Origin of the sequence: Bradyrhizobium sp. HKCCYLR20261, assembly GCF_051168435.1 — a bacterium.
Classification (GTDB): Bacteria; Pseudomonadota; Alphaproteobacteria; order Rhizobiales; family Xanthobacteraceae; genus Bradyrhizobium.
Window position 1 is genome coordinate 121,658 of sequence record NZ_JBNPUZ010000009.1, and the last position, 115,343, is coordinate 237,000.

Consider the following 115,343-nt stretch of genomic DNA (forward strand, 5'->3'; position numbering starts at 1 on the left):
TCAATGCCGCGCTCCACGCGCTGTCGCCAACCACCAATGAGACGCACTGGGTCGTCAGCAATCCCCAGGGCAAACACGCCGTCGCCTGCGGGCTCGACGCGCCGGTGACTGTCGAGATCGACGGGCATGTCGGCTACTACTGCGCGGGCATGAACAAAGCCGCGACGGTCGTGGTTTCCGGCAATGCCGGCGTCGGGGTCGCCGAGAACATGATGTCGGGCGAGGTCCGCGTCAAAGGCGACGCCAGCCAGTCGGCGGGCGCCACCGGCTGTGGCGGCCTGCTGGTGATCGAGGGCAATGCCTCGGCGCGCTGCGGCATCTCGATGAAGGGCATCGACATCGTCGTGAAGGGCTCGATCGGGCCGATGAGCGCGTTCATGGCGCAGGCCGGCAATCTCGTCGTGCTCGGCGATGCCGGCGACGCGCTCGGCGATTCCATCTACGAGGCGCGGCTGTTCGTGCGCGGCCGCGTCGCAAGCCTCGGCGCCGACTGCATCGAGAAGCCGATGACGGAGGAGGATCGCGCGATCCTCACCGCGGTGCTGAAGCGCGCCGGCGTCGATGCCGTGGCCGGCGACTTCAAGCTCTACGGCTCGGCGCGGCGCCTCTATCACTTCCACATCGACAATGTCGACGCTTATTGAGGCCATGCCGATGTCCGTGCCTCCGCATCGCACCCCGCCGCGCTTCTCCGCGACCTTCAACCCGAACGTGATCGCCGAGATCCAGCGCGCGGCCGCGACCGGCATCTATGACATCAGAGGCGGCGGCGCCAAGCGCGCGCTGCCGCATTTCGACGATCTCTTGTTTCTCGGCGCGTCGATCTCGCGCTATCCGCTCGAAGGCTATCGCGAGAAGTGCGGCACCGACGTCACGCTCGGCACGCGCTTCGCGAAGAAGCCGATCAAGCTGAAGATTCCCGTGACGGTCGCCGGCATGAGCTTCGGCTCGCTGTCCGGTCCCGCGAAGGAGGCGCTGGGCCGCGGTGCGTCCGCCGTCGGCACCTCGACGACGACAGGCGACGGCGGCATGACGCCGGAGGAGCGCGGGCATTCCTCGATTCTCGTCTATCAGTACCTGCCGTCGCGCTACGGCATGAACCCGGATGATCTGCGCAAGGCCGATGCGATCGAGATCGTGATCGGGCAGGGCGCCAAGCCGGGCGGCGGCGGCATGCTGCTGGGGCAGAAGATCTCAGCCCGCGTCGCCAAGATGCGCACCTTGCCGGAGGGCATCGACCAGCGCTCGGCCTGCCGGCATCCGGACTGGACCGGCCCCGACGACCTCGAGATCAAGATCGAGGAGTTGCGCGAGATCACCGATTGGGAGAAGCCGATCTATGTGAAAGTCGGCGCCAGCCGTCCCTATTACGACACGGCGCTGGCGGCGAAGTCGGGCGCCGACGTCATCGTGCTCGACGGCATGCAGGGCGGCACGGCGGCGACGCAGGATGTCTTCATCGAGAATGTCGGCCTGCCGACCTTGGCGGCGATCCGCACGGCGGTGCAGGCGCTGCAGGATCTCGGCCTGCATCGCAAGCTGCAACTGATCGTCTCCGGCGGCATCCGCACCGGCGCTGACGTCGCCAAGGCGCTCGCGCTCGGCGCCGACGCTGTTTCGGTCGGCACGGCGGCGCTGATCGCGCTCGGCGACAATGATCCGCAATGGGAGGCCGAGTACCAGAAGCTCGGCACCACGGCCGGCGCCTATGACGATTGGCAGGAGGGGCTCGATCCCGCGGGGATTACCACCCAGGATCCCGCGCTCGCCTCGCGGCTCGATCCGGTCAAGGCCGGGCGCCGGCTCGCCAACTATCTCTCTGTGCTGACCTTGGAGGCGCAGACCATCGCACGCGCCTGCGGCAAAAGCCACGTGCACAATCTCGAGCCTGAGGATCTCGTCGCCTTGACGATCGAGGCGGCGGCCATGGCTGGCGTGCCGCTTGCAGGCACCAACTGGATTCCGGGGCTCGACAAATAGGCTGGCTGTGCTGCGCGCGCCGCTGACGAGATCGACGGATTGAAGATGCCGGGGTCTTTCGAGGACTCAAAGGGGAAACCATGTCGAGTAGTCTCCATGCCGTCGCGTGCGAGCGGGGCATCAAATACTTCCTGATCTCCTACACCGACCTGTTCGGCGTCCAGCGCGCCAAGCTGGTCCCGGCCGCTGCTATCGATGGCATGGCGAAGACCGGTGCAGGCTTTGCCGGCTTTGCGACCTGGCTCGATATGACGCCGGCCGACCCCGACGTGTTCGCGATGCCCGATCCGGCGAGCCTGATCCAGCTGCCGTGGAAGCCGGAGGTCGGCTGGCTCGCCGCCGATCCCTGGATGAACGGCAAGCCGGTGGCCCACGCGCCGCGCAATCTGCTCAAGCGCATGATCGCGGACGCCGCCGCGCAGGGCTTTGAGCTGAAATCCGGCGTCGAATGCGAGTTCTTCCTGATCACGGCGGATGGCAGCGCGCCGTCCGATATCGCCGACAAGCAGTCGAAGCCGTGCTACGACCAGCAGGCGCTGATGCGCCGCTACGAGGTGATCGCCGAGATCTGCGACAGCATGCTGTCGCTGGGCTGGAAGCCGTATCAGAACGACCATGAGGACGCCAACGGCCAGTTCGAGATGAACTGGGAGTTCGACACCGCGCTCAAGACCGCCGATCGCCACGCCTTCTTCAAATACATGGTGCGCTCGATCGCCGAGAAGCACGGCCTGCGCGCCACCTTCATGCCGAAGCCGTTTGTCGACCTCACGGGCAATGGCTGCCACGCCCATGTCTCCGTGTGGAAGGACGGCCGCAATCTGTTCGAGGACGAATCCGGCGAGCTGGGCGTCTCCAAGCTGGGCTATCAGTTCCTCGGCGGCATCATGCATTCGGCCGACGCGCTGGCCGCGCTGTTCAATCCCACCGTCAACTCCTACAAGCGCATCAACGCGGCGCGGACGACGTCGGGCGCGACCTGGGCGCCGAACTCCGTCACCTATTCCGGCAACAACCGCACGCATCTGATCCGCATCCCCGAAGCCGGCCGCTTCGAGGTCCGCCTCGCCGACGGCGCCGCCAATCCCTATCTGCTGCAGGCCGGTCTGCTCGCCGCCGGCCTCGACGGCATCGCGCATGATCGCGACCCCGGCCCGCGCCTCGACATCAACATGTATACCGACGGCCACACCGTGAAGACCGGCAAGAAGCTGCCGCTCAACCTGCTCGACGCCATCCGCGCGCTGCAGGCCTCGCCGGTGCTGAGCGAGAAGCTCGGCGATTTCATTCCCTGCTACGTCAAGCTCAAGACCGAGGAATGGAATTCCTATGCGCGGCACCTGACGCAGTGGGAGCGCGAGACGACGCTGGATTGCTGATGCGGCGGCGTCCGAGAACATGACGCTGGCCATGTCATGCCGGCTCTCTCCACGTCATTGCGAGGAGCGACGCGACGAAGCAATCCAGAGTCCCGCGTGCGACTCTGGATTGCTTCGCTGCGCTCGCAATGACGTTGGAAAGAGCGGGCGTGTAGGGTGGCAAAGACAGCGCGCGGCGGAAGCCGCGCGATGGTGTGCCCACCGACTGTCTGGTTCAGCTCTATCGAGATGGTGGGCACGGCGCGCGACATCGCGGCCGACAACTCACGGCGTGCAACGCGCCTTTGCCCACCTTACGGCCGTGCGCGCTGCGCTACGTCTTCACCTCGCCGCCGAACTCCGCCGCGGCGTCGGAGAACCAGCGCCAGAAACTTTGCGACAGGCTGCGGAAGACGGCGATGTCGAAGCAGGGATGGCCGTGCTCGTCGGCATTGCGCCACATGATCGCGCCGATGTGGCCCACCACCGTGGTTGCTGCAGCACCCGGCGGGAAGGCACGGTCGTGCAGGTCGATCGGAAAGCCCTTGGCGAGGACGTCGCGGATGGCCGGGCCGCCGACGCGGACCACGGCATAGCCGCCGCTCTGGTCGACGACGGAGCCGAGCGGGCCGATCGCGGCCTTCAGCGACGGGGCGAGCAGATGGCTGCGCCCGTCGGAGACGGCGAGCCAATGCTGCGGACCGAGGCCGACGAAGGCGATGGAGTCCGTGCCCACGACGGCCGGCGTGCGTGGCAGCGTCAGGCCATAATGATGTTGGACGGCTTCGCGCAACGCAGTGTCCTGGCCCTTGCGCGCCTGCAGGGTGGCGAGGCCGAGATCCGCGCGCTCGACGATCGTCACCCGGCTGCCCTGCGGAGGCACGATGTGATCGGTCAGAGCGGCCCGCGATGACAAGCTGCTGTCAGGCATGCAGCCGCGCTCCTTCTGGATCGACAAAGACCGGTGACACCAGCTCGACCTCGGTGTCGCCATCGCGCACCGGATCATAGGCGCGCATACGCTCGCCGATCCGTTGCGGCCCGCGCTTGACGAGCGCGAGGCCGATCCAGTGACCCAGCATCGGCGAGAACGCCACCGAGGTGACGTAGCCCTCGTCATTCTCAGTGGTCGGCGCCGCGCCACGCGCGAGGATGTGGGCGCCGGCGCGCAGCCGCGCCAGCGGGTCGACGGGACGAAGGCCCACCAGCGTCGGCCGCTCGGGATCGACGAGGCCCGGGCGTTGCGCCAGCACGCGGCCGATATAGTCCTTCTTCGTTGACATCATCCGCCCCAGGCCGAGATCGGCCGCCGTGGTGGTGCCGTTGATCTCGTTGCCGGCGACATGGCCCTTCTCGATGCGCATCACGCCGAGCGCCTCGGTGCCGTAGGGCGTGATCCCGAATTCGGCGCCGGCCGCCATGATCGCGCGGATCGCCGCGTCGCCATGTTGCGCGGGCACCGCGATCTCATAGGCGAGCTCGCCGGAGAACGACACGCGGAACAGCCGCGCCGGTACGCCGCGCCAAGTGAATTCGACGCAGCCGAGATAGGGCAGCGCGGCGTTGGAGACGTCGATGGCGTCGCCGAGGAGGCGCTCCAACAGCCGCCGCGCCTGCGGGCCGGCGATGGAATATTGCGACCATTGCTCGGTGACCGAGACGAGCTGCACGTCGAGCTCCGGCCACAGCACCTGGCGCGCATGTTCGAGGTGCTGCATGACCTTGGCGGCATTGGCGGTCGTGGTCGACACGACGTAATGGTCGGGCGCGAAGCGGGCGGCGGTGCCGTCGTCCAGCACGATTCCGTCCTCGCGCAGCATCACGCCGTAGCGCGTCTTGCCGACGGGCAGGGTCGAGACCATGTTGATGTAGACGCGATCGAGGAAGAGGCCGGCATCGCTGCCCTGCACGTCGATCTTGCCGAGCGTCGACACATCGCAAACGCCGACCTTGCTGCGGACCTCGCGTACCTCGCGCGAGACGATCGGCAGCCAGTCGGCTTCTCCCGGTCGCGTGAACCATTGCGCACGCAGCCAGGCGCCGGTCTCGACGAAGCTTGCGCCGTTCTGTTCGGCCCAGGCATGGCCCGCGGTCAGCCGCGTCGGCCGGAAGTCGCGGCCGCGATGATGGCCGGCAAAGGCGCCGATCGCGACCGGCGCCACCGGCGCGCGGAACATGGTGGTGCCGATCTCGGCCATGGTGCGGCCGGTCAGCTCGGCCATCATGGCATGGCCGTTGATGTTCGAAGTCTTGCCCTGGTCGGTCGCCATGCCCAGGGTCGTGTAGCGTTTCAACAGCTCGACCGAACGGAAGCCTTCGCGCGCCGCCAGCGCGACGTCGGCGCTGGTCACGTCGTGCTGGAAATCGACGAAGGCTTTCGCGCGCGATGCGGCGACATGCCAGAATGGCGACAGTTCCACCTTGTCATCGTCGGCGCGCGGCACCGGAGGAGCGGCGCCGGCGAAGCCCGCGGCGTCCGCGGCAGCGGCGCCCAGCATGGTGCCTTGCCGGAGCGCCTCCGCGAGGCTGAACGCGCCCGATACGGCGCCGGCGATGCTTATGCCCGGTGGCAGGCCGTCAGGAACGAAGGCTGTCGCCGTCTCCGACCAGCGCGGCCGGTGACCGAGATGGGTGGTCAAGCCGAGATTGGGCGACCAGCCGGCGGACATCGCCAGCAGATCGGCGCGCAGCGTTGGCGCGCGACCGTCAGCGGTGCGGATCGTGATCGCCCGCAGGCCGTGCCGTCCGCGCGTGTCGATCACGTCGGCGCCGAGATGGACGGGGATGCCGAGCCGCGTCGCCTCGGCGCGTAGCGGTGCGGCGACGGTGGAGCGGTGATCGATGATGGCGGCGATCGTGACACCATGGCGCGCCAGATCGAACGCGGTGGTCCAGGCATCGTCACAGCCGGTGTAGATCGCGGCCTCGCGGCCGGGCGTCACCGCGAAGCGGTTGACGTAGCCGCGCACGCTGGCGGCCATCATCACGCCCGGACGGTCATTGCCACCGAACACGATCGGGCGCTCGATGGCGCCGCTGGCGAGCACGGCGCGTTTCGCGACGATCTTCCAAAGCCGCTGGCGTGGCTGATGCGGCCGCGGCTCGGCGAGATGGTCGGACACGCGCTCGAGCGCGCCATAGGTGCCGCCGTCATAGACGCCGAACACGCTGGTGCGCGTGAGGATGCGGACGTTCGGCAGCGCCATCAGTTCGTCCGCGATGCCCTCCGCCCATGTGACGCCGGGCTTGCCGTCGATTTCCCTGATGTCGGCGTTCAGCCGGCCGCCGAGGGCAAAGTCCTCGTCGCACAGGATCACGCGTGCGCCGCTGCGGCCGGCGGTCAGCGCCGCTGCGAGCCCCGCAGGTCCGCCGCCGATGACCAGCACGTCGCAGAAGGCGTTGATCTTCTCATAGCTGTCCGGATCAGCCTCTGCGCTGGCGCGGCCGAGGCCCGCCGCATGGCGGATCGCCGGCTCGTAGACCTTCTCCCAGAACGCGGCGGGCCACATGAAGGTCTTATAGTAGAAGCCGGCGACGAACAGCGGCGACAGCAGCGAGTTGATCGCGCCGATATCGTGGCGCAGCGACGGCCAGCGATTCTGGCTCCAGGCCTGCAGGCCGTCATGCAGCTCGATCGTCGTCGCGCGCGTGTTCGGCTCGCGCCGTGCGCCCGCGCGCAGCTCGACCAGCGCATTCGGCTCCTCCGGCCCGGCGGTCAGGATGCCGCGCGGGCGGTGATATTTGAAGGAGCGGCCGACCAGGCGGACGCCGTTCGCAAGCAGCGCCGAGGCCAGCGTGTCGCCGGCGTAGCCCTGATAGGAGACGTCGTCGAAGCTGAAGCGGATCGGCTTGCTACGATCGATCTGGCCGCCCGATGCAAGACGATGGAGATGCGCCGTCATGCCGCGCCCTTCCTGGCGAGCGTCGCACCGAGGATCTCGTGCGAACGCGTATCGCGCGTGACCAGCAGCCAGCTGCGGCAGCCCTGCGCGTGGTACCAGAGCTCCTGGTGCCGGCCGGCCGGGTTGTCGCGCACATACACCGCATCGAAGAAGCGCTGCGGCGCGTCGGCGGCGGCCGGATCCGGGCGCGGCTCGGGATCGCCATGATAGGCGAACTCGATCAGGTCGCGCTCGCCGCAGAAGGGGCAGGGAAGACGCATGGACGGCCCTCAATGCAGGTTCGGCTGCGCGCCCTGACCTTTTTCGTCGATCAGGTGGCCGGTGGCGAAACGGTCGAGGCGATAGGCGGATGCAACGGGATGCGGCGTGTCGCGCGCCAGCAGATGCGCGAAGCACCAGCCGGAGCCCGGCGTCGCCTTGAAGCCGCCATAGCACCAGCCGGCGTTGAGATAGAGGCCAGCCAGCGGCGTGCGGTCGATGATCGGGGAGCCGTCCATCGACATATCGACCAGACCGCCCCAGGAGCGCAGCATGCGCACGCGGCCGATCATCGGCATCAGCGCCATGCCGCCCTCGCAGACGTCCTCGATGGTCGGCAGATTGCCGCGCTGGGCATAGGAATTGTAGCCGTCGATGTCGCCGCCGAACACGAGCCCGCCCTTGTCGGACTGGCTGATGTAGAAATGGCCGGCGCCGAAGGTGATCACGCCGGGGATCAGCGGCTTGATCGCCTCGGAGACGAAGGCCTGCAGCACGTGGCTCTCGATCGGCAGCCGCAAGCCCGCAAGCTGCGCGACCCGCGAGCTGCTGCCGGCGACCGCGAGCCCGACCTTGCCGGCCTGGATGGGGCCGCGCGTCGTCGTGACGCCGGTGATGCGGTCGCCGTCGCGCAGGAAGCCGGTGACCTCGCAGTTCTGGATGATGTCGACGCCGCGATCGCTGGCCGCCCGCGCATAGCCCCAGACCACGGCATCATGGCGCGCGGTGCCGCCGCGCCGCTGCAGCAGGCCGCCCTTGATCGGAAACCGCGCATTGTCGAAATCGAGCCACGGCAGCATGCGCCGGACGGCGTCGGCATCGAGCAGCTCGGCATCGGCGCCCGCCAGCCGCATCGCATTGCCGCGCCGGGCAAAGGCATCGCGCTGCGCATCGGAGTGATAGAGGTTCAGCACGCCGCGCTGGCTGACCATCGTATTGTAGTTCAGATCCTGCTCCAGGCCTTCCCACAGCTTCATCGACCATTCGTAGAACGGCTCGTTGCCGGGCAGCAGATAATTGGAGCGGATGATCGTGGTGTTGCGGCCGGCATTGCCCGAGCCGATCCAGCCCTTCTCGACCACGGCGACGTTGCGGATGCCATGCTCCCTGGCGAGGTAGTAGGCGGTCGCGAGCCCATGCCCGCCGCCACCGACGATGATCACGTCGTAGCTCGCTTTCGGAGCGGCGTCGCGCCAGGCCGGCTGCCAGTCGCGATGACCACGCAGGGCCTGGCGGGCGAGGGAGAATAGCGAGTAGCGCATGCGCGTGGGACCACCGGATTGCGTCGGGCACTGTGCGTTGCTATGGCAGGGCGGACATGTCCAGAAACGACCAGAAGATGTCGAAAAACGACGAGGCGCGGGTACACCGCGTCGGCTTCCTGCTCATCCCGGGCTTCGCGCTGATGTCCTATGCGTCGGCCGTCGAGCCGCTGCGCGCTGCCAACGTGCTCAGCGGCCGGACGCTCTATCGCTGGCGTCACGTGGCTATCCGCGGCTCCGACATCCCGGCGTCGAATGGCGTGCGCATCCCGGCCGACGCGACGATCGGAAGCGCGGCGCGGTTCGACTCGATCGTGGTGTGCGTCGGCGGCAATCCGGCGGCGTTTTCACATCCGCCGACGCTGGCCTATCTCCGACGCGCCACGCGCTACGGCATCCGCTTGATCGGGGTCTCCGCCGGCCCGTTCATCCTGGCGCAGGCGGGATTGCTGCAGGGCTATCGCTGCACGATCCACTGGGAGCACATGCCGGCGTTCCGGGAGACGTTTCCGGCGCTGCCGCTCAGCCGCTCGCTGTTCGAGATCGACCGCGACCGCTTCACCTGTGCCGGCGGCATCGCCGCGCTCGACATGATGCATGCGATGATCCGGATCGATCACGGCGCGCGTCTCGCGTCGGCTGTCAGCGACTGGTTTCTGCAGACCGAGATCCGCCGTGGCGAGGCCGCGCAGCGGCTGTCGCCGGCGGAGCGTTTCGGCGTGCATCACCCCAAGCTGGTCGATGCGCTCTCGCGGATGGAGAAGCGGATCGAGCGGCCGCTCGCACCCGCGGAGCTGGCACGTCTCGCCGGACTCTCGTTGCGGCAGCTCGAGCGTCTGTTCGTCCGGCATCTCGGCACCACGATCCACCGCCGCTATCTCTTGGTCCGGCTCGAGCAGGCGCGGGTGCTGCTGCGCCAGAGCACGATGGCGATCGGCGAGGTCGCGCTGGCAACAGGCTTTGCCACGCCGATGCATTTCGCGCGCTGCTATCGCCGCCAGTTCGGCCTCGCGCCGCGCGAGGAGCGCGTGGCGCGCTGATGCTGAGCGTGCATGTCAGCCGAGTTGCGCCAGCAGGGCCTCGCGTGCCTCGGAGATGCGTCGATACATGTCGTTGCTGCCGCCGGCGTCGGGATGCGCTGATTTGGCGAGCCGGCGGAACGCGGCGTTGATCTCCGTTGCCACCAGCCGGCCTTGCGGCGGAAGACCCAGGATGGTGCGAAAGGCGTCGTCCTCGTCGTCGCGCGAAAGCTGATCCAGCAGTGCGCGCCGTGCCGCGCGCGCCTCGCGCCGGAGCGTATCCTGATCCTCGCGCCAGCGCTGCTGGGACATCACGAGGCAGGCGCCGAAGGCGATCCGGCCGTGCGTCTCCAACTCGTCGAGGCTGAACGGCCCGACGACGTCATAGGGCGGCGCCAGCCGCGCGAGCCGTCCGTCCGCTTCATCAACGACAGGGGCGAGCCGGACCGTATCGACGATCCCCATCGTGCCGTTCCAGATCACCCATTCCGCCGAGAGTGTCATGCTGCCGATCTCGCCGAGTCGATCTCCCGCCGGAGCATGCGAGGCGATCAGGCCGACGTCCGGGCCGGCTTGAGCGGCCCGACATCGACCTGAATCTCATCGCCTGCGATCTGCAGCGGATAGGAATGCAGCGCGTTGCGGACGAGATGCGTGACGCATTTGCCGCTGACACTGTCGAAGCCCCATTGATGATGCGGGCAGGTGATGGTCTTGCCGTCGAAGGTGGCCTCGGTCAGCGGCACGTCGGCATGCGGGCAGCGGCCGCGCCACGCGGTGAGCTGGCCGCCGGCGGGCCAGAGCAGCAGCACGCTCTTCTTGCCGACCTGAAACAGGCCCATGCCGCCTTCGGAAACTGCGCTTGTCGGACAGACGACAGTGAAAGCCATGGGAAGGTCCGTGAAACGTGACGCCGGATCGTTTCACGCAAGTTCTGGACCAGCCGATTATGCGACCGATCAGCGTAAGTTTGTCGCGAACGCGACATGCCGAAAGGGTCTCGTCTTTCAGCTGTGGAGTGCGCTCCACCAAAGACAACGCCGCCCCGTGGGCGGCGTCTCTCGATCGCGATGGCAACGTGAACCGGCTGTGGCCTATTCCTTCCGCTCCGAGGTCCAGCCCTTGTACTCCGCGACATTGTCCCGGGTGATCAGCTTGGAGGGCAAGAGCTCGACGGTGGAGGCGGGCTTCTGGCCGTTGAGCAGGCCGACGCCGATCTGCACGGCGCGGCGGGCCATGAAGAACGGGTCCTGCGAGGCTGAGGCCTGGATCTGCTTGGTGGCGGGGTCCTTCAGCGCCGCCTCGATGTCGGGGGCGCCGTCGACGGCGGTGATGATGATGCCGGTGCGCTGCTGCTGGCGTGCGGCGAGATCGGTGCCGATCGCCTGCGGATCGTTGATCGCGAAGATGGCGTCGATCTTGGCAAAGCGCGTCAGGTAGCCCTGCGTCACCGTGAGGCCACCCTCGCGCGAGCCCTTGCCGTCCTGGTCGCTCGACAGCACCTTGATGCCCGGCGCCTTGGCGAACACGCTCTTGCAGCCGTTGACGCGATCGATCACCGCCGACACCTGCGGACCGTTCTGGATGATGACGTCGCCTTTGCCGCCGAGCTTGTCGACGATGTACTGGCACGAAATCTCGCCGGCCTGCACGTTGTTGGTGGTCACGATGGCATCGGCGCCTTCGGCGGCGGTGTCGACCGCGACGACGAGAATGCCTGCCGCCTGCGCCTTCCTGATCGCGGGGCCGATCGCCTTGGGATCGCCGGGGTTGAGCAGGATCATGTCGACGCCCGCGGCGATGAAATTGTCGATCTGGGTGACCTGCTTGCCGAGATCATATTCGAAGCCGACCGTGGTGATCTTGACGTTCGGGTTGGTCTTCTTGGCCTCGAACTCCGCGCCCTTCGACAGGGCGACGAAGAACGGGTTGCCGAGCGAGCCGAGCGAGATGCCGATCGATTTCAGCTCCTTGGCCGAGGACGGCGCGGAGCTCATGACAAGCGCCAGCGCGGCACCGGCGAGCGATATCGTCTTCAACATGGGTGTCCTCCCTGGTCCTTGGCTTGTTGTCTACGCACGGCGGACCAGTGGCCGTGGAAGAATGCGTTGCGGCGAGCGCGGGCTCGCCGTTAATTCTCAGGTGCGGGCCGAGCCTTGCAGGCGGTAGCGGTCGAGCGCGACGGCGCCGATGATGACGAGGCCCTTGATGACGTACTGCCAGATGTCGGAGACGCCGACGAGGATGAGCCCGTTCGACAACACGGCAATGATGAGGGCGCCGACCAAGGTGCCCCAGATCGAGCCTATGCCGCCGACGAAGGAGGTGCCGCCGAGGATGACGGCGGTGATGGCGTCGAGCTCGTAGGATTGGCCGAGCTGCAGGCCGTTCGCGGCATAGAGCCGCGCCGCCTGCATGCCGCCGCCGAGGCCGGCGAGCAGGCCCGACATGCCGTAGACGAACATCAGCACGGCCCAGACCTTGATGCCGGCGAGCCGCGCCGCGCTCTCATTGCCGCCGACGGCATAGATGTGTACGCCGAGCACGGTGCGGCGCAGGATCAGCCATGAGCCGAGAATAACCAGCAGCGCGATCACTGACAGCCATGGGATCGAGACGATTCCGGGAATGATCGTCAGCGAGGCATTGCCGATGAACGCGTAAGGGATCTCAGGATTGAACACGGTGGTGTCGGCGCCCATCAGCCGGGCAAGGCCGCGCACGGCGGTGAGCGATCCGAGCGTGACGATGAACGGCGGAAGCCGCAGCAGCGCGATCAGCGCGCCGTTGACGATGCCAAAGGCGAACCCGGTCAGCACGGCCGCGGGCAGCCACAGCGCGCCGAGCTCCGGCATTTTCGACACCGTCAGGCCGGCCATCGCGGCGGCGGCGAGGATCGAGCCGACCGAGAGGTCGATGCCGCCGGTCAGGATCACGAATGTCATGCCCGCAGCGAGCACCGTGTTCACCGCGGCCTGCTGCAGCACGATGCCGAGATTCTGCCCGGTGAAGAAGCGGCCGTCGGACAGCATGTGGAAGCCGATACACAGGATCAGCAGCACCGGCAGCATGCCGGCGGCGCGGATCATCAGCCGCAGGCGCTGCTGCTTGTTGTCAGTCGCGGACGGCAACCCAGCGGCCGGCGCGGTCTTGGCTTGCGCTGTGTTGTCAGGCATCGACGTGCTCCGTCCCGGTGGCCAGCGCCATGATGTCTTCCTGAGTGATCGGCGAAGTCGCGCTCTGCCGCAGCTCGCCGGTGAGATGTCCCTCGCGCATCACCAGCACGCGGTCGCAGATACCGAGGATCTCCGGCAGGTCGGAGGAAATCACCAGGATCGCGGTGCCGGACTTGGCGAGATTGTCGATGATCGAATAGATCTCGGACTTGGCGCCGACATCGACGCCGCGGGTCGGCTCGTCGAGGATCAGCACCTTCGGCGCGGTCGCGAGCAGTCGCGACAGCAGCACCTTTTGCTGATTGCCGCCGGAGAGTCCGCCGACGGTGACGCCCGGATTGGGCGCGCGGATGCCCAGTGCAGAAAACGCCTCGTCGGCGCGTGTGCGCGCCTTGTCGCGATCGAGAATGCCGCCAAGCCGGGCGTCGCGGCCGATCACCGCGAGGTTGATGTTGTCGGCGCAGGACATGTCGAGGAACAGGCCGAGCGCCTTGCGGTCCTCGGTGAGATAGGCGATCCCGGCATCGAGCGCGTCGCGCGGTGTCGTGATCTCGATCCGCTCGCCGTCGAGCTCGAGATGTCCCGTGGTCTTCGCTGTCGCGCCGATGATGAGATGCGCCAGCTCGGTGCGTCCCGCGCCGATCAGCCCGGCGAGGCCGACGACCTCGCCGGCGTGCACGGTGAGCGAGCAGTTCCTGACGCGGTGGCCATCGCCGAGATCGACGGCTGTCAGCACGGCGCGATCGCGCCTGGCATGCGGATCGTGATCCTTCTTGTAGAACGAGGAGACGTCGCGGCCGACCATCATGCGCACGATGCTGTCGGCGCGGATCTCGGGCTTGTCGAGCGAGCCGACCAGGCGGCCGTCGCGCAGCACGGTGACGCGATCTCCGAGCGCATAGACCTCGTCCATGCGGTGCGAGATGTAGATGATGGCGAGGCCTTCGCCGCGGAGCTGCCGGATCAGCGCGAACAGCTTCTCGCTCTCGCCGGCCGACAGCGAGGTGGTCGGCTCGTCCATGATCAGGATCTTGGAGCGCGCATGCAGCGCGCGGGCGATCTCGACCAACTGGCGCTGGCCCATCGACAGCTCGCCGACCAAGGTCGAAGCAGTGAAGTCGGCACCGAGCCGCGCCAGGATCGGGCCGACGCCCTCGCGCATCGCGCCGCGCGCCAGCAGGCCGGTCTGCGACAGCTCGCGGCCGAGATAGATGTTTTCGGCGACCGTCAGGTTCGGCGCCAGCGACAACTCCTGGTAGATGATCGAAATGCCCGCGGCGCGGCCGCCGAGCGGCCCCTCGATGCGCGCCACCTGGCCCTCGATGCGGATCTCGCCACCGGGATCGGGCCGATAGGCGCCGGACAGGATCTTCATCAAGGTGGATTTGCCGGCGCCGTTTTCGCCCATCAGCGCATGGACTTCGCCGGCATAGACGGTCAGGTCCACCTTCTGCAGGGCCTTGATGGCGAAGAATGACTTCGACACCCCGCGCATCTCGAGGATCGGACCGTTCATCGTGCCTCCCAACGCACGTCGTCTTATCGTCCGCTGCTCGTTGATGTCGGCAGCGGGGACGCCATTAAACTAGAGGCTGTTGCCGAATACAATATGAAAGACAAACCGCAGGCATTTGCGGGTGGAGTCGAAAGCCCGTTGAGTTCGAAGCCGATCAAGCTTTCGCCAGCGCGGCAGCCGCCCGGCATCTTTGGCCGCCCGCGCCGGTCGCGGTCTCCGCGCAACGCAGGATAGGCGCGGAGCGATGCCAGTCTCCGGATAGCTTTATCGCCGGATGCGGATTATCCCGGGGTCTCGCGACGAGATCGACCTGAGGGAGTTGAGACATGCAGCCATCCGACCCGTCCGCCCGGCGTTCGCCGCGCCTGCTTGGCCATTATGTGCTGGTCACCGGCGCGGCGCAGGGGATCGGCCGCGCCATCGCGGTGCGGTTCGCCGAGGAGGGCGCGCATGTCGCAGTCAATTTCGGTGGCCCGTCGCCGTCGGGCGACGAGACGCTGGCGCTGGTCCAGGCGGCGTCCGCCGCGCATGGCCACGGTGCGCGCGACCATGTCGCCGTGAAGGCCGACATCGGCATCGAGACTGACATCGCGAGTATGTTCGAGACTCTGCTGAAGCGCTGGCCGCGGCTCGACTGCCTGGTCAACAATGCCGGCTTCCAGCGGGAGACGCCGAGCGAGGCGCTCGATGTCGCCGCCTATCGCAAGATCCTCGAGGTGAATCTCAACGGCGCGGTGCTGTGCGCGCGCCATGCGCTGGCCCATTTCGTCGCGCGCGGCGGCGGCGGCAACATCATCAATACGTCGAGCGTGCACCAGATCATTCCGAAGCCCGGCTACCTCGCTTATTCGATCAGCAAGAGCGCGATGGCCGGCCTCACGCGCACCCTGGCGCTGGAGTTCGCCGGCCGCGGCATCCGCGTCAATTCGGTCGGGCCCGGCGCGGTCGACACGCCGATCAACGCGGCCTGGACCGGCGATCCGCAGAAGCGCTCCGTGGTGGAATCGCATATCCCGATGGGACGCGTCGCGTCGGCCGAGGAGATCGCCGGCGTATTCGCCTTCCTCGCCTCGTCGGAGGCGAGCTATATCACCGGACAGACGATCTATGCGTGCGGCGGCATCACCCTGTTCGGCGAGTTTCGCGACAATTGGGCGAGCTGATCGGCTGCCCGGCTGCTGCGTTGCCTCGTCCGGGCGCGTTCGATCGAACCGTGCATGTCCTGGTGAAGCTTCGTTAAGCATCGCCAGCGCATGGCTGCTTCTCGCGGGTGCAGCGATATTTCATTAAGCTGCGGGTACGATAGTGCGCGCAATTCGTGAAGTGGAACTGCGATGCAACGCCTGGACCCGGAGATTCGTCGCGAGCTGGCGCATCTGCTGTACAGCTCGATGCCGCTGGTCGGGACGATTTCGGCCGCCGCGGTGGTGATCGGGACCGTGATGGCCTGGGTGGCGCACGACGCAGCCTATGCATGGATCACGGCGGCGCTGTTCGTGGTTGGCGTCTTCCGTGTGGTGAAGCTCCTGATGTTCGCCGCGCGCTTCGATCAGCTCGATGACGTTGCGATCATCCGCTGGGAACGCCTGTACGGATGGGGCGCTGCCGCCTTTGGCCTCGCCGTCGGCGCGCTGTCGGCACGCGCATTTCAGATTGGCGATGGGCCGGGCATCTGGATGTGCTTCGGGCTGTCGATGGCGTTCTGCGTCGGTATCGTCTCGCGCGTCAGCCCGTGGATCGCGATGACCTCCTCGGCGGTGCTGCTGATCCCCACCGTGATCGCCTGCCTGATGCAGCCCGAGCCCGTCTATCGAATGGGCGCCGGCATGATCGTGCTGTTCTGGATCACCTTGCGTGGCACGTCGTATCGGCTGACTGCGGCCTTCACCGAGCGGATCATGGCGCAGCAGGCGCTGGCGCGACAGGCGCATCGCGACTACCTCACAGGGCTGCCGAACCGCGCCGCCTTCGTCGCGGCGCTGTGGCGCGCTGAGCGCCCGATCGCGATCATCGCGGTCGATCTCGACGGCTTCAAGCTCGTCAACGACCGCTTTGGGCACCAGGCCGGCGACGAGCTCTTGTGCCAGGTCGGCGCGCGGCTGCAGGATTGTCTCGGCGGCAGCGGAACCGCGGCGCGGTTCGGCGGCGACGAGTTCATGCTGCTGCTGCCGGCCGCCGAACGCAATGCGGCGCTAGCGCTCGCCGAGGCCGCCGTGTCGGCGCTGTCGCAGCCGTTCACGCTCGCCGGAACGCGCGTGCAGATCGGCGCGAGCGCGGGCATTCTGGTCACCGACGACCAGATGGCCGAAACGGTGGCTTTGCTCGACCAGGCCGACCGCGCGCTCTATGCCGCCAAACGCGCTGGTGGACAGCGCTGCTGCTGGGCCGTCGCGGATCTTTCCGTCGCCACCACATGGACGCAGGTTCCGGCGGCGCCGTCGCTCATCCTGTTCGACTAGCGCTTCGCTCACGCGGGGCACATGCTCTGGCAACACCGGAGGAGAGCCGCTATCCTCGCTGAAACCAGGACGCAGGGAGGAGCAGCCGTTGCGCAGCATCAGGATCGGCGCAGGCGCCGGCTATTCCGGAGACCGCATCGAGCCCGCGGTGGAGCTCGCCGAGAACGGCGGCCTGAATTATCTCGTGTTCGAATGCCTGGCCGAGCGCACCATCGCGCTGGCGCAGCAGGCGCGCATGAAGGATCCGTCCGTCGGCTACGATCCGCTGCTCGCTGCGCGCATGCAGGCGGTGCTGCCAATCTGCCGCGCCAACAACATCCGCGTCATCACCAATATGGGCGCGGCCAATCCGATCGCGGCCGCCGAAGCCACGCGCGCGCTGGCGCGTCAGCTCGGGCTGGCCGGTCTCAAGATCGCGGCCGTCACCGGCGACGACGTGCTGGATACGTTGAAGACGGCCAATATTGCGCTCGACACCGACGACACGATTCACGGGCTCGGCAATCGCATTGTCTCGGCCAACGCCTATGTCGGCGCGCGCGGCATCGCCGAGGCGCTGGCGTCGGGCGCCGACGTCGTGATCACCGGGCGCGCGGCCGATCCCGCGCTGTTTCTCGGGCCTCTGATCCATGAGTTCGGTTGGGCCTGGGATGACTGGGACAGGCTCGGGCAGGGCACGGTGGTCGGTCATCTCCTGGAATGTGCGGGCCAGATCACCGGCGGCTATTTCGCCGATCCCGGCTTGAAGGACGTACCGGATCTGGCGCGGCTCGGCTTTCCCATTGGTGAGGTGCGCGAGGACGGCGAGCTGATCGTGACCAAGGTCGCGGGCTCCGGCGGCCGCGTCACGCCGGCGACGGTGAAGGAGCAACTGCTCTACGAGATCCACGATCCCGCGCAGTATATCCAGCCGGATGTGGTGGCAGACTTTGCGGCCGTCACCGTCGAAGAGATCGGCCGGGATCGTGTCCGCGTGGTGGGTGGCCGGGGCCGGCCGAAGACCGGACTGTTGAAGACGTCGGTCGGCTATCTCGATTCCTATATCGGCGAGGGGCAAATCTCCTATGCCGGTCCGGGCGCGGTCGCACGCGGCCGCCTCGCGCTCGAGATCGTGAAGGAGCGGCTGGTGCTGACAGGGGTGGCGACGAGCGAGCTGCGCTGCGATCTGATCGGCGCCAACGCGCTGCATGGCGAGGCCCGTGCGGAAGGGCACGAGCCCTACGAGGTGCGCCTTCGTGTCGCGGGACGGACCGAGACGATGGCGGAAGCGATCCGCATCGGCAACGAGGTCGAGACGCTCTACACCAATGGCCCGGCTGGCGGCGGCGGGGCCTGGAAATCGGCGCGAGAGGTCATCGCGGTCGCATCCTGCCTCGTGCCTGAGCGCGCGGCTGAGCTCTGCATGAGCATGCTGGTGGCCTGAGTTTTCGAGGGCTTCACGGGCGGCGTCCGCTGGCGCAAGGTGCGCACGATGATTTCGATACCCGAGACCAGAGAGACTCCCATCCATGTATGACGTCCTTGTCGTCGGCGGCGGCTCCGCCGGTGCCGCCGTTGCAGCGCGCCTGTCCGAGGATCGCGACCGGCGGGTGCTGCTGCTTGAAGCGGGCGCGGATTGGCGCGCGGCCGACGTGCCCTGGGAGATCGCCACCCCCAATCCAATCCCGATCATCCATGAGCGCGCCTTCCAAGAGAAATGGCAGTGGCCGCAGCTGATGTCGCGCCGCGTCGCCGGGCAGGAGATGCGCTTCTACTGGCGCGGAAAGGGCCTCGGCGGCAGCTCGATGATGAACGGTCAGATCGCGATCCGCGGCGTCGCCGATGCGTTCGACGAATGGGCCGCGAACGGCTGCACCGGATGGTCGGCCCAGGAAATCATGCCGCTGTTCGCGGTGATCGAGGATGATCTCGCCTTCGGCGACCGCGAGGGACATGGACGCGGCGGGCCGCTGCCGGTGTATCGCGCGCCGCCGGAGCAATGGGGCCCGATCGATCGGGCCTTGCGCGATGCGGCGTTGGCGAGCGGCTATCCCTGGTGCGACGATCTCAACGGGCCCGATGGCGAGGGCGTCGCCTGCTACCCGATCAACAGCCGCGACAGCCGCCGCATCTCGACAAACGAGGGCTATCTGGAGCCGGCGCGCGGACGTCCCAATCTGGAGATCCGCGGCCGGGCACTGGTCGATCGTCTGCTGATCAGCGATGGCCGTGTCACCGGCGTGCGCGTGCATCTCGAAGGCGAGGGCATCAAGGAGATCGCCGCGCGCGAGATCGTGCTGTGCGCCGGTGCCATCCACAGCCCGGCGATCCTGCTGCGCTCGGGCATCGGGCCTGCGGCCGATCTGCAGGCGATGGGTGTCGCGGTCGAGCGCGATCTTCCCGTCGGCCGGCACTTCTTCGACCATCCGCTGTTCCGCACCACGATCCAGCTGCGCGAGGAACTGCGTCCGACCGATCGCGACACCCGCCACACCAATTGCTGCGTCACCTATTCGTCGGGGCTCGCCGAAGGCGGCAAGCGCGACATGATCCTGATCGCGTTCAACCACCGCGGCATCGGCGTGCCCGGCGCGATCGGCGCCGGCCTGTTCAACGCGTTCTCGCGCGGGACGTTGAAGCTTGCCTCGACCGATCCGACCGTCGATCCGATCGTGGAGGAGAACATGCTCGCTGATGTCCGCGACATCGCGCGGATGCGCGATGCGGTGAAGCGACTGGCCGTGATCACGACGCAGCCGGCACTGCAGGAAGCCGCGGACTGGATCCGTCTCGGCGATACGACACTCACCTTGCCGCAAGCGGCCGCGCTGCCGGATGCCGAGCTCGATGCGTTGTTGCGTCAGATCGCCGGCGACATCCAGCATGCAGCGGGCACCTGCCGCATGAGCGCTTTTGACGACGCCGATGGCGTCGTCAATCCGGACGGCACCGTGAAGGGCATCACCGGCCTGCGCGTCGCCGACGCCTCGATCATGCCGTCCGACTGCCGCGCCAACACGCATTTCACCACGGTGGTGATCGGCGAGGCGATCGCGCGGATGATGCGGCAGCGGTGAGCTGACGAGCTTCATGGGGAACTCCGCGCCCTGAGGAGCACGCCGAAGGCGGGCGTCTCGAAGGGCGAGGCCACAGCGCGGGCCTCATGGTTCGAGACGCGCCTTCGGCGCTCCTCACCATGAGGAGCGAAAGCCGGCGGCACCGCCACCGGACCGTGAAGGAGCGGCCGGGGTCTCTCCACGACGTCATTGCGAGCGCAGCGAAGCAATCCAGGGGCCGCATGCGTGGCCCTGGATTGCTTCGTCGCTGCGCTCCTCGCAATGACGATGGAGAGAGGGCGTCCGGTGGCAGGTGGTGCAGCCGCTGACCTCAAACCTCACGCGATCGCGAACCGCAGTCCGGCGCGGGCGCGGCCGCCGGAGATCGCGATCGGGGTGCCGTCGGCGCGCCAGCATGCGGCGCCCGTCATGATGCCGTCGTCGCCGAACGCGATCGCGTTCATGCCGCCGGCGACGACCGGCTCACGCTTGATGACATGGCCGCGCGCGGCGAGGGCGTTCGCAACGTCGTCCGGAAAGGCCGGCTCGAGCTCGAGCACGCCGCCCTGCGTCCACAGCCGCGGCGCCTCGACCGCCTCCTGCAGTGTCATGCGGTGGTCAATGAGGTTGACCAGCGCCTGGAACGCCGAGGGGAAGATCCGCAGGCCGCCGGGCAGGCCGAGCGCGTAGCGCAAGCGTCCGTCGCGCAGCGCCATCATCGGCGCCATCGAGGTGAAGACGCGCTTGCCGGGAGCGATCGACAATGCGCGGCCGGGATGCGGATCGAAATTGTACATGTAGTTGTTGGCGGTCATGCCGGTGCCGGGGATCTGCACGCAGGCGCCGAACAGGCCGTTGATGGTCTGCGTCGCGGCAACGACGTTCCCCTCGGCATCGGCGACGGTGACGTGGGTGGTGTTGGCGGATTCGGTGGGCGAAAGCCCCGGACCGAAGCTCCTGGCCCTGGCCATGTCGATCTCCGCGCGCCGCTCGGCGGCATACGCCTTGGACGTCAGGCGATCGACCGGCACGTCGACGAAAGCGGGATCGGCGGTCGCGACCGCGCGGTCGGCGAAGGCGATCTTCAGGGCTTCGGCGAGCAGATGCGCGCCGTCGGCCGAGCCGAAGCCGAGCGCGCCGACGTCGAAGCCTTCGAGGATGTTGAGCATCTGCGCGATGTGCACGCCGGACGAGGAGGGCGGCGGCGGGCCTAGGATGTCATAACCGCGATAGGAGCCGCGAATAGGTTCTCGCTCGATCACGCGATAGGCCTTGAGGTCGGCGAGATCGATCAGGCCGCCTTGGCCGGTCATGTCGTTGGCGAGCGCGACTCCGAGCGGCCCGCCGTAGAGCGCATCCGGTCCGTGCTCGGCGATCAGCCGCAGCGTCGCCGCGTAGTCGGTCTGGATCACGCGCGTGCCGGCTTTGACCGCCTCGCCGCCGGGCAGGAACAGCGCCGACAGATTCGGATCGCGGGCGAGATCGCCCGCGACCTGCCGGACGCAGTCGGTGAGATAGGCGCTTGCGATGAAGCCGTGCTCGGCGAGCCGGATCGCGGGCGCCATCACCTCGTGCAGCGGCAGCTGGCCGAACCGCGTCAGCGCCTCGCACCAGCCTTTCAGCGCGCCGGGCACCGCGACGGCCAAGGCGCCGACCGCGTTGCGGCGGTCGCGCGTCTCGCGGGCCAGCGCGATCTCGTCCGAGACGGGATCGTACATGTCCGCCGTGGCGCGCCCTGGCGCGGTGCTCAATCCGTCGAGCACGATGTGGCGGCCATCGGCGAGCCGGATGTGCGACAGGCCGCCGCCGAGAATGCCGACCATCATCGGTTCGACCACCGTCAGCGCGAACAGCGCCGCGATGGCGGCATCGATCGCATTGCCGCCGCGCATCAGCATCTCGGCGCCGGCGCTGGAAGCCAGCGGGTGGTTGGTCACCACCATGCCGCGCGAGCCGGTCGCGGGCTGCTTCTCGCAGGTGAAGTCGGCGATGCGGTGGCTGGACGAAGCCATTCGGTGTCTCCTGTGTCGCCCCGATCCTGACCCATCCGTTGCGTCAGGGGAAGAGCGCGGCCGCAGGGACGAACTGATAGGTGCACGACGCATGGCTCGGCGCGCATCGATCTCTCCGGCCGCGTTCTCATTGCCGCGCATCTGTGTTAGGGCTTTCAGTAGTTCCACTTCACGGGCCCAGCTGATTTCATGCCTCACTACGATCTGATCATTCGCGGCGGGCGTGTGCTCGACCCGGAAACCAAGCTCGATGCCACCGCCGATGTCGCCATCAAGGACGGCGCGATCGCTGCCGTGGGCGATGTCGGCAGTGCGGCTGATCGGGTGATCGACGCGGCGGGCCTCGCGGTCGTGCCCGGCTTCATCGATCTGCACGCGCACGGCCAGTCGTTGCCGGCGGATCGCATGCAGGCGTTCGACGGCGTCACCACGACACTGGAGCTCGAGGTCGGCGTGCTGCCGGTGGCGCGTTGGTATGATGAGCAGGAGGCGATCGGCCGCACGCTCAACTATGGCGCGGCCGCGGGCTGGGTGTTCGCGCGCATCGCGACGATGACGACGCAGCAGACCGCCTCGACCATCGGCGGCATGGGCGAGGCGATGCGCGACAAGCGCTGGGTCGAGGAGGCCGCGACACCGGCCGAGACCGCGGAGATCGTCGAGCGCACCAGGCAGGCGCTCGACCAGGGCGGCCTCGGCATCGCCTTCCCGAACGCCTATGCGCCGGGCACCGGCATGAAGGAGCTGTCCGAGCTGTGCAGCCTCGCGGCGAAGCAGGACGTGCCGACCTACACCCACATCGCCTACATGTCGAACGTCGACCCGCGCAGCTCGGTCGACGCCTATACGCGGCTGATCGGCCTGGCCGGCTCGACCGGCGCGCACATGCACATCTGCCACTTCAACAGCACCAGCCTGCAGGACGTCGAGCGCTGCGCCGAGCTGGTGCAGACCGCGCAGAAGCAGGGCCTCAAGGTCACGACGGAGGCCTATCCCTACGGCACCGGCTCGACCGTGGTCGGCGCCGGCTTCTTCGCCGATCCCGCCTTCTGCCAGCGCATGGGCACCGGCTATGACGCGATCGAGATGGTGGCCGAGCGGCATCGCCTGGGCAGCCGCGACGAGCTGTTGCAACGGCAGCAGGAGGATCCCGGCGCGCTGGTGCTGATCCATTTCCTCGACGTTGCCGTCAACCAGCGCCACCGCGACCTGCTCGACGTCTCCGTGCTGTTTCCGGGCGGCGCCATCGCCTCCGATGCGATGCCGTGGATTCTGGCCAACGGCACCGACTACACCGGCGACGCGTGGCCGCTGCCTGATGACGCCGTGTCGCATCCGCGCTCGTCGGCGACCTTCACCAAATTCCTGCGCGAATGGGTGCTGGACCGCAAGACGGTGTCGCTGATGGACGGCATTGCCAAGTGCACGCTGATCCCGGCGCAGATCCTGGAGACATCGACGCCCGCAATGCGCAAGAAGGGCCGGCTGCAGGCCGGCTGCGACGCTGACATCGCCGTGCTCGATCTCGAGAGCTTGCGCGACCGCGCCGACTTCCTCAACATGAACCGGGCATCGGAAGGCGTCAGGCATCTGCTCGTCAACGGCGCGGCCGTCATCAGCGACGGCGATCTCGTGCGCGATGCGCGGCCGGGACGCGCCGTGCGCCGGCCCGTGCTGTCATGATCGTCCCGGTCCTGCTGGTCGCCGGCGCGCTCGGCGCCGGCAAGACCACCTTGCTGAATCATCTGCTCGCCGACCCCGGCGGCCGGCGGATCGCCGCCATCGTCAACGATTTCGGCGCGGTCGACATCGACGCGCAGCTGCTCGGTACGGTGACCGAGGAGGTGATCAGCCTGAAGAACGGCTGCATCTGCTGCTCGCTGCAGGGCGACCTGCTGCGCACGCTGTCCTCCGTCATCAAGCGCGATCCGGCGCCGGATGCGATCGCGATCGAGACGTCCGGCATTTCCGATCCCGCCGAGATCATCCGCAGTTTGATGGACCCCGTGATCTTCAAGGTCGCGCCGCTCGAGACGGTGGTGACCTTGGTCGATCCGCAGCGGCTGCATGACGAGCCCGAGCTGGCGCAGGAGGCGCTATGGCGCTCGCAATTGCGCGCCGCGGACTTCGTGCTGCTCAGCAAGGCCGATCTGCTCGATCGCGCCGCGCTCGACTCCGTCAGGAGCATCGTCGGCCGCTTCAAGCCGCAATCCGCGATCTTCGAGATCGCGCACGGCGCCGTCGCGCGGGACCTGCTGTTCAGCCGCGACATCCGCGCGCCGCGCATATTGCCGCCGCAGCTCCCCGCCGCCGCCGAGCCATTCGCGACGATGACCTGGACGTCACAGGCGCCGCTGTCGCTGGCGCGCTTCCAGGAGGTGATCGGCCGCCTGGCGCCGCGCACGCTGCGCATCAAGGGCGTGCTGTCCTTCACCGAGCATCCCAACCAGCCGATCCTGTTCCAGTCGGTCGCGACGCGCGGCACGCTGGCGCCTTCGCCGGTGGCGCCGCCCGAGGGGCTGACCGCACAGCTCGTGCTGATCGGTCGCGAGGGCGAGCTCGACGAGGTGGAGATCGACGCGCTGCTGCGCGGCGTGATCGTGTCCTGAAATCGACCTGAAGGCTCAGCCGGCCTGGCGCAGCGCGCCAGTGTCGGCGTCCACCCAGGTGCAGCCACCGCCGCCGGCACGCTTGGCGGCGTACAGGGCGCTGTCGACCTGGCGTAGCAGGTCGTCGACCGCGTCATCCGTGAGCGGGCGATCATTGACGAGCAGGCCGGCGCTGGCGCCGATGATGACGGGAATATCCGACAGCAGGAACGGCATCGACAGCGCACGCACGGCCTCGCGGGCGAGTTGGAGCGCCTCGTCGCGCGCTTGCGCGCCGCCCGCGACCGGCTTCAGCAGCATGAACTCGTCGCCGCCGAACCGCGCGGCCAGGCCGTCAGATCCGACGCAGCTCGACAGCCGGCCCGCGACCTGGCGCAGCAGGTCGTCGCCGGCATGATGACCATGACGGTCGTTGACCGGCTTGAAGCCGTCGAGATCGATGGCGATGATCGCGACGCTGCCGGTGGCAGCTTCCAGCGCAGCGAGGAACGCCGCGCGATTTGGCAGCCCGGTGAGGAAGTCGTGGTTGGCCTGGCGCGCCAGCGCGTGCTTGGCCTCCAGCCGTTCGATGAAGGCGGTGCTGAGATGGCGCGACGCCTCGCGGATCGAGAACCAGAACAGCACCAGCATCGCGGCGCCGAGCTGATAAGGCAGCTCGGGACGCATCAGGCCGGCGACCAAGGTCGGGGCGAACAGTACGGCGGTGGCGCTCAGCACCACCCAGGGGCGGATCGCCGCGCGCGACACCATGCCGACGCAATAGGACATTGACAGGCCGAACGCGATCCAGGCGCCCGGCGCGTCATTGAGCTGGAATGCGCGGAAGGTGAGGGCGCCGAGTGCGAGACCGAAGGCGGCGGCGCCGGCGGCGTAGACCTTTTCCCACAGGATCACGTCGCGGTCGGACAGCCGCGCGGCATATTGCTTGTAGCGCAGCAGGCTGACCACGCGCCCCACGGCGTTGACGATGATCGCAATGGCAATGGCGATGTAGCCGGGGTCGCGATGCAGGATCGCCAGCGTCACCGAACCGGTGATGGCGGCGGCGTTGATCGACATGACCTGAGGCAGGGACGTGTACAGCAGATCGACCAGCTCGCGCCGGATCGCCGGATTCGGATGGATGAAGGTCGAAAGCAGCCCATGTCCCATGACGCCACCATGGGACACCTTTGCTAACAGTTGATGGGCGAGGACTGTTCGCGCGGACGGAGCTTCACGATTACCTTAAAGCTTCGTCAATCGCTCAGGGTGCCCGGCTGGGATCGCTGGTGGCATAGGCCGGTGTCGCCGTCGACAGCCGCGCCGGGAGCGGCGCTGCGGCGGCCACCCGCGGGGCCTCGGCCTTGGGCGCCTCCGGCTTCACGTCCGCCTTCGCCTCGGCCTTGGGCGGGTCGAGCTTCAGCGGGCGCAGCGGCTGCCGCTTGGCCATTGCGTCCAGAACGGCGCGGTTGGCCTTGTCGATCCGCTTGGCGGCGGCGACGTCGGCGAAGGCGCGGTCGAACTTGCGCAACCGGTAGAACACGATGCCGCGGTCGATATAGGCGTCCTGATAGCGCGGATCGAGCTGGATCGCCGCGTCGAGATCGGCCAGCGCCGCCGCAAAGTCGCCTTTCTGGAAGGCGGCCATGCCGCGATCATGCCGCGCCTGGGCCTCGCTCGAAGGCGTGCCGCCTGGCAGCACGGCCTCCGCCGCGCAGGGCGCGGTGGCGCCGGCGGCACATGGCGCATGATCCTGATCGGCCGAATTGGCCGCATCGGCCTTGCCGGCCCGCGCCGTGGCCGGGTCCACGGCCGCCGCAGCGTTGCCGCCCGCGACACTGGCCGCCGGCTCGCCGCCGGCATTGGCCGGCGCCTCGCCCACGGTCACCGCCTCGGGCATCACGGCGGCGGTTTCGATCGGCTTGGCCGGCACCTCGGACGGCTTGAGCTTGTTGGTCGCGACCACGACCGGCTTGAGCGGGGCGACCGATGCCGACGACATGTGGGTGAACAGCAGATAGCCGGTGAGCGCCACGGCCGAGGCGCCGGCCAGCGCCATTACGCCGGAAGCGACCTTGTGCACCTTGGCGGCGACGGCGAGCTTGTTGTCCTGCTGGTGCTCGTCGCGGGCGGCGCCGAGCAGCCGGTCATAGGCCGTGCGCTGCTCCTTGTCGCCGAGGATATCGTGGGCGCGAATGATCTGGCGAAACCGCAACGCGGCGTCGGGATCTCCGGGATTGACGTCGGGATGACTCTCCTTGACCGCCTTGCGGAAGGCGGCGCGGATGTCCTCAGCGTCATCGTCCGGAAGAGCTCCGAGTAAATCGTAAAGCGTCTTCATGGCCGCACTCGCTGCAGGTTTCCCTCGTCTCCGATCGAAATTCCCACCGCGAATTTACGCTCGAATTTACGCTGGAGCACTCGAACTAACTCTTTCCACTTCGCATGATGATGCGCCAATCCGGCGGAAAAATGACTGAAAATGGCGAAGTCGGTAGCCATTTCTGCCGCCTTTGGCACCATCACGCCCGTTTTTCGCCACCGAGCGCTACGCAATCTTCGATTGCGGATCGCAAACTCATCGCGATGACCGAGGACTTGCGTCATGGTGAAGAAAAAGTTTGAAGCAGCGTTTAACGCGGCTGCTAACTGATTGCCCTGCGAGCGTATCGCCCGCCAGCGCTGGTGTGAGTTCCGGGCCTGAGGCTCGGATCGGGCCGGCTGCGGTTGGCGCCTTCCCGGATCAGGCCACGTGGCGCTCGGCTTGCAGATGCGCCGGCAGGGCCGCTATACCGACCTCATGACTGATTTTCATGGTGTCTTTCCCTACCTCGCGACCCCGATCAGCGCCGATGGCACGATCCGCACCGATGTGCTGGGGCGGCTGTGCGACGACCTGATCCATGCCGGCGTGCACGGGCTGACGCCGCTCGGTTCGACCGGCGAGTTTGCCTATCTCGACCGCGCCCAGCGCATGACTGTGGTCGAGGCGACGATCGATGCCGCGCGCGGCCGCGTTCCCGTCATCGCCGGCGTGGCCTCGACCGCCATTGCCGACGCCGTGGCGCAGGCCAAGGCGTATCAGGCGCGCGGCGCGAGCGGCATCCTGGCAGTGCTGGAGGCCTATTTCCCGGTCAATGATGCCGGCGTGGCGGCCTATTTCCGCGCCATCGCCGATGCCGTCGACATTCCCGTGGTGATCTACACCAATCCGCAGTTCCAGCGCTCGGATCTCTCGCTCGACGTGATCGCCCGGCTCGCCGAGCACCCGCGCATCAACTACATCAAGGATGCCTCGACCAACACCGGACGGCTGCTGTCGATCATCAATCGCTGCGGCGATGCCATCAAGGTGTTCGCGGCGTCCTCGCATATCCCGGCAGCCGTGATGATGATCGGCGGTCACGGCTGGATGGCCGGACCCGCCTGCATCATCCCGCGCCAGAGCGTGGAGCTCTACAATCTCTGCAAGGCGTCGTGCTGGGACGACGCGATGATGCTGCAAAGGAAGCTGTGGCGCGTCAACGAGGCCTTCGCCCGCTTCAACCTCGCCGCCTGCATCAAGGCGGGCCTGTCGATCCAGGGCTACGATGTCGGCGACCCCGTGCCGCCGCAGGCCGCGCTGACATCGGAGCAGCGCAAGGTCGTCGAAGAGGTGCTGTACAGCCTGGGGTGACCCGTTTTGGTGCTCCGCTCTCTCCTCACGTCATTCCGGGGCAGCCCGAAGGGGCTGAGCCCGGAATCCATACGCCGTGTCCTCGCCGTCAGGCGGGTTTGAAGAGTTCTTGCCCGTCTTCCTCCTCGTCGTCATGCCCGGGCTTGTCCCGGGCATCCACGTCCTTCCGCGCATGTCGAACGACGTGGATGGCCGGGACGAGCCCGGCCATGACGGTGTGGAAAGAGCTGAACTCAAGCTTGGATCCTCGTCTGCGAGGACCCCGCAGCGTCACGGCGGTGGTTGTGTCGGGCGGCAAATCCGCTAAAACCCCATGCAATTACATTGAACTTGCCAAGGATTCCCGGATGAACATTCTTCCCAACAACATGCGGTTCGGTGCGGGCCAGCCCGTCAAGCGGCTCGAGGATCAGCGGCTGCTGACCGGGAAGGGGCAGTTCATCGACGACAAGCCGGAAGACGGCGCGCTCTGGCTCTATGTCCTGCGCTCGCCGCATGCGCATGCCAGGATCCTGTCGGTCGACACCGCCGCCGCGCGCGAGATCGCCGGCGTGGAGGCGATCTACACCGGCGCCGACCTCGTGGCCGACGACATCGGCAGCATCCCGACCTTGGCGATCTTCAAGCGTCCCGACGGCAAGCCGATGACCGTGCCGCCGCGCCGTCTGCTGGCGCACGAGATCGTGCGCTTCACCGGCGAGGCTGTCGCGGCCGTGGTCGCCACCTCGCGCGTGATCGCGCAGGAGGCGGCTGAGGCGATCGTGGTCGACTACGAGGTGCTGCCGGCTGTCACTGATCCGGTGAAGGCGATCGAGCCAGGCGCGCCCGCGGTGTGGGCCGAGGCGCCCGACAACATCGTCGCGGCGATGAGCTATGGCGATGCCGCCAAGGTCGAGGAGGCCTTCGCCAGCGCCCCGCACAAGGTGTCGCTCGACATCACCAGTCAGCGCCTGGTGCCCTCCGCGATGGAGCCGCGCTCGACCATCGCCGAGATCGAGAAGAAGACCGGCCGGCTCCTCCTGTCCGTGCAGTCGCAGACCCCGGCCTCGACCCGCGACGTGCTCGCCGACGCCGTGCTGAAGCGGCCGAAGGAGAGCATCCGCGTGCTGGTCGGCGACATCGGCGGCGGCTTCGGCCAGAAGACCAACCTCTATCCCGAGGACGGCATCGTCGCCTATGCCGCGACCAAGCTGTCCAAGAAGATCCGCTGGCGCGCCGAGCGCACCGACGAGTTCGTCGGCGGCACGCATGGTCGCGACCTCACCTCGACCGCTGAGTTCGCGCTCGATGCCAAGGGCAAGGTGCTGGCCTATCGCGTGCGCTCGATCGGCGCCACCGGCGCATACTCCTCCGGCGCGGCCAACATCATCCCGCTGGTGCTCGGCCCGTTCGTGCAGACCGGCGTCTATGACCTGCCGCTGGTGCATTTCGAGATCAAGACCGTCATGACGCACACCGCGCCGGTCGGCGCCTATCGTGGCGCCGGGCGGCCTGAGGCGGTGTTCATCGTCGAGCGGCTGTTCGACACCGCCGCGCGCCAGATCGGCATCGATCCGCGCACCATCCGGAAAGCGAACTACATCAAGCCGACGCAGCTGCCCTACACGAACGCCGTCGGCCAGGTGTATGATTCCGGCGCCTTCGCCCACATGCTCGAGCGCGCCGCCAAGCTCGCCGACTGGGACGGCTTCAACGCCCGCAAGCGCGAAGCCAGGAAGCGCGGCATGCTGTATGGCCGTGGCCTGACCTCCTACATCGAATGGACCGGCGGCCGCGCCCACACCGAGAAGGTGTCGCTGCACGCGACGTCCGAAGGCCGCGTGATCCTGCATTCCGGCACGATGGCGATGGGGCAGGGGCTGCAGACGACCTACACCCAGATGATCTCCGATACGTTGGGCATCCCGCTCGACAAGATCGAAATCGTGCAGGGCGACACGGATCTCGCCACCGGCTTCGGTAGCGTCGGCTCGCGCTCGCTGTTCGTCGGCGGCACCGCCGTCGCGGTGTCCTCGAACGACCTGATCACCAAGGCGCGCGAGAAGGCCTCGAACCTCTTGGAGACCGCGGTCGAGGACATTGAGTATCGTGACGGTGTCCTCACCGTCGTCGGCACCGATCGCCGCATCAGCCTGTTCGACATTGCGCAGAAGGAGCAGGGCGCCAAGCTGTCGGTTGACAGCGAAGGCGAGGTCGATGGTCCGAGCTGGCCGAACGGCACGCATATCTGCGAGGTCGAGATCGATCCGGACACCGGCATCAGCCGCGTGGTGCGCTACACCACGGTCGACGACGTCGGCGTCGCGGTGAACCCGATGCTGGTGGCCGGCCAGATCCATGGCGGCGTCGCCCAGGGCATCGGCCAGGCGCTGTACGAGAACGTCGCCTATGATGCCGACGGCCAGCTGCTGACCGCGACCTATCAGGACTACTGCATCCCGCGCGCCGACGACGTGCCCCCGATCGCGGTCACGCTCGACGATTCCGCGCCGTGCAAGACCAATCCGCTGGGCGCCAAGGGCTGCGGCGAATCCGGCGCCATCGGCGGCCCGCCCTGCGTCACCAACGGCGTCATGGACGCGCTGTTCGAATTGGGGATCACCAATTTGCAGACCCCGCTGACGCCGGAAAAGGTGTGGGCTGCGATCCGGGATGCCAAGGCGAAGAAGGCGGCGGCGTAAGTCCGGAGCACAGAGGCTTCTACAGAGCCCTTTGGATCCGAGCCCTCACCACGAGCACACTGCGCTCCCCTCCCCCTTGCGGGGAGGGGTCGGGGGTGGGGGTCTCCGGGCGCCGAACGTAGTTGAGCGCGCCAATCGATCTCGGCGTGCTCGCGGGTTGATCGAGTGCAAACGTTGGACTGAATCAGCCGCGCTGATGATCTAGTTTCCTCATAGTCAGCATTCGGGGACCCCCACCCCCAACCCCTCCCCGCAAGGGGGAGGGGAGCGCACCGGCGTTGGAGCGGCAGCCCGGGTCCAGCTCCTAAATGTTGCTCACCTGAGATCAGACAGCGGGACACGGATCGCTGATCGGCAGCTCGAGCCTCACGCTGAAATCACCTGCTCCACCGTCGAAGCGTAAGCGGCCGCCATGGGCTTGTGCGACCTCGTTGGCGATCGCAAGTCCGAGCCCGGAGCCGTGCGAGCCAGTGCCCTTCTGGAATGGCACCAGCAAACCGGCCTGCGCCTCCGCCGCAATGCCCGGCCCATCATCCCAGACGACGATCGCGACACTCTCCGCTGTCCGCTCCACCCGCACCATCAGCCGCGTCTTCGCCCCATGCGCCAGCGCATTGTGGATCAGATTGGCGAGCGCCTCGCGCAGGCTGATAGCATCTCCTGCGACGACGACATCGTCGTCGGAGGCCACGAAGCTCACGGAGACTTCGCGGTCCAGCGACAGCGGGACGCTCTGCGACAGCACGGACTTGGCCAGCGCGTTGATGTCGGTCGGCGCGAGGCGAGGTGCCTGCGCGCGGTGCTGGATCATCGCGTGATCGAGCAACTGACTGGTGAGGCGCGCAAGATCCCCGATGCGGCCGCGCAGCCGGTCGAGCGCCTTCGGATCGCTGGTCTGATCGCTCAGCAGCTCGACCTCGGCGTCGATCGCCGCCAGCGGCGTCCGCAACTGATGCGTCGCATCGGCGATGAAGCGCTGCATCAGCGCGATGCGCTCGGCGAGGCGCTGCATGAAGCCGTCGATGGCGCCGACCAGGGCGCGGACCTCGCGCGGCGGCGTGATCGCGATCGGGCTGAGATCGTCCGGGCGGCGCTTGACGATCTCGGCCTCGAGGCGCGTCAGCGGCGCGAACACCAGCCGCAGGCACAACGCGGTCGCGACCAGCGCCAGCAGGCTCATCGCCGCGATCAGGCCGATGGCCTTCGACGCGAGATCCCAGGTCAGCGCGTCCCGCGCGCGCAACGTCTGCGCCAGTACGATCTCGCTCCAGCCGTCGCCGGAGGCACCATCGAGCCTGCGCGCCACCGCGGCGATGCGCACCGGCTGGTCGCGGTAGACGCCATCGCGCAGCACGACGCCCTCGCGCAACGCGCTCTTGGGCGCCTGGATCGTGAGATCGTCATAGCCGGCGATGACCACGCCGCGCGGATCGGTGACGCGATAGAACACGAGGTCATAGGCCGACAGCGTCGCAAACGCGGCGGCCGGCGGATCGAGCGTCACCACGCCGCCTTGCATGTAGATGTTCTCCGCGACCTGCACCGCGCCGCCGGCGAGCAGCTTGTCATAGGCGTCGCGCGCGGCCGTCGCGGCGTATTGCCAGGCGGCGAGACTGAGTACGACCGCGCCGACCGCCAGGATCGCGCCGATCGCGATCAGGAGCCGCGCGCGCAGCGACGTCCTGAGGTCACGAAGCGTGGAGCTGATAGCCAAGGCCGCGCTCGGTCTTGATTTCGACTGTCGTCGCCGCCAGCTTGCGCCTGAGACGCGCGATGAACTGCTCGACCGCGTTGGGACTCGGATCCTGGTCGAAGCTGAACAGCTGCTCGACCAGTTCGTCCTTCGCCACATAGCGCCCGGGACGGGCGGCCAGGATCTCCAGCACGGTGAGTTCGCGGCGCGTCAGGTCGAGCGGTTGGCCGGCGACGCTCGCGGTCCGCCCGGCGCGATCGATCACCAGCGGCCCGAGCGTCAGCAGATTGTCGGATTGGCCGGCGGCACGGCGGAGCAGGGCGCGGGCGCGCGCCTCCAGCTCGCGATAGTCGAACGGCTTGATCAGGTAGTCGTCAGCGCCGAGATCCAGCGCGCCGATGCGGTCGTCGACCGCCGAGCGCGCGGTCAGCACCAGCACCGGCGTGCGCAGGCCGCGCTTGCGCAAATGCTTGAGCACGGCGAAGCCGTCCATGTTCGGCAGCATCACGTCGAGCACGATCAGATCATAGGTCTGCACCTCGATCAGCTCGCTCGCGGTGCGGCCGTCCTTCTCCCAGTCGACGGCGTAGCCGATCCGCTCGAACCGGCTGGTCACGGCGGCGCCGATCTCGGGCGTGTCTTCCACCAGCAGGATGCGCAAGGTCGTGGTCTCAGTCCCGGAGTCAGGTTCGCGTCAGTCTCCTCCTCTATCACTTCGAACAAGGGCGCCGAAGTGCACCAGGCGAAATTTCGCGCTGCAACATAGAGGGGAGGACGCATGACCGTCCATCAGACACCATCCCAGTTCGAGCCGCTGCTCTCCGTCGAGGGCGTGACGCTCCAGTATAAGACGCCGGACACCCTGGTCACGGCGACCTATCGTGTCGATTTCAAGGTGTTCGATTCCGACCGCTTCGTGCTGCTCGGACCGTCCGGCTGCGGCAAGTCCACGCTTCTGAAGGCGATCGGCGGCTATCTGAAGCCGACCGAAGGCCGCATCCGGCTCAAGGGCCACGAGGTCACCGAGCCCGGCCCGGACCGGATGATGGTGTTCCAGGAATTCGACCAGCTCTTGCCCTGGAAGACGGTGCGCGAGAACGTCGTGTTCGCGCTGACCGCGAGCGGCCGGCTGAGCACTGATGAGGCGCAGGAGCGCGCCAAGTCCTACATCGACAAGGTCGGCCTGACCAAGTTCATCGACTCCTATCCGCACATGCTCTCCGGCGGCATGAAGCAGCGCGTCGCGATCGCGAGGGGCATGGCGATGGAGCCGGACGTGCTGCTGATGGACGAGCCGTTCGCGGCGCTCGACGCGCTGACCCGGCGCAAGATGCAGGACGAGCTGCTGCAGCTGTGGCAGGACACCCGCTTCACCGTGCTGTTCGTGACGCATTCGATCGAGGAGGCGATCAAGATCGGCTCGCGCATCCTGTTGCTGTCGCCGCATCCCGGGCGCGTCCGCGCCGAGCTCAACAGCGTGCCGCCGGGCACGATGGGCTCGCCCGAGCAGGTCGCGCTCGAAGGGCGCATCAACGACATGCTGTTCGGCCATCACTAAAGGGACGGGAGAGAGATCATGAGCGAGACGCTGACGCTGCGCCCCGAAATCGTCAATGCGGAGACCCCCCTCGGCGATGTCAAGGTCGAGGCGAGCCTGTCCTGGCTGGAACGCATCTACCGCTTCGGTGCGGTCCGCAAGGCCATCATCCTGGTCGCCCTGGCCGCGCTGTGGCAGGCCTATGGATTGTGGCTCGGCAATCCGCTTCTGTTTCCGACCTTCACCGACACGCTGTCCGCCTTTTTCGACAACATCGCCAATGGCGTCATCCCCGCGCGCACTCTGGTGTCGCTGGAGACCCTGCTGATCGGCTACGGCGTCGGCATCCTGCTCGCCGCAGTGCTGACCACGATCGCGATCGGCTCGCGGATCGGCGCCGATCTGCTGGAGGCGCTGACCTCGATGTTCAACCCGCTGCCGGCGATCGCGCTGCTGCCGCTGGCGCTGATCTGGTTCGGCCTCGGCAAGGGGAGCATCATCTTCGTACTGGTGCATTCGGTGCTGTGGGCGATCGCGCTCAACACCCATTCCGGCTTCCGATCGGTGTCGAACACCCTGCGCATGGTCGGCCTGAACTACGGCCTGCGCGGGCTGAAGCTGGTGCGCTTCATCCTGATCCCCGCCGCCTTCCCGGCGATCCTGACCGGCCTGAAGGTCGGCTGGGCCTTCGCCTGGCGCACCCTGATCGCCGCCGAGCTGGTGTTCGGCGTGTCCTCGGGCTCGGGCGGGCTCGGTTGGTTCATCTTCGAGAACCGCAACCAGCTGGAGACGGCCAACGTGTTCGCCGGCCTGTTCACCGTGATCATCATCGGCCTCGTGATCGAGAACGTCGTGTTCGCCACCATCGAGCGCAAGACGGTGCGGCGCTGGGGCATGCAGCACTGATGAGCTATAAGCAAAACAACAAGGAGAGGGAGACGACCATGTCCTGGAGCAAATCACTCACCGCCGCAGCATTCGGCCTCGCCGTGATGCTCGGCGCCACCGGCGCGCAGGCCGAAGTCAAGGAGATCAGACTCTCCAAGGGCTACGGCATCCTCTATCTGCCACTGATCGTGATGGAGGATCAGAAGCTGATGGAGAAGCAGGCCGAGAAGGCCGGCCTCGGTCCGTTCAAGGTCAGCTGGCAGCTGCTCGACGGCGGCAACATCATCAACGACGCGATGATGGCCGGCTCGCTCGACATCGCCGGCACCGGCGCGCCGGGATTCATCACGCTGTGGGCCAAGGCCAAGGGCATTCCGGCGGTGGAAGTGGTCGGCGTCAGCGGTCTCAGCTCGACCTCGCTGTGGATGAACAGCAACAATCCCGAGATCAAGTCTCTGAAGGACTTCAAGCCGAGCGACAAGATCGCGCTGCCGGGCATCAAGACCTCGCTGTCGGCGGTCATCCTGCAGATGATGGCGGCGCATGAGTTCGGCAAGGAGAACTACGCCAAGCTCGATCCGATGACGGTCGGCCTGCCGCATCCGGAAGCGGTGGCGGCGCTCGTCTCGGGCAAGACCGAGATCACGGCGCATTTCACTTCGCCGCCGTTCTCCTATATCGAGCTGAAGGATCCCAAGATCCACCGGGTCGCCAATTCGGCCGACGTGCTCGGACGGTTGACGATGGACGTGGTGTTCGCACCGAAGCGCTTCGTGGACGCCAATCCCAAGGTCGTGCAGGCCTTCCTCGACGCGCTCGATGAGGCCTGCACCCTGATCGCCAACGACAAGGCCGCCGCCGCCGAGATCTATGCCCGCACCGCCAAGGTGAAGACCACCAAGGAAGAGGTGCTGGAGATGCTGCAGGACAAGGACACTTGGTTCTCCGCCACGCCTGAAGGCGTGCTCAGAATAGCCGAGTTCATGCACGGCGTCGGCTCGATCAAGGTGAAGCCGGCGAGCTGGCAGGACATGTTCGTCACCCAGTTGCGCGACCGGAAGGGGAGCTGAGGCGAGGGCGCAGCGTGTCCCGCTGCAAGACATCGACCCAACTTTCTCCGCCCGTCATTCCGGGCCGCGCGTAGCGCGAGCCCGGAATCCATACTCCCGAACGTGGGTGTGACGAAGGCAAGCGCCACAGCCATCCCGCGCCACACTTCCGCTCGTGGCTCATGGATTCCGGGCTCATCCGCGCTGCGCGCGAATGCCCCGGAATGACAGCCTTTTGCGGCTCGTATCAACGGCGGCTCATCACTCACACCTCCCGTGCGGCGGCCCCTCACCCCAACCCTCTCCCCGTGCAGAACGGGGAGAGGCGGCGCACCGCCGTCGGCGCAGCAGCTGTGCCTCTTGCTCGGTGAATCTTTGCAAGTGGCGCAATGTGTTGCCCAAGCGGCGGTCTGCCCCCTCTCCCCGTTCTTCACGGGGAGAGGGTCGGGGTGAGGGGCCGCGGCACGGGTGGTATGAATTGTTAGACTCCGGACCGCTCCGAAGATGTCGTCCGGAAGGATCTGCCGGAACTCCACTGAACCTCCGACTCGATGTTCGAGACCCACCTCCGGCGGCGTCATTGCGCCGTCGCCAAAGCTGTGCTGTGTGATGGCGACACAACCGGACGAAGAGGGGGACGCGCGATGCGGAAATTGCTGACCGTGCTGGCGGCGCTGATGACGCTGAGCCTGACCAATTGCGGCTACAATTCCATCCAGACCAATGACGAGCAGGTCAAGGCGGCCTGGTCCGAGGTGGTCAACCAGTATCAGCGCCGCGCCGATCTCGTGCCCAACCTCGTCAACAGCGTGAAGGGCTTCGCGCAGCAGGAAAAGGACGTGCTGCTCGGCGTCACCAACGCCCGCGCCAAGGTCGGCAGCATCCAGGCCACGCCGGACGTGGTCAACGATGCCGCCGCATTGCAGAAGTTCCAGGCGGCGCAAAGCGAGCTAACCGGTGCGCTGTCGCGGCTGCTGGTCGTCACCGAAAACTATCCGCAGCTGAAATCGGACCAGCTGTTCCGCGACCTGATGTCCCAGCTCGAGGGCACCGAGAACCGCATCACCGTGGCGCGCAACCGCTACATCAAGTCGGTGCAGGAGTATAACGTCGGCATCCGCACCTTCCCGAACAACCTGACGGCGATGATGTTCGGCTACAAGGAGAAGGCCAACTTCACGGTCGAGAACGAGCGCGAGATCTCGGTCGCGCCCAAGGTCGACTTCAACGCGCCGTCGCCCGCGCCCGCCAAGTAGCCGGAGCTTCCGCTCGTGCGCGCGCTGCCGGTCGTCAAGGCGCTGCTTGCGACATTCCTCGTCTGCCTCGCCACGCTGGTGTGGGCGGATGTCGCTGTGCCGCCTCTGACCGGCCGCGTCGTCGACCAGACCGGCACGCTGTCGTCGTCCGATATCGCCAGCCTGACGCAGAAGCTCAAGGATCTGGAGACCCGCAAGGGCAGCCAGGTCGCGGTGCTGATCGTGCCGACGACGCAGCCGGAGACGATCGAGCAGTTCGCGATCCGCGTGGCCGAGGCCTGGAAGATCGGGCGCAAGAAGGTCGATGACGGCGCGCTGCTGGTGATTGCCAAGAATGATCGCAAGCTGCGCATCGAGGTCGGCTACGGCCTCGAGGGCAGCCTGACCGACGTCACCGCGCGGCGCATCATCGACGAGGTCATCACGCCAAAGTTCCGTCAGGGCGATTTCGCCGGCGGCATCGATGCCGGCGTCGACCGCATCATCGGCGTGATCAATGGCGAGACCCTGCCGGTGCCGCAGCCACAGGCCTCGCATGGCGACGATCTCGACTTCGATTCCATCACTTCGTTCGCGCCGGTAGCGCTGTTCGGCGCGCTGGTGATCGGCGGCATCCTGCGCACGCTGCTCGGCCGCCTGCTGGGCTCCTTCGCCACCGGCGGCGCCATGGGCGTCATTGCCTGGCTGATGGTCGGATCGGTGGGCCTCGCCGCGCTGTCGGGGATCGCCGGCTTCATCATTGCCTTCATCGCCGACAGTTTTGCCTCGATGTCGGGCCCGGGCAGCGGCCGCCGCGGCGGCTGGTCTGGTGGCTCGTCGTCATCGGGCTGGAGCAGCGGCAGCAGCAGTTCGAGCGACAGCGGCAGCTTCTCCGGCGGCGGCGGCAGTTTTGGCGGCGGCGGCGCCTCGGGCAGCTGGTGAGGGGGGGGGCGACCATGAGCATCACACGGATCGGCCGTCACCTGCTGCACCACCACTGGCAGCTCAAGCGCATCTTCACGCCGGGTGTGCTGGCGCGCATCGAGCAGGCGATCGCGGCCGGCGAGCGCACGCATGCGGGGCAGGTCCGTTTCGTCGTCGAGGGCGCGCTCGATGGCCGGCCGCTGTGGCACAACCAGCCGCCGCGCGAGCGCGCGCTCGATGTGTTCTCGCAACTGCGTATCTGGGACACCGCTGATAACAACGGCGTCCTGATCTATCTGCTGCTGGCCGATCGCGATGTCGAGATCATCGCCGACCGCGGCATCCATGATCGCGTCGGTGCGGACGGCTGGGAGACGATTTGCCGCGCGATGGAGGCCGAGTTCCGCGCCGGGCGTTTCGAGCAGGGCGTGATGCAGGGCATTCAGGCGGTCTCACGCGAGCTCGCCAAGCACTATCCACCGCACGCCGGCGAGACGAACGAACTGCCCGACGCGCCGGTGGTGATGTAGCTCAGATCGTGCCGTGTGTTTACGCCAGCCGCTCGCGCTCACCCCGGCTGGATGCGAGCGCGCGCCGCTCTCACCCCGTCATTGCGAGCGCAGCGAAGCAATCCAGAGTCCCACCCGCCGTCCTGGATTGCTTCGCTGCGCTCGCAATGACGCGGAGAGAGCACGGTATTACAGCTCATACCTTTGTCTCAGCTGCGCCCGTAGCGTCGCGTCATCGCCTGCGCCAGCTCCGCCATCTTCGCGCGCAGCTCGGGCGGGTCGAGCACCTCGGCCTCCGGGCCGAACCGCAGCAACTCGCCCGCCGCATGCCATAGCGTCGTCCCGGTCGGGATCGTGGCGATCCGCCAGCCGTCGGCGTCGGCTTCGTCGGCGATGCGTGTGCGTGCCCGCACGTAAGGCTGGCTCCAGACCTCCAGCAGTTTCACGCCGAGCGGCGACAGGCGCACGGTGGCCGCATTCGGATGCATCTCGGCCTCGAGCCGCTCCGTCGCGGCGCGCCAATAGGCGGCGAGGTCGAAATCGGCCGGCCGCGCGAAGCTGTCGTTCGTCACCGCGCAATCGAGGATGCGCGCGACGCGATAGGTCCGCACGCTGCGCTCGACCCCTCCTGCGAGATACCAGTTGCCGCCCTTGAGCACGAGGCCGAGCGGCGCGATGCGGCGGCGCTTCTCGGCGCGCCAGGTCTGGTAGCGAATGTCCACCAGGACCTCGCGCAGCAGCGCATCGGCAATGGGACGCAGATGCTGCGGCTCCTCGGCCTCGCCGAACCAGCCAGGCGCATCGAGATGGAACCGCGCCTGCATGCGTCCGGCAGTGGCCCGCGACGCCTGCGGCAGCGCGGCCACGAGCTTGCTCTGCGCCGCGCTCATCGCGCCGTCGAGGCCGAGCGCCGCGGCCGGGCCGGGCAGGCCCGCCATAAACAGCGCGTCGGTCTCCGCCGGCGATAGCCCGTTCAGTCGCACGCGATAGCCGTCGAGCAGACGAAAGCCGCCCTCGGCGCCGCGCTCGGCATAGACGGGAATGCCCGCGGCCGACAGCGCATCGATGTCGCGATAGATCGTGCGCACCGAGACCTCGCAGGCCTCTGCGAGCTCGGGCGCCGAAGCCTGGCCCTTGGCCTGCAGGGTGGTGAGGATCGAAAGCAGACGGCTGGCGCGCATGCCGCGGTTAAACCATACCTGACATGGATTGTCAGGTATGCTGTGCGACAAGCCGGAGATCGCAACGAACCAGGGGAGGAGACCATCATGGCAACCGACGACACCATCACGCTGTATTATTCGCCGCAGACCCGCGCCGCCGGCGCGCGCATCCTGCTTGAGGAACTCGGCGCGCCGTATCATCTGCACGTTCTCAACATGAAGGCCGGCGAACAGCGCAAGCCGGAGTTCCTGGCGATCAATCCGCTCGGCAAGGTGCCGACGGTCGGCCATCGCGGCCAGATCGTGACCGAGCAGGTCGCGATCTTCATCTATCTCGCCGATCTGTTCCCGCAGGCCGGCCTGACGCCCGCGCTCGACGATCCCCTGCGCGGGCCCTACTTGCGCTGGATCGCCTATTACGGCTCCTCGTTCGAGCCGGCGGTGATCGATCATTTCATGAAGCGCGAGCCCGCGCCCGTCACGCAGTCGCCCTACGCCGACTACGAGACGATGCTATCAGCGCTCGAGGCGCAGCTCGCCAAGGGGCCCTATCTGTTCGGCGAACGCATGACGGCCGCCGACATTCTCTGGGGCGTCGCCTTCAACTGGACGATGATGTTCGGCATCGTGCCGCGCAAGGACGTGTTCGTCCGCTATGCCGAGCGCATCACCCAGCGTCCCGCCTTCCAGCGCGTGACCGCGTCGGATGTCGAGATGGCGGCACAGCACGCGGCGGCCGCAGGCTGACCCAACGATGCCCGAGGTGAGCGGCGCCGCCGCTCACCGCGCTAGATCTTCATCTTCAGCCGATAGGCATAGCTGTCGCCGCGAAACAGGCCCTCGACATATTCCAGCATGCGGTTGGTCGGATCGTAGGTCCGGCGCTTGATCAGCAGCGAGGGCAGCGGTTCGGTGAAGCCGAAGATCGAGCACTCCTCCGCATCGGGCGAGGTGGCCTCGATGGTCTGCTCGCAATGATCCGGTGGCGCGCCATGCGCGGCGAGATACGCATAGACCGAGCCCGACAGATCGGCCTGCTCGAGGCTCTGGCAGGCATCAAGGCTATACCACGCGACCTCGCGTGACAGCGGCACGCCGTCGCCAAAACGCACGCGAACGAGCTTGAGAAACCGCGCCGTCGACGGCAGGCCGAAGATCGAGGCGATCAGCCGATCGCTGAGCGCCTGTCGTTCGAGAATCTTGGAGGACGGCTTGCGGCCGAGCTCCTCCATCTCCTGCGTGAAGCCCTTGAGGCGGTTCATGCCGGGCTCGAGAACGGTCTCCGGCTTCTGCACGATGTAGCCGAGCCGGCCATGCGCCGCGAGCAGCCGCCGCTTGCGCAGCGCATCGTAGGTGTTCTGCACGGTCGTCCGGCTGAGGCCCAGTTCAGCCGCGAGATGGCGCTCGGCCGGCATCGTCGCGCCAGGCGCAACCGCGCCCTGCTCGATCATGGCCGCGAGCTGCTCTTCGAGCTGGCGATACAGCGGCATCGCCGTGTCTTCGCGAAGCTTGAGACGATCGATCAGGCTGTCGAGCTTGGGTGGGGAGCTTTTGCTGCGGTTCAATTCTCTACATGACCGTTGTAAAATCGAGTGAAAATGACCTAGCGGCGCGACTTCTATCCCGATTGTTGCGCCGAGATCAACGGACGTTCATGCCAAACGACGGTCTTCTCTTTGTCATAGGTAGCTTCGTTGCAGCAAGTGCCGCCAAGGTTGAAAGATTCCCGCGGCCCGGCGAATCCATGACCGCGAACGCCTTTGCCCTGGAGCCCGGAGGCAAGGGGCTCAACCTCGCGGTGGCCTGCCGGCGATTGGGCACGCAGGTCGACGGCATCGTGCCGATTGGCGACGACATGCTCTCCGGCCTTGCCGCATCGGCGCTGGACCGCGCCGGGCTTCCCGGCGAGATGCTTCGCCGGCTTCCCGGTCCGACCGGCGCGGGCATCGGCTTCATCGATGCGCAAGGCGAGAATTGCCTGGCCGTCTTCCCTGGTGCGAACGGGCGTCTGAGTGCCGAGGATGTGCGCGAGAAGCGCAGCGCGATCGCGCGCGCGGACATCATCATGGCCCAGTTCGAGGTCGGCGATGCGCCGATCATCGCGGCGTTCGAGATTGCGCGCGACGCGGGCAGGGCGACGTTGCTCACCCCATCGCCGTTGCGTCCGCTCGACCCGCGGCTGCTCGCGCTGACGACCATCCTGGTTGTCAATGCCAATGAGGCTGCGGACTTGGCCTCTGATCTCGCGGGTGACGTGAGGCCGAGCTTCGATGCTGAACTGACCGACGCAGGACTTGGAGCGATCCAGGCTTTGGCCGAGGCGATCATGGCGAGGGGGCCCGCGATCGTCGTCGTGACGCTCGGCCGGGGCGGCGCCGTGTTCTGCCGCAGCGGCCAGCCGCCGTTTCACCAGCCGAGCTTTCCGGTCGTCGCGGTCGATACGCTCGGCGCGGGCGATGCCTTTGCGGCGGGGCTCGCGGTCAGTCTCGCTGAGGGGCAATCGCCGGAGAATGCGATGGCGTTTGCGAGCGCCTGCGGCGCCATTCTTGCCAGCACGTGGGGCGTGTTCGACGCCTTTCCCGACCGCGCTGCCGTCGAGGCCCTGCTGCGCGCCCATCGCTGATCGCACGCGGTCGGAAAACGGCCTGTGCGACCCGCTCACCTCCCGCGCCACGCTCCCTGAGGAATTCTAAACAGAGGGGCTTGTTTTGGACTGTGTTTGGACCTTTAATGGCTGCAAGGGTATTCGGGGCGGGTTGCGGTCAAGCCGATCGCAGCGTGCTCCGGCCCTTCGGGCATGGGGCCGTTCGCAAGCGCCTGAGGTGGTTGCGCGAGGTTGAGTCATGCCCGCGTGAATGCCTCTGGCCGTTGGACATGACCGACGCGTTATTCGTTGAGATCATCGGAGCGATCTATCAGGCGGCCCATGATCAGACGGTCTGGCCGGACGTGGTCGAGAAGCTGCGGACTTTGCTGCAGGGGTCCAGAGCCTGCCTCGTCAGGATCGGACCGGATCGCCGTCCCGGCGATCTCATCGCGCCTAGCAACGATCCCGCCTTCCAGGATCGCTACATGGCCGAGTTCCTGGACGAGCCCAACATCATCGAGGACACGCTGCTCCGGGCCCCCGTCGGTCTCGTCTATCATGACCTCGATCGGATCGGGCGCGAGACGCTCCGCGACAGCCGCCTGTGGAACGAATGGATGGCGCCGCAGGACATGTATGGCGGACTGACCGTCAAGCTTTATGAGTTCGGATCGTCGGCGTGGTTCTTCGACGTCCAGCGCGGCCGCGACCAGCCGCCATTCACCTCGTCGGATGTCGGGCTGCTTGAATCTGTGACGCCGCATCTGCGGCGCGCCTTGGAGCTGAGCCGGTCGATCGGCCTGTCAAAGCTGTCCTGGGCGACCTTGCAGCATCTGCCGATCGGGTTGATGGTGGTCGACAGCGCGCAGCATGTGGCGGCGCTGAATGCTCCGGCGGAGCGCATTCTCGCCGCTGCGGGCGCCGCGCTGTCCGTGCGCAGGGGCATCCTCGCAGCCGCCAGCCCGCAGAAGAACGCGCAATTGCAGCGCTTCCTTGCCGATGCCTGCGCTGCCTCTCATTCCGCTGATCATGCGGCGGGCGGCGACATCATGTTCGGCGAGCTCGACGGCGACGGCGCGCCGCTGCTGGCGCTGTCGATCTGTCCCGCGCGGGTCGGAGACATTCCCACGCTGGCGCCATGCGCCATCGTGATTTTGCGCAAGATCGCGCCGGAGACGCCGGCCGGCTTCGTCGACGAACTACGCCGGCTGTTCGACCTCACGCCGAAGGAAGCCGATATCGCGGCCGTGCTGAGCTCCGGCCGCTCGCTCAAGGACGTCGCGGCCGGCTCCGGCATCAAGTTCAGCACCGCGCGCAGCCATCTCGAGCGGATCTTTCGCAAGACCGGGACGAAGCAGCAGAGCCAGCTCGTCGCGGTGCTGAAGGACGTCCAGCTGATTCTTCAGCGCGAATGATGGCAGTGCGCCGTCGGCGGTCGGCCGTCGGTCCGTGACTCCCCACGTAATCCGTCGCGATCGACTATGCGCTGAGCCAATTGCGCCAGCACGTCTCCCATCCAGAATGTGCTCCGCGCATGCCAGCGCGTCAGCACCGCGCACGCATGTCGATCGCATCGTCCGCAAGACCGGCACCGGCCGGCAGAGCCGGCTCGTGGCCGTCCTCGAGGACGAGCAACTGACAACGCCGCGCGACGAGACAACCGCTTCCAAAGTCCTGGCACGCTGATGATGTCGCCCCCGCTGTCATCGTCCGAAAAGCGGACGATCCATTGCGCTTCGGTCCACGATGTCGCGGAGGACTGGATGCTCCGCCTTCGCGGAGCATGACAGCGGTGGGGGCGACGAAAGCACGACTCGAAGCAAGCGCAGGCTCGCAGGAAACGCTCGTCTCGGCGCAGCTCTGTCCGAGTCGTTGATGTGGCAGGCCAGACACAATCGGACATCATCTGCAGGCCGTTCTACAGAGTTCCGCCATTTGCCGGACGTCGGCGCCGGTCGTGCCGGTGCACTGTTTGAACGAGCAGATGAGCCGCACGTCGCGGGCGAGGCATCGAGATGTCGCGCCCCACTCCGACGCGCGCCGGATCAAGGAGTTGCCGATGAAGTCGCTGATGTCGTGTCTGTCGTCCGCCGCGGTGATGGCTGTCATAGCCGTCGCGTCTGCTTCGACCGCGTCGGCGCAGCAGGTTTGCGACGTTGGCGGCGCGCCAAGCGGAACGGCTACGGGTGCAAGCTCTTTTGCTTGCGGCAGCAACGCGCAGGCAACCGGGGCCCTCAGCATGGCAATTGGAAGATTTGCATTGGCGTCCCGTGACTCGGCAAGTGCTATCGGAAACGGCACTACGGCGTCGGCGAACTACGCAACGGCTCTCGGCAACGGCGCCTATGCGCCCGGCCTCCAATCAACCGCGGTGGGAGCTGCCACTGCCGTCCTCGGCGGATCCAGCACCGCTGTCGGCTTCCAGGCTGCTGTCGGAAACAACGGCACCAACGGCGTGGCAATCGGCTCAGGCGCACTCGTGCTCGAGGCAAATGGTGCGGCGTTCGGTTCGAATTCGGAGGTCAGGGCGGCCAACGGAACGGCGCTCGGCAATGGCGCATCGGTCACGGCGGCGAACAGTGTGGCCATCGGCACAGGATCGGTCGCCAACCAGGCCAACACCGTCTCGATGGGCGCCGTCGGTAACGAGCGCCGGGTGACCAACGTCGCCGCCGGTGTCAGTGCGACCGACGCGGTCAATGTCAGCCAGCTCACGGCGGTGGCCAATAATCTCGGCGGCGCCGTGCAGGGCCAGCTCGATGGCCTGCAGAGCAGGATCGGCGGGCTCCAGACGCAGGTCAACGGCCTGCAGACCCAGGTCAACGACAATCTGCGCGAGGCCCGGGCCGGCATCGCGCTGGCGATGGCCGCCGGCGCGCTGCAATTCGACCAGCGTCCGGGCAAGGTGTCGGTCGCCGGCGCCTATGGCAACTTCAAGGGCTATTCGGGCCTTGCGGTCGGCGTCGGCTATGCCGTGACCGAACGCCTGCGCTTCAATGCGACGTTCTCGGGCACGCCGGATCAGAACGCCTATGGCGGCGTCGTCTCGGGCTCCATCACGCTGAACTGAGCTCGTGCGTCTCGAACTCTCGCTGCCCTGCCTTTGCGTCGTCGCGGCCGGTCTGGTGCTGGGAGTGCTCTCCAGTCCCAGCGTCAGCCGCGCCGAGCCGCCGCTGAAGCTGGTGCAGGCCCCACCGGAGCGCGAGGCGCCGGCGCCGGCCGGGACGATCGCGCCGGAGCCCGCGAAGCCACGTCCGGCCAAGCCGGCGCCGCCGAATGGGTCGGCGCGCGCGGCCCCCGCGCCTGCGCCGCTGGCCAGCGGGATCGCCGCGCCCGCGGTCGATGCCGCTGGTCTCAGCCAGCCGCAGACTCCCGAGCCCGTGATGCATGCGGCGCGCGCGGGCCTTGGGCCCTGCCTGCCCGCGGTCGAGCGCGGTGCCGCCTCCAGCATCGATGCGCCTCACAACGCCGTCTCCAACTGGTACCCCGGCGCGCCCAATCTCCACGCCTTCTCGTCGATCGCGGCGCAGACCTATCCGTCGGCGATGGCGCCGCGCGCAGCCTCCATCCTGCTGGCGACACCATCGGCGACCGGCTGCGACGCCAGCGCGATCCAGGTGTTTCCGACCGCCCGGTCGTGCGCCGATGTCGAGCAGGAGTTTCTCAAGAGCGGTCCGGCGATCGGCCGGGTCGCCGGCCTGCCGGTGTTCAAGATGAATGGCGGCCACCGCCTGCTGATGCCGAGCGCCGGCAATGGCTGCGTCATCATCGGCCTCACCGTGCAATACGTCCCCGCCGCCCCGCCACCGCCGCCGTCGATCGTGGCGCCGAGTGCCGAAGGGGCGGGGACGCAACCGCAAGCTGCCCAGGCGAAGAAGTAGACGTTTGCAGGAAGCCAGCTCTTCTCAGCATGCGTTCGGGGAGCGCGCCTTGTGGCCATCCATGATGAGCCGCGGCGCGCTCCTTCTCAGGATCCTGAACTGATTCCGTTACCGCTTGATCTGCGCAAGTTGACGGTCGAAATCGGCGGCATCAAAGTAGTCCCGCCACACCGTGATCATGCCGTTCGCGACGGTAATCGTCCCCATCACGGGAAGCGTGATGGTCCCGCCGCTCTGGTGGGTGAAGACATCGACGCGCTCGTTGAGCACGACGTTGCCGTCGGCGGCGATCGCGGTGACCTTCCAGTCGACGGTGAACGCCGTCCCGATGCCGAAGCCTTCATGAAACTGACGGACATTGTCGCGCCCGACAATGTCGGGGAACGGTACGTTGTCGTAGAGCACGTCGTCGGACAGCATTGCGAGGGCCTCGTCGATGCGGTTGGCGCTCCAATGCGCGAAGAAAGTCTTGGCGATGTCGATCGGTTCGGAGGATGCCATTATGCGTTTCCTTGTTTCTGAGTTCCGAATTTGTCACTCCGTCATGCCCGGGCTTGTCCCGGGCATCCACGTCGTTCGGCACGCTGGGAACGACGTGGATGGCCGGGACAAGCCCGGCCATGACGGCGCTGAGAGAGAGGAGCCCAATCTTCGATTGTCATGTGCGGCAGCCCTGGTGGGCGGCTGCGGTCAGTCGAACTTGACGAGATTGAGCGCGGGCAGCGGGCCGCCCGGGAACTGGACGAGACGTGCGCCGATCGAAAGCGGACCGAGATCGATGCCGAAGAAGCCGAGGCGGTCGATCAGCGCGCCAAGCTCGGCTTTCGCGTCCGCATCGTCGCCCGAATAGAACAGCACGCGCCGGCCGCCTTCGCTGCGGGGATCGCCCGCCAGCACCGGCGCGAGCAGATGGTTGAACGCCTTGATGACGCGAGCGCCCGGCACCATGCCGGCGACGATCTCCGAGGACGTGCGGCCATGAAGCTCGGCCGGCTTGAACAGCGGCGCCTCGATCGGATTGTTGGCGTCGATCACGATCCTCCCGGCGAAGTTCGGCAGGCCGGCGAGCGCCGCTGGAAGCTTCGACCAGTTCACTGCGACGACAACGATGTCCTTTGCCGCGGCCTCCTCGCGCGTGCTGGCGCGGATGCTCGGCCCGATCTCGGCGACGGTCTCTGCAAGGCTGTCGGGGCCGCGGCTGTTGGAGAGCGTTGCCGCGATGCCGTTGCGGGCGAGCGTCGCAGCGACGGCGCGGCCGATATTCCCCGCGCCGATGATGCCGATGCTGGGATCACGCCGTGCCGGTTCGGACGTTTCGTTGAAGCTTATCATCACGCGCCTGCCTTTCATGTCACGTTGTTCGTCAGCGGCGGACCGTCCAGCGTTTCTCGCTGCGGGCCACATTCGTTCAGGTCCAGTCGTCCGCTGAAGTCACCATGCCCGAAGCCGAGCGGCAGGATTAGCCGGCCGTGGCTTGCATGATTTTCAACGAATGTTTTAAAGTGGAGGCGTGGAAACTCTCGCCAATCTCGAGTCCTTCATCCGCAGCGCGGAGCAGGGCAGCTTCTCGGAGGCTGCGCGGCGCCTGTCGATCACGCCCGCTGCGGTGAGCCGCAACGTCGCGACCCTGGAGCGCAACCTCGGTGTGCGCCTGTTCCAGCGCTCGACGCGGAAGCTGACCCTCACCGAAGCCGGTGAAGCGTTCCGCGCGGCGATTGCCGACAACCTCGAAAGCCTGCAGGCGGCGATCGCGGGGATTGCGACGGACAAGGGCGATCCGGCCGGGACTCTCAAAGTCAGCATGCCCCCGACGCTGGGCATGATGTACATACTGCCTCAGTTGTCGAGCTTCAGGGCGCGCCACCCGCGCATCAGGCCGGAGTGGCATTTCGAGACTCGCCAGGTCGATCTCATCGCCGAAGGCTATGACGTCGCGATCGGCGGCGGCTTCGACCGCTCCGCCGGGATCGTGGCCCGCGCGCTGGCGCCTGCGCATATCATCGCGGTCGCTTCCCCCGCCTATCTGAAAGGGCGCAAGCTGCCGGCCGATCCCGGCCGGCTGCGCGAGATGGACGGCATCGTCATGCGCTCGCTCGATACGGGACGTATCCGGCAATGGACCATGCGCGACGTCACCGGCCGGGAAATGGCCGCGCCGCTTCCTGCGACCCTTGTGGTGAATGATCCCGTGGCGATGCGCGAGGCCGCACTGCTCGGCCTCGGCGTCACCTTGACCGCCAGCGCCGACGTCCTGCCGGCCTTGGAATCGGGAGCGCTGCTGCGCCTCGTTCCCAACTGGTACGCCGACGCCGGCGCGATCTCGATCTACTACGCATCGCGCAAGCTGCTGCCGGGCAAGACCCGCGTCTTCGTCGACTGGGTCGCCGAGGCGTTCAAGACGCAGCGTCTGGCCGAGCGTTTCGCGGGCAGTCTCCGGTAGCTGGTCGTTGCCGGAAGCGGGTCATCTTGAGCCCTCGGGATCAACGGTCACGACATGGGGTGACGTCATGTGTGCCGAACGCCACAGTCAGAAGGGTCGAGGCATGCAACGGGCATGGACCATGACATTCCCCAGTCAGTCCTTCTCTGTTCAGCCAGGTCGCCCATGAATGATCATACCACGCAGCTCCTCGATCGCTTCCAGGCCAGCTGGTCACGCTTCCACGGCAGCGCGCCGCCGCTGGCGTATGTTCTCAGGAGCGCGCAGCGAACGCCCTGGGTGCGTTTCCACGCTGTGCCGAATTCCAAGCGCTACGCGGACAGCGCTGAGGAGCGTCAGGAGATTCTGCACCGGGCGAACGCGTTAGGAACTGAGATCCTCTCCCCTGACTCGGATTGCTGGCTGGTCCAATGCCGCGCCGAGGGAGAGACGATGTCATCTCCCGCTGCATCCTCGTTCAAGCCTGACGCGTCCTTTCGATTCCCCGACGCCGAGGATGACGACCATCAATGGATCGCAGCGGTGACTTTGGTGCGCTGGCAAGAGAGGAGCTTCGACGACTTGCTGATAGCCAGAGCTGACGGTGAGACAGGGCCAACCTTGTGGATGAACGGCAGCAACGGAGCGATCTTCGCGCCTTACGACGGTGGCTTCGACCTGTTTGCTGCCTCTGTTGCCGACGTGAACCGTCTCAAGGCACGCCATGCGGATTGGCTGTCGCGCCATCCTGACGGCCTGTGATCCTATTGTGCAAATGCGGGTGATACTGGCGCATTCAGATTCTTAGCCCGCACGACGGGCAATTCCCGCAATCCCCTCATGCGCCATTTGCCCGTCGAGCCAGTTTGCCGCACGCTTCGCCCTTGTGTTGTCGGGCAAATCACGACGATGATCCCGGCCATCCCGCCTGCGATGAAGAGGGGCGTGTCGGCCGATCGTCACGAGACGTGGCAGCGGGGAGCGGTGGCCGTGTCGGGCTTGGGGCTTCGCGATGAGCGGGGCCGACGAGCAAGCCGGATGCGGACGGTCAAGTCGTAGGGTCCTGGCATCCCGATGCCGATGCCAAGTTCGTACGCGGGCTTCGCCTGCTGCGGATGACGGTGACCAGAAAGCCCGGCGCACCGGGGAGACTACGAAGCAGCCGTAAAGCCATCGCGCAGGGAAGGCCGGGTGTGTCCGGCTGAGCCTGTGGTTCCTGCCCCGTGCACTCTTTTCCCGCACGGGGGCCGCGGGTATCAGTCGATACCCGGTCTTCCCTGCGCCCTCCGACGAGTCGGGAGGGAGACACGCTTGCCAAACCTCGGGCGCAATCGTGCCGCGAGCTCGTGCCGTGCTGCTCGCGGTGCTGAACAGAGCGCGCGTCGCCGCGTCCCGATCAGCCGCATATTCAGGCACCGCTTGCCACACGAGTTCCACTTTGTTGGCGCAAATCCGCCCCGGATGAATCCCTAAAACTCAGCCAAGCCTTCGAAAAGTAAGATTTTAGCAATCAATCAAACGCTAACTAAAGTTACCAAGTGCTCAACGTCATGCGGAGACTCTGAACGTGAGCGAGAAACAGGCCGAACGTGCCAGCCTCGATATGGGCCTTGGCATGGCCAAGGATGGCGCAGAGCCGGTACTGAACACCCCCGCATCTCCCGAAGTCGCCGAGTCCGCCGTGCCTGCGGTTGCCGCGGTCGCACAGCCGATGATCGCGCCGGATCACGAAGCGCCTGCGGCGGACGTGCCGGGGCAACTCGTGAGCGAGACCAAGCCGGTCGTGGCGGAAGCCGCTGCGACGAAGACGGAGGCCAAGCCAGAGGCCGTTGCCATGATCACGGAGCAGGCCAACGTCGAGCCGGCCAAGATCGAGCCGGCCAAGATCGAACCGACTCCGATGACCCATTCAGAGCCGGCGCCGATCCAGGACAACGCCGAAGCGATCAAGGCCGAGCCGGCCAAGCCTGAGACCGCAAAGGCCGAGCCTGCAAAGATGGAGGCCGCAAAGCCTGCGCCTGCCAAGCCCGAGCCCGGCAGGATCAACCTCGCCAAGCCGCTGCCCGGCAAGTCCGAGGCCGCGACCACCTCGAACACCGCAAAATCGTCGCCGACGATTCTCGACCTGATGCGGACCGAACCGGTGAAATCTCCACCGATCAAGACCGCTGCCGCCGGCGAACCGCTCAAGGTCGACACCCCCAAACTGTCATCGCTCGCGGCGAGCGCGCCCAAGATCGGGCCGATGGCGGCCACGCCGTCCAAATCGGAGATCAAGCCCGATAGGAAGGCGGAGCTGCCGAACAAGGCCGACGTGTCGGCCAAGCCGGCAGCCACGGCGAAGCCGGAGCCCGTCTCCAAGCCCGAGCTGGCGGCCAAGCCCGATCTGGCGATCAAGCCGGAATCGGCTGCGCCTGCGGCTGCGGCGTTCAAGCCCGACCTGGCCGCGAAACGCCCGGCCGCAGCAAATGTCGAGACGGCGGCGAAGGCCGGCATCGCCAGCGCCGCGGTGGACAAGGCTGCGGCCTGGGCCAAAGCGAAGTTCAAGCCCGAGCCGACCCCGGTCGATGCGGCGAAGACGGCCAGCCCCGCAGCAGCGGCCGGTGCCGCCGCGCCGCAGCCGGGCGTGATCGCGGCGCAGCGCGCCGCGGCCGCGCGCCTCGGCCTTCCCGCGATGGCTGCCATCCTGCTGCTGGCGATGGTCGTCGGCGGAGTCGCCGGAGGTCTGGTCACGGCCACCTTCGTCAAGCGCAGTGGCGGCGAGGTCGCCGGCGGCACGGCGGAGACGACCACCGATCCCACGCTCGCCGCCACCGTGGCGCGGATCGACGGGGATATCGCCGCGCTCAAAGCGAGCCTCGACCAGACCAATCAGACCAGCCTGGTCGAACTCAACAAGTCGGCCGAGCGCATCGACCGGCTGGAGAAGATCCTGGGCGAGCTGTCGACCAAGTCCTCGGCCAAGCCGAGCGAATTGCAGCGCCTGAGCGACGCGGTGGAGCGGCTGCGCGCGGCGCAGGCGTCCGCCACGGCGCAGCAGCCGGCGACGCGCGACGCCAACGCATCTGTCCCGCAGGCCGTCGGCGCCATCAATGCCGCTGCGCCGCCTGCAGGCGTGGCCACCAGGCAGGAAGCGAGCCGGATGCTTGAAGCCGCGCGCGCCGAAGCAGCCAAGTCCGAAGCAGCCAAGTCCGAGGCCGCAAGGGCAGAGGCGAGCCGGGCCGCCGAAGCGGCGCGGGCCGAGGCCAGCAAGCCGAAGGTTGTCGACGGCTGGGTGCTGCGCGACGTCGGCCGTGGCGGGGCGCTGATCGAGGGCCGCGGCGGCCTCTATGAAGTCTACGCCGGCGATCCCGTGCCGGGCCTCGGCAAGGTCGACGCCATCCGCAAGCAGGACGGCCGCTGGGTCGTCGTCACCACCAAGGGGCTTGTCGTCGCGCGCTGACGGACCATCTTCTCGTGAACGCAGTCGACGAGGCGCCTCACCGGCACGTGAGGCGCCTCGTCGCACAATTGGCTCCAGCCGCCGCCTTTCGGCTATGTTCGAGGGCTAGCAGGCCGTCAGTTGCGTCTACGTCGGAAGCGAGGAGGCCGGTCTTGCGACTGTCTGTCATTGGTCTTGTGCTGCTGGGCCTGAGCTCGCTCGCCCACGCCGACGAGAGCGCGCCGCTGGAGCGCGGCACCGCGATCCTCGAGCCGTTCGCGCTACGCGAGCTCGACAAAGGCGCGTTCGGGCTCGGCGCGATGCTCGCGAAAAGCGAAGCGCCGCTGACCGGCGCCGCGCTGTTCGCGCTGCCTGCCATGGTGCCCGTACGCAAGGCGCTCGACGCCGAGTTCGACCGCTATGTCGACAAGCACAAGGCGACGTTGCCGAACGAAAGCATCGGCGTCGGCAATGCCTACGCATTCCAATTGTTCGACCGCGCGGTGCTGGATTCTTCCGACGCCCGCTTCGTGCTGGCCGGAATCGTCAACCGCATGGACCGCGCTTTCGTCGATCCCGCACATTGCGGCGAGGTGCGGCTGCTGTATCGCCTGACGCGGACCACGCCGCCCGAGGCCAAGGGGGGCGAGGTCGCGTCGCCCAGGCTGCCGATGACGCTGAACGTCGTGCTCAAGGCGCGCGGCGACGAGCAGGCCAAGAGCGACAGGCCGAGCTGCGCCGACATCGCGCGCCGCTGGCTCGCGACCGCCAACCTGCAACTGACCGGCGCCGAGCTGGCGGCCAAGCTGGCCGCGCCCGACGGACCATTGGCGCTGATCCGACCGGAGAACATCCACCGCATCGAGACCAATCTGCAGATCGCGCATGCGCCGAAATCGGCGGTACGCGATTTCCGCACCGACTACATGATGAAGGTGTTCGACTATCAGGCCGCGAGCAACAGCTTCGAGGAGGCGGTGCTGGAGGATCAGGTCGATCGCGACCGGCTGCTCGCCGACGCGGATCTCGCGCGCGAATTCAAGGCGTGGCTGCTCGAGCCGGTCAATCTCGCCGCGTTCGATCGCGGCATGGCGGTGATCCCGGACAAGTTCCTGGCCAAGGTCGCGGTGGCGCCGACGCCCACCGGCTTCGTCAATTCGGATCTGCTGCCGGCCTATGGGCTGGTGCAGGGAGAGGAAGGGAAGGGCGCGGTCTTCAGCGAGGCCGACGTGGTCGGGGCGCTGGAGAAGGCGGCCGCGCAGGGGGTAACGCTGCAGACCATTCAATCGGTCGCCGGTTTCGAGCGGCGCCTGAACGATTCGAGCTGCGGCGGCTGCCACCAGACCCGCGGCATCGGCGGCTTCCATGTCCCGGGCGTCGACTGGATGGCCGAGAAGCCGTCCAACACCACCGTGGTGCCGGCCTCGCCGCACTTCTTCGGCGACCAGGTCCGCCGTCGCGACATCCTCACTGCCTTCGCCGAGGGCCGCGCACCCGATTTCTCGCGCGGCTTCGCCAGCCGCCCGCAACTGCGCGGCAGCGACGAACTCGCCGGTACGGTCTACAATGACGGCTGGGGCGGCCATTGCTACGCGGCCAAGAGCGAGGCCGCCGGCAACGACAGGAGCTTTTCGACCTGGACCTGCGCCGCGAAGCTGTCCTGTCAGACCGGCCCCGCGACGCGCTTCGGCATGTGCTTCATCGCGACGCGCTAGCTCAGGCCACCGCGCCCTTTGCGCGCAAGGTCTGGATGGCGTCGTCGTCGAAGCCGGCCTGGCGCAGGATCTCGTCGCTGTGCTGGCCCACGCCGGGCGGTTTGCGCGGGGCGACCTTGCGCTGGCCGTCGATGAAGATCGGGCTGTTGACGGTGAGCATGGTGTCGTTCTCGAACGGCACCAGCACCTCGTTCTCCAGCATCTGCCTGTCGTTCGGAATGTCGTCCAAAATTCCGACGACGCCGAACACCAGGCCGCTGCCGTCGAGGATCTTGCGCCAATCGGCCAGCGGCTTGGTCGCGAACACCGCGTCGAACTCGTGGATCAGCTCGACCGAGCGGGCGTGGCGGTCGGCCTTGGTGGCGAAGCGCGGATCGTCGATCAGGTCGTCACGGCCCAAGCAGCGCGCCAGGATCGGCCACTGCTTCTCCTCGTTGAGCAGCGACAGCATGATCCAGCGGCCATCCTGGCATTTGTAGTGGTTGGCCACCGCATTCAGCGCCCGCTCGCGCGGCCGCCGCTCAACAAAGGTCGCGCCGCACAGCTTGGCCTGGGCGAGCACGGAGGCCGCCCAGACGCCGTTCGCCATCAGGTTGGAGGCCACATGCGAGCCCTTGCCGGTCCGCTCGCGCTGATACAGCGCCGTGACGATCGCGCCATAGAAGGCCATGGCGCAGGGGTGGTCGCCCATGCCGGCCACCGAGCGCGCCGGCGTCGTGCTCTCGTCGGCGCGGACGAGGTCCATCAGTCCGGACCGCGCCCAATAGGCGTTGCTGTCGAAGCCCGGCTTGTCGGCCTCCTCGCCCTTTTCCCCATACCCCGTAAACGACGCATAGATCAGCCGCTCATTCAAAGGCGCCAGTCTTTCGTAGGTGAGGCCGAGCTTGGCGCGGACCGAGGGGGGGAAGTTGGTGATGAAAACATCGGCCTCGCGAACCAGCCTTTGCAGGACGTCTTGCGCCTCCGGCTTCGACAGATCGAGCGCGAGGCTGCGCTTGTTGCGGGCTTCGAGATACCAGGCGTAATTGTGCTCGCTGCGGGGATAGCCGGGCAGGTTCGGGAGGTTGCGGTAGGGATCGCCGGCGCCGGGCGGCTCGATCTTGATGACGTCGGCGCCGAAATCGGAAAGAACGGTGGCGGCGGCAGGGGCGGCGATGAAGCTCGCGCAATCCAGCACCTTCAGGCCATGAAAAATGCCCTTGTCATCCATGTGGCGTCACTCCCGTCATCGTTTCCGCGCGCTGGAATTCTAGTGTCGGCGCGGTTCGGGGCCTATTTGACCCGGGACGGGCGGGCGAGGCAATGGCGGGGAAGACGGATGCTACTACAAACAATATGAAACATGTGATCAGGAGCGGTCGCCGCTCCTGTCTGATCTCGTCGTGTCAAATAGCGATGGCGTGGTGCCTGGAACGCGTGCGCCGAAAAGCCGTCTGACGGAATGGCGCTCCGCGCCTGCTACACCTTGAGGTTCTCAGCCGACGTCCTGCCACGGTTGGCGATCTCTTCGTACTCGATGGTCTGCCCCTCGTTGAGGGTCGTGAGTCCGGCCTTCTGCACTGCGGAGATATGAACGAAAATGTCCTTGCCCCCGGCCGCGGGCTGGATGAAACCATAGCCCTTGGTCGGGTTGAACCACTTGACCGTACCTTTAGCCATACGTTGCCTCCGCGGGTATCAATCCAGAACGAGCCTACGGTCCCCGCAAACCGTCAGGCCCGGATTTCGAGACTACTGCGGTTGTGACAGGCTTGGTAGCGCAAACAGCGGGCGCTCCTGGCCCGAAACGATCGATATCGTGGCGGTTTTGCGGCTTTCGACCGACGCGCGCCCACCCCGTCGCAACCGTTCTCGATATGACAGCGCAGGCTGCGGACAGGTTCAATGAGACCTTTCATGCGGCAGCGCCTCCACCTGCCACGAGATCGGTGGGGTCCGCAGCGGTGCGGACCCGCATCGGCTCGGCGCGGCCGCGGATCTCCACCTCCCGCTGCGGCAGGATGTCCGGACCGATCCCGGCCCGCGCGTAGACGTCGTCGGAGATGATGACCTGACAGCCGAGTGTCTTTGTCAGGTCCTGCAGCCGCGAGGCCACATTCACGGCATCGCCGAGCGCCGTAAACACCATGTGGTCGCGATAGCCGATCTCGCCAACGATGACTTCGCCGCCGTGAATGCCGATGCCGAAGCGGATCGGCTCGGGCAGATCGTGGCTCAGGAGCCGATTGAGCTCGGCGACGTTGACCGCGATGTCACCCGCGGCCCGGATCGCCTGGCTGCAGGCGACCTGCGGATCCGCCGAAAGTCCGAACAGCGCGAGCATGCCGTCGCCGACGAACTGATTAGGTTGCCCGCCGTTGCTGAGCACGGCTTGTGAGACCGCTGTGAGAAAGCGATTGACGATGAACACGACGTCGAACGGCAGGCGCTTCTCGGCAAGGCTGGTCGATCCGCGCATGTCGACGAACAGGCTGACGAGATAGCGTTCCTGCCCGATGCCAGCGCTCGGGTTGCTGTGCGCTCCATGCGCCAGGTTGGGCATGAACAGCTGGAAGAAGGACAGGTCGTCGGTGGGCCGCAACTGACAGGCCAGCCGAATCGAAGGATCGTCGGTGCCGACCTGCGCCAGGACGAAGGCTTCTCGTGGTGATGGCGGCGGCAAGTGGCTGGGATCGCCGATCACCCGGATGCGGCACGTCGAGCAGCGTGCGCGTCCGCCGCACATGCTGGCATGAGGCACGTTGTTGCGCTGGCTGGCCTCCAGCACCGAGAGGCCCTTCGGCACCCGGATGACGCGGCCGTTGTTGTAGGACAGGGTCACCACCCCGCCGCGCCGCTCGTGCAACGCGCGGGCTCCGCGGGCGGCGAGCGCGGTGCCGATCAGGCCGAGATAGCCGATCAGGAAACCGTTCATGAGGGCTTCGAGCTTTGCCCCCTCCATGGGGGTTCCCATCTGCTTCTGAGACAGGTTCTCGGCGCGCCATTGCGCGGTCGTGCTCGCGGCGATGACGTCACGGCCGCCGCGGTAGAAGCCGAGCAGCGCCAGCGTGGGGATCAGCACGGCGCAAGCGAGCAGCCACGGCGCCGCGCGCCTGTAGAACGGCTTCAGCCGCAGCCAGAAATGCAGCCCGATGCAGCCGTGGGTCCACGACGTCAGCAGTGCCGCGGACATCAGCCAGAGCCGCCAGGACGGGCCGGTCCAATAGGAATACAGAACCTGCGGGTACAGCTTCTCCTGTCCGTACAGCGTCTGCCCGAGACGCACGCCCGCGATGTGGCTGAAGATCAGCGCTGGGATGCTCAGGCCGAGCAAAAGCTGCAATGGCTCGATCGTGCCGCGGCTGAATTGCCGGCGCTGATACAGTGCCCACACACCCAGCCCGCCATGCGTCAGAGCGGCCGCGTAGAATACGATGGCGACGGGGAGGAATTGCCAGAAGGCGATGTGGTAGGACACGCCTTCGGCGAGGGCGTCCAGCGAGATGTTGCCGAGGGCATGGTTGAGGAAGTGGCTGAGGAGATAGCAGAACAGGATGATCCCGCAGACCAGCCTGATCTGGCGGAGGCCGAGGCCGCGAAACGCGGTGCGCAGATGGTGTGGAAGCGAGAAGCGGGTCATGCGGTCCGTGCGAGCGTGAACCGCCAAACTAGAGATTTATTCCAGCACGGCCTAGAGGCGATGGCCGAGCGGCGGCGGTATCGGCGGGGCGTCTGCGCACGAGCATCGACTCCCGCGTTGACTCGTCCGGCTATGTCGGGGAAAAGCACGCCGTGGCGACCATCCCTCCCGACATTGACAGCCGAAAATCCCAGGACCAGCGCGCGGCGTGGCTGATCCCGTTGGCCGTGATCACGGGCATGACGATCATGCGCATGGTCTATGCGGCCGCTCTCGATCTGCGCACCGACGAGGCCTATTACTGGACCTGGTCGAAGGAGCTGCAGCTCTGCTTCCTCGACCATCCGCCGATGATCTCCTGGTTCGTCCGGCTGGGAACCGCGCTGTTCGGCGACACCAATCTCGGCGTTCGTTTCGCCGGCATCGTTGCGATGGCCGCGACGCAGGTGCTGCTCGCCGACATCGTCCGCCGCGTCACCCACAATGTGCAGGCTGTGATTCTCGCAGTGCTGCTGCCCGAGGCCGCGCTGTATTACGGGCTGCTGATGGCCAAGGTCGCGCCGGATGTCGCGGCGATTCCGTTCGCGGTGGCGATGATGTGGGCGCTGGTCAGGCTCGCCGAAAGCAATGACGGACGTTGGTGGCTGGCGGCCGGAATGTTCGGCGGTCTGGCGCTGTTGTCCAAATTCACGGTGGTGATGCTGCTGCCCGCCGTCGCGGCGTTTCTGCTCGTGCCGAGCTGGCGTGGCCGCTTGCTGTTCAGTCCGTATCCGTGGCTCGGCGCGGTGATCGCGCTGATCGTGTTCTCGCCGGTGCTGATCTGGAACGTTCAGCACGACTGGGCCTCGTTCCGCTTTCAGTTCGTCCGCGCCACGGCGCCGCACGATTTTTCGTTGCGGACGCTCGGCGACTACATCGGTCTGCAGTTCGGACAGGTCGGCTTCGTGCTGCTGCCGGTCACGCTGACGGCGCTGACCTTGACCGCCTGGCGCAGCTATCGCGCGCGGGAGCCGGTCGGCACGCTGCTGTCGACGGCGGTGCTCGTTCCCTTTCTCTACTTCCTCTGGAAATCCCTGACTCTGCGGATCGGCGACACCTGGCCGATGTTCATGTGGCCGATCGGGTTTGCGGCGGTGGCCATCAACATCGTCAAGCTCAGGGAGGACGGCGCGCCGGCCTGGTTCATTCGCTCGACGTTGCGTTGGGCGCGGATCGCGGTGGTGAGTGGCATCGCCATGGTGGTGCTGATCTTCCTCTACTACGTCGCCGCGCCCTGGAATTTCCTGGGCCGCACCGATCCGATCGGCGCGGAGGCTGGCTATGAGCAGGTGGCGGAGCGGCTCGAACAGGAGCTCAAAACCACCGGCGCCACCTGGATCGCGACTTCCGACTATCGCACCTATGCGATGATGCGCTGGTTCTTCCGCGGCCGCGTGCCGGTGATCCAGATCAACGAGCGCGCCCGCTTCATCGGCTTTCGAGACCCTGGCATGAACCTCATCGCCGATCATGCCGGGCTCTATGTCGTGCGCGATCCGGACAACACCGCACCGCTGCTGGCGGGCACCACCGCACGGCGCGAGCCGCTCGGCAGCGTGGAGCGGAGCTGGCGCGGCCGTGTCATGGACAGCTACACGTTCGGCAAGCTGACGGGCTGGACGCCCGAGCTCTCGCCGCCGGCGGAGTCGCCGCTGTACCAGTGGCGCTGGCTCGCCGGCGATCCCGACGCCACGCCGTACGCCTGATCATTTCTCGTCATCCTCCTGCTTGCGCAGCAGGTCCTTGGCGAGATCCGCGAGCGCCGGCCGCGGCAGCGCGGCGAACGGCATCGGTCGCGTGACGTCGATCGCGGCGAGACCGAGCCGCGCCGTCAGCAGGCCGTTGAGCACGCCTTCGCCGAGGCGCTGCGACAGCTTCGCCGCGATGCCGTGACCGAGCACCTGCTGGATCAGGCTGTCGCTCGCCGCCATGCCGCCGGTGATGGCGAGATGGGCGACGACGTGGCGCAAGAGACTGATCATGCCGAGCGCGCCGGGACGTCCGCCATAGAGCCGCGCCAATTGCCGGATCATGCGCAAGGACGCGACGAACACGAACAGCACGTCGATCATCGCGCGCGGGCTGACCGCGGTGACCACCGAGACGCGCTGCGCGGCAACCGACACCAGCCGCCGTGCCTCGATGTCGAGCGGTGCCATCAGCTCGCGCTCGGCGAGCTTGATCATGTCGGCGCCGTCGATGATGTCGTCGGCATGACCGGCAAGCGCGGCGCGCGGCCGCGCCAGTCGCGGATTGGCGTGCGCGATCCGCAGCAGCTCGGCGATCACCTCGCGGCTTTCGGCGCGATCGTCGGAGAGCAGCACGGCGGCGGCGCGCCGATGCAGCTTCTCGATCGTGGCGAGCCGCACCAGCCCATAGGTCTCTCGCCCGATCACGGCAGCCAGCGCGATCGCTGCGGCGGCGGCAAAACCTGAGCCGACATAGCCGAGCGCCTCGCTGCGCGCGAACAGATCCTCGATCAGCCGGGTGACGCCGAGGCCCAGGCCGAGCAGGACGAGGCCGCCGACCGATCCCCAAAACAAGCCGCCCCAGGGAAAGCCGCGCCGCGCCGGCAGCACGGTCTCGATCGGCACCGGCAGTTGCGCCGGATCGGCCTCCGGGGTGATCTGGATGGTGCCGCGGCTCGGGCGCGCGGCGTCCTCGGTATCGACCACGACGACATCGGGATCGTCGAGCCGGAAGGTCTGGGGCCGACGGGGCTTGGCGCGATCGCTCATTGCAGCCGGTCTCCGATCAGGAACTGAAGGGCGCGGTCCATGCGGATATGGGGCAGCGCCGGCTCGACGCCAGCCTCCGGGACCAGCAGCGGCGGCCGGAAGCGGAGGAAACGGAAATCGGTGCCGTCGGCGCCCGCGCTCGACAGGCCGCGATAGGCGCCGCCCTTGAACAGCTCCTCGGCATCGGCCGGAAGCTCGCCGGGGAAGGTGGCGACCTCGGTGTTGCCGTCGAGGATCTCGCCATTGGCGCTCTCGCCGGCGGCCGGGGTGCCGAGCAGCGACGGCAGCTTGTCGCGGCCGCGCGCGACCAGCGCCTCGCGCGTCGCGCGCACCGCTGCCAGTGCCACCACGTCGATCACGGCGCCGGTGCTCTCGGCGCGAGCGACCGCGCGATTGACCGCGCGCCGCAGCACCGCTTCGAGACGATCGTGGCTGGTGTGGTGGAGATGGTCGGCCTTGGTCGCTGCGAACAGGATGCGGTCGATCCGCGGCCTGAACAACGCGGTCAGCAAATTGCCGCGTCCGACGCGGAAGCAGTCGAGAATGCCGGTCAGCGCGGCCTCGAGATCGTGCAGCGCCTCGGGGCCGGCGTTGAACGCAGCAAGAGCATCGACCAGTACGATCTGGCGGTCGAGCCGCGCGAAATGATCGCGGAAGAACGGCCTCACCACGATTTCCTTGTAGGACTCGAAGCGCCGCGCCATCATCGCCCACAGCGAGCCGCTCGGCGCGCTGCCGTCGGCCGGCACGTCGAGCGGGGCGAAGGTCAGCGCCGGCGAGCCGGCGAGATTGCCGGGCATCAGGAAACGTCCGGGCGGCAGCAGGCTCATCGCGAAGCGCTCATCGCGGCAGGCGCGCAAATAATCGGTGAACAGACGGGCCGCCTCGAGCGTCGCCGGCTCATCCTCGCGGCCCTCGGCCGACAGCGTCGAAAGATGCGCGTGCCAGGCCTTGGCGACATCTGCCCGCGGCTCGCTGCGCGACAGCGCGAGGCTCTCGCTCGTCCACTGTTCATAGGTCTTGTTGAGCAGCGGCAAATCGAGCAGCCACTCGCCGGGATAGTCGACGATGTCCAGGGTCAAGGTGCGCTCGGCGCCGTTGGTGCGCTGAAATTCGATCACCAGCCGGAGCTCGCTGATATCGACCGTCGAGCTCGGCCAGCGCCGCTCGGCGACCAGCGCCTTGACGTGGCTCTCATAGGCAAAGCGCGGCACGCCGTCGTCGGGTTGCGGCGCGAGATAGGCCTTTGCGATACGGCCCGACGCCAGCGCCTCGAACACCGGCATGCGTCCGCCGCGAACGAGGTCGTGGATCAGCGCGGTGATGAACACCGTCTTGCCGGCCCGTGACAGCCCGGTGACGCCGAGCCGTAATGTCGGGTTCAGAAAGCTCTCGCCATAATCGAGCAGGGCGCGGGCCGAGAGCCGCGCTTCCTCGACGAGATCGGAGAAGGACACCATGGGAGGAGGGGATTGGCCAGTTGAAAAGGGCGTGAGCGATTTTTGACAGGTGGCGACGCAAAACGCCGGATTCAAGCTCACATTTCCGCACCGTTTCCGGATAGAACCAGACCTTGAACGGAACGTTGACCACTGGAAACCATAATCATTGCGGCACAATTGTCCCCTGTGGCCAGTTGTGCCGGCCAGCCAGCGCCAGGTTCTGAGATGACCGTATTTCAACTGAAGCAGTTCGCATCCACCTCCGTCCACGCCGCCACCGGGGCGATGCGGTGGAATTACGACAAGGTCGAGATCATCGCCGACGGCGTCGTGCATATTGTCGGCATCGCGGCGGGCCTGGTCGCGGCGACCGTCCTCGTGGTGCTGACCTCGATCTATGCCAGCGCCGTCGACATCGTCGTGGTGTCGATCTATGTCGCGGGCCTGCTGTCGATGCTGACCTTGTCGGCGACCTATAATCTCTGGCCGGTGTCGCCGACCAAATGGGTGCTGCGTCGGTTCGATCATTCCGCCATCTACGTGCTGATCGCCGCGACCTACACGCCGTTCATCGCCGCGTTGAAGGACACGCTGTTCTCCTCGGTGCTGCTGCTCGGCGTCTGGGGCGTCGCCATCTTCGGCATCGTGCTCAAGCTGCGCTGGCCCGGCCGCTTCGATGCGCTGTCGATCGGGCTGTATCTGGCACTCGGCTGGAGCGGCATCATGATGTACGACCGGGTGATCACGGTGATGCCGACCTCGGTGCTGGCCTGCGTGCTCACCGGCGGCATTCTCTACAGCCTCGGCGTCATCTTCCATTCGTGGCGGCGCTTGCGTTTCCAGAACGCGATCTGGCATGGTTTCGTGTTGCTGGGCGCCGGCTTTCATTATACGGCCGTTCTGGACCTGGTTCTGACATAGAAAATTCCACGAGGAGGGCTTTGCATGCAGGTGACCGGAAAGATTGTGGTGGTCACCGGCGGAGCCCGCGGCATCGGCAAGGCGCTGTGCGAGGCTTTTGCCGGCGCCGGGGCGGCCAAGGTGATCGTGGCCGACCTCGACGAGGCCGGTGCCAAGGCCGTTGCTGAGAGCATCGGCGGCGCAGCGTTCAAATGCGACGTCTCCCAGGAAGCCGACATCAAGCATGTCATCGAAGAGACCGAGCGGCAGTTCGGGCCGATTGCGCTGTTCTGTTCCAATGCCGGCATCGGCGGTGGCTTCGATCCGCTGTCGGTGAATGTCGGCGGCACCTCCGACGAGCCGTGGGCGCGGAGCTGGGCGATCCACGTCATGGCCCATGTCTGGGCGGCGCGGCATCTGATCCCGCGCTACAAGGCGCGCGGCGGCGGATATTTTCTGAACACGATTTCGGCGGCGGGCCTGCTGTCGCAGGTCGGCAGCGCGCCTTACTCCACGACCAAGCACGCCGCGGTGGGTTTCGCCGAGAACCTCGCGATCTCGCACAAGGCCGACAACATCAAGGTCTCGATCCTGTGCCCGCAGGGCGTCGACACCGACATGCTGCGCTCGATCCCCAAGGGCCCGCAATCCGGCGACGGCGACCTTTCGCCGGAGCAGGTCGCGCAGGATGTGCTCAAGGGTCTCGCCGAAGAGAGCTTCCTGATCCTGCCGCATCCCCAGGTTCTCGGCTACATGCGCAAGAAGACCGAGAACTACGACCGCTGGCTCGGCGGCATGGCGAAGATCCAGGCGAGGATGCGCGAGGAGTTCGGGAAGTAGCTGCTTGTTCATTGGCGTCTCCGTCATTGCGAGCGAAGCGAAGCAATCCAGGGCTGAGCGTGGGACTCTGGATTGCTTCGCTTCGCTCGCAATGACGGCGTGGAGGGAGGCGCGGTATATCCAGGCAACTTGACGTGACTCCGCATCCCCGCGGCGTATGACGCCCGAGCTGTGCAATCGACTTGCCCCTCAACTATTCGAAGGGCGCAGGGAATGCCGGGTGATGGCCTCACCCATGGCCCGCCTGCGGAAAAAATGCAGGCGGCAGGTACCACAGGTGCAGCCGGATCGACCCGGCATTCCCTGCGCGACGGTCTTAACGCTTATACGCAGTCTCCCTGGTGCGCCGGGCTTGTTGGCCACCATTCGCAACGATGCTTGCGCATCGCGCGGGACACCAGCATCGGGGTGTCAGGACGCTGCGACTTCACGTCCGCAGTCCCACCGTTCGTCGGCGCATCCGAGGACACGCTGCGGCAGACCGCGGCCATCGCATCCCCGCCTCGCGTGTCGTGACGATCGCGCGCAACGCCCCTTCGAGTGAGACGGGATGCGCGGAAGAATCGTCCTGATTTGCCCGACGTGACAAGGCCGCAAGATGCGACAATTCAACACGACGGGCAGTTTCGTCATGGCCCCCTTGCGTCATCTGCCCGTCGTGCACGGTCAGCCCGGCGATGGCATGTCTGCATCCGCAGCGCGCCGGGCTTCGAGCGCGCGCGCGTAAAGGAGCAGGCCGTCGCGGACCGTTCGCCGTTCGGATGTCGACAGTGACAACAGTGCTCCGCGGACCTGCTGCCGGCCGAACGAATGCAGCGAGGCCAACGTTTTTCGCCCCTTGGCGGTGAGGCAGAGCGGCTTGCTGCGGGCATCGCCGGGATCGACCGTCTCTTGCAATTCGCCAGCATCGATCAGCTTGCGGACCATGCGGCTGACGCTGGATTTTTCCAGATGCAGCGCGGCGCCGATCTGCATCGCCGTCAACGGGCCGCGCAGGCCGATCTCCAGGATGGTGTGGACGGCCGACGGCGGATGTTCGGTGGCGGCCAGCGTGGCGTCCATGAAGCCGAGCTCGCGCACCATCAGGCGCGAGGCGGCGCGGATGTCGTCGACGAGAGTGAGGTCCGGCTCAGGCATCTTGACTCCTGTCAATTAGTTGTAGCATACAACAAATAGCCGACGCAACGGAGCGTCGCCGGCGGTCTGCCTCCGGAGGGTGCGACATGGGTGATACACGGCTCGCGGCGCAGCTCGGAACGCCCACGGCCTCGCGCATGCAGGGACAGGTCTGCCTCGTCACCGGAGGCGGCTCCGGCATCGGCCGCGCCGCCGCCCTGAAGCTGGCGTCAGAAGGGGCGGAGGCCGTGATCATCGCCGGCCGCCGCGAGGAAGAGCTCGAGGACACGGCGTCGCAATGCCGGGCGCTCGGTTGCGAAGCGCTCGCCGTGAGAGCCGACGTGACGCGCACAGACGACGTGGCACACCTGGTGCAAACCGTGCTGGACCGCTACGGCAGGTTGGATGCGGCCTTCAACAATGCCGGGTTTCAGGAGCGCCGGGCGCCGATCGAGCAACAGGGCGACGACGTCTATGAGGACGTGTTCGGCACCAATGTGCGATCGGTCTTTCTGTGTCTGCGTGCGCAGCTTGCAGCCATGTATGTCCGCGGACAGGGCCGCATCGTGATCAACGCCTCCGTGAGCGGGGTGCGCAATCCGAATGCCGGGCTCGCGCTCTATTCGGCGTCGAAGGCCGCCGTCATTTCCCTGACCCGCTCGGCGGCGATGGAGGCGGCGCCGCGTGGCGTCCGGATCAATGCAATCGCGCCGGGACGCGTCGTCACCGACATGATGCTCCGCGCCGGTGTCGGTGACATGGCGACGGTCGCCGCCGGGCTGCCGTTGCGCCGGATGGGGCAGCCGGAGGACATCGCCGAGGCCGTGCTGTGGCTATTGTCGGATGCATCGTCCTACGTCGTCGGCCACGTCTTGGCCGCGGATGGCGGATTTCTGGCAGCCTGAGGCTCAGGAGTCCGCCGATCGTGCGGCGGCATGCGAACACGCCGAGGATGGCGGTCGACCAGATGCGGCTCGACCCGATCTCCGCGCGAGCGGTCGCCCGAATGGGTGCGCTCGTTCGAAGAGCGTTCAACTTGCGACCCGGCCGCCGCCGAAACCGATTGCGTGCGCTTCTCAATCTCGCATGAAATCTCCCCAGCGCGGCAAAACTTCCGCCGAGCTTTGCCGATTATTTCCCAGGGAAGGGGAACTCGTCGCGGAAGCGCTGCGTGTCGTCGCGACGGCGCCCTGACCTGACGTTCACGCATTTTTCGGCATATCCCCGGTTTTGCTTTGCAAGCTCATTCACCTCACAAGACCGGCGCGTTCGCGGTGCGGACGAAGCGGCTCATGGTGACGCGATCCCAGCGCGGGGTGACGCTCGCCTTCGTCGAGGTGCTGCTTCTGGCGGTCATGGTCGCAGATCCGGCCTCCGCGCAGCAGACCGTCAAGACGAAGCCGACCGATGTCGTGCCGGGACGCGCCGATCGCCTGTTCTTCCGTCACGTCACCGCGCGCAGCATCTACTACAACGTTCCGCGGATCGCGACCGACAGCCGCATTCTCATGATGCGCCAGGATCCGCGCGGCATCAGCGCGCTGCTGCGTCCCATGCGCGAGGCGGGGGCGCCATCGCTGGCTGCGCCGGGCAGGGATGCGCCGGCCGGCAGCTTCGCGTTCGGGCCTGCAACCTTCCGGCCGGCGCGTGGCACGGTCGGGGCGGCCACGCTGCCGGCCACCCGCACCGCAGCGCCCACCGCGCCACCGGCGCCGAAGCAGATTGCGGCCGCGACTGCGGCGCCCGAAACCACGGTCGCTGCGGCCCAGCCTGTGCCCGTGCTGCGCAATCGTGACGTCCTGCCAGAGCGCAATCTCGACACGGTGAAGCCGCAGCCGGTGGCGGCGGAGGCGAAGCCCTATGATCCGACAGGTGTGACGATCGGCTCGTTCCTGGTGAAGCCGGCGGTCGAAATCCAGGCCGGCTATGACACCAATCCGACCCGGCGTAACGGCGGGGCCGGATCGCCGGTGGCGATCGTCGCGACCGAAGTGGCGGTGCGCTCGCAATGGGAGCGTCATCAGCTCAACGCCGATTTTCGCGGCGCCTATATCGAGGACACCAACGTCCGCTCGCTCAGCCATCCGACGTTCGAGGCGCGCGCGCAGGGACGCTATGATGTCATCGAGGGAACGGCGCTGACCGGCGAGGCGCGCTTCGTCAACGATGCGCTGGCGCTTCCCGGCGCCGTCAAGCTGCCGCGCGCGACGACCTTCGGCGGCAGTGCCGGCGTGCTGCAGAAGATCGGCCCAGCCGAGATCGCGTTCAAGGGATCGGCCGATCGCGTCGTGTTCAACGATGCGCTGATCACCGCCAACGTGCCGCTACGTACGCAGGATCGCAACTTCACCCAGCCGGGCGCACAGGTGCGCGTCACCTATGTGCTGACGCCGAACATCTCGCCTTTCATCGACATGAGCTTCGACCGACGCAACCATGATCTGCAGGTCGACTTCAACGGCCAGCGCCGCGACTCCACCGGCATCGCCGGACGCGCCGGCGCGGTCGTCAACATGGGCTCGGTGACCGGCGAGGCCTCGGTCGGCTATCTCACCCGTCGCATGGACTCGCCCATGATGCCCAATATCAGCGGCGTGATCGCGGATGCGACGCTGGCCTGGGCCGCGACCGATACGACGACCTTCGTGCTGGTGGCGCGCTCTCAGGCGTCGGAGACGCCGGCCGTGAACGTCTCCGGCATCCTGTCGCGCGACGTGATCCTGCAGATGGATCATCAGTTCGAGCCCTGGCTGATCGGCTCGCTGCGCGGCGGCTATGGCCAGGACCAGTTCGTCGGCATCGGCCGCGTCGACCAGCGCATGTTTCTCGCCGCGGGCGGCGTCTACAAGCTGAACCGCAACGTGCAGCTCAAGAGCGAGGTGCGCACGGAGTGGACGCGCTCGAACGTGGCGCTCAACAACTTCATGGCGGTGGTCGGCGTCGTCGGGGTGCGGGTGCAGTACTGAGGCGCAGCGGGACGCGAGGCGTGCCGCTCCACGCGGCGCCGATCTCCGTACTCGAACCTCATGGTGAGGAGGCGCGCAGCGCCGTCTCGAACCATGAGGCCACAGCCGGGCCTCGCCCTTCGAGACGCCCGCCTGCGGCGCGCTCCTCAGGGTGAGGAGCGAGGTCGTCCGCGTAGCCAGTGTGCAGCGACAACTTCCGCGCTTCATCCCACCCACGCAAAAAAAGCCCCGCCGGGGAGCGGGGCGTCGAGATGAAGCATGCCGGGGCGGATGGGGAGCCGGGGCGCATCACGCGGCGGGGTGAGGTCAACTCCCGCCGCGTGACCGTGATCCCCGGCCAGTTCGGCATGCGGCTGGTACTGGCCGTGTTCTTGTTGTCGTGACCGCGCCGCCCGACAGTCATCGGCGGCGCGGTGTGCAGCGGCCTTACTGCTCGAGCGCGGCGAGCGCTGCGTTGCCGATCTTCTGCGCCTCGGCCCAGGCGGCCTGGGTCGCCTGCTGCGCGGCGGCGTAGCCGGCCTGGATCTGCTTCTCGGCTGCCTCCCGCAGTGCCCCCTCCTGCTGCTCGCCGGTGACGCGCGCCTGGCTCAGCGCCTGGTTGTCGGCGTTCAGCTGGTTGTTGGCGGCGTTGAACGCGTTGGCGGTGGTCTGCGCCTTGGCCTGGGCGGCCGCGAGAGCCGCTTGGTTGGCCGCGTTGTTGGCGCGCTCGAGCACCTCGGCTGCCTCCTGCGCGTCCTGCTTGGCCTGTTGCGCGGCCTGGCGGGCCTGCTCCAGGGCCTGACGGTCGGCATTGACCTTCTGCTCGGCCGCCTCGACCGTCGCATCGATCGCGCCGATCTTCTGGTTCAGCGCGGCCTCGACCGCCTTCTGGTTCGCCGACGCGGCGGCGTTGGCCGCCTGGGTCTTCTGCTGGGCGACCGCGCGCGCCTGCTCGCCGGTCTTCAACGCGGCCTGGAGTGCGGCCTGCTCGGCGGCTTCCTGCGCCTCCTGGTTCTGCTGGTTGTTGTTATTGTTGTTGCCATTGCCGGCCGCGGCGCCGCCGCCATTGTTGGCATTGCCACCATTGTTGGCGTTGCCGCCATTGCCAGCGTTGCCGGCGGCCTGACCGGCCTTGGCCGCAGCTTCCGCCGTCTCGCGTGCGGTGTCCTTGGCGGCGTTGGCGGCTTCCTTGGCCTCGTTGGACACGTCGATGTCCTTGTCGAGCTTCTGGAAGGCGGCCTGCAGCGCGGCCGAGGCGGTGGTCAGCTTGGCGGCAGCCGCGGCGGCGGCGGCCTTGTTGGCGGCGGTCGGGTTCTTCTCGGACTGCTCCTGGGCTTCGATCGCCGCGCCCTTGGCGTTCTGCTCGGCCTGGCGCGCGACGTTGATCGCCTGGCGGTCGGCGGCGACCTGGGCCTCGGCCTTGGCGGCAGCCTGAGCGGCGGCCGCGGCGGCGGCATTGGCCTTGGCGACCGCGTCATTGTTCGCGGCACCCGCGGCGGCGGCCGCCTTGGCCGGCGTTGCGGCGGCGGCAGGTGCAGCCGCGGCCTTGGCGACGGCCACGGTGGTGGTCGCAGCCGGCTTGGCGGCGGCCGCCGTCGAGGTGGAGGCGGCGGGAGCCGCGGCGGCGGCCTTGGCCGTGCCGGTGGTCGTCGCCGCAGCCGTGGCCGCGGCCGGCTTGGCGACCGGGGTGGGCGTCGCGGCGGTGGCGACGGTGGTGGGCTTGGCCGCCGCGGTGCCGGTGGTCGTGGTCGCAGCGGCGGTCGCCGCGGTCTTGGCAGCGCTGCTCGCCGCAGCCGTGGCCGCGGTGGTCGCAGCCTTCGCGGCGGCGTTGGCAGCCGCCTTCGCGGCAGCATCAGCGGCGGCCTTGGCGGCCGCCTTGGCCGCGGCGTCCTGCGCGGCCTTCGCGGCGGCGGCGGCTGTTGCCTTGGCGGCTGCATCCTGTGCGGCTTTCGCTGCGGCACTGGCTGCCGCCTTGGCAGCAGCATCCTGCGCCGCCTTCGCGGCGGCCTTGGCAGCCGCGTCCTGGGCGGCCTTCGCGGCGGCGTTGGTGGTGGCCGAGGTGGCGAGCGCGGTGGTCACGGCCTGCGCGTTCGCCTGATGCGGCATGGCCGCCACCGCGAGCGCGGACATGAGGGCAAGCGCGCTGACGTGCCGATAGAGGTCGGTTCTCGATGTCGCCGTTTGAAAGGTCTTCTTGTCCGCCATCAGCTCAACTCCATGGGTACGCTGGATTGGATGGTGGAACCTTCTGATAATGATTTTGGCTTGCAGAATGGTCGGACCTTGCACGCAGCAAGGCGTCTGCTTGCCAGCAAAGGGCAGGATTTCGCGATGTTTGCGGCGGAGTGGCTGCGACGGGATGGCGCAGGGGCGCAGAAAGCTTTCGAAACAATCGCTTGCGGCTGTAACCGCCGGTTGCACCGTTGCGGCGGGGGCGTGAGCATTCGGCGGCAGGTCTTGCTGTCGCCCTAAAAGATGCGGCGCATGGTCGCATCCCCTGGGATTGACATGGCGTCCGGTGGACGAACAGCGGCTCAGCTCTTTGGCGCGTTCAGCCCTTTGGCGCGTAGAGCAGCGGCACGGCGGAATCGACCATCACCTCGACGAGGCTGGTGCCGTCATGAGCGAGGGCGCGCGCGAGGGCGCTCGCCAGATCAGCCGAGCGGCTGACGCGGACGGCATCGCAGCCCATGCCCTCCGCAAGCTTGACGAAGTCGAGGCCGGGCAGCTCCAGCCCGGGCACGTTGCGCACCTGCATCACCTGGCTGAACGAGCGCATCGCGCCGTAGCCGGAATTGTTGATGACCACGACGGTCACCGGCAGCTTGCGCTGTGCCGCGGTCCACAGCGCCTGCAGCGAATACATCGCCGAGCCGTCGCCGATCAGGCAGATGGTGCGATCCTTGGGCCGTCCCAGCGCCATGCCGACCGCGGCCGGCAGGCTGTAGCCGAGGCCGCCGCTCGCCATCGTGTAGAACGAATCCGCGCCCGGCATCGGCATGTATTTGTGCATCACAGGCCGATGCGAGGGGATCTCTTCGACGAGTGCAGCATGAGCCGGCAGGGCTTGCGACAGCGTGTGCAGCAGATAGTCGACGGGAATGGGATCGGCCGGCTTCGGCACCTCCGGCAGCACGCGCCCCTTCGGCGCCGCGCGCTTCGTCTCCGGCAGCAGCTCCAGCAGCAGCGACAGCGCAGGGCGCATCGTCGCGATGATGCTGGTGCCGATCGGCGGCACGGCCGCGCCCTCGGCATCATCGGTGATCTGATAGAGCGAGGTGGCGCCGTCGAAGATCGCGGCGTGGCCCTCGACGTGGAAGGTGAACACCGGCGCGCCGATCACGACGACGAGGTCGTGCGGCTTCAGCGCGTCCGACAATTGTCCGGGCGAGGCGTGCAAGAAGCCCTGGAATTGCGGATGCCGCTCGGGGAATGAGCAGCGCGCCGAGAACGGGCTGACCCAGACGCTGGCCTTGGTCTTCTCCGCGACCTCAACCATCAGATCGACGCAGGCCGCGCGGTCGATGCCGGGGCCGACGACGAGGGCGGGATTCTTCGCAGCCGTGAGCGCTGCGACCAGCTCCTCCATCGCGGCGCGGTCAGGGCCGAGCTCGCGGCTGACCTTGCGTGCTGCAACTGGCTGCGCCGGATGCATCCAGTCATCGATCGGGATCGAGACGAAGGTCGGGCCGCAGGGCGGCTGCATCGCGGTGTAGTAGGCGCGGGCGATGGCTGCCGGCACGTCCTCGGGCCGCGCCGGCTCGACGCTGTATTTGACGTAAGGGCGCGGGAATTCGCTGGGACGCTCGGCATAGAGGAACGCCTGCAGCGGCAGGATCGAGCGCGCCTGCTGGCCGGCGGTGATGACCAGCGGCGTCTGGTTGCGATGCGCGGTGTAGATGTTGCCCAGCGCATTGCCGACGCCGGCGGCCGAATGCAGGTTGACGAAGCCGGCATTGCGCGTGGCCTGGGCATAGCCGTCGGCCATGCCGACCACGCTCGCCTCCTGCAGGCCGAGCACGTAGTCGATGTCGTCGGGCCAGTCGCTGAGGAACGGCAGCTCGGTCGAGCCGGGATTGCCGAACACCTTTTTGATGCCGAAGGCGCGCAGCAGCTCGAAGGTGGCCTGCTTGACGGTGACGGGCTTGGTTGTTGTTTTCGTTGTCTTGGCCAAAGGCGTTTCCTCGGATTGCCGTCATTGCGAGGAGCGAAGCGACGAAGCAATCCAGAGCCACCGCGGGACTCTGGATTGCGTCGCTTCGCTCGCAATGACGAGAGCTTATATCACCACGTCGCGGTGCCCTTCATGGTCGGCTGGCGCTCGGCGTTGGCGGTCCACAGCTCCAGGCCGCCGTCCTTGTCATTGGCGTTCACCGAGAACTCGCCGCCTTCGAACAGCGGCTGCACGCCGCGATAGGCGAACTTGGCGGGCGGCTTGCCCTTCAGCTTCGCCGCGAACTCGACCAGCAGCGCGGCCTGCAAGGGTCCGTGGAAGACGAGGCCCGGATAGCCCTCGACCTTGGTGACGTAGTCGCGATCGTAATGGATGCGGTGGCCGTTGAAGGTCAGCGCGGAATAGCGAAACAGCAGCACGGGATCGGAGACGTGGCTCTCGCTGTGCTGCGCGGCCGGCGGAGGCGGCGGCGCCTTCGCGGGTGCAGGCTGCGCGCCGCCCATATCGCGATAGACGATGTCCTGGCGCTCGCGGATCGCGACACCGCGCGGCGTCGACACGATATGCTCGACCGCGACGAAGCAGAGCTGGCCGGTCGAGCCGCTCTTCAGGCTGACATCCGTGATGGTCGAGACGCGCGTCGCGAGATCGCCGACGCGCAGCGGATCGATGAATTGCACCTCGCCGCCGGCCCACATCCGCCGCGGCAGCGGCACCGGCGGCAGGAAGCCGCCGCGCGTGGGGTGACCGTCGGGGCCGAGCTGATCATGCGGAAACACCGGCTGGCCCAGGCACCAATGCACCGTGTAGGGCGCGATATCGCCGGTGACCGGCTCGCCGATATCCTGGAACAGGGTCGCACGCAGGCCCTTGGTGAGCTGCGCGGTGACGATGTCGGCGGCCTCAGCGCTGCGGCCGATCCACTGCTTGAGGTGATCGAGATCGAGGGGCTCCGTCATGATCATCCCTTTTTCGGGTGGGGTGACGCCGCTTCGCCGATCGCGGGCACGGCACCATACGATCTGTTATCGCCGACCACGATCGCCGCCGGCGCCGGATAGGAGACGACGCCGTTCGGCGTCTCGACCTCGATGCGCCGGAGATGCGGATGGGTTGCTAGATCCGCCATGCTGTTGACCTCGGCGAAGGCGATGTCGGCCGCGGCGAGTTTTGTGAGCAGCTCGTCGCGCGACAGCGCGGCGAAGCGATCGGCGACGATTGTGTCGGTGAGCGTCCGGTTGCGGACGCGCTCGACCATGTTGGCGAAGCGCGGATCGTCGGGCAGGCCGGGCTGCTCCAGCACCTTGGCGCAAAGCGTTTTCCACTCGCGCTCGCTCTGGATCGAGATCAGGATGTCCTTGCCGTCCTTCGAGGTGAACACGCCATAGGGCGCGATCGAGGGATGGGCGAGGCCGATGCGCTTCGGCGCATTGCCGGCCTCCGCATTGAGCAGGGGCACCGTGAGCCAGTCGGCCATCACGTCGAACATCGAGATCCGGATGTCGGCGCCTTCGCCGGTGCGGCCGCGCTTGATCAGCGCCTCCAGGATCGCGGCATGCGCGGTGGCGCCGGTGGCGACGTCGACGATCGACATGCCGACGCGCGACGGGCCCTCGGGGCCGCCGGTGATCGAGGCGAGCCCGCTCTCGGCCTGGATCAGGAGATCATAGGCCTTGCGGTCGGCGTAGGGGCCGGTGTCGCCATAGCCCGTGATGGTGCAGCAGATCAGCTTCGGATAGTCCTTGCGCAGCCGCTCGCGCGCGAAGCCGAGCTTGTCCATCGAGCCGGGCTTGAGGTTCTGCAACAGCACGTCGGCGCTGGCGATGAGAGTCTCCAGCTCGGCGCGGCCTTCGGGCTTCGACAGGTCGACGATGCGCGAATCCTTGCCGCGGTTGAGCCAGACGAAGTAGCTGCTCTGCCCCTTGGCGGCGGCGTCATAGCCCCTGGCGAAATCGCCCTCGGGCCGTTCGATCTTGATGACATGGGCGCCGGCATCCGCCAGGCGCGACGAGCAGAACGGCGCAGCCACCGCCTGCTCGACGGCGACAACGGTGATCCCTTCAAGCGGAAGCATGCTGTGAACTCGAGAGTTGGGGCCTCATGGTTCGAGACGCGCCGCAGGGGCGGCGCTCCTCACCATGAGGGTTGAGAATTTGCGCCGCCCTGACAGTCCTCATCCCGAGGAGCCCGCCGGAGGCGGGCGTCTCCGGACGATGCGTTCCGCATCGCCTTGAGAGGGATGGCTGCGGGCGAATGACTTGCCACATGTCAGTAAGAGCGCGGCATGCCGAGCACGTGCTCGGCGACGTAGGACAGGATGAGATTGGTCGAGATCGGCGCGACCTGGTACAGCCGCGTCTCGCGGAACTTGCGCTCGACGTCGTATTCCTCGGCGAAGCCGAAGCCGCCATGGGTCTGGATGCAGGCATTGGCCGCCTCGAACGACGCGTCCGCCGCGAGCATCTTGGCCATGTTGGCCTCGGCGCCGCAGTCCAAGCCGGCCTCGTATTTGCGGGTGGCCTCCTTGACCATCAGTTCGGCCGCGCGCATCGACGCGTAGGCCTTGGCGATCGGGAACTGGATGCCTTGATTCTGGCCGATCGGACGGCCGAACACGACGCGCTCCTTGGCGTAGTTGGTGGCCTTGGCGATGAACCATTTGGCATCGCCGACGCATTCGGCCGCGATCAGGATGCGCTCGGCATTCATGCCGGAGAGGATGTAGCGGAAACCCTTGCCTTCCTCGCCGATCAGGTTCTCGGCGGGCACGCGCATATCGGTGAAGAACACTTCCGTCGTGGCGTGGTTCATCATCGTCCGGATCGGACGGATCGTGAGCCCTGCCTTCTTGGCCTCGCGCATGTCGACGAGAAACACCGACAGGCCATCGGTGCGCTTCTGCACCTGGTCTTTCGGCGTGGTGCGCGCGAGCAGCAGCATCAGGTCGGAATATTCGGCGCGGCTGGTCCAGATCTTCTGGCCGTTGACGACGTAGCTGTCACCGTCGCGCTTGGCGACCGTCTTCAGCGAGGTGGTGTCGGTGCCGGAGGTGGGCTCGGTGACGCCAAACGCCTGCAGCCGCAACTCGCCGCTCGCGATCTTCGGCAGCCACTTCGCCTTCTGCTCGGCCGAGCCGTGCCGCAGCACCGTGCCCATCGTGTACATCTGCGCGTGGCAGCCGCCGCCATTGCCGCCGGCGCGCTGGATCTCTTCGAGGATCGCGGCCGCCGCCGACAGCTTCAGCCCGGCACCGCCATACTCCTCGGGGATCAGCACGGAGAGATAGCCGGCCTGCGTCAGCGCATCGACGAAGGCGGAGGGATAGGCCATCTCGCGATCGAGCTTGCGCCAATATTCGCCGGGGAACTGGGCGCAGAGCTTGGCCACCGCGTCGCGGATGTCGGCGTAGTCGTCGTGCTGATGCTGGTCTGTCATGTCCTTGTTCCCCAGGCCGCTGTCACGCCGCCTGTGGTCTCCCTGGGTTTGTTGCTGATAGCCTATGACGAAGCGTGCGGCGCTTGGCAAGCCTGGCATGCCAGCGTTGCGGGCAGTCTTCCCTGCCGCGGTATGGGGATGAAGCGTGCATCCATGCTCTAGCTGACGGGATAACCGAGATGGCTGCGAAAACGGTTCTTCAGGAACACGCCGTCGCGCGGGGGCAGGGCACGATCGACGTGATCGATGGAGATCACGATGCGGGCAAAGTGGGGTCCGGCGCGATCGTGCAGCTTCGGCCTGAAGGCGTCGAGCGCCGCGTGATCCGCGATCGTGTGCACCGATGCGAAGCCGGCACCCGACGCGATCAGCTCGAGATTGGCGCCGAGGCCGGAGTGGCTCGTCTGCATGCCCGTTTCGCCGAAATGCGCGTTGTCGAGCACGACGACCGAGAGATTGGCCGGCTTCTTCGCTGCCGCTGTCGCGAGGCTGCCGAGCCCCATCAATTGCTCGCCGTCGCCGGTGATGATTGCGACCGGCCGCGACGGCTGCGCCAGCGCGAGGCCGAGGCCGATCATGACCGCGCCGCCCATCGCGCCCCAGAGGTAGAAGTTGGCGTCGTGATCTCCGGCGGCGAACAAATCGTAGGACGACGAGCCGAGGCCGCTGACGACCAGCAGGTCGCTGCGATCTCTGAGCAGCGCCTGTACGGCGGCGCGACGGTCGAGCGCTGCACTCATCACTTGCCCTCCGTCCATTTCTTGGCGCCGATCATGCGCTGGGAGATCAGCACGGCAATCGGCTGGTCGCTGTCGAAGGCGAGTCTTGCGGCCGCGGCCGCCATCTCGCCGGCGTCCTCGGGGCGCTCCAGGCGGAACACGGTGACACCCATGATCTCGAACGCCGCCTGCGTGGCCTTGCCCATCGGCACCTGCCACGGATTGAACTCGGCCCATTCGCCGCGCATGGTGACGAAGGTGAGGAACGGGAACCGGCAGCTCGCCAGCAGCGACAGCATGTTGACGCAATTGCCGACCCCGCTCGACTGCATCAGCAGCACCGCGCGCTGGCCGCCCAGCCAGGCGCCGGCCGACAGCGCGACGCCTTCCTCCTCGGTGGTCAGGACGGTGGTGGCGATGGCGGGATCGTCATGCGCGAGGCGGATCAGGCGGGAATGGCCGGCATCGGGCACGTAGCACAGCTGCCGGACGTCGGCCGCCTTCAGCGCCTGGTAGATGGCGAGCGGCCAGTCTGGAGCTGTCGTCGGCGTGTCGGAAGCGGCCATGGCGTCCTGCGGAATATGCGCACCGATGGTGCAGCGGTTGATTTAGCCACAAACGGCGAGCGAGGCCCATTGAATCTCGTTCACCCCGCCATGCCGGATTCTTATAGGCAGTTGCGGGGCCTCATGGTTCGAGACGCCGCTGCGCGGCTCCTCACCATGAGGGGACGGTCATCCGAAGATACGGAACTCTCAAACCTCTCCAAGAACACGCGGCTGATGCTCATGTGTGGGGACTGGCGGGCGCGACGCTCGCTGCCAGCCTCTCCCCGCGTGCGGGGAGAGGCCGGATTGCATCGGAGATGCAATCCGGGTGAGGGGGCTCTCCGCACGTCTGGTGCTCGTGGCCGCCCCTCACCCCAACCCTCTCCCCGTGAAGAACGGGGAGAGGGAGCGCACCGACATCGCCGTGCCGATCTTCCTTCCATCTCTACATGAAACAGCTTCCTTGCTTGTCCATGGTCGATATGCAGGACCCACTTGGGTGCCAGATCCTCATGGTGAGGAGCGCCGCGGGAGAAAGCCGGCCAAGACAACAGTCTTGGTGGCGGCGCGTCTCGAACCATGAGGCCGAGTGTCGGGCCTCGCCCTTCGAGACGCCCGCCTATGGGCGGGCCCTCAGGGTGAGGGTTGAAAGTTCTCACCCCGGGATACGCACCGGCAGGCTCTCATAGCCGCGGACGAAGCTGGAATAGACGCGCTTGGGCTCGCCGACGACCTCGATGCGGTCGAAGCGCTTGAGGATCTCCTGCCAGACGATACGCAGCTGCAGCTCGGCCAGGCGCATGCCGACGCAGCGGTGGATGCCGAAGCCGAAGGAGAGGTGGATGCGCGGCCGCTTGCGGTCGATGATGAAAGCGTCGGGATTCTCGATCACCTCGCCGTCGCGGTTGCCCGAGACGTACCACATCACGACGCGGTCGCCCTTCCTGATCTTCTGGCCGCCCAGCTCGGTGTCGACCAGCGCGGTGCGCCGCATATGCGCGAGCGGCGTCTGCCAGCGGATCACCTCGGGCACCATGGTGTCGATCAGCGCCGGGTTGTCGCGCAGCTTCTGATACTCGGCCGGGTTCTCGTGCAGCGCCAGCACCGACGCGGTCATGGTGTTGCGGGTGGTGTCGTTGCCGCCGACGATGAGCAGGATCAAGTTGCCCATCAGATTGTCCGGCGTCATGTGCCGCGTCGCCTCGCTGTGGGCCATCATCGAGATCAGGTCGCGGCCGGGATTGGCCTGGCGCTCCTTCCACATCCGGCCGAAGGTGTCGGCACAGTCGGCCAGTTCGCGCAGTCGCTCCTCCTCCGATGAGACGATGCCGCTCTTGGGCAGGGCAGTCGACACGTCGGACCAGCGCGTCAGCTTGCGCCGCTGTTCGAACGGGAAGTCGAACAAGGTGGCGAGCATCTGCGTCGTCAGCTCGATCGACACCTTCTCGACCCAGTTGAAGGTCTCGTTGCGCGGCAGCGAGTCCAGCACCTTGGCCGAGCGTTGCCGGATCAGCACCGCCATCTCGTCGAGATGCTCCGGCGTGAACATCGGCTGCACCGTCTTGCGCTGCTCGCCATGGCGGGGCTCGTCCATCGCGATGAAGCTCGGCCATTCATAGCCGGGCGGCACGTCGCGGATCATGATGCCGCCATTGCTGACATCGGAGGAGAAGATCGCGTGGCTGGTGTCGACATGCATGATGTCGTGATAGCGCGTCACCGACCAATACGGTTCGATCGGTGCCTTGGTGCAGTAATGCACCGGCGCCTCCTTGCGCAGCCGCTCGAACCACGGCCACAGCGTGTCGTTCTGGAACAGGCGGGGCGCGCCGGGATGGAAGTCCTCGATCGGCGTCGCATACGCCTCCTGCCGCGCGTCGCGCAGCAGATCGGCATGGTCGGAACGAAGCGCGGCCTGGGCGGTCATGGGGTGAGTCCTTCTTCAAAGGTCGATTCATTCTCGACAATTCATGAAGTATGGGTGGTCTCCGTCATTGCGAGCGAAGCGAAGCAATCCAGGGCCAGGAAGAAAGTCTGGATTGCTTCGTCGCCTTCGGCTCCTCGCAATCACGGATTCGCGGATAGTTCGTATGCAAAATCGTCGAGCGGATTAGACTTAAGCCGCGATCCTCACCGGCAATGTCTCATAGCCCTTCACGAAGCTCGAATAGACCCGCTTGGGCTCGCCCATCACGTCGATATGATCGAAGCGCTTCAGGATCTCCTCCCAGATGATCTTGAGTTGCAGCTCGGCGAGCCGCAGACCGACGCAGCGGTGGATGCCGAAGCCGAACGACAGATGCGTGCGGGGGCGGGCGCGGTCGATGATGAAGTCGTAGGGATGCTCGATCGCGGCCTCGTCGCGGTTGCCCGACACGTACCACATCACGACCTTGTCGCCCTTCCTGATCTGCCTGCCGCGGAACTCGATGTCATCAAGCGCCGTGCGGCGCATATGCGCGAGCGGGGTCTGCCAGCGGATCACCTCGGGCACGAAGCTGTCGATCAGCGCCGGATTGTCCTTGAGCTTGCGATACTGATCCGGGTTCTGGCTCAGCGCGTAGATGCTGCCGGACATCGTGTTGCGCGTGGTGTCGTTGCCGCCGACGATCAGGAGCACGAGATTGCCGAGGAAGTTCTTCGGGTCCATGTTCCGCGTGGCTTCGCTGTGCGCCATCATCGACAGCAGGTCACTCTTCGGCGGCTGGTTCTGCCGCTCCTGCCACAGCCGGGCGAAATAGCGCGCGCAGTCCATCAGCTCGGCCTGCCGCTCGTCCTCGGTCGCGACCAGCCCGCCGGGGCCGGGCAGCGTGGTCGCGATGTCGGACCAGCGCGTCAGCTTGCGGCGGTCCTCCCAGGGGAAGTCGAACAGCACGGCCAGCATCTGCGTCGTCAGCTCGATCGAGACGCGGTCGACCCAGTCGAACACCTCGCCGACCGGCAGGTTGTCGAGGCATTCCGCCGAGCGCTTGCGGATGTTGATGGCGAGCTCGTCGAGATGCGTCGGCGTGAACATCGGTGCCACGGTCTTGCGCTGGGCCGCATGCCGCGGCGGATCCATCGCGATGAAGCTCTCGCGGCGCAGGTCGGGCGGCACGTCGCGGATGGTGATGCCGCCGAGCGCCGAGGCCGAGGAGAACACCGCGTGATTGGTCTCGATCTCCATGATGTCGTCGTAGCGGGTGATCGACCAGTAAGGACCGAACATCGAGTCCTTGCAGTAGTGCACCGGGTCCTCGCGGCGCAGCCGGTCGAAGTATGGCCAATGCGTGTCGGTGCGGAACAGCTCGGGATCGCCGGGATCGAAGTCGGTCAGCGGCAAGGATGCCGCGCGGCGTGTGGCTGCGTCGATCGCGTGCTCGGCGGCGCTGGCGTGCCGGTGTGCCTCGGCCGGTTTGGCGGTCCCGTGCATGGACGTCTCCCTGAGAGCCGGATTCTTCTGTCCGGCGATGTTTGGCGCGATTACATCCTGCCCGGGAGCGCTGGGCAAGCGCGGAGTTTGACGGGGCCACCCGGACGGGTCTTGCGTCGCGAGGCTGCTGTTCGGTCCGAGGTGGGGCGTGACAAGCGTCACGTCACGGAATATGGCTTTGGCGATTGTTGCAAAGCAGAAGAAGAGCAGGAGGCCGCCCCATGATCGCCAACGCGCAGCGCATGTTCAATTTCGATCTCGGCGAGACCGCAGACGCGATCCGCGAGACGGTGGCGAGCTTCTCGCAGGAGCAGATCGCACCGCGCGCGGCCGAGATCGACCGCTCCAACCAGTTTCCGCGCGACCTCTGGCCGAAGCTCGGCGAGCTCGGCCTGCACGGCATCACGGTCGAGGAGGAGTATGGTGGTGCCGGTCTCGGCTATCTCGAGCACTGTATCGCGATGGAGGAGATCTCGCGCGCCTCGGCCTCCGTCGGCCTGTCCTACGGCGCGCACTCCAACCTTTGCGTCAACCAGATCCGCCGCAACGGCAACGAGGCGCAGAAGCAGAAATATCTCCCGAAGCTGATCTCCGGCGAGCATGTCGGCTCGCTCGCGATGTCCGAGCCGCAGGCCGGCTCCGACGTCGTCTCCATGAAGACCCGCGCCGACAAGAAGGGCGACCGCTTCGTCCTCAACGGCAACAAGATGTGGATCACCAATGGTCCCGTCGCCGAGACGCTGGTGGTCTACGCCAAGACCGATCCGCAAGGCGGGCCGCGTGGCATCACCGCCTTCCTGATCGAGAAGGGCATGAAGGGATTCTCGACCGCGCAGAAGCTCGACAAGCTCGGCATGCGCGGCTCCGACACCTGCGAGCTGGTGTTCGAGGATTGCGAGGTGCCGGAGGAGAACGTGCTGGGGCAGGTGGGCCGCGGCGTGAACGTGCTGATGAGCGGCCTCGACTACGAGCGCGCGGTGCTCGCGGCTGGTCCGCTCGGCATCATGCAGGCCTGCATGGACGTGGTGCTTCCTTACGTGCATGAGCGCAAGCAGTTCGGCCAGCCGATCGGCACCTTCCAGCTCGTGCAGGGCAAGGTCGCGGACATGTACACGACGATGAATGCCGCGCGTGCCTATGTCTATGCGGTGGCCAAGGCCTGTGATCGCGGCGAGACCACCCGCGAGGATGCGGCCGGCGCCATTCTATTTGCAGCAGAGAAGGCGACGCAGTGCGCGCTCGACGCGATCCAGCTGCTCGGCGGCAACGGCTACATCAACGATTATGCCACCGGACGGCTGCTGCGCGACGCCAAGCTCTACGAGATCGGCGCCGGTACCAGTGAAATCCGGCGCATGCTGATCGGACGGGAATTGTTCGAGAAAACGTCCTGAATCGCGAGCCGCTCCGGCAGGCGCGAGCGGCGCGTTCGCCAACCGGTCAGGTGCCGATATTTCTTCAAGCATGCTGCGGCCGGAGCTTTTTTCCGGCCCACTTGCGTGCAAAATACGTCGAACCTCGGAGTCGCGCCCGCGACCAACAGACGAGGCGTATCGGGCATATTTTTATGTCATTGCGTGTGTCGGAGGCGTAAGCCGTGAACCAGATGAGTTTCGTTCCGGAGCAGCCTCCGCCGCTTCCCCCTTTGACGGCAGCGTTCTCGGGCAGCCGTGGTGAATTCTTCCGGCTGGTGAGCCGCGGCGCCGCGATCGAACTGATTACGCTGGGGTTCTACCGGTTCTGGCTGGCCACCGATATCCGGCGGCATCTCTGGGTCAACACCGCCGTCGACGGCGATGCCGCCGAATATACCGGGCGCGGCAAGGAGCTCCTGATCGGCTTCCTGTTCGCGATGGCGATCCTGGTGCCGATCTACCTTGCCTATTTCCTGATCGGCGTCGAGGCCGAACGCTATCAGGGCTTTGCCAGCGTGCCGCTGGTGATCGCCTTCTATGCCTTCGGCCAGTTCGCGATCTTCCGCGCGCGGCGCTACCGGCTGACGCGCACGGTCTGGCGCGGCATCCGGTTCTGGATGGATGGGTCGGGCTGGGCCTATGCCGGGCGCGCCATGCTGTGGACGCTGCTGACCGTGCTGACGCTGGGGCTGGCCTGGCCATGGCGGGCCGCCGCGCTCGAGCGCTACAAGATGCGGCACTCGCATTACGGCAATCTCAGCGGTGACTTCGAAGGCCGGGGCTGGGCGTTCTTCAAGCAGGCATGGTATCTGTGGCTGATCGCGCCGTTTGCGTTGGCCTTGTTTCCGCTGTTTCCGTTCGTCTACGCGCAGTTCAAAGCGATCGAGTGGCGCTGGTGGGTGTCGGGCATCCGCTTTGGCGGCGTCCGTCTTGAGTCTCACCTGCCGGGAAATGCGTTTTTCGGCCTCTACTGGAAGGTGATCGGCTGGTGGACGCTGTTGTCGATCGCCTCGATCCTCTATTTCGCCGGTGTTGCGGTCCTGGTGTTCAAATGGCTCGGGCCGGACGCCAACCCGCAGGACCTGTCCAACAACATCCCGATGATGGTGCTGATGGGGATCGGCTACATCATCTGGATCCTGGCGCTCAACGTCGTGACGCGCCTCTATCTGGTGCGCGACATGTGGGCGGCGGTGCTCGAGTCGATCCAGATTCATGGCATCGAGGCGATGGCCGATGTCGCCGCCAAGGGCGATCTGGCCAGCGCGCTCGGCGAGGGGTTTGCCGATGGACTCGACGTCGCAGGATTCTGATCCCGCGCTTGGCCCCGCTGGCGATGCCGAGGCGCCGCCCGTGGCCGAGGCGCCGCCCGTGGCCGAGGTGCCGCCCGTCGGGTCGACCGCTCCGTCCGGCGGTCCCGCAACCTATTTCGACGGACTGTCGAACCGGCGCCAGAACGTCACGATTGGCTTTGCCAATCAACTGGTGATGCGCAGTCCCGATAATTTCGTGTCCTGGCCCTATCAGGACATCCGCCGCGTCGACGGCCCCAGTGGCACGCTGCGCGTCAGCTGCCTGTCGGCCTCGCCGCTGGCGCGGCTCGAGATTCGCGACACGGCGCTGGCGGCCGAACTGATCGCGCGCTGCAGCCAGATCGACCAGAACCTGCTCACGCGCGGCGGCATCGCGCGGATCATCGGCTGGTCGCTGGCGGCCGCGGCCTCGATCGTCGCCATCGTTCTGGTCGTGTTGCCGTTCGCCGCCGAACGGCTGACGCCGCTGGTTCCGCCGGCCATGGAGAAACATCTCGGCGAGGCCGCCGTGGTGCAGATCCACGCGCTGTTCGGCGACAAGGCGTGCAACCAGACGGCGGGACAGGCGGCCTTTGCCAAGCTGGTGACGGCGCTGCGCCGGCCTGCGGATCTCGACGACAGCATCGCATCGCAGGTGCTGGATACGCCGATCCCCAATGCGTTCGCGCTGCCGGGCGGGCGCTTCTTCCTGTTTCGCGGGCTGCTCGACAAATCGAACGATCCCGACGAGGTCGCCGGCGTGCTGGCGCATGAGCTCGGTCATCTGAAGCATCGCGACAACCTGCGGCAGCTGATTCACAACGGATCGAGCTCGTTCCTGATCGGGCTCCTGTTCGGCGACATCACGGGCGCGGGCGCGGCGATCTTCGCCTCGCGCGCCATGATCAACGCGTCCTATTCGCGCGAGGCGGAGGAGGCTGCCGACAGCTTTGCGATCGACGTCATGCACAAGCTCGGCCGGCCGACGCGACCAATGGGCGAGCTGATGTTCCGCATCACCGGCAAGGAGGACGGCAAGCGTCCCTCGCTGTGGGCGAGCCACCCGCTGACTGAGGACCGCCTCGCCCGCATGCGCGCCGCCGACCGCCCCGCCAGCGGCCCGCCGCTACTGAGCGCCGAGGAATGGAAGGCGCTGAAGGGGATCTGCAAGTAGCTGAGGTGGCGACTCTGCTGAGTTGCCGACCCGTTTCGGCAAAACCGGTGTCGTCCCGGCGAACGCCGGGACCCATACCCCCAGGGAGCGGTTTGAGGCACGCTGGCTATTGGCATTTTGCCCGACACGACGGCCGCGGCGTATGGGTCCCGGCGTTCGCCGGGACGACACCGAGGGTGTTGCGGGAGCCGGGCAAACCGCGACGACCCGCCCCGCAACTACTCCGACAGATTGTTGGTCTTCTTCACCCACGCTCGGACGTCCGTCAGCACGTCGGGCAGCACGGCTCTGACCTCGGCCAGCGTCATGCCGGCCTTGACGCGGGGGTCGTAGAGCAGGTTGAGGATGTACTGATCGTAGACGTCGAAATAGCCCATCGAGACGTTGTCGTTGAACATCGTCCAGGGCACGCTGGAGGTGTCGTTGATCGGCCCGAGCGACTGCAGCAGCTCCTCATAGGCGCAGTCGAGGAAGACGAAGTCGCCATTGTCGACGGTCAGGATGACGTCGGAATGCTCGATCTCGAACGCGTCGTTCTTGCGGAAGCCGGACAGGCATTGCGGGTCGAGCGAGGTCTTGATCTCGCGGGCGCGCTCGCTGCCATAGGCCTGGCTGATGGTGTGGTAGAGGTCGCGGTCGCGCACCAGCTTGACGCGGACATTGGCGTCGCCGTCGCTCTCGGTCATCGCGATGTCGAGATGGCGGATGCGCGTGGCGATGTCGCCGACGACCTTGGCGAGCTGCGCCTTCCGGTCGGCGCGGCGGCCGTCCGCGAACACCCGCACCGGCGCGCTGTACTTCCTGATCCGGTCGACGCGGCCGGCGAGGTGATACTCCGCGCCGAACGCGGTCTTGAAGAAGCCGTCGATGATCTCGGCGTCGGTGAAGCTCTTCTTCTCGGCGCGCTGGCGCGCGGCGATGGCTGGAACCTCGGCGGTCGAGGCCGGCAATGGGATCGTCATGGTCACGAGCGCGGCCGCCGCCGCGGTCAGCGCAAGCGCTGTCCTCGGCAAGCGGCGCCAGGAGCGGCGCTGCTCCTGGCGAGGGCGGACGCTGTGGCCTTCGGACATCATCCCGATCGATCAGGCTCTCAGTTCTTGACGATCACGGTGGTGCCGACCGAGACCCGATCATAGAGATCGGCGACGTCGTCATTGGTCATGCGGAAGCAGCCCGACGACACCGCCTGGCCGATCGTCTCCGGTTCGTTGGAGCCGTGGATGCGATACAGCGTCGAGCCGAGATACATCGCCCGCGCACCGAGCGGGTTCTCGATGCCGCCGGCCATGTGGCGCGGCAAATCGGGGCGGCGGCGGAGCATCTGCGCCGGCGGGGTCCAGGCCGGCCATTCCTTCTTGGCGGTGATGCGGTGGACGCCGCTCCAGCGGAACCCGTCGCGGCCGACGCCGATGCCATAGCGCAACGCCTGGCCGCCCTGCAGCACCAGATAGAGCCGGCGCTCGGAGGTGTTCACCACGATCGTGCCAGGCGCATACTGGCTCTGGAACATGACGGTCTCGCGCGGAATCGGGCTGACGCCGCCCTGGTAGAAGTTCGGCCCGCCACCGAAGATGTCCCTGGTGTCGAACATTTCCGCCCGCGCCAGGCCGGCGCTGGCCATCAACGCGACTGCAGCAATTCCCAAAGCAATAGACTGCTTCATTTCCATCCCCTGGCAAACAATCGAATTCCGTTCGCAGACAGGCCATAAACGGTTGCAATTCGCAACCCACGGCGGCGTGAGGCCGCCATGTGAAGCCGATCCGTGGCCCAAATCCCACGGCGCGGCGCATGGTCGGAGCCAATACCCTGTTAGCAAAGTCCGCGTATGAGCAGGGCCGTGATGGCAGCAATGCGGCTGCGCCCTTTGACGGGGCCGGCGAACAATGATTGATCTGCCTTAAGCTTTTGAATACGGCGCGGATACAGCGGGAGCGAATGATGAACGGTGCGGAAAGCCTGGTGCGGACTTTGGTCGCGGGGGGCGTTGACGTCTGCTTTACCAATCCGGGCACGTCCGAAATGCATTTCGTCGCGGCGCTCGACCGGGTCGAGGGCATGCGCTGCGTGCTCGGCCTGTTCGAGGGCGTGGTGACCGGCGCCGCCGACGGCTATTTCCGCATGAAGGGCACGCCGGCCTCGACGCTTCTCCACCTCGGCCCCGGCCTCGCCAACGGCCTCGCCAATCTGCACAACGCCAAGAAGGCGCGCTCGGGCATCGTCAACATCGTCGGCCAGCACGCCACCTACCACATCGGCTTCAACGCCCCGCTGACCTCGGACATCGAAGGCCTGGCCCGTCCGATGTCCGACTGGGTGCGGACCTCGCCGAGCGCCAAGGCGGTGGCCGCCGACGGCGCCGCCGCGATCGCCGCCGCCAAGAGCGCGCCGCCGCAGATCGCCACCCTGATCCTGCCGGCCGACACCGCCTGGAACGAGGCCGACGGCATCGCCCAGGTTCCCGCTGAGACGCAGCGCCCGAGCTACTCGGCCGACGCGGTCGAGAAGGCGGCGAAGATCCTGCACGCCCACGGCCCGGATACGCTGGTGCTGATGACCGCGGGCGCGCTGACCGAGCAGGCGCTGACCTTCGCCCAGCAGATCGCCGGCAAGACCGGCTGCCGCGTCATGGGCCAGACCTATCACCCGCGCATGGCGCGCGGCGCCGGGCGCTTCTCGATCGACCGCATTCCTTACGTGATCGAGCAGGCGCTGCCGATCCTGAAGAACTACAAGCACATCGTCCTCGTCGAGGCCAACGACCCCGTCGCCTTCTTCGCCTATCCGAACAAGCCGAGCATGCTGAAGGCGGAGGGCACCGAGGTGCACCGCATGACCGCCTGGGGCGAGAATTCGGCCGCGGCGCTCGAGGCGCTCGCCGGTCATCTCGGCGCCAAGCCGGCTGACGTGAAGCCGCAGGCGCTCGCCGAGCTGATCAAGCCGACCGGCGCGCTGAACCACACGACGATTGCCCAGGCCATCGCCTATGCGATCCCCGAGAATGCGATCGTGGTCGACGAATCCATCACCACCGGCCGCGGCTTCTTCCCGCCGACGGCGGCAGCGAAGCCGCATGACTGGCTGCAGAACATGGGCGGCTCGATCGGCTTCTCGACCCCCGTCGCGACCGGCGCCGCGGTGGCCTGCCCGGACCGCAAGGTGATGTGCCTCGTCGGCGACGGCAGCGCGATGTACACGATCCAGTCGCTGTGGACCCAGGCGCGCGAGAACCTCAACGTCGTCACCGTGGTGTTCGCCAACAGGATCTACCAGATCCTGCGCGGCGAGTTCGACGGCGTCGGCGCCGGCCAGCCCGGCCAGCGCGCCCAGGACATGCTGAAGATCGACCGCCCGACGCTCGACTTCGTCGCGATGGCCAAGGGCATGGGCGTCCCCGGCCGCGCGGTCACCACGGCGGACGAGTTCAACGCCGCGCTGGCGGAAGCGAATGCCGAATACGGCCCGCGCCTGATCGAAGTGCAGATGTAAGCGCCTCGCCCACGACCCGGCGGCCGCAAATCGGCCGCCGGCCGATGGCAGCGTCATCGCCGCTTTTTAGGTTGGCGACTCAACGCGATCGCGTGTTGATGGTGACGTCTCCATCGTTTGTTCTGTTTGGGCGGCATGCACAGCGAATTGAACCGGTTGATCTCCGCGCTGCAGGAGTTCTATGCGCGCGAGCGCTTCATCCTCGACCGTGATCTCGGTGAGCGCGCCCTGACGCACCGGCTGGCCGTGCATCTGGAACGCAACTTCCTCGGCTGGGACGTCGATTGCGACTACAACCGGCTCGACGACCGCACCATGCTGCTGCCGCGCGGCTCGATCGTCTCGACCGACGACGAACTGGGCAAATCGATCTATCCTGACATCGTCGTGCACAAGCGCGCCGTCCCCGACAATCTCCTGGCCATCGAGGTCCGCAAGGCCAGCAATCACCAGCCGCTCGCGCATGACCGCCACAAGCTGATGGCGCTGACCGACCCGCATCTATGGTTTGCCTATTGGATCGGCGTGCTGGTGATCCTCGACCGCCGCGGTGTGATCACGCCCGAGGTCTATGTCGGCGCCCGGATCGATCCCGTGCTGTCGGCCTGGTTTGCGGGCCGATTGCAGCAGATGGGGCTGGCCCCGGGCTGAGATGCATCGGTCCCCGTTCCACATGAACAAGGGCCGCCCCTGAAGGGAGCGGCCCGATCTCGTGACGAAGCGGCGGGCCTGCGGACAGGCGCCGCCATCGCCTATTTCGACATGGCGTCGCCAGACGACTTCTTCGCCGCCTTCTTCTTCGTCTTGCTCATCTTCATGTCGTCTCCTCCGCCCATGGCGTCGCCGCCCTTGGCCGCCTGGCCGGTGGTCGTCATCGGCTTCTCGGTCGACTGGGCAAGAGCAGCCGACGAGACGAAGGCGAGGGCGGCGGTGGCGATGATCAGTTTACGCATGCGGAAAACCTCCGTGGGTTGGAAACGGTGCGGACCATAGGGGGATTCGAGCCGCGGCGTTCTGACGCACGAGTCAGGAAAACGTGAGAGTTCCGCCCTGCAATTGCCCGTTTGCGCCGTCCTCACGGGCTACGGCGGGGGCATTCTGTGGCGAATGTGCTCTGCGCAGGGACCCCATGCGCAAGCAAGCGAGGTCAAAATGGCCGGGTGGCGGCGATCCCGACTGATACGAAGCTACGTCGCAGCTATGGCGGCACGCCTCGCAGGCAGACTCAGCAGCGCCATGCCGAGTAGTCCGGACATCAGAGATCCCAGCATCACGCCGACCTTCACCTCGTTCTGAAGCGTCTCGGCGCTGGGAAATGCGAGCAGGCCGATGAACAGGCTCATGGTGAAGCCGATGCCGCAGAGGACGGACACCCCGTAGATCTGGTGCCAGGCCGTTCCGTCAGGCCGGTCAGCCAGCCCAAGGCGAATGGCGACCCACGTCGCGGCGAACACGCCGATCTGCTTGCCCAGGAACAGGCCCGTCACGATGCCGATGGTCACGGGCTCCTTCAGCGCCACCCAGGTCATTCCGGCGAGAGACAGGCCGGCATTGGCGAAAGCGAAGACAGGCAGGATCGCATAGGAGACCCATGGCTGGATCGCATGCTCCAGCCGGAGCAGCGGCGATTGCCCGGCTCCCGACGCAGGAATGGTCAGTGCGAGTGCGACGCCTGCCAAGGTGGCGTGGACGCCGGACTGCAGCGTGGTGAACCAGAGGACGGCGCCAGGGATCAAGTAGACCCACAAGCTGGCAACCCCGGCTCGATTCAGGATCAGCAGCATCAAGATGATGGCTGCTGCCGCAGCGAGCCATCCGAGGAGAAGATGATCGGTGTAGAAGACCGCAATGACCGTGACCGCAGCGAGGTCGTCCAGAATGGCGAGGGCTGTCAGGAACACCTTGAGCGATGCCGGCACGCGCGAGCCGAGCAGCGCCAGTGCTCCGAGAGCGAACGCGATGTCGGTGGCCGTCGGTATCGCCCAGCCGCGGATCGTCTCGGCATCGTTCAGGTTGAAGCCGACGTAGAAGAGCGCGGGAACAGCCATTCCGCCTGCCGCCGCAAACGCCGGGAGCGCCCTACGCGGCCAGCTCGAAAGCTGTCCCGTCAGGAACTCGCGCTTGATCTCCAGCCCGACGAGCAGAAAGAACACCGCCATGAGAGCGTCGTTGATCCAGTGCAGGACGGAAAGACCCGCGACGTAGTGCTGGAGCGTGCCGAAGTAGAGATCTGATGCCGGGGAGTTGGCGATGACCAGCGCGGCGGTGGCCGCGATCATCAGGATGACGCCGGCGCCCGCTTGACTAGCTGCATGGTGCTTCAACCATTGAGATAATGACAACATCAGATGATCTATGCCCGCCGCGGGCAGTCGGATCAAACCATGTAGCAGTGATGCGGATGCGGCCAATCGCTGCGGGCTCTCGTCAGGAACTTCCTGTCGCGCCGGCGCTTGTCGGTCTCGCGTCGCGGCTTCGACCATCGATACGCTTGAACCAGCTCATGATAGTTGCGGCCGATGTCATCAGCACGATTCCGGCCAGACTCACGAGCAGCTGCAGGGCGACGCCGCCGTGCGCTTCCATGATGATGAAGTGCGCTGCGAATGAGAGCAGGACGCCGAGACAGAAGATCTCGAGCGAATGCTGGCCGCAAAGCACCAGCGGGCGAAGATAGGGCGAACGCAAGCCGGGTGTCCCATGCGGCACAAGGCGCACCACGAACATCGCCAGTGCCAGAAAGTGCATGATCCGCAACGGATCGAGACTCGCCTTGTCGATCGGATACATCCACTCCGCGAGCCATCGCGGCACCAGGATGGTCCATGCGGGGACGTGCCAGGTGACGACGATCGCCAGCGAGATCACGAGGGTGATGGCAGCGGCGGCCAAAGCGAGGTCGGAGAGGATGAGCTTGCGCAACCGATCGGCGCCGCCGAGGGCGCACCAGGCGCCGAAATTGAACAGGAGCTGCCAGGCAAACGGGTTGAACACCCAGTGACCGCTGGGATAGGCCGGCAGGTTGAGATCGATCATTCGGGCCGCGGCATAGATCGCGATGCTGCCGAGAAGGGCGACCAGCGGCCACCGGAGCATGAGCCAGAGCAGCGGAGCAAACGCCGCCAACAGCGCGATGTACAGCGGCAGCACGTCCATGTTCGCCGGCTTGAACATCAGCAACAGCGCCTGGATCAACGTGACGTCAGGTTCGCGAAGGAACTCGAAGACGCCCATCTCCTCGGAGTAGAGCGCGTTCTCGAAATTCCGAGCGACGAAGGCGATCTGCGCCAGATAGACGCAGATCAGAAAGATGTGCGCCACGTAGATCTGCCACGTGCGGCGCACGATACGTGCGCCCGCGACCAGTAAGCCCTGCCGGCTCATCGCGGTCCCGTACACCAATGCAGCCGTATAGCCTGAGATGAAGACGAAGATCTCGGTCGCGTCGCTGAACCCGAAATTCCTCAGCGTGAAGGAGTTGGCGATCGTCGAGGGGATGTGGTCGAGAAAGATCAGCCACAACGCGAGTCCGCGGAAGACGTCCAGGCGCAGATCACGTTGGGTCCCCACGGTGCCTCCCCGCAACAGCGAACCGCATGTTCCGCCACCAGCGCGCGCCGAGCGATTTCGATGTCATGGATGGGAAGGGAGTCTGGCCAGCGCAAGATGCGCGGCGATGGGACGCATCGGCCGTGTTGATCGCCGGTGGGGGTCCTCTCAGGCAGACATCCCGGCCAGTGTCGCGCCACCAGTGAACGAAGTGATGAAAAAAGCTGAGTGTTTCAGGCAAATCGCCGCCGTGCTGCCAGATGGCAACTCCCAATGAATATCCGTTGAGAATAATAGATCCTGCCTTCTTGCACGGCTTACTCCGCGAGCCGCATTCGTTCAGCCCGCCCGCCGGATCTGGGATGCAAAGCGCTGATCGCCAGCGGAGGCGTGAGCCTCAGCTACTGTAGCCGCCCAAGCTGGCCGCCTTGATACGATCCGATTGCCTGCAGGCGATGGACCGCGCGGCGAGAATGGTCACGATCGCAATGATTATGCCGGCAATCACGTCGACAAGGTAGTGACCGCCGCCAATGGGCGTTGAAAGCAACATCGCGCCATTTGTGAAGGCATTGAACGGACGAAGCCAGCGAACCGGCCACAAAGCCCAGCAGTCGAGCACTGCGGCGGCGGCATGATAGCTCGGGAATGTCACGATGCCGGCGAGGGACCTTGGATCCAACAGGCGCAATGTTCCGTCACGCACAAGAAGCATTCCATGCGCTGAGTCGTAGAAGGCTTGCGGAACGATGTTCGGGTAGTCAGAGGGGAATAAGCCTAAAGCATGGTAGACGCCAATAGCCGGAACCAAGAGAGTGATGCAGCAAGTCGTCGCTAGTGCCAGACTTGACGCGAGATTGAATTCCGCGAGCCGGCGATAATTGCCGGATAAGGGCAATGCGAGGACAATGACGAAGATCGTCAACGAGATCGATCGATAGCCAAACGCCAAGATCGTGATGATCCACGGACGGCCGTTGACGTAGCCCAAGAAGCTACGGAAGTCATAGCCTAGCAGCTCATCGATCGCGAGTAAGTTGGCGTCCTGGAGCCGCAGATTTGCAGCTGTCGCAATGTAGGATAAGGATGCCAAAACGACCGAGGCCAGGATGGATTGGGAGATCCCAGTGAGAAGGGAAAAGATCCATGGCTTCGCTCGCTGAGATGATCGTGCGTTGGCGTAGCCGATATAGCCGTAGATGGCGGAGATCGACAGGACGACAAGGTAGCTCATCGGTTCGGCGCGAAAGTCTGTAACGAGCAGACATAGTCCGAACGCGATCCAGAAAGCCGCTGTGATCACCCAGTTGATTTGGAAGACCGCCCAGGCTGTTGCTGCCTCATGGGCGCGGCGAGAGTCGAACAGAGCGCTCTTGACCACTGATATCCGGCTTCGGATGTAAGCAGGCAAAAGGCTAGCGCTCGCGGTCTCCGACATGGTCGTCCGCCTCACGTCTTGATTGATTGCGTTTTGTATCCGTCGGTGCCTTGTTACGGCGCTCGTGACCGCAAAATCAACCTCAACGAGTGAAATACATCAATACCGTTGATGTGATGCTTAAAATACCGTCTCTGTGTGCGACTGCGGGTTGTGTGGTTCGCAGCGGAGAGATAGGCGGCTATCTCGGTGTTCGGCGAAAGACAATCGCGGCTGTGCTCAAAGTGGAGCGCTGCGGCAACTTCGTCATCCTGCACCGTGAGCGGGACAATCGCGAACGAACATCGTTCGCAGCACGAGACAGTGACGGGTTTCGGATTTCGGCGCGAAGCCCTCAGCAGGGTTTCCACTGCAGACCCGAACGATGGGAATTCCCGTAATTCCCGACATCTTTATCCGTCCATGGCCATCGGATGGCATCGGGCAACCAAAGGGAACGACGCGCTTGGAGATGACTCGCACACGCGAGAGTTCAATTCAGCGCATCGGATTTGACAGCGCAATTCCTCGAATCCCGACTTGTCCGCTTGGCAGGAGCTCCGAGGCGGAGGTCTCGATGACGATTTTGCTACGTTCCCGGCCACCTTAGAAAGAAGGTGGCCGGCTCTTGTCAGAATGTTTCCCGTCTGCCTGATACAGGTACGACTTGAAGTAGTGCCGGTCGATGGCGGGCAGAGAGATACAGGGCGTGACTGCCTGACATTGTTGCTGCGGTTTCACCAGGTTGCCGTCGATCCGAACCAGATTGCACATCAGCTGGCCAGCGAGCCGGTGGGTATGACCGAAATGCTTCGCTGCACCAAGCAGTTGAACCTCAAGGCGGGTGCGGTCAGGGAAAAGTGGCTCCAGGGCGGAGACGCGGAGACGAACCCGACGTTCCGATGTCGCCTTGCGAAAGGGGATCATTGACCTCGCTCAGTGAGTAGCGAAACGGGAAATCTGCTGCTCTGAGCCAAAACGGCCCTCGCGTAGGAGATAAACCATAGATTGTCGGGATAAAAACAGGCAATCCGTTAATGGTGTCTAGGTACGGTTCCGTAGATCTACGGGAGGGTACCATGACGCTGCACCTCGCTGCTGACCGCGGCCACTTCCAGAGGGTGAACGCCGCCTCATATTCAACGGCGATATGTTGGGCGATCGTCGCGGGCTTTTTCGGAGCGGCAATCCTGCTGCGCCATCTGACGCCAGGAAATAGCGACGTAAGCTGGCTGCTGATCGCCGGTGAACGTTGGCTCGACGGTCAGCGCCTCTATTCGGAGATTCTCGAGACCAATCCTCCCATGGCGGTGCTGGTCTATGTCCCTGCCCTCCTGATAGGGCGCAAGCTCAGCCTTCCGCCGGAGTTCGTCCTGGACGTATTGGTGTTCCTGGCCATCGCCGTCTCCCTTGCCGCCAGCACGATGATCCTGCGACGGTCGACCGTATTTGCTCGTGGCCATGGATGGGGCATGGCGATCACGGCCATTGTTGCGCTGGCCTTGTTGCCGCTACAGTCCTTCGGGCAGCGCGAGCATATCGCGGTGATCGAACTGATGCCGTTCATTGCGGTCATGGCGATGCGCCTTCGCCGCGAGTTGCCACCACCATGGGCGGTCTGGGTCGCTGGCGTCGGCATGGGCCTTGCCCTATGCTTCAAGCCGCATTTCGCTCTTGCAGTTGCCGGCGTCATCTGCTTCGCGGCAGCCCATCTGAAATCGTCGCGAATACTGGTCTCAGGTGAGAGCCTCGTGGCCGTTGCCGTCGTGGCGGTCTATGGCGCCAGCACCGTGCTGTTCTTCCCCGAATACTTCACCGACATGCTGCCGCTGGTCCGAGACGTCTATTCAATCGGATTGCCCCTGAGCCTGATGCTGATGAAACCGGCCCCAACGCTCTGGATCCTGACCTTGGCTGCGGCGCTGCTACCGAAGCGCGGCAAGGAGCTCGAACCGGTACTCCAGCTCCTGCTCGTGACGTCAGTCGCATTCTTCGTCGTCTACTTGCTGCAGCGGAAGGGCTGGCCGTATCATTCCTACCCAATGCTGGCGTTCGCTTGGCTCAGCCTGGGCTTCGCGCTGAGCTCACCGGCGGCAGGGCCGATCATCCCCCTGTCAAGACTTGCAAGAGCGGCGGCGGCAATCGCCCTCGTTCTGCCCACCGTCTCCTGGTTCAATCATGCGCTCGATGCAAGCTTTCTGCGGCCCGCCATCGCCAGGCTCGGCCTGGAACATCCGACCATGCTTGCGATCTCCGGCAACGGTGGTCTCGCGCACCCGCTGATCCGGTCCGTTGGTGCGGTCTGGGCCTCACGGCAGCAAAGCCTGCTGGTCGCGAGCTATGAAGACTACGCCCGCGAAAGCGGCCTCTACGATACTCAGACCCTGGCCATCGTCGATGCTTACTCGCAGCGGGAACGACGATGGATGATTGAGGATTTCCGGCGTTCGAATCCGACCGTCGTTCTCGTCGACAACATGACGGGACCGTGGGGCAAGTGGCTTCATGACAGCCCCGAACTCGATGACCTGCTCAGAGATTATCGCCTCGCCGATACGGTCCGCGACGTCGAGATCTATGTCAGGCGAGCCAACTGAGCCGACACCGTCGCCCTCTCTGCTCCGGCTGTACGCCACCATCGCCGATGAACAGCGCAAAGCCACGCTGTACCGAAGGCGTCGCAGCGGACGACTGTGTTCCATTCTCATTGAGCTGCCAGTTCTTCGGGTTTGGAAGTGATCGGACATAGGCGACCAGCGCGGTCAGTGTCTCCTTGGACGGCTCGGTCCCTTTCATGCGCGCAGCAGACGTCTTGTCGGAGAAAAACATCGAGCGTGATAAATAAGTCCTGCCTGCGCACCCCCAAGCTTGAATGATGGTCATTCGGGAATATTGAGCGCGCAAAAGAGGAGATCTTGCCCGAGAGTTCGGGAGAGGATGGAGGGGGGCCGGCCCTGTTCTGGCAAGGATTGCCTGCGCAGATGGACCGATCGTTGCTGTCCAGATCGTGGCCAGGTTAACCATCGAGCTATCGACCGAACGGCCGGAGGAGCCCGGGCCTGTCTTTGGGATCGTGGATCGATTGGGGGCTGATCTATGCTGCTTGGTCACGGCTTCGATCTGGGCGGCGCCCGAAGCGAATGGCCGGCCTGCTCACGGCAATGCCGTCGGTCGCGATCTGTTTGGCATCTCGCTGTGCTGGACGGAGGGCCGCTGGATCTGGCGCGTGGGCTCCGTTGTTCCTCCGGACGACTGCGAGGTCGACGGTCCATGGCGTCAGCAAGCCGCAGTCCCGTGAGGTGTTCTCGTCATGAAGGAGTGGATCAAGCTGTCGGTGTGGATGTCCCACCACCTCCGGCTCAGGGAACGCCGTATGATTGTGGTGACCGTGCTGTGTGTGGTGATCGCGTCAGGATGCTTGGCGATGTCGCCTCTTCTTCTCGGCCGACTGACCGATGACCTGCTGCAAGCACGGTTCGGCTCAGGCTGGTACACCGCCTTTCTGGTATTCGGATATCTGGCCGCGATCGCTCTGCCGAGAATCATCGGAGTTCTTGTGCTGCAGCTCCAGAGCACATTGCGGCTCAATGCCAACAGCTCGCTGCTTGCAGGATACTTCGACTATCTTTGCGAGCAATCAGATGGTTTTTTTTCAAAGCGAAATTCAGGCGAACTGAGCCAGGAAATCGCGCAGGCGTCGAACGATCTTTACATCATCATACGAAGCGTCTCGTCCTCTGTGGTCGCCCCGCTGGTGCAGATCGGTGTCGCCATGGCCGTGCTTGCGGCCAACCGAAACGTCATCATGGCAACATTGATCGCGGTCTATGTCGTGCTGTTCATGGCGAACCATCGTGTCCACGGTCGAAAGCTCGGTGCGCTCAAGACCGGATCAATGGTCGCCGGCCGAAGGACCTATGCGACGCTGGTGGATTCGATTGCCAACATTCAAGTCGCGCGCCAATTCAACGGGTACGACCTTCTGCTCGCAAGGTACCGCAAGGCGCTCGATGAAGATCGAGATGCGCAGACCGCCTATTGGAACGTCAGCGTCCGGATGCAGCTTGTGAATGCGCTGCTCTTCGTCGGACTCTTTGGTGCCTCCTTTATGCTTGCTCTGTACGATGTGGTTCAGGAAGGTCGCTCGGTCGGCAATCTCGTGCTTGTCGGCACATACGCACTGACGCTTCTTTCTCCGATTGAGACTCTCGGTAACATGTTCTCCGAGATCAATCGGTCGCTCGCGACGTTCGGACAATTCATCGAAAAGCTGTCAGGCGCTCCGGCTCAACTGGTCAGGCCCGCTCCAACGACCGTGTCTGCCTCGCCATATCCCGCGATCGAATTCGAGCATGTATCATTGACCTATCCCGGCGCACAGACTGCCGCCCTGAACGATGTCAGCTTTACTGTGTTGCCAGGCCAGCGCGTTGTCATAACGGGACCAAGCGGCGCAGGTAAGAGTTCGGTCGTCAAGGCCTTGACGAGGCAGTACCCGCCCGACCGCGGGGCAATCCGGGTGTTCGGGCACGATATTGCAGCCTTTGACGTGCGGACCTTGAATGAGCGCGTGGGATGCGTTTCTCAGGACGTGTTCCTGTTCAAGGATACGCTCAGATTCAATCTGCTGATTGCACGCCCGTCGGCTTCCGATCAGGAGTTACGATCCGCGCTCGACTGCGCTGGGCTGGGCGACTTCTTGAGCAGATTGCCCGCTGGCCTGGAGACGCCTCTCGGTGATCGCGGTGCCACGATCTCGGGCGGCCAGCGACAGAGGCTTGCTCTTGCGAGATTGTTCCTGCGCGCCCCCGATATTGTGGTGATCGATGAGGGGATGTCCTCTCTCGACGTGGTGACCGAACGCTGGGTGATCGACCAGATTCTCCGGTCATTCGCGGGGGCAACGATCTTGATGGTGACGCATCGACCCAGCGCCATGGTGATGGGCGATGCGGTCATCGTGGTTCACGACGGCCGCATAGAAGGATATGGTACGTATGATGAACTGCGATCTCGAAGCGATTTCTTTGCGCGCGTGACCGGCGAGGCGACCTGCTGAGCCGTGCGGGGGCCGCTCGTTTGCCGTCGCCGCACCTTTCTGCGGATTATCACTTTCGGAGCATGTCAAGACGTCGATTGTCATCTTGCGCTTATGCGACCGAAGCGGCCATGGCCGACCAGACCCATCGATTGATAGTGATCATGGCAATGATCTCGCAGATCGCGCGCGTGAGCGAAATGCCGATCTTGGTCGCAGCTAAGCCACCATTCGGGTCACGATCGCAGCGATATTTGCCAGAACGTCCTTCTCAGCCGAACGGATAAAAAAGTGGTCGCCATCGAACATGTGCGTGTCCGTGGGCTCTGGGGCATGTGTGGCCCATGCGCGAAGATCGTGTGGCGTCGTCAACGGATCACGGATGCCGCCGAAGACCGTGACCGGACATGACAGCTTCGGACCCGGCCTGTAGCGATAGGTCTCGCTCGCTGCGAAATCGGCGCGCAGCATTGGCAGCAAGAGCTCCAGCAGTCCGACATGATGGAAGACTTCAGGAGGCGTGCCGTTCAGCCTCCGGAGACGCGCGATAAACTCCGGCTCGGGCAGGCCGTGCGAGGGGGCTTGCGGATCGGGCAGATGCGGTGCGCGCCGTCCCGAGACGATCAGGTGATGTGGGGCGGAATGCGAGGCAGTCATCAGCCGTTGAGTGACGAGGAAAGCCAACAGTGCGCCCAGGGAATGGCCGAAGAAGCAGACAGGACCGCGTAGAGTGGGGATGACGGCCGTGGTGATGGCGTCGGCGAGCGGCTCGGCTCGATCGAACGGCACTTCGGCGAAACGCCCGTCGCGTCCGGGATACTGGATTGCCCAGACGTTGCACCAGTCCGGCAGATGATCAGTCCATCGGCGTGCCATCGATGCCGTCCCCCCGGCGTGCGGAAATGCCAAAAGCGTCGCGCGTCCTGCTGAGGTGCTTCGCCACTTTACAATCCATGGCGTGTCGTTTGTATCTGTCACAGAGTAAGTCTCGGTGTGGGACATGGCATCCAGTTGCGATTGATCCTCTACAGCGCCGGTCCGACGACAAAAAGAGTCTTTGAAGGGACGCGCGGTGAAACTGCATGATATCCGGCTCAGCCAGGGGGCCTTCGGCGCATCATGGTGTGACGAGCGAAAGTCATCATTGTGACCATGCCTGGACACGAGATCCAACAAGCGTGAGAGCGGTCCTCTCCGTTCTCGACTCTCGCGAACGTATGAGGCGTTGCACTAATTGTTCGAGAGTGGCGCTGTTGCATCAATTTTCGATGACACGGTCAGGAACGCGGCATTTCGGGAAAGTTTGATCTTGGCCAATGGGAGCGGTCGCGACCGATCTCGGGAGAATCTGGAAAGGGCGGAGATGCCCTGCGGACGCGTCGTCGCGCGTGGTGTTGCGGTCAAAATTGGTTTCAGGCTACCAATTCCGTCCAAAGCGGATCGTCGCCGAATTCCGGGAGGGGACATGGTCAACTGTCATTTCAGTTCTCAGCAATGCTCGGCGATTGAACCACGTCGACAGATGCTGTCTGCGGTCGAACCGACTCCGGCAGCCTCGGTCGAAATCAGCCTGTCCGGGCCACGCTAGTTTTCACGCACTTCGTAGCTTGCTGCCGCAAGGCTCCTGACATCCATCGCATATTTCATCGTCTCCGTAGGCGCCTGATCGACGATCGGCGCGGCGAACGATTGCGCTCTGGGCTCATGCTTGGACGCGTGCCTCGATGAATTCGCGTTTCGCGTCCGGATCAAGGGGGCGGCAGAAGGGCCCGTTTGGAAGGAGGCTCTCTTGTTGGATCGATCTGACGTGACCGCGCAGCCATTGCGCGTGGATGGCCGTCTGCCGCTGGTCGTACGGCCGGTGAGAGATGGTCTCGAGGCTGGCCCGTTTCTGCGGGCCAATCGCGCAGCCGTCGACCATCTGCTCTTGCAGCATGGAGCGATCCTGTTCCGTGGCTTCTCGATCGACGCGGTCGAACGCTTCGAGGTCGTCATCGAGGCGCTCGCCAACGAGGCGCTGGCGTACGAATATCGTTCGACACCACGAGAGAAGCTTGGAGGCGCCACCTATACCGCCTCCGAGTATCCGGCGATGCATACGATTCCGATGCATTGCGAAAATGCGTACCAGCGCGATTGGCCGACGAAGCTCCTGTTTGCCTGCGCGCGCGCCCCTCAGACCGGTGGGCAGACGCCGCTGGCTGACATGGTTGCTGTGACGAGCCGAATTTCACCGGCTTGTTTCGACAGTTTCGGGACGAAAGGGGTCGCCTACCTCCGTAACTATCATGAGGGGCTTGATCTGAGCTGGCGCAACGTTTTTCAGACGGACTCACCCGAAGAGGTGGAGCTCATTTGTCGGCGGTTGGAAATCGACTTCGAATGGGTGGATGGCGAGCGTCTGCGAACGCGGCAGCTCGCGCAGGGCGTCGCGCGCCATCATCGGCTGGATCAGACCATCTTCTTCAACCAGGCCCACTTGTTTCATGTCTCGAGCCTGGGCAGTGAGACGGCTGATGCGCTCGTAGAGACCTTCGGACTCGAGGACCTGCCACGGCACGCGTGCTTCGGCGATGGCAGCGAGATTCCGCCCGCCCAACTCGCCGAGATCAGAGCTGCCTTCGATGCTGAAAAGGTGCATTTCGACTGGCAACAGGGCGACGTCCTCCTGGTCGACAACATGCAGGTGGCACATGGCCGCGAGCCCTTTACGGGAGAAAGACTGATCCTGGCGTCGCTCTGCGATGCTTACTCCAAATCGCGATAGCCCGAACATGCAGCACGCCTCCAAGCCTGCATCATTTGCGTTCGAGCTCCTGTCGCGGCCGGTAGCTGGAGTTTCTAGGCCGACCTCCCTGTCGGCTGCCCAGACCGAAATCTGGCTCGCGCAGGCGCTCGCGCCAGAGAGTCCGGTTTACACGCTGGCGCAAAGGGCGACGCTTCCGGACGACCTCGATGTGGCCTCGTTCGAGCGTGCGGTGCAGGCGACGGTTGATGAGACCGAGGCTTTGCATGTGCGATTCGTCTCGGGCGACAACGGCCCGTTGCAGATCCAGGGCGTTGCTCCGCATTGGAGCCTCGAGGGCGAGCGCAGCGTCGGGTTGCCACCGCCCGACATCGACAGGGTGATCGACGAAGCCTTGCGGTGGCCGTTGCCGCTCGCGGAAGGCGCGCTCTTCCGGTTGTTCCTGTTTCGGCGACAGGATGGCGCGTGGGAGTACTGCCAGCTCTTCCATCATATTGCGATGGACGGTTTGAGTTGCGTGTTGTTCGCCACGCGGGTCGCCGAACACTATGGGAGTCTCGTTCGCGACGGCCAGCCGGCGCCGCAGCGGTTCGAACATTTCGGCGCTCTGTTGGCTGCCGATCGCGACTATCGCAGCTCCAAGCGGGCCGAGGAGGATCGCAAATATTGGCGTGAGACGCTCGCGGGACTGGACGACGGGGTGGAGGGGCAGGCAGCCAAGGCGTCTTATGCGGCGGTTCTGCAGACGGCACGTCTTTGTCGTAAGCAAACCGCTCGGCTGAAGGCCATCGCGACCTCGGCTGGTACGACCCTCCCCAGCCTGTTTGGCGCGGTGGCTGGAGTCCTTTCCTCGGTTCGGAAGGATACCGACGACACCGTCATCGGTTTCGTCGTCGCCGGGCGGCCGGACGGTCCATCGCGGAGCATCCCTGGAGCGGTGTCCAACATCGTCGCCCTCCGGCTATGCGTACCACAGGGGCTTCGCTGGATTGAGTTGATCCGCTCAGCGGGCAGGCGGGTCAAAAGGGGGCTCCGGCATCAGCGAGCACGCCTGGAGGACGTGAGGCGGGATCTCGGCCTGTTCGGTCAAGGCGAGCAGCTCACCTCGATCGTCGTCAACTACACGCCGTTCTATGGGCCCATTGACCTTGGCGCGTCCACAGTACGCCTTCGCAACATGGGTAATGGTCCAGTCGACGATTTTGCGATCGTCATCTATCACCACCCGGACGACGACGAGATTCTCATCGATTTCAAGGCGAACGGCTCTCGGCGTAGCGCCTCCGACGTCGCGCAATTTCGCCAGCAGTTCGAGTTTCTGCTCGCGGCTCTCGCCGTGGATCCCGATGCGCCGGTCGAGTCGGCCACGGTCCTCGGACCAGGAGAGCGGGAGCAGATCCTCACGGGCTGGAACGATACCAGCAACGCCCTCCCGGATGTGACCCTGCCGGACATGTTTGCCGCGGTTGTCCAACGCGTCGGCCGCGATATCGCCATCGTCGCTGGCGACGTGACACTCAGCTACTGCGAGATCGACAAGCAATCAAATCGTATCGCTCGTGCCCTGATTGCGTTCGGCGCCCGTCCCGAAACGCGGGTCGCGGTTGCAATGCGCCGCTCCGAGCAGCTCATTCTGGCGTTGCTCGCAATCCTCAAGACGGGGGCGGCCTATCTGCCGCTCGATCTCGACAGCCCGCGTGACAGGCTCGCGCTGGTTCTGGCCGATGCGGAGCCGGTCGCGATCGTCACATGCCAGGACGATCGCGCGAACATCGAGGCTTTGGTCGGCACCAAGCTCAACCGCGGCAGCATCTTCGTGCTCGATGATCCCGATACGAACTGGTGCACAGATGAAGTCTGCGAAGCTGCCGCGGCGGGGGTCGTGCGATCCTGCGCGCTCCTGCCCGATCATCCGGCCTATCTCTGCTACACATCGGGTTCAACCGGCCAGCCAAAGGCCGTCATCGTCACGCATCGTGACGTGGCAGACCTCGTCCGCGATCGCCGCTGGCAACAGTCGGCGCCTGTCCGGATGCTCGTCCATTCGCCAGTGGCGTTCGATGCCTCGACCTACGAAATCTGGGTTCCGCTCCTGAACGGCGGATCGACCGTGGTGGCGCCTCCGGGTCGGCTCGATTCGCGAACGGTGGAAAACGTCATCGCGGCGCAGGGGGTGACGGACCTGTGGCTGACGGCTGGCCTGTTTCATCTCATTGCGGATGAGTCGCCGATCTCGTTCTCTGGGCTCCGCCAAGTCGTGGCCGGTGGCGACGTGCTCTCGGCCGAAGCCATCAGCAAGGTTCTAAAGGCGTGTCCGGATCTCCGCGTGGTGAACGGCTACGGCCCCACGGAAACCACCACCTTCTGCACGACCCATGAGATGACGGAGCGTTCGGCCCGGTCAGCGCCGGTGCCGATCGGCCGGCCGCTGGACAATGTCAGGGCTTATGTTCTGGATCGCCGGCTTCGTGTGTTGCCTGCCGGCGTCGTTGGCGAGCTGTATGTCGCTGGCGCGGGGCTGGCGCGGGGATATTGGCGGCGCCCCGATCTCACCTCCGAGCGCTTCATCGCCTGCCCGTTTGGTACCGCCGGTCAGCGCATGTATCGGACCGGCGATCGCGCCTCCTGGCACCAGGATGGATATCTGATGTTCGCGGGCCGCGCAGATTCGCAGTTGAAGCTGCGCGGATTTCGCATCGAGCCACGGGAGATCGAGGCCGCGCTCGCCGAGCTCGGGATCGGTCAGAGCGCGGTCGTGCTGCACAAGGGATCGGCTGGGCGCGATCTCCTCACCGCTTACGTCGTTGACGAGGGCGCCGACCCGCAAATGCTCAGGCGGCAGCTCGCGACGAAGCTGCCGGACTACATGGTGCCGGCGGTGATCATCAGGCTCGAGGCTCTGCCATTGACGCCGAACGGCAAGCTCGATCGGCGCAGCCTCCCGGCTCCCAGCTTTACAAGCCAGGAGCCGATGGCTCCGCGAACCGCGATGGAAGAGATCATCGGCCGGCTGTTTGCGGATGCGCTTCAACTCGAGACGGTTGGCATCCACGACAACTTCTTCGATGACCTCGGCGGCAATTCCCTGCTGGCGCTGCGCATCGCCGGCGCTATCCGTCGCGACATCGGTGCAGACGTCGCCGCGACCGCGATGTTCACCGCGCCGACGATCGCCTTGCTGGCCCGCCATGTCGAAAGCTTCAAACCTTCCTCTGCTGCGGTCGCAGCCCCGGCGGTCGTCGCGTCGGGCGAGGCGATCGGGACGACGATGTCGCTTGCCGAAATCGAGACCATCCTCGAAGGGCGATTTCGCAACGAGTCCTCCGACGCCAAGGCCTTCATCGCCACGGTGACGGAGCAGGGTGATGAATTCCTGCTGTTCTCGCCCGGTGAGCGGCGCGCCAGCGATCGGACGGATGTCGCCTTTCCCCTGGGATCGATCTCGAAATTCCTCGCCTCGCTGCTGCTGGGCATGATGGAGCAGGCCGGCCGGATCACGATCCACACCGCCTTTGGAAGGAGGGTCCCTCGCGAGTGGCGGCTCCCCGAAACGCTTGTCGAGGGCATCTCGATGGCCGACCTGGCCACGCACACGTCGGGCTTGCCAGCCTATGTCAAGGAGCTCGTGAATTGTTCGGAAGACGTCCTTCGTAACTATCTCGAGACGTTCGAGGGCGATCTGAGCGACAGAGCGTATGAATACTGTTCGCTCGGAATCTCGCTGCTCGGTTTCGCTTTGCGCCACGGCGAGGCGGATGACTACCTGAAGGTCCTGAAACGATATCTCCTCGACCCGCTCGGCATGACCAACACGGTTTCGAGGATACGAAGGACTTTGTCCGACGGAGTGCAAGAGACGGGCTTCCATTTCTACGAATGCAGTTCCGACATGGCCGCCTCGATCGACGATCTGCATCGGATCCTCGCCGCCTTTCTGGCGCGGGAGTCGTCACCGGCCAAATCCGCTCTGTCCCGCATGCTGACGGTGTCACGGCCAACAGGGATGCCTGAACTCGATATGACGATCGGGCTTCGGTCGAGAACCACCCATGGGGATCATCTTCTCTATCATGGCGGCGGCGGCTCCGGCTTCCGGGCATTCTTCGGTCTCGCCCCGAGACGATCGAAGGGCATCGTGATCCTCACGAACCGTGAGATTCACATCGGCGATATCGGCCAGCATTGGCTCAGTCCGGCCTATCCGCTCATCGTCCCCCGACGCCCATAGCCGCGCAGGCTCGCTCAGGCCGGGGCGGTAGCAATCGCCTGGATGACGATCAGCACCGCGATACAGGCTCGCTCTCGTGTTCTTCCAACGGACGGCTCTTCCCCATGATGACAGGTCCTCTCGTTTCGCTCAGTGCTGCGCAGTTGGAGATCTGGCTGGCGCAGGCGCTGCAGCCTGATAGTCCATCCTACACCGTCGGCGAGGTGATCCATCTTCCGAGCTGCCTCGATCGCGGCTGCTTCGAGCGCGCGCTCCGGCAGACGGTCGATGAGACCGATGCGTTGCACGTCCGATTCTCGCGCTCGGACCGGGGACCCGTCCAACGGCTCGGTGTGCGGCCGCGCTGGCATCTCGTGCAGGAGGACATGCTGCTCCGCTCGGACGCCGATCTGTCGGCGAGACTGGCGCACGAGCTCACCGTGCCCATCGACATCGAGGGCGACTGTCTGGCGCGCTCGCTGCTGCTGCGGTTCGAAGACGGGCATTTCGTCTGGTGCCAGCTCTTCCACCACATTGCGATGGATGGCTTTGCACGCGCGCTTTTTGCCAAGCGCGTTGCCGACACGTACAGCCGGCTCATCTCGGGCAGGGAGACCTCCCCGAGGCCCTTCGGGGCTTTCGCAGAGCTGCTGGGTGATGATCGCGACTATCGTGCGTCCGACGAAGCTCTACAGGATCGCGCCTACTGGCGAAACGAGCTCGACGGTTTCGTTCATGGTGCATCCGCGGGAGCGCATGATCCGGATGGAAACGGCTTTCGACGTCAGACGGAACATCTCTCCGCAGGTTTGACCTCCGCTCTTGGGATGGTGGCTGCGACGACCGGCCTGAGCATTGCAACCATTCTCTGTGCCGCTGCGGCGGCGATCTCGTCGTCAAGCCGGGGATCTCGCGATACCGTCATCGGCTTCGTGGTTTCGGCGCGTTCCGCAGCAGCGGCGCGGAGCACGCCGGGCACCGTCTCGAACGTGGTTCCGCTTCGGCTGGCCGTCGATCCCCGCGCCAGCTGGCGCGAGTTTCTGGCCGAGATCCGGTTGAAGGTAAGAGCCGCGCTCCAGCATCAGCGTACACGGCTCGAAGACATCCGCCGCGACTTGTCCCTGACCGGAGCAGGGGACGAGCTCACCTCCGTCGTCGTCAACGTCATCCCGTTCTTCGACCTTCTGCAATTTGGTGACGAGACCGCGAAGCTGGAAAACCTGTCGAATGGTCCGGTCGACGACTACTCGGTCGTCGCCTACCCGAACGGTGACACCCCCGCATTGCGGATCGACTTCAACGCCAATGCCGGGCGGCGCAACGACGAGGACCTCGCGCGGTTTCGTCGGCGCTTCCTGCATCTTCTGTCGTGTTTGACGTCTGACGTGGATGGCCGCGTGGGCGCGGCGGACCTGCTGCTGGAGGAGGAGCGCGATCTGGTGCTAGGTCGCTGGAATGCGACGGCCGCCCCGCTGCCCGAGAGGCTGCCCGCGGCGTGGTTCGAAGCGCAGGTGCGCCGCTCGCCGGACGCCACGGCGGTCGTCTGCGGTAACGCTGCCTGGACATATGACGAGCTGAATCGTCGCGCCAACCGGATCGCCCACACGCTGCTGGCCCGGGGCCTCGGGCCCGAGGACCGCGTCGCTCTCGTTATGTCGCGCACGACGCCGGATCTGATTGCCGCGCTGATGGGCGTGCTCAAGAGCGGGGCCGCCTACCTGCCGCTCGATGCAGCCTATCCGCCGGCGCGCATCGCCGCGGTGATCCGCGACGCTCATGTTCGCGTCGCCCTGACCGACGACGCTAATGTGGAGCGCCTGCCTGCGGACCTGCCTTGCCTGCGTCTCGGTCACGGTGCGCTCGCCGCTGAGGAAACCGACCCGTCTCCGCATCAGGGCCATCACCGCCTGGCCCCCGGCAACGCCGCCTATGTCATCTACACCTCCGGATCGACCGGCGTGCCCAAGGGCGTCGTTATCGAACAGCGAGGTGTCGCCGATCTCATTGCCTGGGCCCACGACACTTACGGGCGCAGCCTCGACCGCGTCTTCGTGACGACATCGCTCGCCTTCGACGTCTCGGTCTTCGAGATCCTGGCGCCGCTGTGCCGGGGAGGGCGCATCGACCTGCTGGAGAACCTGCTCGCGCTCGCCGAGCATGCCGATGATGCGGGCCCCGCCGCAATGATCAGCGGCGTTCCGTCTGCGCTGGCGAGCCTGCTCGATCACGCCGCCCTGCCACCAAAACTGTCCGCCGTCGTGCTGGCGGGGGAGGCGTTGCCGGCGCGTCTCGTCCGCCGGCTGCGGGCTGAACGCCCCGGCTGCCGCATCTCCAACGTCTATGGCCCGACGGAGGCCACGGTCTACGCCACCGCGTGGCACGCGCCCGACAGCGGCGACGAGGTCCCGCCGATCGGACGGCCGCTGCGCAACCGGCCCGTCTACGTCCTCGACAAGGCGCTGCGGCCACTGCCTCCCGGTGTCGCCGGCGATCTCTATCTCGCCGGCGTCGGGCTGGCGCGCGGCTATCTCGACCGCCCTGGTCTCACCGCCGAACGCTTTGTCGCCAATCCCCATGGCGCCCCCGGCGAGCGGATGTACCGCACCGGCGACATCGTGCGGTGGCGCAGCGACGGCAACCTCGACTATCTCGGCCGTTCCGATCATCAGGTGAAGGTCCGCGGCTACCGGATCGAGCTCGGCGAAGTGGAAGAGCGTCTGGTGCGTCATGCCGCCGTCAAGGACGCCGTGGTCGTGCCGCGCGACCTCGGATCGGGTGTCGCCTCGCTGGTCGCCTATGTCGTGGCGCGCGATACCATGCCGCCGGCCGCGGAGCTGCGCGCTCATCTGGCCGAGACGCTGCCGGACTACATGGTGCCGGGTGCCTTCGTCGGCCTGGCGGCGCTGCCGCTCAACGCCAATGGCAAGCTCGATCGCGCCGCGCTGCCCGCGCCGCGGGCCGGGAGCTGGGGCGAGAGCGCCGTCCCGCTCTCGACGCCCACCGAGATGATCATCGCCGACATCTTCGCGGACCTCCTCGCCACTCCCGACATCCATGCCAACTCAAACTTCTTCCATCTCGGCGGGGACTCGCTGCTGGCCGTTCGCCTGGTCGCTGCCCTGCGCAGACGAATGGGAGGACGCTGGCCGCTCAGCACGGTGTTCCGATCGCCGACCGTGGCCATGCTTGCGCAGCATGTTGAGAGAGAAGCCGCCAGCGGCGATCTGAGTGATGACAAGCCGCAATGGACCCGTCTCACTCCACGGCCCGAACGCATCCCGCTTTCCAGGGCCCAACGCCGTCTTTGGCTGCTGGATCGCCTCGAGGGATCATTGCCCGCCTATCACGTTCCCGTGGCGATCGAGCTTGCGGGTCACCTCGATGAGGCCGCGCTCCGTGACGCCGTCAACGACGTCGTTCGGCGCCACGAGCCGCTTCGGAGTTGCTTCGGCGAGGAGGACGGCGAGCCGTTTCAGATTGTCGTCGCCGAAGCGAGCGCTCAACTGAAGATCGTGCAGGTCGAAGCGGGAGCGGTCGACGGATTGATCCTGGCCGAAGGACGAATTCCGTTCGATCTCAAGACCGATATTCCCTGTCGCGCGGTGTTGTTCCGGATCGCTTCGGACCTGCACGTTCTCCTTCTGACCGTGCATCACATCGCCATCGATGGAGCGTCGTTGACGCCCTTATTGCGGGACCTGATTCATTGTTATGCGGATCGGCGTGCCGGGCGCCCCACGATGCTGGCTCCGTTGCCTCTCCAATATGCGGATTTCGCTCTCTCCGAGCAGAGCGGAAATGGCGCGCCGGGATCGAGCCCGCCGGATGACGAAGCCTTCTGGAAGCGGACCCTCCACTGCCTGCCGCAGGAAGCGACGCCCCGAACCGACTACGTACGTCCGGCGGTTCTCGACGACAGCGGCAACGAGCATCATTTCGCTATTCCTGTCGAACTGCATCGCCGTATCCTTGACCTCGCGGCCGAAGCCGATGCCACCCCTTTCATGTTCATCCATGCGGCGCTCGCCGTGTTTTTGTCCCGGCTCGGCGCTGGAACGGATGTGCCGATCGGCACGCCGATTGATGGACGCCATGATCCCGTCCTTCGCGACCTGGTCGGATGTTTTGCCAACACGCTGGTGTTGCGGACCGACCTTGGAGACGATCCGTCGTTCAGAACTCTGCTGGCCCGGGTGCGGGAGGCAGATCTCGCCGCCTACGACCATCAGGCTCTGCCGTTCGAGCGGCTCATCGAGCTTCTCGACCCACCTCGGACGCTCTCTCTCCATCCGCTGTTCCAGGTGATGTTGGCCTTTGGCAACGCCGATCCGTTGCCTTGCGCGCCTGGATTGTCGATCCATCGCCGCGCGGTGTCGACCAGGACGTCGAAGTTCGATCTGTCGTTCACCTTTCGCGATCACCGGGATTCCGATCTGCGGCCGCTCGGCATGAGCGCCGTGATCGAATACAGCACGTCGCTCTATGCCCCGACGACGATCGAACTGTTTGCGAAGCGCTTCCTGCATCTGCTGTCGTGCTTGACGTCTGACGTGGATGGCCGTGTGGGCGCGGTGGACCTGCTGCTGGAGGAGGAGCGCGATCTGGTGCTCGGCCGCTGGAATGCGACGGCCGCCCCGCTGCCCGAGAGGCTGCCCGCGGCGTGGTTCGAAGCGCAGGTGCACTGCTCGCCCGACGCCACGGCGGTCGTCTGCGGTAGCGCTGCCTGGACGTATGACGAGCTGAATCGTCGCGCCAACCGGATCGCCCACACGCTGCTGGCCCATGGCCTCGGGCCCGAGGACCGTGTCGCTCTTGTCATGTCGCGCACGACGCCGGATCTGATTGCGGCGCTGATGGCCGTGCTCAAGAGCGGGGCCGCCTACCTGCCGCTCGATGCGACCTATCCGCCGGCGCGCATCGCCGCGGTGATCCGCGACGCTCATGTTCGCTTCGCGCTGACAGATGACGCCAATGTGGAGCGCCTGCCTGCGGACCTGCCTTGCCTGCGTCTCGGTCACGGTATGCTCGCCGCTGAGGAGACCGACCCGTCTCCGCATCAGGGCCATCACCGCCTGGCCCCCGGCAACGCCGCTTACGTGATCTACACCTCCGGATCGACCGGCCTGCCCAAGGGCGTCGTCGTCGAGCAGCGGGGTGTCGCCGATCTCATTGCCTGGGCCCACGACACTTACGGGCGCAGCCTCGACCGCGTCTTCGTCACGACATCGCTCGCCTTCGACGTCTCCGTGTTCGAGATCCTGGCGCCGCTGTGCCGGGGAGGGCGCATCGACCTGCTGGAGAACCTGCTCGCGCTCGCCGAGTATGCCGATGATGCGGGCCCTGCCGCAATGATCAGCGGCGTTCCGTCTGCGCTGGCGAGCCTGCTCGATCACGCCGCCCTGCCACCAAAACTGTCCGCCGTCGTGCTGGCGGGGGAGGCGTTGCCGGCGCGCCTCATCCGCCGGCTGCGGGCTGAACGCCCCGGCTGCCGCATCTCCAACGTCTATGGCCCGACGGAGGCCACGGTCTACGCCACCGCGTGGCACGCGCCCGACAGCGGCGACGAGGTTCCGCCGATCGGACGGCCGCTGCGCAACCGGCCCGTCTACGTCCTCGACAAGGCGCTGCGGCCACTGCCTCCCGGTGTCGCCGGCGATCTGTATCTCGCCGGCGTCGGGCTGGCGCGCGGCTATCTCGACCGCCCTGGTCTCACCGCCGAACGCTTTGTCGCCAATCCCCATGGCGCCCCTGGCGAGCGGATGTACCGCACCGGCGACATCGTGCGGTGGCGCAGCGACGGCAACCTCGACTATCTCGGCCGTTCCGATCATCAAGTGAAGGTCCGCGGCTACCGGATCGAACTCGGCGAAGTGGAAGAGCGTCTGGTGCGTCATGCCGCCGTCAAGGACGCCGTCGTCGTGCCGCGCGACCTCGGATCGGGTGTCGCCTCGCTGGTCGCCTATGTTGTGGCGCGCGATACCGTGCCGCCGGCCGCGGAGCTGCGCGCTCATCTGGCCGAGACGCTGCCGGACTACATGGTGCCCGGCGCCTTCATCGGCATCGCCGCGCTGCCGCTCAACGCCAACGGCAAGCTCGATCGTGCCGCACTGCCCGCACCCCGGGCCGGGAGCTGGGGCGAGACTGCTGTCCCGCTTTCGACGCCCACCGAGATGATCATCGCCGACATCTTCGCGGACCTCCTCGCCACTCCCGACATCCATGCTAACTCAAACTTCTTCCATCTCGGCGGGGACAGCATCACATCGCTACGGCTGGTGGCGCGTGCCCGCACGCGCGGCCTCGCCATCAGCCCGCGCCAGGTCTTCCGTCATCCCACCGTCGCCGGACTCGCGCTGGTGGCCAGCCGGGCTGCCGATGGTCCTTCGTCCGATCCGATCCCGGGGACATCGCTGCCGGCAACGCCGATCATGCTCTGGCTGAGGGATCGAGGGCAGAGCGCCCATTTCAGCCAATCCGTACTGCTCGATGTCCCCGTCGATTTGACCGAGACCGCGGTGACCTTGCTGCTCGATCGGCTTGCCGCCCGCCACGATGCGCTGCGGCTTCGTCTCAACGCCGATTGGACCCTCGAGGTGCGGCCGGCCGAAGCCGGATTCCATGCCGGTTCGGTTGCCACATTGCCGGCCGGGGCCGACGTTGCTGTGGCAACGCAGGAGGCCGCGATGCAGCTTCAGCCCTTCGAAGGCCGGCTGCTGCAGGCACGACTCGTACCCGAGTCCGGAGATCTCGGACGCCGTCTGCTCCTCGTAATCCATCACCTTGCCATTGACGGCGTGTCCTGGCGCATCGTGATGAACGAACTTGCGGCGTTATGGCAGGCGTTCGCGAATGGTACCGAGCCTCCGCCGCCGCCCTCGACCTTCCGCAGCTGGGCTCTCGGACTGAGTGACGCTGCGGGAAGCGCTGAGGTGGTCAGCGAAATTCCCTACTGGCGCGCGGTTCTGGACGCACCCACGATCAGCTTTGTGTCAGGCCCGCTGATGGCGGCCCGCGACCGCGTCGCGGACGTCAACCGCATGACCAGCTCTCTGACGCCGGCGGAGACGAGATCGCTCCTCGCCGCTCCCGGCCGGCTGAACCTGAAGATCCACGAGCTTCTGCTGACGGCGCTTCTCATGGCCGCGCGCCAGACCGCGCAGTCGGACGATGGTGCACTGAGGATCGACGTCGAGGGGCACGGACGCGAAGACGTCGTCGTGGGGATCGACGCCGGCCAGACGGTGGGCTGGTTCACGAGCCTCTTTCCGGCGGTGTTGAGCGGTCCTGCCGGAAACGGAGCAGCCGAACTTCCGGCGCTCCTGCGCAGCGTCAAGCAGGCCATGCGCACGATCCCAGCCAATGGCGTGGGGTTTGGGCTGTTGCGCTACTTGAACGAGTCCGAAGGCAAGCTGCTTCGGGATGCTATGACGCCTGAGATCTGCTTCAACTATCTCGGCCGCTTCAGCGACGGAGCGGGATCATGGCTGCCGGCATCCGAGCATCCGGCCCTCGGCGTTGTCCGCGACCCCGACATGGCCGTAGCACATGCTATCGAGGTGCTTGCGCATATCAGGGATGACAGGTCCGGTCCTGTGTTTTCGATCGAATGGGCATGGGCCCCCGATCTCGTCGCGGGCTCGACTGTTGAGGCACTGGCTCGGTCGTGGGCCGACGCCCTCCGATCCGTCCTCGATTTCGCTGGCATGGACGACGTTCGTCCGATCTTGACGCCGGCAGATCTTCCACTGGTCAACCTGTCACAGGCCGAGATCGACGGGCTCGCTGCGCGGCGGCCGCAGCTCGAGGATGTTCTTCCGCTCACGCCGCTTCAGGAAGGACTGCTGTTTCACACGCTTTATGACGACGAGGGCGATGACACCTATCTCGTCCAACTGGTCTTGAGGTTGGGTGGGCAAGTCGATCCGGTCCGCCTGCGTGCGTCATGTGCTGCGCTCGTCGCGCGACACGCCGTCCTGCGCTCATGTTTCGAGCACCAGGGCCATGATCGTCCGATCCAGATCGTCTTGTCCGCGGTCGAGCTGTGCTGGGAAGAGGTGCGCATCGCCGATGCGGATGATGAGCAGGCCTGGCTCGCGTCCAACCAGGCCAGACGCTTCGACCCCGCGCAGCCGCCTTTGGTCGCCTTCACGCTGCTTCAACGAGACGACGGAACCTCGCTGCTGGTCCTCAGTCTGCATCATCTTCTTCTCGACGGCTGGTCGATTCCGGTCGTGATGCGAGATCTCGCCGCGCTGTATGACGGTGTCAGTCTGCCGGCGGCCGTTCCCCATCGCCGCTTTCTGGAATGGCTGGCCGCTCAAGACCAGGTCGAGGCTCTCAAGTCCTGGACCGAAGCCCTTGCCGGTGCTCCGCCGCTCACGCATCTGGTCGAGAAGAAGGATAAGAGCCGGTCGATGCTCCACGCCGTTGCGCGGGATTCCTTGAGCGCCGCGGAAACCTCCGCGGTCGCATCCTGTGCCGCAGCCTTGTCCACCACGCCCAGCGTGCTGGTGCAGACCGCGTGGGCGGTTCTGCTGTCGCGTCTGACGCGCCAGGACGAGGTTTCGTTTGGGATCACGGTTTCGGGCCGGCCGCCCGAACTCTCAGGCGCGGACCGGATCGTCGGTCTGCTGATCAATACGCTCCCGCTGTGGGTCTCCGTCCGGCAGGACATGACGTTGCGGCAGCTCTGCCAATCCGTTCAGGACAGGGTCGCCTTCCTGCTCGCGCATCCCAACGTGCCGTTGGCCGATCTCCAGCGCATCGCAGACGGCAAGCTGTTCGATACGCTGGTCGTGTACGAGAGCTTCCCCGATCGCGAGGCAAGCCTCGGCGCCGGCGACTTGCGCATCGACGCCGTCGAGGGACGTGAAACGTCTCACTACACGCTTTCGTTTCTGGCGTTACCAGGCAAGCAGCTCGCCTTCAGGCTCAACTATCGCGCCGATCTGTTCGAGCCCGGTGCCGGGGACGAACTGCTCACTCGCTTTCGGCATCTTCTGATCGGACTTTGCGCCAACCCGGACCAGGCCGTTGGCGCCCTGAGAGCGAGTTCTCGCGAAGATTTGCAGCCGGGACTGATCAGCGGTCCAGATCCAGTGGCGCCAGCCCAAGACGTGATCGCCCGTTTCAACGCGCAGGTCGTTCGCCGGCCGGCGACGATTGCTGTCGAGAGTGGGGCGGATCGGCTGACTTTCAAAGACCTCGATCTCTGGTCGGATGCGATCGCCGCGCGCCTGACGAACAGAGGCGTAAGGCCGGAAGATCGGGTTGCGCTTCTCTTCGAGCGCGGAGCGGAATTGGTGGCCGCGCTCATCGGTGTTCTGAAGACCGGCGCCACGTTCGTGCCGCTCGACCCGAAGTACCCCGATGCGAGGCTCACGGCGCTGATCGCACAAGCTGACGTCAGCTTGACGCTCGGCGACGCCGCCGCAAGGCAACGCATGCGGTCCGAGATCAGTCTGGTCGATGTCCGCGAGAGCGGCGATCGCTTTCCCACGGTCGTTCCGTCTCCTGACAGCCCGGCCTACCTCATTTTCACCTCCGGCACGACGGGACGACCGAAAGGAGTCGTCGTCACCCGTGGCGGGCTTGCAAACTACGCCGGTTGGGCGATCGACGCCTACGGTCTCGGCGAGGGCGGTGGCGCCGCGGTCACGACGTCCCTCGCGTTCGACGCGACCATCACGAGTCTGTTGCTGCCGCTCCTGGCCGGCGAACGCGTCATTCTGTTTGACGAAGCGCGCCAGTTCGATCTGCTGGCCGACCGACGTGATCGCCTTTCCCTGCTCAAGCTGACGCCGACCCAGGTCGGATTACTGGCGCAGATGTCCACTGTGGAACGTCTCGCCGGACTGGCGCGGCGGCTCGTCATCGGCGGCGAAGCGCTTGCGGCGGAAACGCTGCAGCCCTGGCGAACAGGGGCGCCCGACACACGTCTCATCAACGAGTACGGTCCGACCGAAACCGTCGTCGGCTGTGTGGCCCATGAACTTCGTGCCGACGATCCGGAAGCGGGCGCCGTCGCGATCGGCGCGCCAATTGCCGGCACCCGGCTCCTGATCCTCGATGAGGCGCTGCAACCCGTTCCTCAAGGACTCCCCGGAGAATTGTACATTGCGGGCGCCGGACTTGCGCGTGGCTACTTCCGGCGGCCGGACCTTACAGCCGAACGCTTCGTCGCGGCCCCCTGGTGCGGTCCAGGCGCGCGCATGTATCGCACCGGCGACCTCGTGCAGCGCCGAGGCGATGGCGCGCTCGTCTTCCTCGGCCGCACGGATCATCAGATCAAGATGCGGGGTCACCGCATCGAGCCTGCCGAGATCGAGATGGCGCTTCTCGAACTGCCGGGCATCGATCAGGCATTGGTGCTGGCGAACTCCGACGAGGCGGGGCGGCAGAGGCTCGTGGCCTATGCCGTTGCCCGCGCCGCGCTGCCGCACTGGCGCGAGATCCTGGCGGGCCGGCTGCCGGACTTCATGGTGCCGGACGATCTGGTGATACTTAATCAGTTCCCGCTGACGGCCAACGGCAAGATCGATCGGGCGGGGTTGCTGGCCCCGACGCCCAAGGCCGAGAGTTTCGTGGAGCCGGCGACGGAGGCTGAGCGCGCAATCGCGCAGATCGCCGCCGGCCTTCTCAAGGTCGATCGCGTGAGCGCCGACGCAGGCTTCTTCGCGCTCGGCGGCGATTCCATCCTGTCGATCCAACTGGTCAGCCGCGCCCGACGCGCGGGCTATGTGCTGAAGCCCCAACAGGTGTTTGAGCTGCAGACGGTGCGCGCCCTTGCGGCCGCTGCCCGGCCCGTCAAGACCGACGTCGCCGCGCGCCCTGCCGCGGCGACGTCATTCGAGCCGACACCGATCATGCAATGGTTGTCGCGCCGCGGCGGTCCCATCGGGTGCTACGCCCAGTCGGTGGTCATAGACCTCGGGTCCGACACCACCGCCGCCGCGGTGGTCGAAGCCGTCGGCACGCTTTGGCGTCGTCACGAGATGCTCCGCGCCAAGCAGCTTGCCGACGTCATCACGATCCTGCCGGTTGAAGCAGCCACACCACCAGACGTCTCAGAGAAGGCCGCGGCAACGACGGAGTGGAGAGCGCAGCTTGCGGAGGAGCGTCAGAGGCTGGCCTCGGCTCTCTC

General features: G+C 66.1%; 86 protein-coding genes and 2 pseudogenes (2 of these 88 running past the window's edge). 44 read left to right on the plus strand and 44 right to left on the minus strand.

From position 1 onward, the window contains the following. From ACQR1L_RS21855 to glnT, 3 genes are all read left to right on the plus strand, one after another. Positions 1-644, plus strand: partial view of a protein glxC gene (locus tag ACQR1L_RS21855; protein ID WP_434859975.1) — the 3' portion only. The gene continues 40 nt to the left of window position 1, outside the view; only the last 644 of its 684 coding nucleotides appear in the window; its start codon lies off the left edge, out of view; the stop codon is at positions 642-644. Between the two features lie 10 nt (positions 645-654). Beyond that, complete coding sequence (locus tag ACQR1L_RS21860) at positions 655-1,980, plus strand: FMN-binding glutamate synthase family protein (protein ID WP_434859976.1); 1,326 nt, start codon at positions 655-657, stop codon at positions 1,978-1,980. An 80-nt stretch (positions 1,981-2,060) separates the two neighbouring features. Beyond that, positions 2,061-3,359 (plus strand): type III glutamate--ammonia ligase, encoded by a 1,299-nt coding sequence (glnT, locus tag ACQR1L_RS21865; protein WP_434859977.1) that lies wholly within the window; start codon positions 2,061-2,063, stop codon positions 3,357-3,359. 313 nt (positions 3,360-3,672) lie between these two features. On the opposite strand, the gene ACQR1L_RS21870 is transcribed toward glnT, so the two are convergent. The 4 genes from ACQR1L_RS21870 to ACQR1L_RS21885 are packed head-to-tail and all read right to left on the minus strand — an operon-like array spanning position 3,673 to position 8,760. Next, entirely contained in the window at positions 3,673-4,269 is a 597-nt protein-coding gene (locus ACQR1L_RS21870; protein ID WP_434859978.1) for a sarcosine oxidase subunit gamma, read from the minus strand. Continuing rightward, a complete protein-coding gene (locus ACQR1L_RS21875; protein WP_434859979.1) occupies positions 4,262-7,240 on the minus strand; it encodes a sarcosine oxidase subunit alpha family protein in 2,979 nt (992 codons plus the stop codon). Before ACQR1L_RS21875 ends, ACQR1L_RS21870 begins: the two co-directional genes overlap by 8 nt. Beyond that, complete coding sequence (locus ACQR1L_RS21880; protein ID WP_434859980.1) at positions 7,237-7,500, minus strand: sarcosine oxidase subunit delta; 264 nt, start codon at positions 7,498-7,500, stop codon at positions 7,237-7,239. The genes ACQR1L_RS21875 and ACQR1L_RS21880 overlap by 4 nt, the downstream gene beginning before the upstream one ends. A gap of 9 nt (positions 7,501-7,509) precedes the next feature. Then, on the minus strand, positions 7,510-8,760 hold the full coding sequence (locus ACQR1L_RS21885) for a sarcosine oxidase subunit beta family protein (RefSeq protein ID WP_434859981.1): 1,251 nt from the start codon (positions 8,758-8,760) through the stop codon (positions 7,510-7,512). A 56-nt stretch (positions 8,761-8,816) separates the two neighbouring features. Here ACQR1L_RS21885 and ACQR1L_RS21890 point away from each other — a divergent pair, with 56 nt between their 5' ends. Then, a complete protein-coding gene (locus tag ACQR1L_RS21890; protein WP_434859982.1) occupies positions 8,817-9,800 on the plus strand; it encodes a GlxA family transcriptional regulator in 984 nt (327 codons plus the stop codon). Positions 9,801-9,815: 15 nt separating this feature from the next. Here the strand turns inward: ACQR1L_RS21890 and ACQR1L_RS21895 are convergent, their stop codons facing one another. The 5 genes from ACQR1L_RS21895 to ACQR1L_RS21915 all read right to left on the minus strand — a co-directional run bounded on the left by ACQR1L_RS21895 (position 9,816) and on the right by ACQR1L_RS21915 (position 14,471). Then, on the minus strand, positions 9,816-10,283 hold the full coding sequence (locus tag ACQR1L_RS21895) for a J domain-containing protein (RefSeq protein WP_434859983.1): 468 nt from the start codon (positions 10,281-10,283) through the stop codon (positions 9,816-9,818). 47 nt (positions 10,284-10,330) lie between these two features. Next, positions 10,331-10,669, minus strand: coding sequence for a Rieske 2Fe-2S domain-containing protein (locus ACQR1L_RS21900; RefSeq protein WP_434859984.1), 339 nt, complete (start codon positions 10,667-10,669; stop codon positions 10,331-10,333). A gap of 204 nt (positions 10,670-10,873) precedes the next feature. Then, the gene (locus tag ACQR1L_RS21905; protein WP_434859985.1) at positions 10,874-11,821 is read right to left on the minus strand and encodes an ABC transporter substrate-binding protein; all 948 of its coding nucleotides are present in this window, start codon (positions 11,819-11,821) and stop codon (positions 10,874-10,876) included. A gap of 96 nt (positions 11,822-11,917) precedes the next feature. Further along, the gene (locus tag ACQR1L_RS21910; protein ID WP_434859986.1) at positions 11,918-12,955 is read right to left on the minus strand and encodes an ABC transporter permease subunit; all 1,038 of its coding nucleotides are present in this window, start codon (positions 12,953-12,955) and stop codon (positions 11,918-11,920) included. Then, positions 12,948-14,471: a sugar ABC transporter ATP-binding protein gene (locus tag ACQR1L_RS21915; RefSeq protein WP_434859987.1), complete on the minus strand. Its 1,524-nt coding sequence runs from the start codon at positions 14,469-14,471 to the stop codon at positions 12,948-12,950. Before ACQR1L_RS21915 ends, ACQR1L_RS21910 begins: the two co-directional genes overlap by 8 nt. 326 nt (positions 14,472-14,797) lie before the next feature. On the opposite strand from ACQR1L_RS21915, the gene ACQR1L_RS21920 reads away from it, so the two are divergent. The 4 genes from ACQR1L_RS21920 (at position 14,798) to ACQR1L_RS21935 (ending at position 19,986) form a co-directional block, all read left to right on the plus strand. Continuing rightward, positions 14,798-15,634: an SDR family oxidoreductase gene (locus ACQR1L_RS21920; RefSeq protein WP_434859988.1), complete on the plus strand. Its 837-nt coding sequence runs from the start codon at positions 14,798-14,800 to the stop codon at positions 15,632-15,634. A 171-nt stretch (positions 15,635-15,805) separates the two neighbouring features. Then, positions 15,806-16,930: a diguanylate cyclase domain-containing protein gene (locus ACQR1L_RS21925; protein ID WP_434859989.1), complete on the plus strand. Its 1,125-nt coding sequence runs from the start codon at positions 15,806-15,808 to the stop codon at positions 16,928-16,930. An 88-nt stretch (positions 16,931-17,018) separates the two neighbouring features. Next, positions 17,019-18,353 (plus strand): acyclic terpene utilization AtuA family protein, encoded by a 1,335-nt coding sequence (locus tag ACQR1L_RS21930; RefSeq protein ID WP_434859990.1) that lies wholly within the window; start codon positions 17,019-17,021, stop codon positions 18,351-18,353. A gap of 85 nt (positions 18,354-18,438) precedes the next feature. Then, positions 18,439-19,986, plus strand: coding sequence for a GMC family oxidoreductase (locus ACQR1L_RS21935; RefSeq protein WP_434859991.1), 1,548 nt, complete (start codon positions 18,439-18,441; stop codon positions 19,984-19,986). A gap of 317 nt (positions 19,987-20,303) precedes the next feature. Here the strand turns inward: ACQR1L_RS21935 and ggt are convergent, their stop codons facing one another. After that, positions 20,304-21,977: a gamma-glutamyltransferase gene (gene ggt, locus ACQR1L_RS21940; RefSeq protein WP_434859992.1), complete on the minus strand. Its 1,674-nt coding sequence runs from the start codon at positions 21,975-21,977 to the stop codon at positions 20,304-20,306. Positions 21,978-22,166: 189 nt separating this feature from the next. Here ggt and ACQR1L_RS21945 point away from each other — a divergent pair, with 189 nt between their 5' ends. Both ACQR1L_RS21945 and ACQR1L_RS21950 read left to right on the plus strand, forming a co-directional pair. Then, on the plus strand, positions 22,167-23,660 hold the full coding sequence (locus ACQR1L_RS21945; protein ID WP_434859993.1) for an amidohydrolase family protein: 1,494 nt from the start codon (positions 22,167-22,169) through the stop codon (positions 23,658-23,660). Further along, positions 23,657-24,586, plus strand: coding sequence for a CobW family GTP-binding protein (locus ACQR1L_RS21950; protein ID WP_434859994.1), 930 nt, complete (start codon positions 23,657-23,659; stop codon positions 24,584-24,586). Before ACQR1L_RS21945 ends, ACQR1L_RS21950 begins: the two co-directional genes overlap by 4 nt. Before the next feature lie 15 nt (positions 24,587-24,601). On the opposite strand, the gene ACQR1L_RS21955 is transcribed toward ACQR1L_RS21950, so the two are convergent. From ACQR1L_RS21955 to ACQR1L_RS21965, 3 genes are all read right to left on the minus strand, one after another. After that, entirely contained in the window at positions 24,602-25,738 is a 1,137-nt protein-coding gene (locus ACQR1L_RS21955; protein ID WP_434859995.1) for a diguanylate cyclase domain-containing protein, read from the minus strand. Between the two features lie 94 nt (positions 25,739-25,832). Continuing rightward, positions 25,833-26,909 carry a DnaJ domain-containing protein gene (locus tag ACQR1L_RS21960; protein WP_434859996.1) on the minus strand — a complete coding sequence of 359 codons (1,077 nt, stop codon included), beginning with the start codon at positions 26,907-26,909 and terminating at the stop codon, positions 25,833-25,835. After that, positions 26,906-27,070, minus strand: a complete 165-nt coding sequence (locus tag ACQR1L_RS21965) for a hypothetical protein (protein ID WP_434859997.1) — start codon at positions 27,068-27,070, stop codon at positions 26,906-26,908. Before ACQR1L_RS21965 ends, ACQR1L_RS21960 begins: the two co-directional genes overlap by 4 nt. Positions 27,071-27,368: 298 nt before the next feature. Between ACQR1L_RS21965 and ACQR1L_RS21970 the strand changes: the two genes are divergently transcribed. Together ACQR1L_RS21970 and ACQR1L_RS21975 are read left to right on the plus strand one after the other, a co-directional pair. After that, positions 27,369-28,244 carry a dihydrodipicolinate synthase family protein gene (locus tag ACQR1L_RS21970; protein ID WP_434860079.1) on the plus strand — a complete coding sequence of 292 codons (876 nt, stop codon included), beginning with the start codon at positions 27,369-27,371 and terminating at the stop codon, positions 28,242-28,244. A gap of 347 nt (positions 28,245-28,591) precedes the next feature. Beyond that, positions 28,592-30,925: a xanthine dehydrogenase family protein molybdopterin-binding subunit gene (locus ACQR1L_RS21975; protein WP_434859998.1), complete on the plus strand. Its 2,334-nt coding sequence runs from the start codon at positions 28,592-28,594 to the stop codon at positions 30,923-30,925. A gap of 325 nt (positions 30,926-31,250) precedes the next feature. Here the strand turns inward: ACQR1L_RS21975 and ACQR1L_RS21980 are convergent, their stop codons facing one another. Then, positions 31,251-32,639, minus strand: a complete 1,389-nt coding sequence (locus ACQR1L_RS21980; RefSeq protein ID WP_434859999.1) for a sensor histidine kinase — start codon at positions 32,637-32,639, stop codon at positions 31,251-31,253. Next, the gene (locus ACQR1L_RS21985; protein WP_434860000.1) at positions 32,614-33,279 is read right to left on the minus strand and encodes a response regulator; all 666 of its coding nucleotides are present in this window, start codon (positions 33,277-33,279) and stop codon (positions 32,614-32,616) included. Before ACQR1L_RS21985 ends, ACQR1L_RS21980 begins: the two co-directional genes overlap by 26 nt. A 117-nt stretch (positions 33,280-33,396) precedes the next feature. Between ACQR1L_RS21985 and ACQR1L_RS21990 the strand changes: the two genes are divergently transcribed. From ACQR1L_RS21990 to ACQR1L_RS22015, 6 genes are all read left to right on the plus strand, one after another. Then, the gene (locus ACQR1L_RS21990; RefSeq protein ID WP_434860001.1) at positions 33,397-34,176 is read left to right on the plus strand and encodes an ABC transporter ATP-binding protein; all 780 of its coding nucleotides are present in this window, start codon (positions 33,397-33,399) and stop codon (positions 34,174-34,176) included. Positions 34,177-34,194: 18 nt separating this feature from the next. Continuing rightward, positions 34,195-35,061 (plus strand): ABC transporter permease, encoded by an 867-nt coding sequence (locus ACQR1L_RS21995; RefSeq protein ID WP_434860002.1) that lies wholly within the window; start codon positions 34,195-34,197, stop codon positions 35,059-35,061. A gap of 38 nt (positions 35,062-35,099) precedes the next feature. Then, the gene (locus tag ACQR1L_RS22000) at positions 35,100-36,113 is read left to right on the plus strand and encodes an ABC transporter substrate-binding protein (protein ID WP_434860003.1); all 1,014 of its coding nucleotides are present in this window, start codon (positions 35,100-35,102) and stop codon (positions 36,111-36,113) included. A 623-nt stretch (positions 36,114-36,736) separates the two neighbouring features. After that, entirely contained in the window at positions 36,737-37,348 is a 612-nt protein-coding gene (locus tag ACQR1L_RS22005) for a LemA family protein (protein WP_434860004.1), read from the plus strand. Between the two features lie 15 nt (positions 37,349-37,363). Next, on the plus strand, positions 37,364-38,269 hold the full coding sequence (locus tag ACQR1L_RS22010) for a TPM domain-containing protein (protein ID WP_434860005.1): 906 nt from the start codon (positions 37,364-37,366) through the stop codon (positions 38,267-38,269). Positions 38,270-38,283: 14 nt separating this feature from the next. Then, a complete protein-coding gene (locus ACQR1L_RS22015; protein WP_434860006.1) occupies positions 38,284-38,781 on the plus strand; it encodes a TPM domain-containing protein in 498 nt (165 codons plus the stop codon). Between the two features lie 188 nt (positions 38,782-38,969). Here the strand turns inward: ACQR1L_RS22015 and ACQR1L_RS22020 are convergent, their stop codons facing one another. Continuing rightward, positions 38,970-39,941: a helix-turn-helix transcriptional regulator gene (locus tag ACQR1L_RS22020; protein ID WP_434860007.1), complete on the minus strand. Its 972-nt coding sequence runs from the start codon at positions 39,939-39,941 to the stop codon at positions 38,970-38,972. A gap of 87 nt (positions 39,942-40,028) precedes the next feature. Between ACQR1L_RS22020 and ACQR1L_RS22025 the strand changes: the two genes are divergently transcribed. Then, entirely contained in the window at positions 40,029-40,670 is a 642-nt protein-coding gene (locus ACQR1L_RS22025) for a glutathione S-transferase family protein (RefSeq protein ID WP_434860008.1), read from the plus strand. A gap of 41 nt (positions 40,671-40,711) precedes the next feature. Here ACQR1L_RS22025 and ACQR1L_RS22030 read toward each other — a convergent pair whose 3' ends face one another. Continuing rightward, positions 40,712-41,488 (minus strand): GntR family transcriptional regulator, encoded by a 777-nt coding sequence (locus tag ACQR1L_RS22030; RefSeq protein ID WP_434860009.1) that lies wholly within the window; start codon positions 41,486-41,488, stop codon positions 40,712-40,714. 8 nt (positions 41,489-41,496) lie between these two features. On the opposite strand from ACQR1L_RS22030, the gene ACQR1L_RS22035 reads away from it, so the two are divergent. Further along, positions 41,497-42,546, plus strand: coding sequence for a ribokinase (locus ACQR1L_RS22035; RefSeq protein ID WP_434860010.1), 1,050 nt, complete (start codon positions 41,497-41,499; stop codon positions 42,544-42,546). A 251-nt stretch (positions 42,547-42,797) separates the two neighbouring features. Further along, on the plus strand, positions 42,798-43,925 hold the full coding sequence (locus tag ACQR1L_RS22040) for a helix-turn-helix transcriptional regulator (RefSeq protein WP_434860011.1): 1,128 nt from the start codon (positions 42,798-42,800) through the stop codon (positions 43,923-43,925). A gap of 487 nt (positions 43,926-44,412) precedes the next feature. Here the strand turns inward: ACQR1L_RS22040 and ACQR1L_RS22045 are convergent, their stop codons facing one another. After that, complete coding sequence (locus ACQR1L_RS22045; RefSeq protein WP_434860085.1) at positions 44,413-44,619, minus strand: hypothetical protein; 207 nt, start codon at positions 44,617-44,619, stop codon at positions 44,413-44,415. Here ACQR1L_RS22045 and ACQR1L_RS22050 point away from each other — a divergent pair. The 3 genes and pseudogenes from ACQR1L_RS22050 to ACQR1L_RS22060 form a co-directional block, all read left to right on the plus strand. Then, positions 44,609-44,758 (plus strand): annotated as a pseudogene (locus ACQR1L_RS22050) (hypothetical protein); the annotation flags it as partial. The gene ACQR1L_RS22045 and the pseudogene ACQR1L_RS22050 overlap by 11 nt on opposite strands. 12 nt (positions 44,759-44,770) lie before the next feature. Beyond that, entirely contained in the window at positions 44,771-45,580 is an 810-nt protein-coding gene (locus tag ACQR1L_RS22055) for a YadA family autotransporter adhesin (protein ID WP_434860080.1), read from the plus strand. A 4-nt stretch (positions 45,581-45,584) separates the two neighbouring features. Continuing rightward, complete coding sequence (locus ACQR1L_RS22060) at positions 45,585-46,391, plus strand: hypothetical protein (protein ID WP_434860012.1); 807 nt, start codon at positions 45,585-45,587, stop codon at positions 46,389-46,391. A gap of 108 nt (positions 46,392-46,499) precedes the next feature. Here ACQR1L_RS22060 and ACQR1L_RS22065 read toward each other — a convergent pair whose 3' ends face one another. Together ACQR1L_RS22065 and ACQR1L_RS22070 are read right to left on the minus strand one after the other, a co-directional pair. After that, on the minus strand, positions 46,500-46,892 hold the full coding sequence (locus ACQR1L_RS22065; protein WP_434860013.1) for a limonene-1,2-epoxide hydrolase family protein: 393 nt from the start codon (positions 46,890-46,892) through the stop codon (positions 46,500-46,502). A 189-nt stretch (positions 46,893-47,081) separates the two neighbouring features. Then, on the minus strand, positions 47,082-47,723 hold the full coding sequence (locus ACQR1L_RS22070; protein ID WP_434860014.1) for an NADPH-dependent F420 reductase: 642 nt from the start codon (positions 47,721-47,723) through the stop codon (positions 47,082-47,084). Between the two features lie 178 nt (positions 47,724-47,901). Between ACQR1L_RS22070 and ACQR1L_RS22075 the strand changes: the two genes are divergently transcribed. The 4 genes and pseudogenes from ACQR1L_RS22075 to ACQR1L_RS22090 all read left to right on the plus strand — a co-directional run bounded on the left by ACQR1L_RS22075 (position 47,902) and on the right by ACQR1L_RS22090 (position 53,946). Then, complete coding sequence (locus tag ACQR1L_RS22075) at positions 47,902-48,831, plus strand: LysR substrate-binding domain-containing protein (RefSeq protein WP_434860015.1); 930 nt, start codon at positions 47,902-47,904, stop codon at positions 48,829-48,831. A gap of 165 nt (positions 48,832-48,996) precedes the next feature. Continuing rightward, positions 48,997-49,572 (plus strand): DUF3885 domain-containing protein, encoded by a 576-nt coding sequence (locus ACQR1L_RS22080; protein ID WP_434860016.1) that lies wholly within the window; start codon positions 48,997-48,999, stop codon positions 49,570-49,572. Between the two features lie 2,500 nt (positions 49,573-52,072). Further along, a pseudogene (locus tag ACQR1L_RS22085) lies at positions 52,073-52,252 on the plus strand (hypothetical protein); the annotation flags it as partial. Positions 52,253-52,404: 152 nt separating this feature from the next. Next, the gene (locus ACQR1L_RS22090; RefSeq protein WP_434860017.1) at positions 52,405-53,946 is read left to right on the plus strand and encodes a hypothetical protein; all 1,542 of its coding nucleotides are present in this window, start codon (positions 52,405-52,407) and stop codon (positions 53,944-53,946) included. 1 nt (position 53,947) lies between these two features. Here the strand turns inward: ACQR1L_RS22090 and ACQR1L_RS22095 are convergent, their stop codons facing one another. The 3 genes from ACQR1L_RS22095 to ACQR1L_RS22105 form a co-directional block, all read right to left on the minus strand. Continuing rightward, a complete protein-coding gene (locus ACQR1L_RS22095; RefSeq protein WP_434860018.1) occupies positions 53,948-55,156 on the minus strand; it encodes a CaiB/BaiF CoA transferase family protein in 1,209 nt (402 codons plus the stop codon). Between the two features lie 248 nt (positions 55,157-55,404). Then, positions 55,405-55,605: a cold-shock protein gene (locus tag ACQR1L_RS22100; protein WP_434860019.1), complete on the minus strand. Its 201-nt coding sequence runs from the start codon at positions 55,603-55,605 to the stop codon at positions 55,405-55,407. A gap of 235 nt (positions 55,606-55,840) precedes the next feature. Next, positions 55,841-57,565 carry an adenylate/guanylate cyclase domain-containing protein gene (locus tag ACQR1L_RS22105; protein ID WP_434860020.1) on the minus strand — a complete coding sequence of 575 codons (1,725 nt, stop codon included), beginning with the start codon at positions 57,563-57,565 and terminating at the stop codon, positions 55,841-55,843. A gap of 239 nt (positions 57,566-57,804) precedes the next feature. Between ACQR1L_RS22105 and ACQR1L_RS22110 the strand changes: the two genes are divergently transcribed. Beyond that, on the plus strand, positions 57,805-59,310 hold the full coding sequence (locus ACQR1L_RS22110; RefSeq protein ID WP_434860081.1) for a glycosyltransferase family 39 protein: 1,506 nt from the start codon (positions 57,805-57,807) through the stop codon (positions 59,308-59,310). Here the strand turns inward: ACQR1L_RS22110 and ACQR1L_RS22115 are convergent, their stop codons facing one another. Further along, positions 59,311-60,342, minus strand: a complete 1,032-nt coding sequence (locus ACQR1L_RS22115) for a YcjF family protein (protein ID WP_434860021.1) — start codon at positions 60,340-60,342, stop codon at positions 59,311-59,313. Then, complete coding sequence (locus ACQR1L_RS22120; protein WP_434860022.1) at positions 60,339-61,802, minus strand: YcjX family protein; 1,464 nt, start codon at positions 61,800-61,802, stop codon at positions 60,339-60,341. Before ACQR1L_RS22120 ends, ACQR1L_RS22115 begins: the two co-directional genes overlap by 4 nt. A gap of 207 nt (positions 61,803-62,009) precedes the next feature. On the opposite strand from ACQR1L_RS22120, the gene trhA reads away from it, so the two are divergent. Both trhA and ACQR1L_RS22130 read left to right on the plus strand, forming a co-directional pair. Beyond that, positions 62,010-62,705, plus strand: a complete 696-nt coding sequence (trhA, locus tag ACQR1L_RS22125) for a PAQR family membrane homeostasis protein TrhA (RefSeq protein WP_434860023.1) — start codon at positions 62,010-62,012, stop codon at positions 62,703-62,705. A 24-nt stretch (positions 62,706-62,729) separates the two neighbouring features. After that, entirely contained in the window at positions 62,730-63,524 is a 795-nt protein-coding gene (locus ACQR1L_RS22130) for an SDR family oxidoreductase (protein WP_434860024.1), read from the plus strand. A 666-nt stretch (positions 63,525-64,190) separates the two neighbouring features. Here ACQR1L_RS22130 and ACQR1L_RS22135 read toward each other — a convergent pair. After that, positions 64,191-64,661, minus strand: a complete 471-nt coding sequence (locus tag ACQR1L_RS22135) for a MarR family winged helix-turn-helix transcriptional regulator (protein ID WP_434860025.1) — start codon at positions 64,659-64,661, stop codon at positions 64,191-64,193. Positions 64,662-64,747: 86 nt separating this feature from the next. Here ACQR1L_RS22135 and ACQR1L_RS22140 point away from each other — a divergent pair, with 86 nt between their 5' ends. The 3 genes from ACQR1L_RS22140 to ACQR1L_RS22150 all read left to right on the plus strand — a co-directional run bounded on the left by ACQR1L_RS22140 (position 64,748) and on the right by ACQR1L_RS22150 (position 67,989). Next, positions 64,748-65,545, plus strand: coding sequence for an SDR family NAD(P)-dependent oxidoreductase (locus tag ACQR1L_RS22140; RefSeq protein WP_434860026.1), 798 nt, complete (start codon positions 64,748-64,750; stop codon positions 65,543-65,545). Positions 65,546-65,932: 387 nt separating this feature from the next. Beyond that, the gene (locus tag ACQR1L_RS22145) at positions 65,933-67,606 is read left to right on the plus strand and encodes an outer membrane beta-barrel protein (RefSeq protein ID WP_434860027.1); all 1,674 of its coding nucleotides are present in this window, start codon (positions 65,933-65,935) and stop codon (positions 67,604-67,606) included. 251 nt (positions 67,607-67,857) lie between these two features. Then, a complete protein-coding gene (locus ACQR1L_RS22150; protein WP_434860028.1) occupies positions 67,858-67,989 on the plus strand; it encodes a hypothetical protein in 132 nt (43 codons plus the stop codon). Between the two features lie 43 nt (positions 67,990-68,032). On the opposite strand, the gene ACQR1L_RS22155 is transcribed toward ACQR1L_RS22150, so the two are convergent. The 9 genes from ACQR1L_RS22155 to ACQR1L_RS22195 all read right to left on the minus strand — a co-directional run bounded on the left by ACQR1L_RS22155 (position 68,033) and on the right by ACQR1L_RS22195 (position 79,873). Then, positions 68,033-69,790 carry a hypothetical protein gene (locus ACQR1L_RS22155; RefSeq protein ID WP_434860029.1) on the minus strand — a complete coding sequence of 586 codons (1,758 nt, stop codon included), beginning with the start codon at positions 69,788-69,790 and terminating at the stop codon, positions 68,033-68,035. Between the two features lie 346 nt (positions 69,791-70,136). Beyond that, complete coding sequence (gene mdlC / locus ACQR1L_RS22160) at positions 70,137-71,759, minus strand: benzoylformate decarboxylase (RefSeq protein ID WP_434860030.1); 1,623 nt, start codon at positions 71,757-71,759, stop codon at positions 70,137-70,139. Positions 71,760-71,869: 110 nt separating this feature from the next. Beyond that, on the minus strand, positions 71,870-72,718 hold the full coding sequence (locus ACQR1L_RS22165) for an FAS1-like dehydratase domain-containing protein (RefSeq protein WP_434860031.1): 849 nt from the start codon (positions 72,716-72,718) through the stop codon (positions 71,870-71,872). A gap of 2 nt (positions 72,719-72,720) precedes the next feature. Continuing rightward, positions 72,721-73,833, minus strand: a complete 1,113-nt coding sequence (locus tag ACQR1L_RS22170; protein WP_434860032.1) for a CaiB/BaiF CoA transferase family protein — start codon at positions 73,831-73,833, stop codon at positions 72,721-72,723. A 194-nt stretch (positions 73,834-74,027) separates the two neighbouring features. Beyond that, a complete protein-coding gene (locus ACQR1L_RS22175) occupies positions 74,028-75,194 on the minus strand; it encodes an acyl-CoA dehydrogenase family protein (RefSeq protein ID WP_434860033.1) in 1,167 nt (388 codons plus the stop codon). Between the two features lie 158 nt (positions 75,195-75,352). Continuing rightward, complete coding sequence (locus ACQR1L_RS22180) at positions 75,353-75,934, minus strand: thiamine pyrophosphate-dependent enzyme (RefSeq protein ID WP_434860034.1); 582 nt, start codon at positions 75,932-75,934, stop codon at positions 75,353-75,355. After that, positions 75,934-76,479 (minus strand): phosphonopyruvate decarboxylase, encoded by a 546-nt coding sequence (locus ACQR1L_RS22185; RefSeq protein ID WP_434860035.1) that lies wholly within the window; start codon positions 76,477-76,479, stop codon positions 75,934-75,936. Before ACQR1L_RS22185 ends, ACQR1L_RS22180 begins: the two co-directional genes overlap by 1 nt. Before the next feature lie 637 nt (positions 76,480-77,116). Further along, the gene (locus tag ACQR1L_RS22190) at positions 77,117-78,388 is read right to left on the minus strand and encodes a cytochrome P450 (RefSeq protein WP_434860036.1); all 1,272 of its coding nucleotides are present in this window, start codon (positions 78,386-78,388) and stop codon (positions 77,117-77,119) included. Between the two features lie 189 nt (positions 78,389-78,577). Further along, positions 78,578-79,873 carry a cytochrome P450 gene (locus ACQR1L_RS22195; RefSeq protein WP_434860037.1) on the minus strand — a complete coding sequence of 432 codons (1,296 nt, stop codon included), beginning with the start codon at positions 79,871-79,873 and terminating at the stop codon, positions 78,578-78,580. A 221-nt stretch (positions 79,874-80,094) separates the two neighbouring features. Between ACQR1L_RS22195 and ACQR1L_RS22200 the strand changes: the two genes are divergently transcribed. The 3 genes from ACQR1L_RS22200 to ACQR1L_RS22210 all read left to right on the plus strand — a co-directional run bounded on the left by ACQR1L_RS22200 (position 80,095) and on the right by ACQR1L_RS22210 (position 83,754). Further along, positions 80,095-81,267, plus strand: coding sequence for an isovaleryl-CoA dehydrogenase (locus tag ACQR1L_RS22200; RefSeq protein ID WP_434860038.1), 1,173 nt, complete (start codon positions 80,095-80,097; stop codon positions 81,265-81,267). A 212-nt stretch (positions 81,268-81,479) separates the two neighbouring features. Continuing rightward, positions 81,480-82,601 (plus strand): DUF898 family protein, encoded by a 1,122-nt coding sequence (locus tag ACQR1L_RS22205; protein WP_434860082.1) that lies wholly within the window; start codon positions 81,480-81,482, stop codon positions 82,599-82,601. Next, the gene (locus ACQR1L_RS22210) at positions 82,576-83,754 is read left to right on the plus strand and encodes a M48 family metallopeptidase (protein WP_434860039.1); all 1,179 of its coding nucleotides are present in this window, start codon (positions 82,576-82,578) and stop codon (positions 83,752-83,754) included. The genes ACQR1L_RS22205 and ACQR1L_RS22210 overlap by 26 nt, the downstream gene beginning before the upstream one ends. A 218-nt stretch (positions 83,755-83,972) precedes the next feature. Here the strand turns inward: ACQR1L_RS22210 and ACQR1L_RS22215 are convergent, their stop codons facing one another. Together ACQR1L_RS22215 and ACQR1L_RS22220 are read right to left on the minus strand one after the other, a co-directional pair. Further along, positions 83,973-84,716 carry a DUF2927 domain-containing protein gene (locus ACQR1L_RS22215; protein ID WP_434860083.1) on the minus strand — a complete coding sequence of 248 codons (744 nt, stop codon included), beginning with the start codon at positions 84,714-84,716 and terminating at the stop codon, positions 83,973-83,975. 128 nt (positions 84,717-84,844) lie between these two features. Next, a complete protein-coding gene (locus ACQR1L_RS22220; protein WP_434860040.1) occupies positions 84,845-85,417 on the minus strand; it encodes a L,D-transpeptidase in 573 nt (190 codons plus the stop codon). A 278-nt stretch (positions 85,418-85,695) separates the two neighbouring features. Here ACQR1L_RS22220 and ACQR1L_RS22225 point away from each other — a divergent pair, with 278 nt between their 5' ends. Both ACQR1L_RS22225 and ACQR1L_RS22230 read left to right on the plus strand, forming a co-directional pair. Further along, entirely contained in the window at positions 85,696-87,243 is a 1,548-nt protein-coding gene (locus ACQR1L_RS22225) for an acetolactate synthase large subunit (RefSeq protein WP_434860041.1), read from the plus strand. 135 nt (positions 87,244-87,378) lie between these two features. Continuing rightward, positions 87,379-87,894: a hypothetical protein gene (locus tag ACQR1L_RS22230; protein ID WP_434860042.1), complete on the plus strand. Its 516-nt coding sequence runs from the start codon at positions 87,379-87,381 to the stop codon at positions 87,892-87,894. Positions 87,895-87,995: 101 nt separating this feature from the next. On the opposite strand, the gene ACQR1L_RS22235 is transcribed toward ACQR1L_RS22230, so the two are convergent. The 5 genes from ACQR1L_RS22235 to ACQR1L_RS22255 form a co-directional block, all read right to left on the minus strand. Next, positions 87,996-88,196, minus strand: a complete 201-nt coding sequence (locus ACQR1L_RS22235) for a hypothetical protein (protein WP_434860043.1) — start codon at positions 88,194-88,196, stop codon at positions 87,996-87,998. Positions 88,197-88,430: 234 nt separating this feature from the next. After that, the gene (gene nhaA, locus ACQR1L_RS22240; protein WP_434860084.1) at positions 88,431-89,588 is read right to left on the minus strand and encodes a Na+/H+ antiporter NhaA; all 1,158 of its coding nucleotides are present in this window, start codon (positions 89,586-89,588) and stop codon (positions 88,431-88,433) included. Positions 89,589-89,670: 82 nt separating this feature from the next. After that, positions 89,671-90,813 carry an OpgC domain-containing protein gene (locus ACQR1L_RS22245; RefSeq protein WP_434860044.1) on the minus strand — a complete coding sequence of 381 codons (1,143 nt, stop codon included), beginning with the start codon at positions 90,811-90,813 and terminating at the stop codon, positions 89,671-89,673. Positions 90,814-91,189: 376 nt separating this feature from the next. Continuing rightward, complete coding sequence (locus ACQR1L_RS22250) at positions 91,190-92,230, minus strand: phosphatase PAP2 family protein (protein WP_434860045.1); 1,041 nt, start codon at positions 92,228-92,230, stop codon at positions 91,190-91,192. Positions 92,231-92,815: 585 nt separating this feature from the next. Further along, positions 92,816-93,136, minus strand: coding sequence for a hypothetical protein (locus ACQR1L_RS22255; RefSeq protein WP_434860046.1), 321 nt, complete (start codon positions 93,134-93,136; stop codon positions 92,816-92,818). 152 nt (positions 93,137-93,288) lie between these two features. Between ACQR1L_RS22255 and ACQR1L_RS22260 the strand changes: the two genes are divergently transcribed. Further along, positions 93,289-94,806, plus strand: a complete 1,518-nt coding sequence (locus ACQR1L_RS22260) for a hypothetical protein (RefSeq protein WP_434860047.1) — start codon at positions 93,289-93,291, stop codon at positions 94,804-94,806. Here ACQR1L_RS22260 and ACQR1L_RS22265 read toward each other — a convergent pair. Continuing rightward, on the minus strand, positions 94,790-95,092 hold the full coding sequence (locus tag ACQR1L_RS22265; RefSeq protein ID WP_434860048.1) for a hypothetical protein: 303 nt from the start codon (positions 95,090-95,092) through the stop codon (positions 94,790-94,792). The two genes, ACQR1L_RS22260 and ACQR1L_RS22265, sit on opposite strands and share 17 nt — an antisense overlap. 427 nt (positions 95,093-95,519) lie before the next feature. On the opposite strand from ACQR1L_RS22265, the gene ACQR1L_RS22270 reads away from it, so the two are divergent. Then, positions 95,520-97,268, plus strand: coding sequence for an ABC transporter ATP-binding protein (locus ACQR1L_RS22270; protein WP_434860049.1), 1,749 nt, complete (start codon positions 95,520-95,522; stop codon positions 97,266-97,268). 198 nt (positions 97,269-97,466) lie between these two features. Here ACQR1L_RS22270 and ACQR1L_RS22275 read toward each other — a convergent pair whose 3' ends face one another. Continuing rightward, positions 97,467-98,249, minus strand: coding sequence for a thioesterase II family protein (locus ACQR1L_RS22275; RefSeq protein WP_434860050.1), 783 nt, complete (start codon positions 98,247-98,249; stop codon positions 97,467-97,469). Between the two features lie 790 nt (positions 98,250-99,039). Between ACQR1L_RS22275 and ACQR1L_RS22280 the strand changes: the two genes are divergently transcribed. The 3 genes from ACQR1L_RS22280 to ACQR1L_RS22290 form a co-directional block, all read left to right on the plus strand. Beyond that, positions 99,040-100,014, plus strand: coding sequence for a TauD/TfdA family dioxygenase (locus ACQR1L_RS22280; RefSeq protein ID WP_434860051.1), 975 nt, complete (start codon positions 99,040-99,042; stop codon positions 100,012-100,014). Between the two features lie 7 nt (positions 100,015-100,021). Then, complete coding sequence (locus ACQR1L_RS22285) at positions 100,022-104,221, plus strand: amino acid adenylation domain-containing protein (protein ID WP_434860052.1); 4,200 nt, start codon at positions 100,022-100,024, stop codon at positions 104,219-104,221. Positions 104,222-104,325: 104 nt separating this feature from the next. Next, a protein-coding gene (locus tag ACQR1L_RS22290) for an amino acid adenylation domain-containing protein (RefSeq protein WP_434860053.1) crosses the window boundary here: on the plus strand, positions 104,326-115,343 show its 5' portion. The gene runs 4,954 nt beyond the window's last position; only the first 11,018 of its 15,972 coding nucleotides appear in the window; its start codon is at positions 104,326-104,328; its stop codon lies off the right edge, out of view.

Bases quoted from the DNA above. Each gene is read 5' to 3' on its own strand.
- ACQR1L_RS22225 (WP_434860041.1), top strand. From the start codon at position 85,696: ATGAACGGTGCGGAAAGCCTGGTGCGGACTTTGGTCGCGGGGGGCGTT.
- ACQR1L_RS22155 (WP_434860029.1), bottom strand. From the start codon at position 69,790: ATGGCGGACAAGAAGACCTTTCAAACGGCGACATCGAGAACCGACCTC.
- ACQR1L_RS22265 (WP_434860048.1), bottom strand. From the start codon at position 95,092: ATGACCATCATTCAAGCTTGGGGGTGCGCAGGCAGGACTTATTTATCA.
- ACQR1L_RS21880 (WP_434859980.1), bottom strand. From the start codon at position 7,500: ATGCGTCTTCCCTGCCCCTTCTGCGGCGAGCGCGACCTGATCGAGTTC.
- ACQR1L_RS21935 (WP_434859991.1), top strand. From the start codon at position 18,439: ATGTATGACGTCCTTGTCGTCGGCGGCGGCTCCGCCGGTGCCGCCGTT.
- ACQR1L_RS21860 (WP_434859976.1), top strand. From the start codon at position 655: ATGTCCGTGCCTCCGCATCGCACCCCGCCGCGCTTCTCCGCGACCTTC.
- ACQR1L_RS22165 (WP_434860031.1), bottom strand. From the start codon at position 72,718: ATGACGGAGCCCCTCGATCTCGATCACCTCAAGCAGTGGATCGGCCGC.
- ACQR1L_RS21920 (WP_434859988.1), top strand. From the start codon at position 14,798: ATGCAGCCATCCGACCCGTCCGCCCGGCGTTCGCCGCGCCTGCTTGGC.
- ACQR1L_RS22005 (WP_434860004.1), top strand. From the start codon at position 36,737: ATGCGGAAATTGCTGACCGTGCTGGCGGCGCTGATGACGCTGAGCCTG.
- ACQR1L_RS22035 (WP_434860010.1), top strand. From the start codon at position 41,497: ATGACCGTTGTAAAATCGAGTGAAAATGACCTAGCGGCGCGACTTCTA.
- ACQR1L_RS22065 (WP_434860013.1), bottom strand. From the start codon at position 46,892: ATGGCATCCTCCGAACCGATCGACATCGCCAAGACTTTCTTCGCGCAT.
- glnT (WP_434859977.1), top strand. From the start codon at position 2,061: ATGTCGAGTAGTCTCCATGCCGTCGCGTGCGAGCGGGGCATCAAATAC.
- ACQR1L_RS21915 (WP_434859987.1), bottom strand. From the start codon at position 14,471: ATGAACGGTCCGATCCTCGAGATGCGCGGGGTGTCGAAGTCATTCTTC.
- ACQR1L_RS22255 (WP_434860046.1), bottom strand. From the start codon at position 93,136: ATGATCCCCTTTCGCAAGGCGACATCGGAACGTCGGGTTCGTCTCCGC.
- ACQR1L_RS21875 (WP_434859979.1), bottom strand. From the start codon at position 7,240: ATGACGGCGCATCTCCATCGTCTTGCATCGGGCGGCCAGATCGATCGT.
- ACQR1L_RS21990 (WP_434860001.1), top strand. From the start codon at position 33,397: ATGACCGTCCATCAGACACCATCCCAGTTCGAGCCGCTGCTCTCCGTC.
- ACQR1L_RS21925 (WP_434859989.1), top strand. From the start codon at position 15,806: ATGCAACGCCTGGACCCGGAGATTCGTCGCGAGCTGGCGCATCTGCTG.
- ACQR1L_RS22100 (WP_434860019.1), bottom strand. From the start codon at position 55,605: ATGGCTAAAGGTACGGTCAAGTGGTTCAACCCGACCAAGGGCTATGGT.
- ACQR1L_RS22230 (WP_434860042.1), top strand. From the start codon at position 87,379: ATGCACAGCGAATTGAACCGGTTGATCTCCGCGCTGCAGGAGTTCTAT.
- ACQR1L_RS22205 (WP_434860082.1), top strand. From the start codon at position 81,480: ATGAGTTTCGTTCCGGAGCAGCCTCCGCCGCTTCCCCCTTTGACGGCA.
- ACQR1L_RS22270 (WP_434860049.1), top strand. From the start codon at position 95,520: ATGAAGGAGTGGATCAAGCTGTCGGTGTGGATGTCCCACCACCTCCGG.
- ACQR1L_RS22210 (WP_434860039.1), top strand. From the start codon at position 82,576: ATGGACTCGACGTCGCAGGATTCTGATCCCGCGCTTGGCCCCGCTGGC.
- ACQR1L_RS21950 (WP_434859994.1), top strand. From the start codon at position 23,657: ATGATCGTCCCGGTCCTGCTGGTCGCCGGCGCGCTCGGCGCCGGCAAG.
- ACQR1L_RS22250 (WP_434860045.1), bottom strand. From the start codon at position 92,230: ATGTCGGAGACCGCGAGCGCTAGCCTTTTGCCTGCTTACATCCGAAGC.
- trhA (WP_434860023.1), top strand. From the start codon at position 62,010: ATGACCGTATTTCAACTGAAGCAGTTCGCATCCACCTCCGTCCACGCC.
- ACQR1L_RS22020 (WP_434860007.1), bottom strand. From the start codon at position 39,941: ATGCGCGCCAGCCGTCTGCTTTCGATCCTCACCACCCTGCAGGCCAAG.
- ACQR1L_RS22175 (WP_434860033.1), bottom strand. From the start codon at position 75,194: ATGACAGACCAGCATCAGCACGACGACTACGCCGACATCCGCGACGCG.
- ACQR1L_RS21905 (WP_434859985.1), bottom strand. From the start codon at position 11,821: ATGTTGAAGACGATATCGCTCGCCGGTGCCGCGCTGGCGCTTGTCATG.
- ACQR1L_RS21900 (WP_434859984.1), bottom strand. From the start codon at position 10,669: ATGGCTTTCACTGTCGTCTGTCCGACAAGCGCAGTTTCCGAAGGCGGC.
- ACQR1L_RS22105 (WP_434860020.1), bottom strand. From the start codon at position 57,565: ATGACCCGCTTCTCGCTTCCACACCATCTGCGCACCGCGTTTCGCGGC.
- ACQR1L_RS22145 (WP_434860027.1), top strand. From the start codon at position 65,933: ATGGTGACGCGATCCCAGCGCGGGGTGACGCTCGCCTTCGTCGAGGTG.
- ACQR1L_RS22190 (WP_434860036.1), bottom strand. From the start codon at position 78,388: ATGACCGCCCAGGCCGCGCTTCGTTCCGACCATGCCGATCTGCTGCGC.
- ACQR1L_RS21995 (WP_434860002.1), top strand. From the start codon at position 34,195: ATGAGCGAGACGCTGACGCTGCGCCCCGAAATCGTCAATGCGGAGACC.
- ACQR1L_RS22275 (WP_434860050.1), bottom strand. From the start codon at position 98,249: ATGTCCCACACCGAGACTTACTCTGTGACAGATACAAACGACACGCCA.
- ACQR1L_RS22170 (WP_434860032.1), bottom strand. From the start codon at position 73,833: ATGCTTCCGCTTGAAGGGATCACCGTTGTCGCCGTCGAGCAGGCGGTG.
- ACQR1L_RS22095 (WP_434860018.1), bottom strand. From the start codon at position 55,156: ATGGATGACAAGGGCATTTTTCATGGCCTGAAGGTGCTGGATTGCGCG.
- ACQR1L_RS22135 (WP_434860025.1), bottom strand. From the start codon at position 64,661: ATGCCTGAGCCGGACCTCACTCTCGTCGACGACATCCGCGCCGCCTCG.
- ACQR1L_RS21960 (WP_434859996.1), bottom strand. From the start codon at position 26,909: ATGAAGACGCTTTACGATTTACTCGGAGCTCTTCCGGACGATGACGCT.
- ACQR1L_RS21975 (WP_434859998.1), top strand. From the start codon at position 28,592: ATGAACATTCTTCCCAACAACATGCGGTTCGGTGCGGGCCAGCCCGTC.
- ACQR1L_RS22150 (WP_434860028.1), top strand. From the start codon at position 67,858: ATGAAGCATGCCGGGGCGGATGGGGAGCCGGGGCGCATCACGCGGCGG.
- ACQR1L_RS21895 (WP_434859983.1), bottom strand. From the start codon at position 10,283: ATGACACTCTCGGCGGAATGGGTGATCTGGAACGGCACGATGGGGATC.
- ACQR1L_RS22115 (WP_434860021.1), bottom strand. From the start codon at position 60,342: ATGAGCGATCGCGCCAAGCCCCGTCGGCCCCAGACCTTCCGGCTCGAC.
- ACQR1L_RS22025 (WP_434860008.1), top strand. From the start codon at position 40,029: ATGGCAACCGACGACACCATCACGCTGTATTATTCGCCGCAGACCCGC.
- ACQR1L_RS21945 (WP_434859993.1), top strand. From the start codon at position 22,167: ATGCCTCACTACGATCTGATCATTCGCGGCGGGCGTGTGCTCGACCCG.
- ACQR1L_RS22120 (WP_434860022.1), bottom strand. From the start codon at position 61,802: ATGGTGTCCTTCTCCGATCTCGTCGAGGAAGCGCGGCTCTCGGCCCGC.
- ACQR1L_RS22040 (WP_434860011.1), top strand. From the start codon at position 42,798: ATGACCGACGCGTTATTCGTTGAGATCATCGGAGCGATCTATCAGGCG.
- ACQR1L_RS22200 (WP_434860038.1), top strand. From the start codon at position 80,095: ATGATCGCCAACGCGCAGCGCATGTTCAATTTCGATCTCGGCGAGACC.
- ACQR1L_RS22195 (WP_434860037.1), bottom strand. From the start codon at position 79,873: ATGCACGGGACCGCCAAACCGGCCGAGGCACACCGGCACGCCAGCGCC.
- ACQR1L_RS21890 (WP_434859982.1), top strand. From the start codon at position 8,817: ATGTCCAGAAACGACCAGAAGATGTCGAAAAACGACGAGGCGCGGGTA.
- ACQR1L_RS22000 (WP_434860003.1), top strand. From the start codon at position 35,100: ATGTCCTGGAGCAAATCACTCACCGCCGCAGCATTCGGCCTCGCCGTG.
- ACQR1L_RS22215 (WP_434860083.1), bottom strand. From the start codon at position 84,716: ATGACGATCCCATTGCCGGCCTCGACCGCCGAGGTTCCAGCCATCGCC.
- ACQR1L_RS21955 (WP_434859995.1), bottom strand. From the start codon at position 25,738: ATGGGACATGGGCTGCTTTCGACCTTCATCCATCCGAATCCGGCGATC.
- ACQR1L_RS21970 (WP_434860079.1), top strand. From the start codon at position 27,369: ATGACTGATTTTCATGGTGTCTTTCCCTACCTCGCGACCCCGATCAGC.
- ACQR1L_RS22185 (WP_434860035.1), bottom strand. From the start codon at position 76,479: ATGGCCGCTTCCGACACGCCGACGACAGCTCCAGACTGGCCGCTCGCC.
- ACQR1L_RS22180 (WP_434860034.1), bottom strand. From the start codon at position 75,934: ATGAGTGCAGCGCTCGACCGTCGCGCCGCCGTACAGGCGCTGCTCAGA.
- ggt (WP_434859992.1), bottom strand. From the start codon at position 21,977: ATGGCTTCGTCCAGCCACCGCATCGCCGACTTCACCTGCGAGAAGCAG.
- ACQR1L_RS22130 (WP_434860024.1), top strand. From the start codon at position 62,730: ATGCAGGTGACCGGAAAGATTGTGGTGGTCACCGGCGGAGCCCGCGGC.
- ACQR1L_RS22235 (WP_434860043.1), bottom strand. From the start codon at position 88,196: ATGCGTAAACTGATCATCGCCACCGCCGCCCTCGCCTTCGTCTCGTCG.
- ACQR1L_RS22015 (WP_434860006.1), top strand. From the start codon at position 38,284: ATGAGCATCACACGGATCGGCCGTCACCTGCTGCACCACCACTGGCAG.
- ACQR1L_RS21870 (WP_434859978.1), bottom strand. From the start codon at position 4,269: ATGCCTGACAGCAGCTTGTCATCGCGGGCCGCTCTGACCGATCACATC.
- ACQR1L_RS21910 (WP_434859986.1), bottom strand. From the start codon at position 12,955: ATGCCTGACAACACAGCGCAAGCCAAGACCGCGCCGGCCGCTGGGTTG.
- ACQR1L_RS22070 (WP_434860014.1), bottom strand. From the start codon at position 47,723: ATGATAAGCTTCAACGAAACGTCCGAACCGGCACGGCGTGATCCCAGC.
- ACQR1L_RS22045 (WP_434860085.1), bottom strand. From the start codon at position 44,619: ATGACAGCCATCACCGCGGCGGACGACAGACACGACATCAGCGACTTC.
- ACQR1L_RS22260 (WP_434860047.1), top strand. From the start codon at position 93,289: ATGACGCTGCACCTCGCTGCTGACCGCGGCCACTTCCAGAGGGTGAAC.
- nhaA (WP_434860084.1), bottom strand. From the start codon at position 89,588: ATGTTGTCATTATCTCAATGGTTGAAGCACCATGCAGCTAGTCAAGCG.
- ACQR1L_RS21965 (WP_434859997.1), bottom strand. From the start codon at position 27,070: ATGGCTACCGACTTCGCCATTTTCAGTCATTTTTCCGCCGGATTGGCG.
- ACQR1L_RS22080 (WP_434860016.1), top strand. From the start codon at position 48,997: ATGAATGATCATACCACGCAGCTCCTCGATCGCTTCCAGGCCAGCTGG.
- ACQR1L_RS22285 (WP_434860052.1), top strand. From the start codon at position 100,022: ATGCAGCACGCCTCCAAGCCTGCATCATTTGCGTTCGAGCTCCTGTCG.
- ACQR1L_RS22140 (WP_434860026.1), top strand. From the start codon at position 64,748: ATGGGTGATACACGGCTCGCGGCGCAGCTCGGAACGCCCACGGCCTCG.
- ACQR1L_RS22110 (WP_434860081.1), top strand. From the start codon at position 57,805: ATGACGATCATGCGCATGGTCTATGCGGCCGCTCTCGATCTGCGCACC.
- ACQR1L_RS22220 (WP_434860040.1), bottom strand. From the start codon at position 85,417: ATGAAGCAGTCTATTGCTTTGGGAATTGCTGCAGTCGCGTTGATGGCC.
- ACQR1L_RS21885 (WP_434859981.1), bottom strand. From the start codon at position 8,760: ATGCGCTACTCGCTATTCTCCCTCGCCCGCCAGGCCCTGCGTGGTCAT.